Source organism: Streptomyces sp. NBC_00096 (genome assembly GCF_045041305.1).
Taxonomy (GTDB): domain Bacteria; phylum Actinomycetota; class Actinomycetes; order Streptomycetales; family Streptomycetaceae; genus Streptomyces.
This window is the reverse complement of sequence record NZ_CP108221.1, coordinates 5,935,767-6,048,778: the sequence shown is the minus strand read 5'-3', so window position 1 is coordinate 6,048,778 and position 113,012 is coordinate 5,935,767. Positions and strand designations below refer to the sequence as shown.

At 73.3% G+C, this 113,012-nt stretch carries 99 protein-coding genes, 1 pseudogene and 1 riboswitch (2 of these 101 cut by a window edge); of the genes and pseudogenes, 37 read left to right on the top strand and 63 right to left on the bottom strand.

From position 1 onward, the window contains the following. Together OG904_RS26820 and OG904_RS26815 are read left to right on the top strand one after the other, a co-directional pair. Window positions 1-399, top strand: partial view of a Zn-ribbon domain-containing OB-fold protein gene (locus tag OG904_RS26820; protein ID WP_405495183.1) — the 3' portion only. It extends 66 nt beyond the left edge of the window; only the last 399 of its 465 coding nucleotides appear in the window; its start codon lies beyond the left edge, outside the window; its stop codon occupies window positions 397-399. Beyond that, entirely contained in the window at window positions 396-1,595 is a 1,200-nt protein-coding gene (locus tag OG904_RS26815) for a lipid-transfer protein (RefSeq protein WP_405495181.1), read from the top strand. Before OG904_RS26820 ends, OG904_RS26815 begins: the two co-directional genes overlap by 4 nt. Before the next feature lie 192 nt (window positions 1,596-1,787). Here the strand turns inward: OG904_RS26815 and OG904_RS26810 are convergent, their stop codons facing one another. From OG904_RS26810 to OG904_RS26795, 4 genes are read right to left on the bottom strand one after another with little or no spacing between them, the layout of a single operon-like run. Further along, window positions 1,788-2,414: a GTP-binding protein gene (locus tag OG904_RS26810; protein WP_405495179.1), complete on the bottom strand. Its 627-nt coding sequence runs from the start codon at window positions 2,412-2,414 to the stop codon at window positions 1,788-1,790. Continuing rightward, window positions 2,395-2,817 carry a DUF742 domain-containing protein gene (locus OG904_RS26805; protein WP_405495177.1) on the bottom strand — a complete coding sequence of 141 codons (423 nt, stop codon included), beginning with the start codon at window positions 2,815-2,817 and terminating at the stop codon, window positions 2,395-2,397. The genes OG904_RS26810 and OG904_RS26805 overlap by 20 nt, the downstream gene beginning before the upstream one ends. A gap of 10 nt (window positions 2,818-2,827) precedes the next feature. Continuing rightward, window positions 2,828-3,265 (bottom strand): roadblock/LC7 domain-containing protein, encoded by a 438-nt coding sequence (locus OG904_RS26800; RefSeq protein WP_328297520.1) that lies wholly within the window; start codon window positions 3,263-3,265, stop codon window positions 2,828-2,830. Next, a complete protein-coding gene (locus OG904_RS26795) occupies window positions 3,262-6,345 on the bottom strand; it encodes a nitrate- and nitrite sensing domain-containing protein (RefSeq protein ID WP_405495175.1) in 3,084 nt (1,027 codons plus the stop codon). The genes OG904_RS26800 and OG904_RS26795 overlap by 4 nt, the downstream gene beginning before the upstream one ends. 395 nt (window positions 6,346-6,740) lie before the next feature. On the opposite strand from OG904_RS26795, the gene OG904_RS26790 reads away from it, so the two are divergent. After that, window positions 6,741-7,199, top strand: coding sequence for a hypothetical protein (locus OG904_RS26790; protein ID WP_405495173.1), 459 nt, complete (start codon window positions 6,741-6,743; stop codon window positions 7,197-7,199). Window positions 7,200-7,394: 195 nt separating this feature from the next. Here the strand turns inward: OG904_RS26790 and OG904_RS26785 are convergent, their stop codons facing one another. The 3 genes from OG904_RS26785 to OG904_RS26775 all read right to left on the bottom strand — a co-directional run bounded on the left by OG904_RS26785 (window position 7,395) and on the right by OG904_RS26775 (window position 15,478). Beyond that, on the bottom strand, window positions 7,395-12,209 hold the full coding sequence (locus tag OG904_RS26785; protein ID WP_405495171.1) for a hypothetical protein: 4,815 nt from the start codon (window positions 12,207-12,209) through the stop codon (window positions 7,395-7,397). A 73-nt stretch (window positions 12,210-12,282) separates the two neighbouring features. Next, window positions 12,283-13,188, bottom strand: coding sequence for a hypothetical protein (locus OG904_RS26780; protein WP_405495169.1), 906 nt, complete (start codon window positions 13,186-13,188; stop codon window positions 12,283-12,285). 784 nt (window positions 13,189-13,972) lie between these two features. Continuing rightward, the gene (locus OG904_RS26775; protein ID WP_405495167.1) at window positions 13,973-15,478 is read right to left on the bottom strand and encodes a hypothetical protein; all 1,506 of its coding nucleotides are present in this window, start codon (window positions 15,476-15,478) and stop codon (window positions 13,973-13,975) included. 128 nt (window positions 15,479-15,606) lie between these two features. On the opposite strand from OG904_RS26775, the gene OG904_RS26770 reads away from it, so the two are divergent. Genes OG904_RS26770 through OG904_RS26760 form a run of 3 tightly spaced genes read left to right on the top strand, consistent with a single transcriptional unit; the run spans window position 15,607 to window position 17,887 of the window. Then, window positions 15,607-16,407, top strand: a complete 801-nt coding sequence (locus OG904_RS26770) for a LamB/YcsF family protein (RefSeq protein ID WP_405495165.1) — start codon at window positions 15,607-15,609, stop codon at window positions 16,405-16,407. Further along, on the top strand, window positions 16,404-17,024 hold the full coding sequence (locus OG904_RS26765) for an allophanate hydrolase subunit 1 (RefSeq protein ID WP_405495163.1): 621 nt from the start codon (window positions 16,404-16,406) through the stop codon (window positions 17,022-17,024). The genes OG904_RS26770 and OG904_RS26765 overlap by 4 nt, the downstream gene beginning before the upstream one ends. Then, the gene (locus OG904_RS26760) at window positions 17,021-17,887 is read left to right on the top strand and encodes a biotin-dependent carboxyltransferase family protein (RefSeq protein WP_405495161.1); all 867 of its coding nucleotides are present in this window, start codon (window positions 17,021-17,023) and stop codon (window positions 17,885-17,887) included. Before OG904_RS26765 ends, OG904_RS26760 begins: the two co-directional genes overlap by 4 nt. 25 nt (window positions 17,888-17,912) lie before the next feature. On the opposite strand, the gene OG904_RS26755 is transcribed toward OG904_RS26760, so the two are convergent. The 5 genes from OG904_RS26755 to OG904_RS26735 form a co-directional block, all read right to left on the bottom strand. Continuing rightward, window positions 17,913-19,211, bottom strand: a complete 1,299-nt coding sequence (locus tag OG904_RS26755) for a hypothetical protein (protein WP_405495159.1) — start codon at window positions 19,209-19,211, stop codon at window positions 17,913-17,915. Window positions 19,212-19,339: 128 nt separating this feature from the next. Then, entirely contained in the window at window positions 19,340-20,749 is a 1,410-nt protein-coding gene (locus OG904_RS26750; RefSeq protein ID WP_405495157.1) for a hypothetical protein, read from the bottom strand. A gap of 100 nt (window positions 20,750-20,849) precedes the next feature. Then, window positions 20,850-21,275, bottom strand: a complete 426-nt coding sequence (locus OG904_RS26745; protein ID WP_405495155.1) for a hypothetical protein — start codon at window positions 21,273-21,275, stop codon at window positions 20,850-20,852. A gap of 1,114 nt (window positions 21,276-22,389) precedes the next feature. Next, window positions 22,390-23,796: a HEAT repeat domain-containing protein gene (locus tag OG904_RS26740; protein WP_405495153.1), complete on the bottom strand. Its 1,407-nt coding sequence runs from the start codon at window positions 23,794-23,796 to the stop codon at window positions 22,390-22,392. Window positions 23,797-24,140: 344 nt separating this feature from the next. Further along, entirely contained in the window at window positions 24,141-24,566 is a 426-nt protein-coding gene (locus OG904_RS26735; protein WP_405495151.1) for an ankyrin repeat domain-containing protein, read from the bottom strand. Between the two features lie 279 nt (window positions 24,567-24,845). Here OG904_RS26735 and OG904_RS26730 point away from each other — a divergent pair, with 279 nt between their 5' ends. Continuing rightward, window positions 24,846-25,040, top strand: a complete 195-nt coding sequence (locus OG904_RS26730; RefSeq protein WP_007262923.1) for a hypothetical protein — start codon at window positions 24,846-24,848, stop codon at window positions 25,038-25,040. 61 nt (window positions 25,041-25,101) lie between these two features. Further along, on the top strand, window positions 25,102-26,739 hold the full coding sequence (locus OG904_RS26725) for a hypothetical protein (protein ID WP_405495148.1): 1,638 nt from the start codon (window positions 25,102-25,104) through the stop codon (window positions 26,737-26,739). Window positions 26,740-26,876: 137 nt separating this feature from the next. On the opposite strand, the gene OG904_RS26720 is transcribed toward OG904_RS26725, so the two are convergent. Continuing rightward, window positions 26,877-28,379 carry a PLP-dependent aminotransferase family protein gene (locus OG904_RS26720; RefSeq protein ID WP_405495146.1) on the bottom strand — a complete coding sequence of 501 codons (1,503 nt, stop codon included), beginning with the start codon at window positions 28,377-28,379 and terminating at the stop codon, window positions 26,877-26,879. Between the two features lie 257 nt (window positions 28,380-28,636). On the opposite strand from OG904_RS26720, the gene OG904_RS26715 reads away from it, so the two are divergent. From OG904_RS26715 to OG904_RS26705, 3 genes are all read left to right on the top strand, one after another. Then, on the top strand, window positions 28,637-29,407 hold the full coding sequence (locus tag OG904_RS26715; protein ID WP_405495144.1) for a glycerophosphodiester phosphodiesterase: 771 nt from the start codon (window positions 28,637-28,639) through the stop codon (window positions 29,405-29,407). Between the two features lie 69 nt (window positions 29,408-29,476). Beyond that, window positions 29,477-30,877, top strand: coding sequence for an MFS transporter (locus OG904_RS26710; protein ID WP_405495142.1), 1,401 nt, complete (start codon window positions 29,477-29,479; stop codon window positions 30,875-30,877). Between the two features lie 301 nt (window positions 30,878-31,178). Further along, window positions 31,179-31,553, top strand: coding sequence for an RNA polymerase-binding protein RbpA (locus OG904_RS26705; RefSeq protein ID WP_007262928.1), 375 nt, complete (start codon window positions 31,179-31,181; stop codon window positions 31,551-31,553). Between the two features lie 210 nt (window positions 31,554-31,763). Here the strand turns inward: OG904_RS26705 and fxsA are convergent, their stop codons facing one another. The 4 genes from fxsA to OG904_RS26685 form a co-directional block, all read right to left on the bottom strand. Further along, window positions 31,764-32,366, bottom strand: coding sequence for an FxsA family membrane protein (gene fxsA, locus OG904_RS26700; RefSeq protein WP_405495140.1), 603 nt, complete (start codon window positions 32,364-32,366; stop codon window positions 31,764-31,766). A 92-nt stretch (window positions 32,367-32,458) separates the two neighbouring features. Beyond that, on the bottom strand, window positions 32,459-33,229 hold the full coding sequence (locus OG904_RS26695; protein ID WP_405495138.1) for a polyprenol monophosphomannose synthase: 771 nt from the start codon (window positions 33,227-33,229) through the stop codon (window positions 32,459-32,461). A 386-nt stretch (window positions 33,230-33,615) separates the two neighbouring features. Next, window positions 33,616-35,241 carry an amidohydrolase gene (locus OG904_RS26690; protein WP_405495136.1) on the bottom strand — a complete coding sequence of 542 codons (1,626 nt, stop codon included), beginning with the start codon at window positions 35,239-35,241 and terminating at the stop codon, window positions 33,616-33,618. Window positions 35,242-35,328: 87 nt separating this feature from the next. Beyond that, window positions 35,329-35,769 carry an Lrp/AsnC family transcriptional regulator gene (locus OG904_RS26685; RefSeq protein ID WP_328303565.1) on the bottom strand — a complete coding sequence of 147 codons (441 nt, stop codon included), beginning with the start codon at window positions 35,767-35,769 and terminating at the stop codon, window positions 35,329-35,331. A 219-nt stretch (window positions 35,770-35,988) separates the two neighbouring features. Between OG904_RS26685 and OG904_RS26680 the strand changes: the two genes are divergently transcribed. Further along, window positions 35,989-36,435 (top strand): hypothetical protein, encoded by a 447-nt coding sequence (locus tag OG904_RS26680; protein ID WP_405495134.1) that lies wholly within the window; start codon window positions 35,989-35,991, stop codon window positions 36,433-36,435. Between the two features lie 15 nt (window positions 36,436-36,450). Here the strand turns inward: OG904_RS26680 and OG904_RS26675 are convergent, their stop codons facing one another. The 6 genes from OG904_RS26675 to OG904_RS26650 all read right to left on the bottom strand — a co-directional run bounded on the left by OG904_RS26675 (window position 36,451) and on the right by OG904_RS26650 (window position 41,852). Next, window positions 36,451-37,554, bottom strand: coding sequence for a phosphotransferase family protein (locus OG904_RS26675; protein WP_405495132.1), 1,104 nt, complete (start codon window positions 37,552-37,554; stop codon window positions 36,451-36,453). A gap of 106 nt (window positions 37,555-37,660) precedes the next feature. After that, window positions 37,661-38,797 carry a hypothetical protein gene (locus tag OG904_RS26670; RefSeq protein WP_405495130.1) on the bottom strand — a complete coding sequence of 379 codons (1,137 nt, stop codon included), beginning with the start codon at window positions 38,795-38,797 and terminating at the stop codon, window positions 37,661-37,663. Between the two features lie 348 nt (window positions 38,798-39,145). Continuing rightward, the gene (locus OG904_RS26665; RefSeq protein WP_405495128.1) at window positions 39,146-39,304 is read right to left on the bottom strand and encodes a hypothetical protein; all 159 of its coding nucleotides are present in this window, start codon (window positions 39,302-39,304) and stop codon (window positions 39,146-39,148) included. A 134-nt stretch (window positions 39,305-39,438) separates the two neighbouring features. After that, a complete protein-coding gene (locus tag OG904_RS26660) occupies window positions 39,439-39,819 on the bottom strand; it encodes a GNAT family N-acetyltransferase (RefSeq protein ID WP_405495126.1) in 381 nt (126 codons plus the stop codon). A gap of 23 nt (window positions 39,820-39,842) precedes the next feature. Continuing rightward, the gene (locus tag OG904_RS26655; protein ID WP_405495124.1) at window positions 39,843-41,012 is read right to left on the bottom strand and encodes an acyl-CoA dehydrogenase family protein; all 1,170 of its coding nucleotides are present in this window, start codon (window positions 41,010-41,012) and stop codon (window positions 39,843-39,845) included. A gap of 144 nt (window positions 41,013-41,156) precedes the next feature. Next, window positions 41,157-41,852 (bottom strand): TetR/AcrR family transcriptional regulator, encoded by a 696-nt coding sequence (locus tag OG904_RS26650; RefSeq protein ID WP_405495122.1) that lies wholly within the window; start codon window positions 41,850-41,852, stop codon window positions 41,157-41,159. Window positions 41,853-42,058: 206 nt separating this feature from the next. Between OG904_RS26650 and OG904_RS26645 the strand changes: the two genes are divergently transcribed. From OG904_RS26645 to OG904_RS26635, 3 genes are read left to right on the top strand one after another with little or no spacing between them, the layout of a single operon-like run. Beyond that, the gene (locus OG904_RS26645) at window positions 42,059-42,607 is read left to right on the top strand and encodes a DUF6230 family protein (protein WP_405498288.1); all 549 of its coding nucleotides are present in this window, start codon (window positions 42,059-42,061) and stop codon (window positions 42,605-42,607) included. After that, window positions 42,598-43,602, top strand: coding sequence for a DUF6114 domain-containing protein (locus tag OG904_RS26640; RefSeq protein WP_405495120.1), 1,005 nt, complete (start codon window positions 42,598-42,600; stop codon window positions 43,600-43,602). The genes OG904_RS26645 and OG904_RS26640 overlap by 10 nt, the downstream gene beginning before the upstream one ends. Then, window positions 43,599-44,570, top strand: coding sequence for a hypothetical protein (locus OG904_RS26635; protein ID WP_405495118.1), 972 nt, complete (start codon window positions 43,599-43,601; stop codon window positions 44,568-44,570). Before OG904_RS26640 ends, OG904_RS26635 begins: the two co-directional genes overlap by 4 nt. Here the strand turns inward: OG904_RS26635 and OG904_RS26630 are convergent. The 3 genes from OG904_RS26630 to OG904_RS26620 all read right to left on the bottom strand — a co-directional run bounded on the left by OG904_RS26630 (window position 44,545) and on the right by OG904_RS26620 (window position 46,793). Continuing rightward, on the bottom strand, window positions 44,545-44,700 hold the full coding sequence (locus OG904_RS26630; RefSeq protein ID WP_405495116.1) for an SCO1431 family membrane protein: 156 nt from the start codon (window positions 44,698-44,700) through the stop codon (window positions 44,545-44,547). The two genes, OG904_RS26635 and OG904_RS26630, sit on opposite strands and share 26 nt — an antisense overlap. 120 nt (window positions 44,701-44,820) lie before the next feature. Further along, a complete protein-coding gene (locus tag OG904_RS26625; RefSeq protein ID WP_405495114.1) occupies window positions 44,821-45,243 on the bottom strand; it encodes an SPW repeat protein in 423 nt (140 codons plus the stop codon). A gap of 104 nt (window positions 45,244-45,347) precedes the next feature. Further along, a complete protein-coding gene (locus tag OG904_RS26620; protein ID WP_405495112.1) occupies window positions 45,348-46,793 on the bottom strand; it encodes a peptidase C39 family protein in 1,446 nt (481 codons plus the stop codon). A 414-nt stretch (window positions 46,794-47,207) separates the two neighbouring features. Here OG904_RS26620 and OG904_RS26615 point away from each other — a divergent pair, with 414 nt between their 5' ends. Both OG904_RS26615 and OG904_RS26610 read left to right on the top strand, forming a co-directional pair. Beyond that, window positions 47,208-47,843, top strand: coding sequence for a uridine kinase (locus OG904_RS26615; RefSeq protein WP_405495110.1), 636 nt, complete (start codon window positions 47,208-47,210; stop codon window positions 47,841-47,843). Between the two features lie 399 nt (window positions 47,844-48,242). Further along, a complete protein-coding gene (locus OG904_RS26610; RefSeq protein ID WP_405495108.1) occupies window positions 48,243-50,192 on the top strand; it encodes an AAA family ATPase in 1,950 nt (649 codons plus the stop codon). Between the two features lie 128 nt (window positions 50,193-50,320). Here the strand turns inward: OG904_RS26610 and OG904_RS26605 are convergent, their stop codons facing one another. From OG904_RS26605 to ribD, 10 genes are all read right to left on the bottom strand, one after another. Then, entirely contained in the window at window positions 50,321-51,364 is a 1,044-nt protein-coding gene (locus tag OG904_RS26605; RefSeq protein WP_405495105.1) for a hemolysin family protein, read from the bottom strand. Further along, complete coding sequence (locus OG904_RS26600) at window positions 51,361-52,737, bottom strand: hemolysin family protein (protein ID WP_405495103.1); 1,377 nt, start codon at window positions 52,735-52,737, stop codon at window positions 51,361-51,363. The genes OG904_RS26605 and OG904_RS26600 overlap by 4 nt, the downstream gene beginning before the upstream one ends. Window positions 52,738-52,938: 201 nt before the next feature. Then, on the bottom strand, window positions 52,939-53,403 hold the full coding sequence (locus OG904_RS26595; protein ID WP_405495101.1) for a PH domain-containing protein: 465 nt from the start codon (window positions 53,401-53,403) through the stop codon (window positions 52,939-52,941). A gap of 58 nt (window positions 53,404-53,461) precedes the next feature. After that, on the bottom strand, window positions 53,462-54,310 hold the full coding sequence (gene hisG, locus OG904_RS26590) for an ATP phosphoribosyltransferase (protein ID WP_389696226.1): 849 nt from the start codon (window positions 54,308-54,310) through the stop codon (window positions 53,462-53,464). Window positions 54,311-54,421: 111 nt separating this feature from the next. Further along, entirely contained in the window at window positions 54,422-54,703 is a 282-nt protein-coding gene (locus OG904_RS26585; protein WP_328297557.1) for a phosphoribosyl-ATP diphosphatase, read from the bottom strand. Between the two features lie 35 nt (window positions 54,704-54,738). Next, window positions 54,739-55,224, bottom strand: a complete 486-nt coding sequence (gene ribH, locus OG904_RS26580; RefSeq protein ID WP_007262951.1) for a 6,7-dimethyl-8-ribityllumazine synthase — start codon at window positions 55,222-55,224, stop codon at window positions 54,739-54,741. A gap of 95 nt (window positions 55,225-55,319) precedes the next feature. Then, on the bottom strand, window positions 55,320-56,627 hold the full coding sequence (locus tag OG904_RS26575; protein WP_405495098.1) for a bifunctional 3,4-dihydroxy-2-butanone-4-phosphate synthase/GTP cyclohydrolase II: 1,308 nt from the start codon (window positions 56,625-56,627) through the stop codon (window positions 55,320-55,322). Next, window positions 56,624-57,277, bottom strand: a complete 654-nt coding sequence (locus OG904_RS26570) for a nicotinamide riboside transporter PnuC (RefSeq protein ID WP_405495096.1) — start codon at window positions 57,275-57,277, stop codon at window positions 56,624-56,626. The genes OG904_RS26575 and OG904_RS26570 overlap by 4 nt, the downstream gene beginning before the upstream one ends. Beyond that, the gene (locus tag OG904_RS26565; RefSeq protein ID WP_405495094.1) at window positions 57,274-57,912 is read right to left on the bottom strand and encodes a riboflavin synthase; all 639 of its coding nucleotides are present in this window, start codon (window positions 57,910-57,912) and stop codon (window positions 57,274-57,276) included. Before OG904_RS26565 ends, OG904_RS26570 begins: the two co-directional genes overlap by 4 nt. Continuing rightward, complete coding sequence (ribD, locus tag OG904_RS26560; RefSeq protein ID WP_405498286.1) at window positions 57,913-59,019, bottom strand: bifunctional diaminohydroxyphosphoribosylaminopyrimidine deaminase/5-amino-6-(5-phosphoribosylamino)uracil reductase RibD; 1,107 nt, start codon at window positions 59,017-59,019, stop codon at window positions 57,913-57,915. Window positions 59,020-59,269: 250 nt separating this feature from the next. Further along, window positions 59,270-59,399: riboswitch (FMN riboswitch) on the bottom strand. 313 nt (window positions 59,400-59,712) lie between these two features. Here ribD and OG904_RS26555 point away from each other — a divergent pair. The 3 genes from OG904_RS26555 to OG904_RS26545 all read left to right on the top strand — a co-directional run bounded on the left by OG904_RS26555 (window position 59,713) and on the right by OG904_RS26545 (window position 63,915). Then, window positions 59,713-62,109 (top strand): chitinase C-terminal domain-containing protein, encoded by a 2,397-nt coding sequence (locus OG904_RS26555; RefSeq protein ID WP_405495092.1) that lies wholly within the window; start codon window positions 59,713-59,715, stop codon window positions 62,107-62,109. Between the two features lie 102 nt (window positions 62,110-62,211). After that, complete coding sequence (sigJ, locus tag OG904_RS26550; protein WP_405495090.1) at window positions 62,212-63,102, top strand: RNA polymerase sigma factor SigJ; 891 nt, start codon at window positions 62,212-62,214, stop codon at window positions 63,100-63,102. Between the two features lie 54 nt (window positions 63,103-63,156). Beyond that, window positions 63,157-63,915 carry an SDR family oxidoreductase gene (locus tag OG904_RS26545; protein ID WP_405495088.1) on the top strand — a complete coding sequence of 253 codons (759 nt, stop codon included), beginning with the start codon at window positions 63,157-63,159 and terminating at the stop codon, window positions 63,913-63,915. On the opposite strand, the gene OG904_RS26540 is transcribed toward OG904_RS26545, so the two are convergent. After that, complete coding sequence (locus OG904_RS26540) at window positions 63,912-65,318, bottom strand: S41 family peptidase (protein ID WP_405495086.1); 1,407 nt, start codon at window positions 65,316-65,318, stop codon at window positions 63,912-63,914. The genes OG904_RS26545 and OG904_RS26540 overlap by 4 nt on opposite strands. 144 nt (window positions 65,319-65,462) lie before the next feature. Next, window positions 65,463-66,623 (bottom strand): ROK family transcriptional regulator, encoded by a 1,161-nt coding sequence (locus tag OG904_RS26535; protein WP_405495084.1) that lies wholly within the window; start codon window positions 66,621-66,623, stop codon window positions 65,463-65,465. A gap of 56 nt (window positions 66,624-66,679) precedes the next feature. Between OG904_RS26535 and OG904_RS26530 the strand changes: the two genes are divergently transcribed. The 3 genes from OG904_RS26530 to OG904_RS26520 all read left to right on the top strand — a co-directional run bounded on the left by OG904_RS26530 (window position 66,680) and on the right by OG904_RS26520 (window position 70,112). Continuing rightward, window positions 66,680-67,894, top strand: coding sequence for an MFS transporter (locus OG904_RS26530; protein ID WP_405495082.1), 1,215 nt, complete (start codon window positions 66,680-66,682; stop codon window positions 67,892-67,894). 64 nt (window positions 67,895-67,958) lie between these two features. Further along, the gene (locus tag OG904_RS26525) at window positions 67,959-69,386 is read left to right on the top strand and encodes a uracil-xanthine permease family protein (protein ID WP_405495080.1); all 1,428 of its coding nucleotides are present in this window, start codon (window positions 67,959-67,961) and stop codon (window positions 69,384-69,386) included. Window positions 69,387-69,461: 75 nt separating this feature from the next. Next, window positions 69,462-70,112: a DUF5995 family protein gene (locus OG904_RS26520; protein ID WP_405495078.1), complete on the top strand. Its 651-nt coding sequence runs from the start codon at window positions 69,462-69,464 to the stop codon at window positions 70,110-70,112. 145 nt (window positions 70,113-70,257) lie between these two features. Here OG904_RS26520 and OG904_RS26515 read toward each other — a convergent pair whose 3' ends face one another. From OG904_RS26515 to OG904_RS26500, 4 genes are all read right to left on the bottom strand, one after another. Continuing rightward, window positions 70,258-71,955 carry a flavin monoamine oxidase family protein gene (locus OG904_RS26515; RefSeq protein ID WP_405495076.1) on the bottom strand — a complete coding sequence of 566 codons (1,698 nt, stop codon included), beginning with the start codon at window positions 71,953-71,955 and terminating at the stop codon, window positions 70,258-70,260. Between the two features lie 71 nt (window positions 71,956-72,026). Further along, a complete protein-coding gene (locus tag OG904_RS26510) occupies window positions 72,027-72,827 on the bottom strand; it encodes a carbon-nitrogen hydrolase family protein (protein WP_405495074.1) in 801 nt (266 codons plus the stop codon). A 177-nt stretch (window positions 72,828-73,004) separates the two neighbouring features. Next, entirely contained in the window at window positions 73,005-73,556 is a 552-nt protein-coding gene (locus OG904_RS26505) for a hypothetical protein (protein ID WP_405495072.1), read from the bottom strand. 53 nt (window positions 73,557-73,609) lie between these two features. Then, window positions 73,610-73,732, bottom strand: a complete 123-nt coding sequence (locus OG904_RS26500; RefSeq protein WP_405495070.1) for a hypothetical protein — start codon at window positions 73,730-73,732, stop codon at window positions 73,610-73,612. Between the two features lie 119 nt (window positions 73,733-73,851). On the opposite strand from OG904_RS26500, the gene OG904_RS26495 reads away from it, so the two are divergent. From OG904_RS26495 to OG904_RS26475, 5 genes are all read left to right on the top strand, one after another. Next, window positions 73,852-74,559, top strand: a complete 708-nt coding sequence (locus tag OG904_RS26495) for a GNAT family N-acetyltransferase (RefSeq protein ID WP_405495068.1) — start codon at window positions 73,852-73,854, stop codon at window positions 74,557-74,559. A 259-nt stretch (window positions 74,560-74,818) separates the two neighbouring features. Then, complete coding sequence (locus tag OG904_RS26490; RefSeq protein ID WP_405495066.1) at window positions 74,819-76,024, top strand: LLM class flavin-dependent oxidoreductase; 1,206 nt, start codon at window positions 74,819-74,821, stop codon at window positions 76,022-76,024. Window positions 76,025-76,049: 25 nt separating this feature from the next. Next, complete coding sequence (locus tag OG904_RS26485; RefSeq protein WP_405495064.1) at window positions 76,050-77,423, top strand: NtaA/DmoA family FMN-dependent monooxygenase; 1,374 nt, start codon at window positions 76,050-76,052, stop codon at window positions 77,421-77,423. A 10-nt stretch (window positions 77,424-77,433) separates the two neighbouring features. After that, window positions 77,434-78,573 (top strand): LLM class flavin-dependent oxidoreductase, encoded by a 1,140-nt coding sequence (locus OG904_RS26480; RefSeq protein WP_405495062.1) that lies wholly within the window; start codon window positions 77,434-77,436, stop codon window positions 78,571-78,573. 243 nt (window positions 78,574-78,816) lie between these two features. Beyond that, the gene (locus tag OG904_RS26475) at window positions 78,817-79,203 is read left to right on the top strand and encodes a WhiB family transcriptional regulator (RefSeq protein ID WP_405498284.1); all 387 of its coding nucleotides are present in this window, start codon (window positions 78,817-78,819) and stop codon (window positions 79,201-79,203) included. Here OG904_RS26475 and OG904_RS26470 read toward each other — a convergent pair. Together OG904_RS26470 and OG904_RS26465 are read right to left on the bottom strand one after the other, a co-directional pair. Further along, window positions 79,181-79,636, bottom strand: a complete 456-nt coding sequence (locus OG904_RS26470; RefSeq protein WP_030027017.1) for an Lrp/AsnC family transcriptional regulator — start codon at window positions 79,634-79,636, stop codon at window positions 79,181-79,183. The two genes, OG904_RS26475 and OG904_RS26470, sit on opposite strands and share 23 nt — an antisense overlap. Before the next feature lie 16 nt (window positions 79,637-79,652). Beyond that, on the bottom strand, window positions 79,653-81,143 hold the full coding sequence (locus OG904_RS26465; RefSeq protein WP_405495060.1) for an amino acid permease: 1,491 nt from the start codon (window positions 81,141-81,143) through the stop codon (window positions 79,653-79,655). Window positions 81,144-81,457: 314 nt separating this feature from the next. Here OG904_RS26465 and OG904_RS26460 point away from each other — a divergent pair, with 314 nt between their 5' ends. The 9 genes and pseudogenes from OG904_RS26460 to OG904_RS26420 all read left to right on the top strand — a co-directional run. Then, on the top strand, window positions 81,458-82,582 hold the full coding sequence (locus OG904_RS26460; RefSeq protein ID WP_405495058.1) for an LLM class flavin-dependent oxidoreductase: 1,125 nt from the start codon (window positions 81,458-81,460) through the stop codon (window positions 82,580-82,582). After that, window positions 82,579-83,490, top strand: a complete 912-nt coding sequence (locus OG904_RS26455; protein ID WP_405495056.1) for an SDR family NAD(P)-dependent oxidoreductase — start codon at window positions 82,579-82,581, stop codon at window positions 83,488-83,490. The genes OG904_RS26460 and OG904_RS26455 overlap by 4 nt, the downstream gene beginning before the upstream one ends. 50 nt (window positions 83,491-83,540) lie before the next feature. Further along, entirely contained in the window at window positions 83,541-84,560 is a 1,020-nt protein-coding gene (locus OG904_RS26450; protein ID WP_405495054.1) for a GDSL-type esterase/lipase family protein, read from the top strand. A gap of 129 nt (window positions 84,561-84,689) precedes the next feature. Next, a complete protein-coding gene (locus tag OG904_RS26445) occupies window positions 84,690-85,643 on the top strand; it encodes an SCO0930 family lipoprotein (RefSeq protein ID WP_405498282.1) in 954 nt (317 codons plus the stop codon). Window positions 85,644-85,758: 115 nt separating this feature from the next. Beyond that, entirely contained in the window at window positions 85,759-86,661 is a 903-nt protein-coding gene (locus OG904_RS26440) for a LytR/AlgR family response regulator transcription factor (protein ID WP_405495052.1), read from the top strand. A 235-nt stretch (window positions 86,662-86,896) separates the two neighbouring features. Continuing rightward, window positions 86,897-87,172, top strand: coding sequence for a hypothetical protein (locus tag OG904_RS26435; RefSeq protein WP_405495050.1), 276 nt, complete (start codon window positions 86,897-86,899; stop codon window positions 87,170-87,172). A 370-nt stretch (window positions 87,173-87,542) separates the two neighbouring features. Beyond that, complete coding sequence (locus tag OG904_RS26430) at window positions 87,543-89,312, top strand: cation acetate symporter (RefSeq protein WP_405495048.1); 1,770 nt, start codon at window positions 87,543-87,545, stop codon at window positions 89,310-89,312. Beyond that, window positions 89,309-90,544, top strand: coding sequence for a sensor histidine kinase (locus tag OG904_RS26425; RefSeq protein WP_405495046.1), 1,236 nt, complete (start codon window positions 89,309-89,311; stop codon window positions 90,542-90,544). The genes OG904_RS26430 and OG904_RS26425 overlap by 4 nt, the downstream gene beginning before the upstream one ends. Window positions 90,545-90,600: 56 nt before the next feature. Beyond that, a pseudogene (locus OG904_RS26420) lies at window positions 90,601-93,666 on the top strand (AAA family ATPase); the annotation flags it as partial. A gap of 36 nt (window positions 93,667-93,702) precedes the next feature. On the opposite strand, the gene OG904_RS26415 reads toward OG904_RS26420, so the two are convergent. From OG904_RS26415 to glgX, 19 genes are all read right to left on the bottom strand, one after another. After that, a complete protein-coding gene (locus tag OG904_RS26415; protein ID WP_405495044.1) occupies window positions 93,703-94,233 on the bottom strand; it encodes a sigma-70 family RNA polymerase sigma factor in 531 nt (176 codons plus the stop codon). Window positions 94,234-94,519: 286 nt separating this feature from the next. Further along, window positions 94,520-96,028 (bottom strand): GuaB1 family IMP dehydrogenase-related protein, encoded by a 1,509-nt coding sequence (locus OG904_RS26410; RefSeq protein ID WP_405495042.1) that lies wholly within the window; start codon window positions 96,026-96,028, stop codon window positions 94,520-94,522. A gap of 70 nt (window positions 96,029-96,098) precedes the next feature. Then, entirely contained in the window at window positions 96,099-97,289 is a 1,191-nt protein-coding gene (locus tag OG904_RS26405; protein WP_405495040.1) for an XdhC family protein, read from the bottom strand. Then, window positions 97,289-98,584, bottom strand: coding sequence for an IS701 family transposase (locus tag OG904_RS26400; RefSeq protein ID WP_405495038.1), 1,296 nt, complete (start codon window positions 98,582-98,584; stop codon window positions 97,289-97,291). The genes OG904_RS26405 and OG904_RS26400 overlap by 1 nt, the downstream gene beginning before the upstream one ends. Window positions 98,585-98,656: 72 nt before the next feature. Next, entirely contained in the window at window positions 98,657-99,304 is a 648-nt protein-coding gene (locus tag OG904_RS26395; RefSeq protein WP_405495036.1) for a TMEM175 family protein, read from the bottom strand. 100 nt (window positions 99,305-99,404) lie between these two features. After that, window positions 99,405-99,746 (bottom strand): nuclear transport factor 2 family protein, encoded by a 342-nt coding sequence (locus OG904_RS26390; RefSeq protein ID WP_328297589.1) that lies wholly within the window; start codon window positions 99,744-99,746, stop codon window positions 99,405-99,407. Window positions 99,747-99,758: 12 nt separating this feature from the next. Further along, window positions 99,759-101,327, bottom strand: a complete 1,569-nt coding sequence (locus OG904_RS26385) for an ATP-binding protein (protein WP_405495033.1) — start codon at window positions 101,325-101,327, stop codon at window positions 99,759-99,761. Then, window positions 101,324-102,613 (bottom strand): MFS transporter, encoded by a 1,290-nt coding sequence (locus OG904_RS26380; protein WP_405495031.1) that lies wholly within the window; start codon window positions 102,611-102,613, stop codon window positions 101,324-101,326. The genes OG904_RS26385 and OG904_RS26380 overlap by 4 nt, the downstream gene beginning before the upstream one ends. Window positions 102,614-102,750: 137 nt before the next feature. After that, window positions 102,751-103,575 (bottom strand): FAD binding domain-containing protein, encoded by an 825-nt coding sequence (locus tag OG904_RS26375; protein WP_405495029.1) that lies wholly within the window; start codon window positions 103,573-103,575, stop codon window positions 102,751-102,753. Beyond that, the gene (locus OG904_RS26370; protein WP_405495027.1) at window positions 103,572-106,082 is read right to left on the bottom strand and encodes a xanthine dehydrogenase family protein molybdopterin-binding subunit; all 2,511 of its coding nucleotides are present in this window, start codon (window positions 106,080-106,082) and stop codon (window positions 103,572-103,574) included. The genes OG904_RS26375 and OG904_RS26370 overlap by 4 nt, the downstream gene beginning before the upstream one ends. Next, window positions 106,079-106,612, bottom strand: a complete 534-nt coding sequence (locus OG904_RS26365; protein ID WP_405495025.1) for a (2Fe-2S)-binding protein — start codon at window positions 106,610-106,612, stop codon at window positions 106,079-106,081. The genes OG904_RS26370 and OG904_RS26365 overlap by 4 nt, the downstream gene beginning before the upstream one ends. Next, the gene (locus OG904_RS26360; RefSeq protein WP_405495023.1) at window positions 106,597-107,211 is read right to left on the bottom strand and encodes an NADPH-dependent F420 reductase; all 615 of its coding nucleotides are present in this window, start codon (window positions 107,209-107,211) and stop codon (window positions 106,597-106,599) included. The genes OG904_RS26365 and OG904_RS26360 overlap by 16 nt, the downstream gene beginning before the upstream one ends. A 27-nt stretch (window positions 107,212-107,238) precedes the next feature. Further along, the gene (locus tag OG904_RS26355; protein ID WP_405495021.1) at window positions 107,239-108,723 is read right to left on the bottom strand and encodes an aldehyde dehydrogenase family protein; all 1,485 of its coding nucleotides are present in this window, start codon (window positions 108,721-108,723) and stop codon (window positions 107,239-107,241) included. Between the two features lie 48 nt (window positions 108,724-108,771). Then, a complete protein-coding gene (locus OG904_RS26350; protein WP_405495019.1) occupies window positions 108,772-109,512 on the bottom strand; it encodes a type 1 glutamine amidotransferase domain-containing protein in 741 nt (246 codons plus the stop codon). Window positions 109,513-109,607: 95 nt separating this feature from the next. Then, the gene (locus OG904_RS26345; protein WP_405495017.1) at window positions 109,608-110,363 is read right to left on the bottom strand and encodes a MinD/ParA family protein; all 756 of its coding nucleotides are present in this window, start codon (window positions 110,361-110,363) and stop codon (window positions 109,608-109,610) included. Then, window positions 110,363-111,613, bottom strand: a complete 1,251-nt coding sequence (locus OG904_RS26340) for a PP2C family protein-serine/threonine phosphatase (protein ID WP_405495015.1) — start codon at window positions 111,611-111,613, stop codon at window positions 110,363-110,365. The genes OG904_RS26345 and OG904_RS26340 overlap by 1 nt, the downstream gene beginning before the upstream one ends. Further along, on the bottom strand, window positions 111,595-112,059 hold the full coding sequence (locus tag OG904_RS26335) for an ATP-binding protein (RefSeq protein WP_405495013.1): 465 nt from the start codon (window positions 112,057-112,059) through the stop codon (window positions 111,595-111,597). The genes OG904_RS26340 and OG904_RS26335 overlap by 19 nt, the downstream gene beginning before the upstream one ends. A gap of 21 nt (window positions 112,060-112,080) precedes the next feature. Next, complete coding sequence (locus tag OG904_RS26330) at window positions 112,081-112,392, bottom strand: STAS domain-containing protein (RefSeq protein WP_328297601.1); 312 nt, start codon at window positions 112,390-112,392, stop codon at window positions 112,081-112,083. A gap of 54 nt (window positions 112,393-112,446) precedes the next feature. Beyond that, on the bottom strand, window positions 112,447-113,012 hold the end of the coding sequence (gene glgX, locus OG904_RS26325) for a glycogen debranching protein GlgX (RefSeq protein WP_405495011.1). Its footprint extends 1,570 nt past the window's final position; the window shows 566 of its 2,136 coding nt (coding positions 1,571-2,136); its start codon lies off the right edge, out of view; it ends in the stop codon at window positions 112,447-112,449.

Below are 113,012 nucleotides of genomic sequence, written 5' to 3'. Positions count from 1 at the left end.
GGCGGCTTCCGGCTGCTCGGCACCCGGTGCTCCGCCTGCGCCGCCGTGTTCTTCCCGCGCGAGGACGCGTACTGCCGCAATCCGCACTGCCCGGGCGGCGGCGAGCTCACCGAGACGCCGCTCTCCCCGCGCGGGCGGGTCTGGTCCTACACCGACGGCCGGTACCGGCCGCCCGCGCCGTACGTGTCCGACCCGGACACGCCCTGGACCCCGTACACCCTGGTCGCCGTGGAGCTGGAGGCCGAGGGGATGGTCGTGCTGGGGCAGGCGGCGCCCGGGGTGACCGTCGCCGATCTGACGGTCGGGACGGAGGTCGAGGTGGTCGGCGGCGTGCTGAACGAGGACGCGGACACCACCTGGACCACCTGGCACTTCCGGCCCGTGGGGGTGGACGGATGAGCGGCTCCACGGCGGACATCGCCGTCCTCGGGGCCGGTATGCACCCGTGGGGCAAATGGGGCCGCAGCTTCGTCGAATACGGCCGGGCCGCCGCCCGGGCCGCGCTATCCGACGCCGGGCTCGACTGGACGGACGTGCAGTCCATCGTCGGCGCCGACACCGTGCGCTCGGGCTACCCCGGCTACGTGGCCGGAGCGACCTTCGCCCAGGCGCTGGGCTGGCAGGGCGCCCGCGTGACCAGCGTGTACGCGGCCTGCGCGTCCGGCGCCCAGGCCATCGGCGCGGCCCGGGCGCAGATCCTCGCCGGACTGGCCGACGTCGCCCTGGTGGTCGGGGCGGACGCCGCGCCCAAGGGGTTCTTCGCCCCGGCGGGCGGGAACCGGTCGGACGACCCGGACTGGCTGCGCTTCCGGGTCCTGGGGGCCACCAACCCGGCGTACTTCGCGCTGTACGCCCGTCGGCGGATGGCCCTGTACGGGGACACCGGTGAGGACTTCGCGCAGGTCAAGGTGAAGAACGCGGCGGCCGGGCTGCTGAACCCGAACGCCCGCTACCGCAAGGCCGTGACGGCCGAGGAGGTGGCCGCCTCGGCCGTCGTCGCCGATCCACTGCGGCTGCTCGACATCTGCGCCACCTCCGACGGGGGCGCGGCGCTCGTGCTGAGCAGCATGGACTTCGCGCGCTCGCGGGGGGTCGCGGACCCGGTGCGGATCCGGGCCGTGTCCACGGTGACGCCCACGTATCCCCGTACGGTGCTGGACCTCCCGGACATCGCCACCGACTCGACGACCGCCGTGGCGCCCGTGCCCGGCTCCTTCCGCGCCTCGATCGCGCGGGCCGCGTACGAGGAGGCGGGGCTGGGGCCCGACGACCTCTCGCTGGCGGAGGTCTACGACCTGTCCACCGCCCTGGAGCTCGAGTGGTACGAGGACATCGGCCTGTGCGGGGAGGGCGAGGGGGCCAAGCTCGTACGGGAGGGCGCGACCGCGCTCGGCGGACGGATCCCCGTCAACACCAGTGGCGGGCTGGCGTCGTTCGGGGAAGCCGTCCCGGCCCAGGCCATCGCGCAGGTGTGCGAACTGACCTGGCAGCTCAGGGGTACGGCCGGAGAGCGGCAGGTGGCGGGGGCGCGGGCCGGGATCACCGCGAACCAGGGGCTGTTCGGCCACGGGTCGGCGATCGTCGCCGTCAGGTGATGCCACGCGTTCGCTGTCCGAACGCTTGACGGCCCCCGACGGCGGGTTCACACTCTCTCCACAGTCCCGCTCCGCGACCGGGACCCCGGATCCCCCCATGAGAGCTGCGGCCCGTACCCCAGTCGGCGGGGGTACGGGCCGCCTCCATGCGCGGGCCCCGCGGGGGCGGGGCGAAGGGGCGGCGGGCGGGGGCTACGCCCCCGCCGTCAGGCTCCGGCGCCGGGCCCTGGCCAGGGTCATCGCGTGCTCCACGACCCCCACCAGGACGTCCTTGACCGATTCCCGGTCCCGCGCGTCGCACAGCAGCACCGGTACCTCCGGAGTGAGGTCGAGGGCCTCCCGCACGGACACCACGGGGTACTGCTCGGCGCCGTCGAAGCAGTTGACGGCGACCACGAAGGGGATCTCGCGCCGTTCGAAATAGTCGATGGCGGCGAAGCAGTCGGCGAGCCGGCGGGTGTCGGCGAGGACGACGGCGCCGAGCGAACCCTGCGCCAGCTCGTCCCACAGGAACCAGAACCGGTCCTGTCCGGGCGTGCCGAACAGGTAGAGCACCAGGTCCTCGCGGAGCGTGATGCGCCCGAAGTCCATGGCCACGGTCGTGGTCTTCTTGCCCTCCACTCCCCCGGTGTCGTCGATGCCGAGGCCCGGTTCGGAGAGCCGTTCCTCCGTCCGGAGCGGTCTGATCTCGCTGACCGCACTGACCAGGGTGGTCTTGCCCACCCCGAAACCGCCCGCGACCAGGATCTTCAGGGTCAGCGGCTCGACCGGCGTCACGGCATGCATGGCGCCGGTGCGGCTAGAGCGCCCGAAGGCCATCGATCACCTCACGCAGAATGGATTCGTCGGGCAGTTCGGCCGGCGGGACCGGCCGGGTCACGTGGACCAGTTCGTCATCGACGAGATCGCCGATCAGGACGCGGACGACCCCGACCGCGAGGTCGACGTCGGCCGCGAGTTCCGCGACCGACTGCGGGCGGCGGCGGCACAGCCCGAGGATGTGGGCGTGTTCCGGGGACAGGGTCGCGTCCCAGACCGGATCGTCGGCCGCGGGTTCCGCGACGACGAGGGCGATCAGGTCGAGCCGGTGCTGGCCGGCGTGGCTGGTCCGGCCGCGGGTCATCGCGTACGGACGCACTACGGGACCCGCGTCGTCGTCGAACCACTGGCCGGCAGTGGCGTCGGGGGTGCGCGCGGGGTGGTCCTGGCCTGAATCGCTCATGCCGTCCGACTCACCCTCCGGCTGGCAGCCCGGTGCGCGGGGCGGTCGCCAGGTGGTCACCGACGCGCTTGACCATGAGCGTCATCTCGTACGCGACCTGGCCGACGTCGGAGTCGGCGTCGGCGAGCACCGCCAGGCAGCTGCCGTCTCCGGCGGCCATGACGAAGAGGAACGCCTCGTCGAGCTCGACCACGGTCTGGCGGACCTTGCCGGACTCGAAGTGGCGGCCGACGCCCTTGGCGAGACTGTGGAAGCCGGAGGCCACGGCCGCCAGGTGCTCGCCGTCCTCCCGCGTGAGGTCGTTGGAGGTGCCGGTGGGCAGGCCGTCGCCGGAGAGGACCACCGCCTTGCGGATGGATCCGACCTTGTCGACGAGCTCGTCGAGGAGCCAGTTGAGCGGGCCGGAGCCGCGGCCCCTGGTGTCGTTGCCGGACTGCGGTGCGGTCATCGACCGTCCCCTTCGTTCTCGTATCCGGGACCGCCGGCGGCAGGGGTGCCGGCCGCGGTTCCGGACTGGTGTGTCGCTTGGTGCCGTGCGTCCTGCTGTGCGTCCTGCTGTGCGTCCTGGTGTGCGTCCTGCTGCGCGTCCGGCTGCTGGTCCGGCTGCCGGACCGCCCGCTCCGCGCTCTGGTCGGCCTGTTGTGCCTGCTGACGCGCGTGCTGGTCGCGGCCGGCCGTCCAGCCGCGCTGGAGTGCGGACATGCGGCGGCGCACGTCCTCGGCGTCGCGGTCCGCTCCGGGGTCGGCGGCGGCTCCGGCGGGCGCGGCGGCCGGGGCGTCCTTGAGCTGGGGCGCGAGGCTGGCCTGGCGGATCCGGCGGGGCAGGGTCGTGGCCCTGACCGGGCCGGAGGGGGCCGGGCCGGAGGGGACCGGGCCCGGGGCCGCCCGGCCCGGTTCCGCGGGGTCCGGCGCGGGGTCCGGGACCGCCGAGACGGGGCGGGGCTCCACCCGGCGGCCGTGTTCGGCGACCAGGGTCGGGGTGGGACGGCGGCGCGGCAGCGGGACGGCTCCCGGGGCGCGCGGGCCGTCGGGGCGGGCGGAGTCGGCGCGCGCGGGCTCCAGGCGGACCGGTCCGGTGGGCGGCAGGGGCTCCCGCTCGCGGTGGTCCCGGTCGCGGCGGTCGCGGCCCGCGTCCCGGTCGGCGAGCCTGGCTCCGGCCCGGTCGGCGGCGGGGTCGGCGGAACGGTCGCCCTTCCAGAGCCCCGTGCGGTCGGCGGAACCGTCCGCGGACCGGTCGCCCATGCGGTCGGCGGAGCGGTCGCCCTTCCAGTGCCCGCCGCGCTCGGTGTGCCGCTCCGTGTGCGGGCGGCCGGCCGGGCGCAGGCCGAGCAGCGCGCTGCGCGACGTACCGTTCGGCGGGGTCTCGTCGTCCAGGGTGGCCATGACGGGCCGCCCCTTGGCCCCGGAGGCCCCGGAAGTCCCGGAGGCTCCGCCGGGCCCGACGGAGCCCGCGATGCCGCTGGAGGCGTCCTCCAGGGCCGTGACGGGCTCGTCCAGCCCCAGCATGCCGATCGGTGCCTCCAGCTCGACGGGGCCGCGCAGTTCCGCGCCGGCCGGGAGCCGGCGGCCGGCGGCCGCTCCGCCCACGGCGGCCGCGGGACGGGCGGAGCCGCCCGGGTTGCCCACGGCCTTGCCGCCGGCCAGCCGGATGCCGGTGCCGTTGGTCTCGGGGGCTTCCGTCAGCAGGGCCGACGGGAGGAAGACCACCGCGGTGGTGCCTCCGTAGGGGCTGGTCTGGAGACGGACCTTGACGTCCTGGCGCTGCGCGAGGCGGCAGACCACGAACAGGCCGAGCCGGTCGGTGTCGGAGAGCTCGAACTCCGAGGTCTCGCCCAGCCGGAGGTTCGCGTCGAGCAGTGCCTCGGGGGTCATGCCGAGGCCACGGTCGTGGATCTCCAGGGTGAAGCCGTTGGCCACGCGTTCGCCGAGGACCTGGACCGCCGTGTGCGGCGGGGAGAACACGGTGGCGTTCTCCAGGAGTTCGGCGATGAGGTGGGTGACGTCGGCCACGGCGGGGCCGCCGATGCCCAGGCGCGGCAGCCTGCGCACCTCGATGCGCTCGTAGTCCTCCACCTCGGCGACGGCGGCCCGTACGACGTCCATCAGCTGGACGGGCTTGCGCCACTGGCGGGAGGGCGCGGCGCCGGAGAGGATCACCAGGCCCTCGGCGTGCCGGCGCATGCGGGTGGTCATGTGGTCGAGGCGGAAGAGGTCGGCGAGCTCCTCGGTGTCCTCGGTGCGCCGCTCCATGGTGTCGAGCAGGGTGAGCTGGCGGTGCAGCAGCACCTGGTTGCGACGGGCCAGGTTGACGAAGACCTCGGAGACGCCCCGGCGGAGCTCCGCCTGCTTGACGGCGGCCTCGATGGCCGCGCGCTGGAGGGTGTTGAGTGCCTGGCCGACCTGGCCGACCTCGTCCTTCTCGTACTCCAGGCGGGGCGCCTCGGTCTCCACGTCCACGTGCTCGCCGGCGGCGAGGCGGCGCATGACGCCGGGGAGGCGGACGCCGGAGACCTCGTGGGCCTCCTTGCGGAGCCGGGAGAGGTCGCGGATCAGCTCGCGGCCGATGCGTACGGACAGGACGAGGGAGACGACGAGGGCGATGAAGCCGAGGATTCCGGCGACGGCGGCCTGGACCAGGACGTTCATGGCGACGGGTTCGACGCGCTTCTGGTAGCGGTCGCCGGCGGCGGTGCCCATGGTGGCGAGGTCGTCGAGGACCTTGCGGGTGGCCTCGTCCCACTGGGCGGCGGTGACGTTGCGGGGGTTGTGGCTCGCCCCCTGGGCGATGAACCGTTCCTCCGACTCGCGCAGGGCGCGGCTCTCGGGGTTGTTCCAGTACTGCTCGAACTGCTCGCGGTCGGCGGCCGGGAGGATCGCGAGGTTGAACTCGTAGAGCAGCTTGCGGTTGGCGGCGAAGTCGCCGACGTGCCGCACGTCGGCCAGGGTGACGTTGCGGGCCGCGAGGGCTCCGGCGACGAGGGCGTCCTCGCGCGAGAGGGTTTCGCGGGCGCGGGTGATGCCGACGAGGGCGCGGCCCTCCTTGTCCATCTCCACGTTCTGGAGCGCGTGGAGGTTCATGAGGAACTCGTAGCAGGGGTCCACGAGCCGGTTGTAGAGCTCCAGCGCCTGGTTGGTGTCCAGGGAGCCCCCGTCGACCGCTCCGCGCAGTGCGCCGATGCCGTGGAAGGCCTCGAGTATGGAGTTCAGGCGCCGGGCGGCGGGCGGCGCGAGCTCGTCGAGCACGTCGGGGTCCCGGGCGTCGGCGGTGATCCTCTCGACCGCCTCGTCGGTGGCGGCGCGGCGCTTGACCAGCTCGGCGGTGGCCGCGGAGGCGCGGGGGTCGCCGATGACCACGAGGGTCTGGCGGCGTTCCTTCTGGATGACGCGGACGACGTCCTCGACGGGGTAGCCGACCTTGTCGATGACGTAGGCCACGCCGAGCAGTTGGACGGCCTGGCGGCCGGTGATCACCGTTGCGAAGCCCCAGAGGGCGGTCAGGGAGACGAGCGGCACAAGGAGCAACGCCACGATCTTCCGGCGGATGGACTTCCCGCGAAAGCGCATGGACTCCCCAGCCTCCCCAGCTCAACCCCGTTGTCGGGGGTCGATGTTCCGTCATTTAAACGGCGTGAGCCTACTACTGCCACGGCGCACCTTCGAAGGCGTGTCCGGAGGTTTTCGGCCGGAGCCCCGGTCGAAGATCACGAGTTGTCCGATAGATCCGGTGAAGTGCAGCCCGATATGTGGCAGATGACACCTGGTGGGGTGTCAGTTCCCAGAGCGGAATGGATGGCTGGAATTCTTCGTTCCGCGATGTTCCGGGGCTGCGGGCACGTCCGGGATCCGGGAATCTCCGGACCCCCTCGTACGTCTACCTGTTCGGGGCGGGCATGACTGGCCGCAGGGAGGGGAGTGTGCGGACCATGGCGAAGAAGTACGAGGACGGTGCCGCGGGGAGCGCAGCGGCACCTGGACGGGTCCTGTGGGTGGACCAGCCCGCGGGGCGGCGGCGCATGCCGGACCCGGTGCGGAGCTCCGCCGTGCGCGCGGTGCTGATCGTCGCCGTGACGCTGACGGACGCGACGATCTCCTTCTTCCTGACCCTCACCGGCTCCTGGCTGGCCTTCCCGCTGGCGCTCGGCGCGATAGCGGGGACGGTCGTGGCCACCTGGGGCGTGCTGGACGTGCTGATCACCCGGCAGATGTGGAACCAGCGCCACGGAGTCGTCTCGGAGCCGAGCAGCACGGCGCGGGGACGGCGGCGCGAGCGGCGCCGGGCCCGCCTGGAGGCCCGGTCGGCGCCCCCGCTGCCGCCGCGCATACCCGCGCGGGGCGAGGCGACGGGCATCTGGCCGCCGCGGACGGGAACGGGGCGGGGGTAGCCGGCGGGGCCTCGCGCCCGCTCCCGTACCCCCGGCCCGCGAGCCCGGCCCGCGACCCTGGCCCGCGACCCCCGGGCCGTACCCCCGGGCTGTGCCCCCGGCCCGTACCCCCGGCCCGGCTTCCGCCGGACGGAGTCCGCCGCGGCGGCGCGAAGCCGGGGAGGCCCTCCGGGGCCGGGTCGCGCGAGCCGTGCGTCAGGAGGACGTGCTGCGGCGGAACATGCGGGTCGCCGTGATCTCGCCGTGGATCGTCTCCTCCTCCGGGGACTGCTGGGGCAGGCCCGGGCGCAGGTGTTCCTCGACGCTGATGTACTTCAGCCCCGCCCGCAGGTCGGCGTCGTTGCGCAGCCGGATGACCAGCGGGAACTCGGCGAGCGCCGTGGTGTCGAACAGGCCCGTGGTGTACAGCAGCTGGACGCCGAGCGCGTCCGAGACGGCCCGCTGGAGTTCCAGCAGGTACGTGGCGTTCGCGCGGCCGATCGGGTTGTCGAGGAAGAGCGTGCCCGCGTGCCGGTGCTTGTCCCGGCCCCGGTCGTTGCTGCGCAGCGCCGCCATCGTGCAGTACAGCGCGATCGCGGCGGTGAGCAGCTGGCCGCCGGAGAAGACGTCGCCCATCTGCCCGACCGGGACCCGCTCGGCGCGCAGCACCGCGTCCGGCTTCAGGATCTCCACCGCGATGCCCTTGGGCTCCAGCGCCGCCTGGACCCCGTGCAGGAGCAGCGACATGCCGTCGCGGCGGCCCTCGCCGAAGGAGGCGGTGCTGTTCTTCTTCACCGCGGCGCGGGTCGCCTCGTCGATGACCTCGCCGAGCCGCTCCGTGAGGGTGGCCTGGTCGGGCTCCTCGAAGCGGATGCGCAGGAACTCCTGGCCCGACCACTCCCCCAGCCCCTCGGGCAGCTGGGAGAGCCGCTGGGCGGAGCGCAGGGTGGCCAGGGCCGACTCCACGAGTCCGCGCAGCCGGTCCACGATGCTGTCGCGGTTGCGCTCCAGCTGGGCGAGCTCGTCGGTGAGGACGCGCAGCCGGGGGGCGAAGGCGACGGCCCAGGCCGCCGCGTGCTCGGGCAGGGCGGATGCGGGCAGTTCGCGGATCTGCTGGCGCGCGGGGGTGCGTACCTGCTCGTAGCGGTTGGCGTTGGCGTGCCGGACCAGGATGTCGCTCGCCTCGCGGACGGCGGCCTCGGCGGCCGACAGGTCGGCGGCGCAGCCCCGTAGCGAGCGGCGGGCCTCGGTGGCCGACTGGCGGGCCTCCTCCAGACTGCCGTGGTGGGCCACCGGCTCCTGCTCGTCCTCCTGGTGGGTGTGGTCGCGCAGGAGGTCCCGCAGCATGGCCGCGGTCTCGTCGAAGCCGCCCGCGCCCTCCTCGGCGGTGCGGTGGGCGCGCAGCAGGTCCGCGTGGGCCGCGCGGGCGGACTCCACGGCGGCGCTGTGGGCGCCGAGTTGCGCGGTGGCGGTGCGGAGCATGGCCTGGGCGTCCTCGACGTGCTCGGGGATCAGCTCCTCGGGCAGCTCGGTGTGCGCCTCGCCCTCGGCGGGCGCATGCCGTTCGGCCTCGCCGCGCAGCCGGCCGAGCTGCTCGCTCGCGGTGGAGGCGCGGGTCTCCAGCATCTGTACGAGGGCTTCGGCGCGGGCCGCCGCGGCCTGCCGGGAGGGGCCGTCGGCGCCGTCGGTGCCTTCGAGGAGCTGGGCGGCGCGGGTACGGACCTTGTTGGTGAGGCGGTCGAGCTCGGCGAGGGCGACGCTCTCGTCGCTTTCGGCGCGGGCCTGTTCGGAGCGCAGGTCGGCGCCGACGCCGACCTTCTCGTAGAGCTGGGAGGCGGCGCGGTAGGCCTCGCGCAGGGCGGGGAGCGGCGCCTTGACGGTGTCCCCCTTCTCCGCGGGGGCTTCGGGCAGCGGGTCGGGCGCGCCGGCGATCTCCGCCCGCTCGGCGCGCAGGGCGCGGGCGGTGCGGCGGGCGTCGTCGGCGGTGCGCTGGGCGGCGCGGCGGTCCTCGTCGGCCGCGCGGGCCCGGTCGAGGCAGACCTCGGCGCGGGCCTCGGACTCGGCGGCGTCGTCGGCGAGTTCGCGCAGCCGGGTCTGCCAGCCGGCGCGCTCGCGCAGCCGGTAGGCGAGGCCCGCGAGGGCGTCGGCGACGCGGCGGGCGCGCTGGGCGGTGTCCTGGCGCTCGTCGCGCACGCGGGTGGCGTCGGCGGCGGCCTCGTCGGCTTCGGCGCGGACGGTACGGGCCTCGGCGAGCTCGGCGTCCGTCTCCTCGGCGAACGTACGGGCGGCGGCGGCCTGCTCCGCGAGCTCGGCGAGGCGGCCGGACGGGCAGTTGGTCCGCCAGGAGGCGAGCCGGGCGGCGAGCTCGCGGTCGCCGGACAGCCGGGCGGCCAGCTCGCGGATCTCGGTGTCGCGGGCGGTGGCGCGGGCCCGCAGCGCCTGGCGCTCCTCGTCGGCGGCGTGCTCGTCGTGCATGGCCGGGTTCGGCGAAACGATGAAGATGCCGGACACCGCGTCGGCCGGGTCGCCCGCGGGCACCGGTGCGAGCAGGGCCGCGGCCGTGCCGACGGCGACGGTGGAGCGGGGCAGCAGGGCGGCGCCGGAGAGGACTTCGCGGGCCCGGGCGTGGGTGTCGGGGTCGGTGATGACCACGCCGTCGACGAGTTCGGGGCGGGCGGCGAGGACGGCGGCGTGGTCGGCCGGGTCCACGGACTGGGCGAGGTAGCGCCAGCCGGGGAGGGCCGGGATGCCGTGCTCACCGAGGTACTCGACGGTGGCGAGCACGTCGGGGCCGGGCGGGAGCAAGCCGCCGTCACCGAGGGCCCCGAGGATGCGGGAGTCGTCGGCGGCCGCGGTGCGCAGCTCGAAGAGCTGGCGTTCGGCGGTCGCGACGCCACGGGTCAGCAGCTCCCGCAGCTCGTCGGCGCCCCGGTCGAGGTCGGCGACCGTGAGCCCGTCGGCGGATGCGAGGCCGGCCGGGACGGCGGACGCCGCGTCCTCGGTGCGGCCGGTGGCAGCGGTGGCTCCGCCGCCCGTAGGCCCGGCGGGGCCGGTGGGCGCCTGGCCCCGGACGCCGCTGCCGGAGGCGGGAGCCGCCTGGCCCCCCGGCCGGCCGGGGGCACCGGACCCGGCACCGCCCGCACCGGCCGCACCGGCCGCCCCGGCCGCCCCGCCAGCTCCGGCAGCCTCCGGGAGGCCCAGCAGGTCGGCCAGGCGCGGGGTGGCGGCCAGGTGCTCGGCGGCCCGGTACTCAGCGTCGTGGGCGGCCTCGGCGGCGTCGGCGGCGTCCGCCGCGCGGGCGGCGGTGAGCTCCGCGCGGGACTCCACCGCCGCTGCTTCGCGGGCGGCCTCGGCCGCGCCGCGGGCGGCCTCGCGGGACTCGTCCCAGGCGGCCACGGCCGTCTTCTCGGCGTCGGCGGCGGCCAGCGCGGCGCGCGCCGGGTCGGCGTCGGGTGCGGAGTCGTCGAGCCAGCCGGCCCGGACGGCCTCGGCGGTCTCCTGCTGGACCTCGGCGAGCCGGGCGCGCAGGTGCTCGGCCTCGCTGCGGGCACGCTGTGCGGCCGTGGCGGCGGCGGTGGCGTCGCGGTGGGCGGCCTCGCCGGTCTCCTGGAGGACGGCGGAACGCTCCTCCTCCTCGTTGGCCGCGCGCTCGCCCTGCTCGGCGGCGGCGTGCAGGGCCCGTACGAGCTCGGTGGCGGCGGTGGCGCGGGCCGCCAGCGCCGGGGCGGCGTCCCGCTCGGCCTCCAGGATCGCGACGGCGACCCGGGCGGAGCGGTCGGCGGCGGCGCGGTGGCGCAGGACGTGCTCGGCGGCCTGCCAGGCGGAGTGCAGGGTGCGGGCTTCGAGGAGCTCGCGGCGCTGCGCGGCGGCGGCCTTGTCGGCGACGGTCAGGGCCAGCGAGGCGTGCCGGTAGGCCAGTTCGGCGGAGACGGCGGCGCTGCGGGAGCGGGCGGACTCGGCGGCGGTGACCTCGTGCGCGGCGCCCGTGACCCGCTGCGCGAGGTCGGCGGCGCGGCCGCGCTCGGCGGCCGCGCGGGCGGACAGCCGCCGGGCGAGGGAGCGCGTGCGGCGTTCGGCGCCGGCGTGGACGTCGCGCAGCCGGGAGCGGGTCTCCGCGGCTTCGACGATCTTCGTGAGGAGGTCCACGGAGCCCGCGGTGAACTCCCGCTCGGCCATCAGCTCGGCGCGGCGGCCGAGCTTGTTGCCGAAGCCGTGGACCAGGTCGGCGAGACCGTCGGTGTCGCGGGTGTCGGTGACGGCGCGCAGCAGCAGGTCGGTGAAGTCGGAGTCCTTCTTCACCGCGAAGAGTCCGGCGGCCTCGCCCTCGTCGGCGTTCATCTCGCGCTGGTAGCGGAAGAGTTCGGGGTCGAGGCCGACCTCGGTGAGGTGCTCGTTCCAGCGGTCGTGGATCTCCTCGAAGTACACCTCCAGGTGCGGGTACGCCTTGCCGGCCTCGGTCAGGGCGTCGCGGAAGCCCTTCATCGTGCGGCGCCGGCCCCGGGCGCCGGAGACCCCCTCGGCGGGCGGGCGGACCGAAGTGGCCTCGGCCACCGGGAGGTTGTCGAGGCTGAGCCCCGGGCCGGGGCGGAAGGAGTACCAGGCCTCGGCGAACTTGCGCGGGTCGTTGGAGACCTGCCGGCCGCGCCATTCGCTGACCTTGCCGACGACCACGCACTCGCCGGTCTGGGTGTGCTGCCATTCCAGCGCCACGTGGCCGCAGTCGTCGGCCAGCAGGAACTTGCGCAGCACGCCGGAGCTGGCCCCGCCGAGGGTGTTGCGGTGGCCGGGCAGCATCACCGAGAAGATCAGCTTGAGCAGGACGGACTTGCCGCCGCCGTTCTCCAGGAAGAGCACGCCGGCGGGCGCGGGGCGGCGCGGCGGGCCGGTGGGCTCGTCCTCGAAGAACTCCGCCTGCGCGGGAGCCGGGTGGGGCACCGGCTCGCCGACTCCGCGCAGGTCGAGCACGGTGTCGGCGTAGCGCGCGCCGGCGGGCCCGATGGAGTAGAGGCGGATCCGGGACAGCTCGTACATGGCGGCGGACTCTCGTGGTGTCTGGGTGGCGGGGCGCTGGGCGCGGGGCGTACGGCGGCGGGCGGCGGGCGGCTCAGGCGTGGAACGGCAGCCCGGCGTCGGCGGCGAGCTCGAGGTCGTCGCCCTCGGGCGGCGGCAGGAGGCTGGCCGAACCGTCGCTGACGGGGACCACTCCCAGCTCCAGCAGCTCGGCCATGGCGGCGCTGCCGGCCATGTCGCGGACCTGGAGCTGGTAGCGGGGGGTCGTACGGTACGTGCCTCCGGCATCGTCCCCGGTGCGCTGGAGGAAGCCGGAGTCGGTGAGGAAGGCGGCGGCCTTGCCGACGATGCCGGTGGTGGAACCGGCCAGGCGGCGGGCGTCCTTGGTGGCGCCGGTCGCGCTGCGGCGGGCGTAGACCCGCCAGGCGGCTTCCAGGCCGGGGGCGTCGGAGGCCGGGTCGGTGTTCTCGCCGAGCTCTTCGGCGCGCTCCTCCAGGCGGCGGCAGGTCTGGCGGACGAAGGCGTCGACGCCGTTGACGGTGATCCGGCCGATGTAGCCGTCGTCGGCGAGGTCCTCGGGCCGGGGGAAGGCGAGGGCCGCGACGGCGAGGTGGGCCAGGCCGTGCAGGAAGCGGTCCGCGGAGTCTGCGGTGGCGCGGCGGGCGTAGTCGCCCATGCGGACGGCGAAGACGGAGTCCTCGTCGGCGGCCACGGCCATTCCGGCGCGGGGGGACACCTCCAGGACGACCAGGCCGAGGCCGGTGGCGACGGCGTCGGCGATCCGGCCGAAGGCGGGGTCCTCGCGGTAGCGGCGCAGCAGTTCGGCGTACTCGGCGTCGCGGGCGGGCAGCAGCTTGGGCTGGAGCCCGAAGGCGACGAGCCGGGCCGCGTCGGAGGCGTCCGCCGGGGTCACGGCCGGCCCCTGGGCGGCAGCGCCCGCCGGAGCCGGCTGCGCGTCGGGCTCGCTCCACGCGGGGTGCTCGGCGTGGTGGTCGCTCACGGGTACGTCTCCTCGGCAGTGCGGGTGTTTCGGGTACGAGTGCTGCGGGTCCGGGCGCTGCCGGTGCGGGTGTTTCCTGTACGAGTGCTGCGGGTCCCGGCGCTGCCGGTGCGGGTGTTTCCTGTACGAGTGCTGCGGGTCCCGGCGCTGCCGGTGCGGGTGTTTCCTGTACGAGTGCTGCGGGTCCCGGCGCTGCCGGTGCGGGTGCCGGTGCTGTGCGGCGCGGCCGCTTCGGCGGAGGAGGAGCTTTCCCCACCCCGCCCCTTCCCGAAAGCGGGGGCGAGCCCCCACACCCCCGGGTGGCGGTGAGCCGGGGCCTGTGCCCCTGCGCCGGGGATGACCGTGCGAGCCGGCCCGGGCGCCGTAACGGGCAGCCCCGCCGCCCGAAGGACTCCCGACCCGGCCGGGCCCTCGACGCGGCCCGGCTCCGTGGTGTCGGCGCGGCACGGTCCCGAAGTACCGGCGCGGCACGGTCCCGAGGTGCCGGCGCGGCCCGGTCCCGAAGTACTGGCGCGGCCCGGTCCCGAGGTGCCGGCGCGGCCCGGCTCCGAGGTGACGACGCGGCCCGGTCCCGAGGTGCCGGCGCGGCCCGGTCCCGAGGTGCCGACGCGGCCCGGCTCCGAGGTGCCGGCGCGGCACGGTCGCGGAGTCGCGGCAGCAGTTCGCTGCGCGGGCAGGCCCGAGGGTGGGGGCCCGGCGGCCGTCGGGGCGGCCAGGCGCGCGGACGACGCTCCCCCGCGCACGTCTGCGGAGCAACCCGTCCAGCGACCCGGCGAGGGCGGAGTCACGCCGCCTCCGTGCGGTCCGCCGTCATGGCCGCCGCGTCCAGGAGGGCGGTGCCGACGATGAGGTCCGCGCCGCCGAACTCCGGGTCTTCGAGCTGCGTGCCGTCGTCCACCGCGAACAGCAGCCGCTCCTCGCCCTGGCGGTACGCCGTGCCCACCGCCGGGCTCGCCGCGTGCACGGCCAGCAGGGCGACCAGGTAGGGCAGTTCCGGGTCGGCGCGGCGGGCTTCGGCCAGCAGGCCGGACAGCCGGCGCGGGGCGTCGTACGGGAGCTCCAGGAGCTCCATCGCGGCGGCGAGCTGCTCCTCGCTGAAGCGGCTGTCGTCCGGGGTGGCGATCAGGTCCGGCTCCGGCATCTCGACGCCGAGGTGCTCCCGCTCCACGGGCGGGGTCAACAGGATCTCGACCAGGTCCGCGACGCGCACCGAGACCGGGGTCCGCAGTCCGGCCCCCGCCGCGAAGAAGGCGTCCGTGACCCGGGAGGCCCGGGCGACCGGCAGCGGCAGCACCGGGGCCACGAGCTGCCCGTACAGGTCGATCCCGGAGCGCGGCGCGGGCGCCGCGAAGGCCTGGCGGTCCTGTTCGGCGCGGAAGAGCGGGCCGGCGTCGAGCAGCCGGGACTGCAACTGCGTGTGACGGCGGATGCAGTCCTTGACGATGTCGACGAGCTCGGCGGCGCGCCGCTTGTTGTCGGGCTCCTCCGCCTCGTCCCGCGCCTTGCGGATGTTGGTGAGGATCGCGTTCTCGTGCCGGTAGCGGTCGGCGACGTGGTCGAGCGCCTCGGCGATCATGTCGGGGACGGTCACCAGCCAGTCCACCGCCCGGACGTTGCGCCGGGTCGCGTCCAGGGTGCGGCGCAGGGTCTCGGCGTACTGGACGGTGCGGTAGCGGGCCTGTTCGGCGGCGAGCTGGGCGTCGGCTAGCCGGCCGCGGCTGATCAGGACCTCCAGTTTGACCTCGGCGGCGATCTGCGCGCTGGTGACGTCCGTGTCGAGGGCGCCGACCAGCACGTTGACGGCTTCGTCGGTGGTGCGCAGGTAGACCGCGCCGCCGTAGCCCGGCACTTCCTCGATCAGCTTGAAGTCGTAGTCCCGGCGGACGTACACCCCGTCCGGCCCGAACGTGCCGTAGATCGCCCGGAACCCCCGGTCGACGCTGCCGACGTTGATCAGGTTCTCCAGCACCCAGCGGGCCACCCGCTCGTGCTCGGCCGCCGGACGGGCCGGCGCCTGGGCGGCGACCCTGGGCAGCAGCCTGGCCACTATCTGCTCGTGGTCGGCGCCGGTGTCGAAGTCCATGTTGAGCGTGACCAGGTCGATCGCGGACAGCGCGACCTCCGCCATCGCGTAGACCCCGTACTCGCCGGCCAGATTGGCCTTGCGTACGTCGAGGTCGTGCAGCGGGGCGGTGCAGGCGAGCGCGCGCAGCCGCCGGGCCAGGCCCTCGTCGGCGGCCGGGCCCGGCGCCGGGGAGGGAAGGGTCTTCGCCGGGGCAGGGAGAGTCACGGGCAAAGACTAGGCGCTGACCCTGACAACATCCCAAACGGGATGGTTCGCCCGATCCTCCGGCCGACCACCCGCGTCCTGCCGGTGGACCACCCGCGCGGGCCCGCGCCCTGTTCTACGCTCACCGCATGGCTCCCATGATCACACCGGACACCCCGGCGGTCACCCCCGTGATCGACCTCAACGCCGACCTCGGCGAAGGCTTCGGGCGGTGGACGCTGACCGACGACGAGGCCCTGCTGTCCGTCGTCACGAGCGCCAACGTCGCCTGCGGCTTCCACGCCGGCGACCCGTCCATCATGCGCCGCGTCTGCGAGCTGGCGGCCGCGCGCGGGGTACGGATCGGCGCGCAGGTCTCCTACCGGGACCTGGCGGGCTTCGGCCGCCGCGCCATGGACGTGCCGGCCGGGGAGCTGGCCGACGAGGTGGCCTACCAGATCGGGGCGCTGGAGGTCTTCGCGCGGGCGGCCGGCTCCGCGGTGTCGTACGTGAAACCGCACGGCGCGCTCTACAACCGCACCGTGCACGACGCCGCCCAGGCCGGCGCCGTGGTCTCCGGCGTCCTGCTCGCGGCCGGGCCCGCCGGGCTCCCGGTGCTCGGCCTGCCCGGTTCGCAGCTGCTGGCCGCCGCCGGGCGCGCCGGGCTGGCGCCCGTCCCGGAGGCCTTCGCCGACCGCGCCTACACCCCCGCGGGCACCCTCGTACCGCGCGGCGAGCCGGGCGCCGTGGTCCACGACCCGGAAGCCGTGGTGGCCCGCGCCGTGTCCATGGCCGCCGGGCACGCGGTGACGGCCGCCGACGGATCCCGGATCCCGGTCGCCGCCCGTTCCCTGTGCCTGCACGGGGACACCCCGGGGGCGGCGGAGCTGGCCCTGCGCGTCCGGGAGGCGCTGGGCGCGGCCGGGGTCCGGATCGAGGCCTTCGCGTGAGGGCGCTCGCCGTGGGAGCCGGGGCGCTCCTGCTGGAGGTCGGCTCGGCGCAGGAGGTGGCCGCGCTCCACGCGGAGCTGCTGCGCCGGCGGGACGCGGGCGAGCTGGGCGGCGTACGGGACATCGTGCCCGCCGCCCGGACCGTGCTGCTGGACGGCGTGCGGGAGCCGCTCGCCCTCGCGGCCCGGATCTCCCGCTGGGAGGTGGCGCCGCTCGCGGCCACCGACGGGCCGCCGCCGGTGACGGTCCCGGTGCGCTACGACGGGCCGGACCTGGCGGAGGTGGCCGGGCTGTGGGGGGTGCGGCCCGGGGAGGTGGCGGGCATCGTCGGCGCGATCGGCTTCCGGGTGGCCTTCTGCGGGTTCGCCCCGGGATTCGGCTACCTCACGGGGCTCCCCGCCCGCCTCCACCTGCCCCGGCGCGCGACGCCCCGTACCGCGGTCCCGGCGGGCTCGCTGGCCCTGGCCGGCGAGTACGCGGGGGTCTACCCGCGCTCCTCCCCCGGCGGCTGGCAGCTGATCGGCTCCACCGACGCGGTGCTGTGGGATCCGGCGCGCGAGCCGGCGGCGCTGTTCGTGCCCGGGGTACGGGTGCGGTTCACGGAGGCGACGGCATGAGGGCCCTGGAGGTCGTCCGGGCGGGTGCGCTGACCACCGTCCAGGACCTGGGCCGGCCCGGCTGGGCGCACCTCGGTGTACCCCGGTCGGGGGCCCTCGACACGGGGGCGCACGCGCTGGCGAACCGGCTGCTGGGCAATCCGCCGGGGGCCGCCACGCTGGAGACGACCCTGGACGGCGTGGCGCTGCGGGCGGTCGGCGGTCCGGTGACGGTGGCCGTCACCGGGGCGCCCTGCGCGGTACGGGTCTGCGGGCGCGCGGCGGCCTGGGGAGCCCCGGTCCTGCTGCGCGCCGGGGCGGAGCTGGAGGTGGGCCGGGCGGAGTCGGGAGTGCGCGGCTACGTGGCGGTGCGGGGAGGGTTCGCGGTCGAGCCGGTCCTGGGCAGTCGCTCGGCCGATCTGCTGTCGGGCCTGGGGCCGCCGGTCCTGTCGGTGGGGGCGATGCTGCCGGTGGGGCCGCCCGGTCCGGATCCGGTGGCCGGGGTGGACGTCCTGCCCGCGCCGGGCCCGCCGCGGGAGCTGGTGCTCCCGCTGCGGCTGGGTCCGCGGGCCGACTGGTTCGAGCGGGACTCGGTGACGGAGCTCCTCCTGCGGGCCCCGTACCGCGTCTCGCCCGCTTCGAACCGCATCGGCCTGCGCACGGAGGGTCCGCCGCTGGTCCGGTCCCGGGGCGGCGAACTCCCGAGCGAGGGCATGGTGCTCGGCGCGGTCCAGGTCCCCCCGGACGGCCGGCCGGTGGTGTTCCTGGCCGACCATCCGGTCACCGGGGGCTACCCGGTCGTCGGGGTCGTCCCGCCCGGCCGGGCGCTCGACGCGGCGGCCCAGGCCCGGCCGGGGCTGCCGCTGCGCTTCGTGCGGGTGTGAGCGGGTGTGAGCGGGTGTGGGCGGGTCAGATCAGCGTGTTGTAGATGTTCCAGCCGCCGCCGACCTGAAGGCGCTTGCCCGTGAGGTTGGGGCCCTTGGCCTCGTACATCCAGAGGATGCCGTCGCGGTCCCGGGCCAGCAGCTCGTTGCCCGGGCGGCCGTTCTTTTCCCCGCCGTAGACGAGGGCGGTGAAGGGACCGAACCCCGTACCGAACTGCCGCCGGGGCTTGATCGGGCCGGGGGCGGTCCGGAAGTCCCCTTCGAAGATCCACAGGACGCCTGCCGCGTCCCTGGCCAGGATGCCGTTGGGGAAGGCGGTGAGGCTCGTGTACTGGTTCCAGCCCCCGCCGAGGCTCACCCGCGCCTGGAACGGCCGGTCCGAGCTGCCGGTGCTCCGGTAGTACCACAGGACGCCGTCGCGGTCCCGGGCCAGCAGGTCGGACCCGCGGCCCTCGCCGAATCCCATGCCGACGATGGAGGTGTACTGGCCCCAGCCGCCGCCCACGAGCTTGCGGTTCTTGAGAGGACGGTCCGCGTTGCCCGTGCCCTCGTAGTACCAGAGCTGTCCGGCGGCGTCGCGCGCGACCAGATTGCCCTTGAGATGGCTCTCACCGTTGTAGCTGGGGCCGGTGCGCACGATCGTGTCGTAGATGTTCCAGCCGCCGCCGACCCTGGTGCGCGGCTTGTACAGGGCGCTGTCGAGCTTGCCGTCCGACTCGTACTGCCACAGCACCCCGGCGGCGTCACGACCGTAGAAGGTCGGGCGGACGGACGCCACGGCCTTGACGAAGTCCACCTTGGCGGGAGCCGAGGCCAGGGCCGTCCCGGCGGCGTCGGTCACCCGGATGACGCCGCTCATGGAGCCGAACAGGTTGTCGGCTGCGTTCATCTGGAATTCCCAGACGACCGTCCGGCCCGTGGTGCCCGGGACGGCGACGGCCGTGGGCAGGTCGAGGTAGGTGGTGTCGTCGTCGTCCTCGGTGCGGCCGCCGAAGAACTTGCAGGGGGCGGCGGAGCCGCCGTTCAGGGAGCAGGCCACGTTGCCGAAGCCGCTGATCATCCTGGCGGGGGTGTCCCAGCCCGCTCCCGGATAGCGGTTGAAGGCCAGTTGGGCCTTGACGTCACCGGTGAGGCCGGCGGGAAGCGTGGCGGTGAAGCGGACCTTCGAGGGCGGCGCCTCGCCGATGCGGACGTCGGCGGACCCACCGTCCTGGACGACGGTCACCGGAGCGGGATTCTCCGCGCCCGCCTTCGCCGGCGGCGTGGCCGCGGAGGCCGGGGCCAGCGGAGCGGTGACGCTCGCGAGGACGGCGATGCCTGCCACCAGCGCGAGTCGCGTACGGCCAGAGGCACGTCGAGCGGTGTTCACAATTCCCCCATGGAACATGAGTGCGTACGGGTGCGTACGGGTGCGTATGAGCGGGTGCGAGTTCGCATGCGTGTGAATGCGTGTCAGATGAGCAGGCCGTAGACGTTCCAACCGCCGCCGACCAGGACCCGCTTGCCCGTGAGGAGGCCCCGGCTGGTGCCCTGGTACATCCAGAGCTTTCCGTCGCGGTCCCGGGCCAGCAGGTCCTCGGTGTAGCGCCCGGTCTTCATCCCGCCGTAGGCGAGGCCGGTGAAGGCGCCGAAGCCGGTGCCGACCTTGCGCCTCGGCTCCAGCGGGACCGTGCCCGCGGCGGTGCTCCTCTTGGCCTGGTAGTGCCACAGGGTGCCGGCCGCGTCCTTCGCCAGGATCCCGTCGGGGAAGGGCACGAGGCTCGTGTACTGGTTCCAGCCCCCGCCCACGCGCACGCGCCCCTCGAAGGGCCGGTCCGGATTCCCGGTGCCCCGGTAGAACCACAGGATCCCGTCACGGTCCCGCGCCAGCAGGTCGTCGGTCTTGTCCAGGCCCACGTCGCCCACGCCGACGATCGACGTGTACTGGCCCCAGCCACCGCCCACCGGCTTGCGGGACCTGAACGGAGCCGCGGGATCGCCGCTCTGCTGGTAGTACCAGAGCTGCCCGGCCGCATCGCGGGCCACCAGGTCGGTGCCCGCGCCCTTGGCCCCGCTGCCCACGTACGAGGAACCGAGGCGGGTGATCGTGTCGTAGGCGTTCCAGCCCCCGCCGATCCGGGTGCGCGGCTGGTACGCGGCGCTGTCGAGCTTCCCGTCGGACTCGTACTGCCACAGCACCCCGGCGGCGTCACGACCGTAGAAGGTCGGGCGGTGGGTCGAGCGCCCCATGACGAAGTCCAGCTTCACGGGCGCGCCGGCCAGGGCCCTGCCGGAGGCATCCGTCAGATTGATCTTGCCCTTCATGAACTCGGCCGCCCAGAACGGGGCGTTCGTCCTCAGCACCCACGTGACCTTCCGGCCCTGGCCCGCCGGGGCGACGGTGGCCGCGGGCATGTCCAGGTAGAGGGTGAACTCGGTCTCCGGGGTGGTGCCGCCGAAGAACCTGCACGGCGAGCCGGGGACCCCGTCCACGAGGCAGCTCGTGTTGGTGAAGTTGCCCATCGTCCTGGACGGGAAGGGGTCACCTCCCTCGGGGAACTCGTCGAGCGCCAGCTGGGCCTTGACGGTCCCGGTGAACCCCGCCGGCAGCTCGGCGGTGAACCGGACCTGCGAGGCCGCCACGTCACCGGTGGCGATCTCACCGGTTTCCTGGACCACGGTCACGGGCGCGGGGTTCTCCGCACCCGCCCTCACGGCCGGGGCGACGGCGGAAGCCGTGGCCAGCGGGGCCGTCACGGTCGCGAGGACGGCGACGCCCGCGACGAGCGCGAGTCGGGTGCGGCCGGAAGCGCGTCGAGCGCGTCGAGCGGTGTTCACAATTCCCCCGTGGAACTTCGTACGGCACAGAGCAAGATCGTTCACCAGTACGACACCTCCGCTTCCCCGAAGGTTGTAGGCCGGCCGAAAAGTTTCGGGGAAGCGGACGTGCGGGCGGACGGACGCCTCGGATCAGCCGGGCGCCTCAGATCAGCAGGGTGTAGACGTTCCAGGCGCCGCTGATCAGGGTGCGCTTCCCGGTGAGGGTCTTGCGGTCGTCCCGGACGTTCGTCATGCCCTCGTAGAGCCAGAGGTTGCCGGCGCGGTCCCGGGCCACCAGGTCCGCGTGGCCGGCGCCGGTCTTGGCACCGCCGAAGGCCAGGGCGGTGAACGAACCGAACCCGGTGCCGTACTTCCGCCGGGGGTCGAGCGGGCCCCCGACGTTCGCGATCGAGGCGTCGTAGATCCACAGGACGCCCGCCGCGTCCCTGGCCAGGATGCCGTTGGGGAATGCGGTGAGGGACGTGTACTGGTTCCAGCCCCCGCCGAGGCTCACCCGCGCCTTGAACGGCCGGTCCGGATTGCCGGTGCCCTGGTAGAACCACAGGACGCCGTCGCGGTCCCGGGCCACCAGATCGTCGGCCGCGCCGGGTGCGGCCGATGCCGACGATCGACGTGTACTGCCCCCAGCCGCCGCCCACCAGCTTGCGGGGCTTGAACGGGGCCTCCGGCTTCTCCGTGCCCTCGTAGTACCAGAGCCGCCCGGCGGCGTCGCGGGCGACCAGGTCGCCCTCGGACGGGCTTTGACTGCCCGCGGTGGTGCGCCCGAGGCGGGTGATCGTGTCGTAGGCGTTCCAGCCGCCGCCGACCCTGGTCCGCGGGCCGAAGGCGGCGCTGCCCGCCTTTCCGTCGGACTCGTACCGCCACAGCACCCCGGCCGCGTCACGGCCGTAGGAGACGGACCGGAGGGGGGAGACGCCCGCGACGAAGTCCATCGTGGCGGGAGCCGAGGCCAGCTCGGCCCCGGCGGAATCCGTCAGGTCGATCACGCCCGTCATCGCGCCGTAGACGCTGTAGGGGGCGGCGTCCATCTGGAGTTCCCAGACGACCGTCCGGCCCCCCGGTCCCGGTACGGCGCCGGCCGCGGGCAGGTCGAGGCGCAGGGTGCCCCTGGCGCCCTCGGTCGGGCTGTCGACGAACGGGCACGGCGTGCTGGTGCCGCCGTTGACGGAGCAGAGGGTGTTCTTGAAGGCGGACTGGTTGAACCAGGTGGAACCCAGGGGGCCCATGGTCGTGCTCGGGAGGTGCTGGAAGACCAGGCGGGCCCGTACCTCACCGGTGAGACCGGCGGGCAGCGTGGCGGTGAAACGGATCTTCGACGCGGGGGCGTCGCCGGTGGCGACATCGCCCGAGCCCTCCTGGACCACGGTCACCGGCGCGGGGTTCCCCACCTCCGCCCGGGCACCGACCTGCACGACCGGGGTGACGGCGGAAGCCGTGGCCAGCGGAGTCGTCACGCTCGCGAGGACGGCGAGGCCCGCGACGAACGCGAGCCGGGTACGGCGGGTGGAGCGTCGAGCAGTGTTCAAAGGGTTCCCCGAATGACTGTGCGTGTGCGTGTACGCGTTCGCGTGTACGACACGTCAGCCCGCTCCGGGGTTGTACGGCGGGTGAACGCAATCTCACCCGGGGTTCACCGCGGGCGGGACCGGTTCCCCGGAGCCCGCCCGCGCACCGCGGCGCGGCTACACGGCCGACTCCGGGGCGATCCGGCTGCGTACCGCCGACTGCACGTCCTCTTCCTCCGCGGGATCCGCCGCCAGGCGGCGCAGGCGCGGGGCGACGCGGGCGTCGGCCGTTTCGGCGTGGCGGGCGGCCACCTCGCGGGTGGTCTCCTCGCAGTCCCAGAGGCACTCCACCGCGAAGCCCGCCGCGAAGGAGGGGTCCGTCGCCGCCAGGGCCCGTGCGGCGCGGCCGCGCAGGTGGGACGAGGCCGTCTCGCGGTAGATGTGGCGCAGCACCGGCGCCGCGCAGCTGATCCGGAGCCGGCCGGCCCCGTCGACCAGGGCGAACAGGGCCGGTGAGTCGGGCCCGGTGCCGCGGACCGTGGAGCGCAGGGCTCCGAGTACCAGGGGCGCGTCGGGGGCCTCGCCCCGGGCGGCCAGGAGGGTCGCGGCGGCCGTTCCGAGGGCGTCGGGGCGGTGGACCCAGCGCCGGGCCCGCTCGACGGCTCCGGGGCCGCACATGCGCTCGTAGGCGGCTACGGCGGGCTCGTCGCCGGCGGCTTCGATGAGGTCCAGCACGGCCGGGTTCTCCGGCTCGGCCAGGACCAGGTGGTGCAGCGCGGTGGCGCGGGCGGCCTCCCCGGACGCGCCGGCGGCGGCCGCGAGGATCGCGGAGCGGTCCTCGGGTCCGGCCACGGCGGCCAGGCAGCGGGCGGCCGGGACGTGCAGGGGGGTGCCCCGGCGCAGTCCGTCGGCGGCCCAGTCGAAGACGGCCTGGACGCCCCAGCCGGGCTGGGGGCCGCGCGGGGTCAGCTGGCGCTGCCAGCGGTCGAAGGAGCCCTGCTGGCGGGCGGCTCTCAGGCGTTCGGCGTACTCGTTGGCCTCCGCCGCCTCTTCCCACAGGCGCCAGGGCCTGGGCTCGTAGGCGTCGCGGACGGCGGCGGCCAGCCGCGCCTCGCCCTCGGCGGTGGCGGGGAAGCGGGCGAGGACGGGGCCGGCCAGGGAGCGCAGTCCCCCGTCGTCGTCGCGCAGGGCGAGCTCGTCCAGGGCCCAGGCCCAGTTGGCGCCCGTGGCGGCGTAGCGGCGCAGCAGCATGAGCGCGTCGTCGCGGCCGTAGGAGGCCAGGTGGCCGAGGACGGACAGGGCGAGCCCCGTGCGGTTCTCGTCCTCGTCGAGGAGGTCGTCGACGCCGAAGAGGTGGGCCTCGATCTCGCCCAGGGGGCCGTCGAGGTCCAGGTAGAGCCTGGCGTAGTACAGGGAGCGGTTCTCGACCTGCCAGTCCTGGCGCGGATCGCCCGCCACGCACTGGTCGAGCGCCGCGAGGGCCTCGGCCCTGGGCGCCGCGAGTGCGTGCAGCGTGCCGTCGCCGCGGCCCCGCTGGAGGAGCCCGAGCAGGGTGCCGCTTGGCGCTATGACTGGTTCGAACATGGGAATGGCCTCAAATCAAGCTGGGGACGCAACCGGGAATCGGAATTCACAGGGCCGCGTAACAGCATGTGAGGACGTCCGCCGTCTTGTTCCGCTCGATGTAGACCATTGCCTTCTCACTCTCGTCGGTGCTTCTCGGCCAGGGCGGCGGTCCCCCGGCAGGAGTGGGGGTCGGACACCCGTTGTGTCCTGCCCGCTCCTGCCCGTCCGTCCTGTCCGCGAATCGAATCCGACGCCATGATGACCCAGGCGGTTTGTGCGCCGCGACCACATTTAAGGCCGCCGTGACCAACCCGTGAGGTCTGGACCGGTCACGGGCCCGGCCAGGAACGGCCAAAAACGGACTACTTGGCTCCGAAAAGTTCCAGCAGGTCGGCCTTGGCGAACATGCGCGCCGTGTCGACGGCGGAGGGTGTTCCGGCGTTCGGATCGGCGCCGCCGGCGAGCAGTGCGCGGATGACGGCCTCCTCGCCCTTGAAGACCGCTCCGGCGAGCGGGGTCTGGCCGCGGTCGTTGGCGCGGTCGGCCTCGGCGCCGCGGGCCAGCAGGGCCGTGACGGCCCCGGCGTGGCCGTGGTAGGCGGCGAGCATGACGAGGGTGTCGCCGCGGTCGTTGGTGAGGTTCGCCGGGACACCCGCGTCGAGGTACGCGGCGAGGGTCTCGGTCTCACCCTGCCGGGCGAGGTCGAAGATCTTGGTGGCCAGCTCGATGACGTCCTCGTCGGGAACGTCCGGGGAGACCTGGGAGCCGTTCTCGACGTGCTCACTCATCGGTCGTACCGCCTTTCACGGGCAGGGGTGCGCACGGCACTGCATCCGTACGGGTGAATCGCCAGAGTAGCGCCCGGACCTGCACATGAGCGGCCCGGGCCGAGGCAATGATCACCCCGTGACCCCCGTCCCCCGATGTGCCTGGCGCGCCAGCCGGGATGGGCCGGTCAAGTGAAAGATTGCCAGATTCACCCGTATGCACCTTTTATCGCATTGATACTTCCTGTGAGCCTGGAAGAACTGATGGTGACTGTCCCCACCCACCAGGAGAACTGACTCATGGTCCTGTCCATCTCAGGTGTCGTCCTGCTCGGCATCATCTGCTTCCTGTTCTTCAAGAAGGACGGCATGAAGCTGACGCACGCGTTCGTGTGCGCGCTCTTCGGCTTCTTCCTCGCCGGTTCGGCCATCGCCCCCAGCATCACGGCGAGCACGGCGAGCCTCGCGAGCCTGCTCGGCGGGATCAAGCTCTAGCGCCCGCCCCCCAGGCAACCACCCGAAGCACCCGAAGCACCCACAACTCCAGGAGACGCCCGTGGCCCGGCGCCCACTTCCCCGAATCCTCAGCAGCGGCACCGTGTCGCTGACCCGGGGCCGCGACCTCGCTCGCACGGCCGCCGACAGTGCCACGGACGTCCTCCATCCGCTCCTCACCATCGGACGCGGCCTGCGCATCCTGGCCTCGGCCGGGCGGCGCAAATGGTGCGACACCCCCAAGGACAAGCGTGGTCCCGCGCTGTTCCTGGGAGCCGCCTGCGTCCTCGTGGTCGCGCTCGTCCCCTACGGCCCCCTCACCGCCCTGATCACCCTCATGGCGGCGGCGGCCTGGCAGGGACGCGACCGCACCCCGGTGAAGACCGGGCCCAGCGATGCCGAGACCGAACGCCTCGGCTCCCTCTACGAAGCCCTCGTGCCGTACTTCTCCATCCCGGAGGACCCGAGCCCCCTCTTCGCCCACGGCGGCGAGTGGGACAAGGCCTTCAGCGGCTACGAGTTCGACGAGGCGGGCCGCGTCACCCGGCTCCACATCCGCTACCCGGCCTACTTCACCGATGGCGAGGCCGCGTCGAGGGCCCGGATCGAGGCACTGCTGCACGCCAAGTCCGGGCGCGGACGGGAGTATCTCTTCGACTGGGACGAGGAGGGCAACCAGCTCGACCTGAGTGTGCTGGCGGCGCTGCCGACAGGTATCGCCGCCCAGCCTTTCGTCACCTCCCCCGGTGAGACCGTGCTCGGCTTCACCGACCCGGGCGGCGTGCAGCGCACCCTGCCCGTCCTGGAGGGCGACGAGCCCCGCGACATGCCGCCGGTCATCTGGCGCACCGGAGCCCGGTCCGCCGAGCCCCACCTGCTGGCCGTCGGCCAGCCCGGCAGCGGCACCTCCACGCTGCTGCGCTCCATCGCCCTGCAGGCCCTGCGGCACGGGGGCGACGTACTGGTCGTGGAGGGCGGCGGCAGCGGCGAGTACTCCTGCCTCTCCGGCCGCGCCGGGGTCCTCGCCGTGGAGTGCGGGCCGACCGGGGCGCTGGCCACCCTGGAATGGGCCGCCCGCGAGACCGAGCGGCGCCTGATCGCCACCCACCGCGCCCGCGAAGCCGGCCGGCCCGCGCCCGAGGACACCCGGCGCCCGCTGTGGATCCTGCTCGACCGGCCCACCGTGCTGGCCCACCTGGCCACCGCCGAGGGCGCCCCCGACCCGCTCGCGCAGCTCCAGGTGCCGCTGCGGCACGGGCGCGCCGCGCACATCACCGTGGTGGTGGCCGAGCAGTTCGACCACCTGGAGCTGCTGCACGACTCCGTCTGGCAGCACACGCGGGCCCGGGTGGTGCTCGGAGCCGCCGCGGTCCAGCAGATCGCCGACGTCCTGGGACTGCCCCCGCACACCACCCCGACGGCCCTGCTGCCCCCGGGGCGCGGGTACGCCCGGCTCGGCGCCGGACCCGTGCACCGGCTGCAGGTGCCGGCGACGCCGGACCCGTACGACGAGGCCACCCACCCGGCGCACCGCCAGGCGGTACTGGATCTGCTGCCCGAGCGGCAGGCCTCGTCCAGGCCCGTCCCGGACCACGTCACCCTGAGCAAGCCGCTGCACATCGTCCAGCCTCCGGCCCGGGCGCAGGATCCCGCGATCGACGCCTCGGAGATCCCCGAGGTGCCGGCGGACGCCCCATAGGCCGTCTCTTTCGGATCTTGCCGGGCCCGCGGCGTCTGGCACCACGGGCTCGGCCGACAAGATCCGAAAGAGACGGCCGAGGCCTTCCGGCCGGTCCCGGCGGACGCCCGCAGCCCTTCCGTACGGACCCGGCCCTGCTACGCGACGAACGTGCGCGGGGGCTCCGCCCCGCCGCCGCCCGCTCCCGTGGCGACCAGCCGGGCCGCGGCGGCCAGCCGGACGGCCGCCTCCTCCGCCACCGGGCCGCCGACGGTGAACGGCAGGCGGACGTACCCCTCGAAGGCCCCGTCGACACCGAACCGGGGCCCCGAGGGGACCCGTACGCCGACCCGCTCCCCCACCTCGGCCAGCCGGGAGCCGGACAGCCCGCCCGCGCGGGCCCACAGGGTCAGCCCGCCCAGCGGGACCCGGAACTCCCAGTCCGGCAGCTCCCGGCGGACCGCCGCCACCAGCGCGTCCCGGTTCTCCCGGGCCTGGTCGCGGCGGATCTCCACGGCCTCCGCCCAGCCCCCGGTCCGCATCAGCCAGTCCACCGCGAGCTGTTCCAGCACGGGCGTGCCGAGGTCGGCGTATGCGCGGGCGGCCACGAGGCTGCGGATGACGTCGGGGGCCGCGCGGACCCAGCCGATGCGCATGCCGGCCCAGAAGGCCTTGCTGGCGGAGCCGACGGTGATCACGGTGGAGCCCGCCGGGTCGAAGGAGCAGACCGGGCGCGGCATCTCCAGCGCCGGATCGAGCTGGAGCTCGATCATGGTCTCGTCGGCGACGAGCACGGTGCCGGCCGAGCGGGCCGCTTCCACCATCGCGCGGCGCTGCTCGTCGGAGGCCAGCGCCCCGGTCGGGTTGTGGAAGTCGGCGACCACGTAGGCGAGGCGCGGGGCGGAGTCGCGCAGCACCTGGCGCCAGACGTCCATGTCCCAGCCGGTCAGCCCCTCCCCCATCGCGACCGGCACGAGGCGGACGCCTGCGGCGCGCATGAGCTGGAGGATGTTGGCGTAGGAGGGGGATTCGACGGCGATCCGCTCTCCGCGCCCCGCGAAGAGGCTGCAGATGGCGTCGATGGCGCCCATCGCCCCGGTGGTGACCATGATCTGTTCGGGCATGGTCGGGATGCCGCGCTCGGTGTAGCGGTCGGCCAGCATGCGGCGCAGTGCGGGAAGTCCGGCCGGGTAGTCCCCGTGGGTGTGGGCGTACGGCGGCAGTTCCTCCAGGGCGCCCTGGACGGCCTTGGTGAGCCAGGGCTCGGGGGCCGGGAGGGCCGCGCAGCCCAGGTCGATCATCGAACCGAGGGACTCGGGGGGCAGCGGTTCCAGTCCGCGGGCCGGCATCGGGTTTCCGGCGGGCACCGAGGTCCAGCTGCCGGCGCCCCGGCGGGACTCCAGGAAGCCCTCGCCGCGCAGGGCCTCGTAGGCCGCGGCGACGGTGGTGCGGCTCACCGAGAGCGCGACGGCGAGCTCGCGCTCGGCGGGGAGCCGGGCGGCGACGGGCACCCGGCCTTCGAGGACCAGGAGCCGGATGCCGTCGGCGAGGGAGCGGTACGCGGGCGGCTTCCGCGCGCCGGGCGCGGCGGCGCGGCCCTGCTGGGAGGTGATGAGCCGGCCGAGCTGTGCGGCACCGACGGCCGAGGTCCACTGAGCCATGTCGTCCGGTCCACTTTCATCGAATTGGCCTCTGCCCGTCCGGGACGGGCCGGTATTGGATTGGTTCTGCCGGTCCAGGGTGCCACGGACCGATCCGCCGGGGGGAGGCCGGGTGCGCCTGCGCCCCGGGCCCGCGGATCGCGTGCGTGCGGTCCGGCCGCGAGCCGCGGGCGCTCCTGGACCGGCCGGCGGGGCCGTTCACGGGCCGGACACCGGGGGCCTCCCCTCCCGGCGGGAACAGCGGGCATACTGCCGCGGTGACGCACGTACGCCTTCCCCATCCCTATCTCGACCACCCGGCCCCCATCCCCTTCGCGCATCGCGGCGGGGCCTCGGACGGGCTGGAGAACACCGCCGCCGCCTTCCGGCGGGCCGCCGAAGCGGGTTACCGGTACTTCGAGACCGATGTGCACGCCAGCGCCGACGGGAAACTGGTCGCCTTCCACGACGCCACCCTGGACCGGGTGACCGACGGGCGGGGCCGCATCCGCGAGCTGCCGTGGAGCCGGATCCGGGAGGCCCGGGTCGGCGGTACCGAACCGCTCCCCCTCTTCGAGGACCTCCTGGAGGAGTTCCCCGACGCCCGGTGGAACGTGGACATCAAGGACGAGTCCGCCCTGCACCCGCTGGTCAACCTGATCGCCCGGGCCGGGGTCTGGGACCGGGTGTGCGTCGGCTCGTTCTCGGAGCGCCGGGTGGCCCGGGCCCAGCGGATCGCCGGCCCCCGGCTGGCGACCTCGTACGGGGTTTCGGGGGTGCTCGGGCTGCGGCTGCGGTCGTACGCGATCCCCGCCGCGCTGCGCGCGGGCGCGGTGGCGGCGCAGGTGCCGGAGACCCAGGCGGGCATCCGCGTGGTGGACCGGCGCTTCGTGCGGACGGCCCACGAGCGGGGCCTCCAGGTCCACGTGTGGACCGTGAACGAACCGGAACGTATGGAGGCGCTACTCGATCTGGGAGTCGATGGCATCATGACCGACCAGATCGACATCTTGCGCGCGGTGCTGGACCGGCGCGGAGCCTGGGCCTGACGTGCCCTTACGGCCTCCGCGCCCGGTGACGGGGCCGTAGCGGTACGGGGACCAGCGAGGGGGGCACCGATGAGTGCGCAGACCACGGACGACGCGGAACCGGGGGCCGAGGACGGCAGACCGGCCGCCGGCGCGGCCGATGCCAGGGCAGCGGCGGCGGCACGCAAGCGGGAGCAGCACGGCTGGTACTTCTACGACTTCGCCTGCTCGGTCTACTCGACGAGCGTGGTCACCGTGTTCCTCGGCCCGTACCTGACGGCGGTGGCCAAGGCGGCCGCCGACTCCGACGGGTACGTCCACCCGCTGGGCATCCCGGTCCGGGCGGGCTCGTACTTCGCGTACTCCGTGTCGGCCTCGGTGCTCCTCGCCGTCCTGATCATGCCGCTGGTGGGGGCGATCGCGGACCGCACCGGCCGCAAGAAGCCGCTGCTCGCGGCGGCCGCCTACACGGGCGCGCTGGCGACCACCGGGATGTTCTTCCTGGACGGCGACCGCTATCTGCTCGGCGGACTGCTGCTGATCGTCGCGAACGCGGCCCTGTCCCTCTCGATGGTGCTCTACAACGCCTATCTGCCGCAGATCTCCACGCCGGACGAGCGGGACACCGTCTCCTCGCGCGGCTGGGCCTTCGGATACACCTCGGGCGCCCTGGTGCTCGTACTGAACCTGGTGGTCTACCAGGGCCACGACTCCTTCGGGCTCTCCGAGGGCGAGGCCGTACGGATCTGCCTGGCCTCGGCGGGGCTGTGGTGGGGCGCCTTCACGATCGTCCCGCTGCGGCGGCTGCGGGACCGCGCCGTGGTCCGGGAGGCGGGGGCGGAGCCGGCCGTCAGCGGCTGGAAGCAGCTCGTGGCCACGCTGAAGGACATGCGGCGCTATCCGCTGACCCTGTCGTTCCTGCTGGCGTACCTGATCTACAACGACGGCGTGCAGACCGTGATATCCCAGGCCTCCGTCTACGGCTCGGAGGAGCTGGAGCTGGAGCAGTCGACGCTGATCGTGGCCGTGCTGCTGGTCCAGATCCTGGCGGTGGCCGGCGCGCTGGGGATGGGCCGGCTGGCCGTCCGGCACGGCGCCAAGCGGACGATCCTCGGATCGCTGGCGGCCTGGGCGGTGACGCTGGCCGCCGGATACTTCCTGCCGGCCCGGACCCCGGTGTGGTTCTTCGCACTCGCCGCGATGATCGGACTGGTGCTGGGCGGGAGCCAGGCGCTGTCGCGCTCGCTGTTCTCGCACCTGGTCCCGGCGGGCAAGGAGGCCGAATACTTCTCGGCGTACGAGATGAGCGACCGGGGTCTGAGCTGGGTGGGACCGCTGGTTTTCGGGCTCACCTACCAGGTCACGGGCAGCTACCGGGACGCGATCATCTCGTTGGTGGTGTTCTTCGCACTGGGTTTCGTGCTGCTCGCCAGAGTGCCGGTGCGGCGCGCGGTGGAGGCGGCGGGGAATCCTGTACCCGAGCGGATCTGACTGGGGTCCGACGGACGCCGGGCACGTGAATTCGGAACAGATTTCGACGTTCAAGCGAAGGGCCGGTAGTGTACGCCTTTGGCCTGCCAGGCGGACCGTTACTGCGTGCTCATGAAGTGAAGACGTTGGGTGACATCTGCTGCCAGATGTGACAAAACGGGCACTGGTGGGTACAACAAGGGGCGGTACGACGGGCGACGCATGACCCGGAGCGGGAATCTATACCGCCGACCGGACGTTGACCGGATGACGACGACAGCGACACCTGTCCTGTGGGCGACAAGCCCGGGAGGCACGATTCATGAGTGAGCGAGCTCTCCGCGGTACGCGGCTCGTGGTTACCAGCTACGAGACGGACCGCGGCATCGATCTGGCCCCGCGCCAGGCGGTGGAGTACGCATGCCAGAACGGACATCGATTTGAGATGCCGTTCTCGGTTGAGGCAGAAATTCCGCCGGAGTGGGAGTGCAAGGCGTGCGGCGCCATGGCACTCCTGGTTGACGGGGATGGGCCCGAAGAGAAGAAGGGCAAGCCTGCGCGAACGCACTGGGACATGCTCATGGAGCGACGCACTCGCGAGGAGCTGGAGGAAGTGCTGGCCGAGAGGCTGGCGGTCCTGCGTTCCGGCGCCATGAACATTGCCGTGCATCCGCGGGACAGCCGCAAGTCCGCCTGACAGCCGGACGACAGCACAGCACAGCACAGCACCACCAGTAAGACAGCACCAAGCCGAGGGGCCCCGCCACACAGTGTGGCGGGGCCCCTCGGCTTTTGCGTTGCACCGCCTGGCCGGTCAGCGGCCCGTACGGTCCGCGGCGCCGTGCTGTCCGCGGCCGTGCTGTCCGCGGCCGTGCGGTCCGCGGCCGTGCGGTCAGGGAGTGAGCGGTCAGGGGGTGAGCGGCGGCCGGTAGCCGGTGCCGGCGCCCGACGCGGGCCCGGGGCGCTGCGGCCCGTCCTCGCGGATGACCTCGCCGTGGATGACCTCACCCTGGACGATCTTGCCGTCCGGGTAGTGGATACGGGCCTGCTGGAAGGCGTCGCCGAAGGTGCCGGCGGGTGCGGAGGCCATCTTCCGCTCCAGCGAGCCGGCGGCGCGGCGGCCGATCCAGGACCGGACGGGCGGGACCATCAGGACCAGGCCCACGGCGTCGGAGATCAGGCCCGGCATCATCAGGAGCAGGCCGGCCAGCATGGTCAGGCCGTTGCCCGTGCCGGGCTGCTGCGGGGCCGGCTGCCGGCCCGTCTGGGCCTGCTGGAAGGTGTCCGTCAGGTTCTTGAAGGCACGCCGCCCGGCCCGCTTGATGACCACCGCACCCAGCACCAGGCCGCCCGCGAGCAGCAGGGCGACGGCCCCGCCGCCGACCGCTCCGGCGACCAGGCTGAGCAGCCAGATCTCCAGGATCAGCCAGGCCGCGATGGCCAGGGGGAGGAACGTACGGGCGGGCGAACGCCGTCGGGGGGCCGTAGAGGTCGGAACTCCGGTCGTCATACCCCCAGTGTGCCTGGGCCGACATAAAAGCGTCCTCAGCCGGAGGTACCGGACATCCCCTAGGGGTGCGGCCCGGTCGGCCGCCACCGCCGCTACCTGCCGCGGACCTTGCCCGTCAGCCTGTCCGCGTGCTCCTTGAGGCCCCACTGGGTGACCCGCCAGAGGGCTTCGACCACGATGTCCTTGCTCATCTTGGAGTCGCCGAACTCCCGCTCGACGAAGGTGATGGGCACCTCGACCACCCGGAAGCCCTTGCGCACGGCCCGGCGGGCCAGGTCGACCTGGAAGCAGTAGCCCGCGGAGGCCACCTCGTCCAGGCCCAGGCCCTCGAGGGTCTCGCGGCGGAAGGCGCGGTAGCCGCCCGTCACGTCGCGGATCGGGACGCCCAGCATCAGCCGGGAGTACGTGGACCCGCCCCGGGAGAGGATCTCGCGGCTCTTCGGCCAGTTCACGACCCGGCCGCCCGGCACCCAGCGGGAGCCCAGGACCAGGTCGGCGCCCTCCAGGGCGGTGAGCAGCCTGGGCAGCTGCTCGGGCTGGTGGGAGCCGTCGGCGTCCATCTCGACGATGACGCCGTAGCCGTTCTCCAGGCCCCAGGCGAAGCCGGCCAGATAGGCGGCTCCGAGCCCTTCCTTGCCCTTGCGGTGCAGGACGTGGACGTGGTCGTCCGCGGCCGCCAGATCGTCGGCGAGCTTTCCGGTGCCGTCGGGGCTGTTGTCGTCCGCGACCAGGATGTGGGCCTCGGGTACGGCCGCGCGGACGCGGCCGGTGATCAGCCCGATGTTCTCCGCCTCGTTGTAGGTCGGAATGATCACCAAGGCCGTACCGAGCGGTCCGTGGCTTCGCTGTCCGCCGTCGCTCACTGATTCCCCTTTGGCGTTCTCGCACGTCCTGTGCGTCGCGCTGTACGTGGTGCGGTACGTCCCGCTGTACGCAGTGCGGTACGTCGTGCCCGCAGAGGATGATTTTAGAACAGCGATCGGGGCCCGCGGTCCTTCGGGCCGGACCGGCTCCCGCTGGCTGCGGGTCGCCTGCCCGTTGTCTACTGGACCGCAGGGCCCCGATCCGGGGCCACCCGCCCCCGAACCCCCTTCGGAGCAGGGGGGACGTCCTTCCGGCGAAACCTTCCCTCGCCCCCGAGGCGCGGGCGCGGCTGAGCGAACGGTTCCGTCCGGTACGGACGTCCGGTGGTGGACCCGGCCGAACCTATCCGGGTCCGGCCGCCCTCACCGAACCACGGCCCCCCGGATCACCCCTGTGGCCGTACGAATACCTCCCGGCCGCCGACCACGGTGGCCAGGCAGACCGGCAGTTCGCCGCCGGGGGTCAGGTCCGGCAGCCCCGGGGTGCCGGATCGAGGGTCCGTGGACCAGCGGGCGACCCGGTCGTCGGGGGCCTGGACCACCAGTTCGGCGGTCTGCCAGACGGCATAGTCGGCCGGGGCCCCGGGGACGAGGATGCCCGCGTCGTCCCGGCCCAGGGCCCGCCAGCCCCCGCGGGTGTGGGCGGCGAAGGCGGCCCGTACGGAGATGCGGTGGGCGGGCGTGTGGTGGAAGGCGGCCGCCCGGACGGTCCCCCAGGGGTCCAGCGGAGTGACCGGGGCGTCGGAGCCGAAGGCGAGCGGGACGCCGGCCTTGAGCATGGCGGCGTACGGGTTGAGGGTACGGGCGCGCTCCGCGCCGAGCCGGTCGGCGTACATGCCCTCCTCGCCGCCCCACAGCGCGTCGAAGGCCGGCTGCACGGAGGCGGTCAGCCCGAGCTCCGCGAAGGCGGCGATGGTGGCCGGGGTCATCATCTCGGCGTGCTCGACGCGGTGGCGGGCCGCGCGGACCCGGGCGAGACCGACCTTGTCGGCGGCGGCCCTGGTCCCCTCGACGACGGCGGTGATCGCGGCGTCGCCGATGGCGTGGAAGCCCGCCTGGAGGCCCGCCTCGGTGCAGGCGGCGACGTGTTCGGCGACGGCCCGGGCGTCGAGGTAGTCGGTGCCGGTGTGGGCGGCGTCCGCGTACGGGGCGTGCAGGCAGGCGGTGTGCGAGCCGAGGGCTCCGTCGACGAAGAGGTCGCCGGCGGCCCCGACGGCGCCGAGCTCCGCGACCCGGCCGAGGTCCCGGTCGGCCCAGTAGCCGAAGACCCGGGGGCCGGGGTGGGTGCGGGCCAGCTCCAGGAGGGCGGTGAAGTCCTCCGGGGAGGAGATCTCCGGGCCGCCGCACTCGTGGACGGAACCGATGCCGAGGGAGGCCGCCCGGTCGAGCGCGGCCCGCTGGGCCTCGGCACGCTGGGCCGGGGTCAGGGCGTCCAGCGCGGCGCGGCGCACGGCGTGGTGGGCGTCGCGGGTCAGCGGCTCGTCGGCGGCGCCGCGGGCCTCGGGGACGAGGTGGAGCAGGGCCGTCGTCACCACGGCGGAGTGGGCGTCGATGCGGCTGAGGTAGAGCGGCCGGCCGCCGGTGGCCTCGTCGAGCTCCTGCCTGCGGGGAGCCCGGCGCTCGGGCCAGCGGGCCGCGTCCCAGCCGTGCCCGAGGAGCACCCGGTCGGCGGGACGGCTGTCCGCGTACGCGCGCACGCGCGCGACGGCTTCGGCGAGGGAGGCGGCCCCCGAGAGGTCCAGGCCGGTGAGGGCGAGGCCGGCGGAGGTGGTGTGGACGTGGGCGTCGGTGAAGGCGGGCGTCACGAGCGCGCCGTCGAGGTCGACGACCTCGTCCACGCCCTGCGCGAAGGCGTCTGCGGCACCCTCGGAGCCGACCCATGCGATGTGGCCGCGCTCGACGACCATCGCGGTGGCGAAGGGATCGGCGGGGCTGTGAACCTCTCCGCCGCGCAGGAGGACGGTGCGGTGGGTTCCGGCGGCGGTGGCGGAGTCGGCGGTGCGGTCTGTCATACGAGAAGCATCTCCTTTTCCGCGCGCCGCTCGCACCGCTCGGCGCTGACGCGCTTCCCGGGCCCGGCAAGATCCGAAGGAGACGGCCTAGACGCGCGGCGGGCGGGCTTCGTACGGGGTGGAGAGGACCACCGTCGTGCGGGTGGAGACGTGGGCCAGGGCGCGCAGGCGGCCCAGGAGGTCTTCCAGCTCCAGGGGGGTCGCGACGCGGACCTTGAGGATGTAGTTCTCGTCGCCCGCGACGCTGTGGCAGGCCTCGATCTCGGGAACCCCGGACAGCCGCTCCGCGATGTCGTCCGGGGCGCTCGGGTCGAAGGGCTTGACCGAGATGAAGGCCGTCAGGGGCAGGCCGACGGCCTCGGGGTCGACGACGGCCGCGTACCCGCGGATGACCCCGCGCTGCTCCAGGCGGCGTACTCGCTGGTGGACCGCCGACGTGGACAGTCCGGTGGCCTTGCCCAGGTCGGTGTAGCTCATCCGCCCGTCCCGTACGAGCAGATCCACGATCTGGCGGTCCAGCTCCTCCATTGCGCTCATAGGCGCACAACTTACGGCCCCGAACCGCTTCAGGCACAGCCGTGTCCACGGATTGAGGCGGCACCTGCGCCGGGCATGTGACCAAGGCCACAAGGGTACGCGGGCGTAGGGCGGCTGGAAGTGGTTACTCGTGCCGCGTGACGGGAAGTGCTTGGGGTGGCCGTGGCCGAAGAACCTGCCCGCCCGGCCCACCCAAGGGGGAGTACATCCATGCTGAACACCAAGCGCGCCGGTCGCATCGAACCGGAGCCCCTGGAGATCGTCGAGAGCGGTTACGCCGACGATGACGACTACCTCGAAGACGCCGAGGGATTCGAGATCCACCACGCGATCTGCCCCGATTGCGGCCAGTCCATCGCCCTCGTCGCGGACGAGGAGTACCTGCCGCAGCACGCCCTCTGCCTGACCCCGTGGAACCCCTTCGGGCTCACGGTGTGCGCGGGCACCGGGCGGCCGGCCTCCGACGCGCTGCCCACCCTCGGCTTCGCCGACGGCGCGGCCCAGGAGCTGGAGCCCGTCGTGCACTTGGCGCTGCCGCAGGGGCTGGACTGGCGTACGCAGCCGTTCTCGCACGTCGGCGGCCCCGGCTCGCGCCCCGTGCGGATGCCGGCGCCCGCGGTGCTGCCGCAGATGCGCCAGCACGCGCAGGCCGCCTGAGCCCGGCCGGACCGGCTACCAGTACGTTCCCTGCACCATGGCGGCCAGACTGGCATGGTGCAGGATCAGCCCGTCCGGATCCGCCGGGACCTCGACCTCCCCGAAGTGCGCCTGCCGGTAGGCGATGCGCAGCATCACGATGCCGTGCCGCAGGGCGGCGTAGAGCGTGTGGAACTCCATGTCCCGCGGCGCGTGCCCGGTGAGTTCGGCGTACCGGCGCTCGATGTCCTCGCGGCGCAGGAAGCCGGGCAGGCCGGTCTGGCCGAAACTGACGGTCAGGTCCTGGAAGAAGCAGTGGAGGTAGACGGTCCAGCCGAGGTCGACCTCGCGCGGGGCGCAAGCCGCCATCTCCCAGTCCAGGACGGCCACGGGTGCGAAGCCGTCGGCCTCGTAGACGACGTTGCCGATGCGCGCGTCACCCCAGTTGAGGACGGCCGGGCCGCCCTCGTCGGCCGGCCAGAGTTCTTCGAGGCGGTCGAAGGCCCGCTCCAGCAGCGGTGATCGGGATTTGCCCGCCACCACCCAGTCGTAATAGGCGCGTTGGGCTTCCACATGGCGTCGCAGCGGACTGCCGTCCCCCTCCGGGAGGAGGAACCGCGCCTCCTCGGGCGGGAACTGGTCGTGCAGCCGGGCCAGCAGCGCGATGCTCGACTCCTGGAGCGCGGCGCGTTCGGCGTCGGTCGCGGAGTGCAGCCAGTTGCCCTCGTAGGTGTAGGGCATCACGTCGGGCGGTACGCGGCCCTCGGCGCGGGCCATGACGAAGAACGGGGCGCCGAGCGGGCCGGGGTCCTCTTCCAGCCACTGCACGCGCGGGACGGGCAGGTCGGTGTGGGTGGCGACCAGGCTCATGACACGGTGCTGGCGGGGCATGTCGTAGGTGGGGAAGACGGTGTAGGCGGCCGGGTCGGCGGCGAGGCGCAGCGCGCAGGCGCGGATCGGGGCGTCGGGGTGCTCGATGTCGAAGAGCAGGGTCTCGCTGGACATGCCGTTGGAGCCGGGGACGGAGACGTTGGTGACCTTCGCGCCGGGGAGTTCGGTGTCCAGCCAGGCAGCGAGGCGCCGGCCGAGTTCCTCGGGTTCGCGGGTGGAGGTGCGGGGGCGTGGTGCCGGTCCTGCCATGGGAGTACCCCTTCTCGTGGCCTGGCGTGGTGTGGTGTGGCCTGGCTGGGCTTCGCTCGGCCCGGGGCCCGGCCCGGCTGCTGCTTCCCGGTCCGTGGAGAACGGGTTACGGGGCCACCGAGCCGTAGTCCGCGAAGCCGCTGGGGTCGTGACGGCCGAAGCTGCCGTGCTCGAAGATGCCGAAGCCCGTGCGGCCGTCCAGGGTGAAGCGGGCGGAGTGGTCGGTGACCCCGAAGGCGGCCATGGGGTGGGCGGCCGGGTCGGAGAGGTCGTAGACGCGGCGGTCGGTCCAGCCGTGGCCCTGCCAGCTGCCGTGCTGCCAGTCGGAGGCGGGCGGATAGCCGGCTCCGACGGCGAGCGGGGAGGAGTTCAGGATCTCCACACCGAGTTCCAGGGGCTTGCGGCCGGCCGGGTCGGTGAGGTGGACGACGGCGCTCTCCGGGTGGCGGCTGCCGGAGCGGTAGCGGATGTCGGTGTGCGGCCAGCCGAGCTGGACGTCGTGGCGGTCGCTCCCCTCCGGGAAGACCTGGACGGCTTCACTGAGGTTGCGCAGCCCGTCGGCGTCCTCCTGGGCGATGACCATGAGGAAGCGGTCCTCGAACCGGACGGGGATCCAGAGCCAGTGGAAGCCCTCGGGCCGGTGCTCCTCGGCGGCCCGGCCGCCGTCCTCGCCGGGTATCGGGCGCACGCCCCAGCTGCGGTCACGGGTGCCGGTCCACTCGGCGGCGTCGAGGGTGAACTCCTCGCCCCTGGCACGGATGGTGCCGGTGACGTTGCCCGCCTGGACGAAGCGCCGCCCCTCGAGGATGAGGCGGTCGCCGCGGCGCTGGGTGTGGTGCGGCTCCCACACGGCGGGGAACTCGGCGGTCCAGGTGATGTCGTACGAGAGCCCGTCGGGATCGGCCGGGTCGGCGGCGCAGGTGAGGGTGAGCCGCTTGAGGGGTTCGTCGACGGAGATGCGGAGCGGGCCGACGGAGAGGTTCATCCGGTCGTCGGTGAGGGCGTCGGAGGCCCGGACGGCGAGGAGTTCGTCACCGATGCGGAGGGTGGCGTAGGCGTCGATGACGCCGGCGTTGGGGTACACGCCGAGGCCGAGGATGAGGACGGCCCGGCCGGCGTGGTCGAAGACGTGGAAGATGCAGCGGTCGTAGGCGTTGCGGTCCCCGGTGACGAGGTGCTTCATCGACAACGGGGCCTGGTGGATGGGGTATTCGTCGAGCGATACGGGCCGGTCGGCGGGCATGGCGAACCTCCGGGAGGGTGCGAGGGATGGCACCTGGCGTGCGTGCGGCGGAGATGACGGTACGTCAGATTGCCGGGCCGGGACCAGACTTGTGGCACGAACTGTCAGTCAGACACGTCGTGCGGCGCGACCGTCCGGGGCGCGGCCCGACCCCGGAGTCGCGCCGCACCCCGAACGGGTGGCGGGTGGGGAAGACTCGAACGGATGGGCGGGGTTACCCGTGGGTCCGGTGGCGCGTTGGCCCGGTATGACCACGATGGAGACTCCCGCGCCGAGAGTGGGGCGCCGCCGACGGGCGCCGGTGGCAGGGTACGAAGAATCGGTTCGGCAGACCCCGGACCCGCCCATCTACAGCGCGATGCTCACCCGCTGGGCCGAGGACGGCCGGACCGTGCCCGGACGGCGCGACCCGGAGTGGTCCACGATCGCCTCCTCGCCCATCTGGCCGACCGGCCCGCTCTTCGGCGGCTGACCGCCGGTACCGCTCATACCGTTCGTACCGCTCATACCGCGAACCGACCCGCCGCTCATAGCGCGGACCGACCCGCCGCCCGTACCGCGGACCGACCCGCCGCCGGCCGGAGACCGGAGACCGGAGACCGGTCACGGTGCCGGCAGATCCGCCGCCGGCCGCGCACCGCTCACAGCGCGAGCAGACCCGCCGCCGTCGGCCGGAAACCGCACCGGGCGTAGAACTCTCCGAGGTGCGGCTCGTGGTCCACGTGCAGCCACTGCGCTCCCGCGTCGCGGGCCGCCTCGGCCGCCGCCCGGACCAGGCGCACGCCGAGCCCCTGCCTGCGTTCGTCCGGGTGCACCGTGGTGTCCAGGACGAAGGCGTGCGCGCCCCCGTCCCAGGCGAGGTTGACGTAGCCGGTCAGCCGCCCGTCGCGGCGCGCCGCGATCCAGGTCAGGCTGCGGGCCAGGACCGGCCCGAAGGGCACGTCCCGGTGGCCGGGCCAGGACGCGGCGAACAGCGCGTTCAGCTCGGCATCGGTCAGGGGCTCCCCTGAGGTCAGCTCCACCCCGCCCCCTCCCCCGCCCCCGCCTACCGGGATTCCGGGCCCGCCAGGTGGCGGGCGATCACCATGCGCTGGATCTGGTTCGTGCCCTCCACGATCTGGAGCACCTTCGCCTCGCGCATCAGACGCTCGACCGGGAAGTCCGCCGTGTAGCCGTAGCCGCCCAGCACCTGGACCGCGTCCGTCGTGACGGACATCGCCGCGTCGGTGCAGAAGAGCTTGGCCATCGCCGCCTGCCGGGAGAACGGCTTGCCCGCGTCCCGCAGCCGCGCCGCCGCCAGGTACAGCGCGCGGCCCGCCTCGATCTTCGTCGCCATGTCGGCCAGCATGAACCGCAGGCCCTGGAAGTCCGCGATGGGGTGGCCGAACTGCTTGCGGTCCAGGGCGTAGAGCACGGCCTCGTCCAGGGCGGCCTGGGCCACGCCGATCGCGCAGGCGGCGATGCCGAGGCGGCCCGCGTCCAGGGCCGCGAGGGCGATGGTGAAGCCCTGGCCCTCCTCGCCGATGCGGCGCGTGTCGGGGACCCGTACGCCGTCGAAGTGCAGCTGGGCGGTGGGCGAGCCCTTCATGCCCATCTTCTTCTCGGGGACGGCCGCCGTGAGGCCCGCCGCGTCGCCCGGCACCAGGAAGGCCGTGATGCCCTTCGGGCCGTCCACGCCCGTGCGGGCCAGGACGGTGTAGAAGTCGGCGACCCCGCCGTGGGTGATCCAGGCCTTGGTGCCGGTGATGATCCAGTCCTCGCCGTCGCGGACCGCCCGGGTGGTCAGCGAGGCCGCGTCGGAGCCGGCGCCCGGCTCCGAGAGGCAGTACGCGCCGAGCAGGCCGCCGCCGAGCATCGACGGGAGGTGGGCGCTCTGCTGCTCCTTGGTGCCGTACCCGGCCAGGCCGTGGCAGGCGAGCGAGTGGACGCTGACGCCGAGCCCGACGGTCAGGCGGGCCGCGGCCAGCTCCTCCAGGACCTGGAGGTAGACCTCGTACGGCTGGTCACCGCCGCCGAACTCGCCGGCGTACGGGAGCCCGAGCAGTCCGGACTCGGAGAGGAGCCCGAAGACCTCCCGGGGGAACCGTCCGGCGTCCTCCTCCTCGGCGGCCCGGGGGCGGATCTCCCGCTGCGCGATCTCGCGTACGAGCGCGAGCAGATCGCGGGACTCCTCGGTGGGCAGCGATCGGTCCACCTGCGGCGCGCGGTCGGTCATGGCGGCGCTCTCCTCACTCGTCAAGCACGGGGCGGCGCGTGAGGGTGGTACGCGTCGCCGGGTCTCGGGGCTCACAGCCGATGGTGCCCTCCCGGATCGCGGGAAGCTCCTGTTCAAGGGGCTGCGGCGGTTGAGTATGCCCGATCAGGGGCTTCCCGTCACTGGTACGGGATCCTCGCCGGGGACCGGCGGGGCCGGGCACTCTGGGACGAACTCCTCGATCACCGTCAGGGTCGCGCGCAGCGTGCGCACCAGCAGGGCCCCGAACTCGGTCCGGTCGGGGCGGACGGCGGCCCCGGGTCCGGCGCCCGGCGGCGGCTCGGGGGAGCCGATCCAGTCGAGCGTGCTGCCCTCCACCCCCGCCAGCCAGCCGACCAGTGCCAGCCGGGCGATCGGCGGGACGGCGCGGTGGCCGTACGCGCCTTCGGCGATGGTCGCCATGAGTTCCTCGCGCACGGCGTCGCGGATGGCGAGGACCTCGGAGTCGGAGCCGACGCCGCCGGTCACGATGGTGCGGTAGGCGGCCTGGTGGTGCTCGGCGTAGTGCAGGTAGCCGTCGATGGTGCCGCGCACCCGCTCGGCGTTGGGCCGCTCGCTCTCGTCGCCGGCCCGGGCGACGAGCTCGGCGACCGAGTCCTCGACGATGGCCAGGTAGTAGCCGCGTTTGCTCTTGAAGTAGTAGTAGATGAGCCCCTTGGCCACACCGGCGTGCTTGGCGATGTCGTCCATGGAGAGCGCGTCGTACGAGGTGTCGGCGAACAACTTGCGCCCGATCGCTATCAGTTCGGCCCGCCGAACCTGCGAACGCCCGGTCGTTCCGCGCTGTTGACTATTATTCAAATTCAGCCCTAGCCTCGAACTGCCACAGGATGCCCGAAGTATGGCAGACCCGTGTGCATCCCCCTTTGCACTTCCCCTGCGCACCGGACGACGTACGGGAGGAACACATCATGGGCAACGGCACGACGAGTACGGCGAGTACGGCGAGTACGGCGAGGAACACCCCCGAGGGCCGGGTCAAGTGGAAGAAGACGGCCGCCGCCGCGATGCCCGCGGTCCTCGCGGTCGGGGCGATGGCCATGGTCATGGCGCAGGGCGCGCTCGCCGCCTCCTTCGCCGTCTCGGGGACCAGTTTCCAGGTCTCCTCCTCCAAGCTGAGCAGCAAGGGCCTGTCCTCCTACGTGCAGACGGACCGCTCCGTAGACGGCAAGGGGCACCCGGTCGCACTGCTCGGCATCGGCGAGGCCGCCCTCACGGACATCTGCCAGGCCGCCGAGGTGGACACCCCGGTGGGCAGGGTGGTCTTCAAGCTGACCGCGGGCGGCCCGGCCGGCGAGGTCACCGCCAGCAATCTCGTCATCGACGGCGAGGACCTGGGCGGCGACGCCGTCTTCGGGACGGCCCAGATCGGCCGCGACGCCTCCACCCTCGACCAGGTCGGCGGGGTCACGGGCGAGGCGGGCAAATTCGGCCTGCAGGCCGGGAACATCGAGGTGGTGGACGTGAAGTCGCACGCCTGGTCGGCGACCGGGGGCAACTTCCACCTCAAGGGCCTGAAGCTCAACGTCAGCCTGGACGGCAAGAAGTGCTTCTAGGACCCCGCGTAGGACCCCGCGGGTCCGCCGGGCCGGGGAGCGGGTGGCTGGAGCGCAGGCTCCCGCTCCCCGGTCCCCGGCAGCGGCTGCGGGCCTGGCGCCGCACCCGCCCCTTCTGGGGCGGCCTGCTGGTGATCCTGGGCGGCACCGAGCTGCTGCTGGTCCCGCTCTCCCCGCTCACCGTGCTGGTCAGCCTGGGCCTCGGCGGGATCGCCGCGATCGGCATCGGTCTCGCGCTGATCGCCGCGGGCGCCTTCCTGTGGTTCCTGCCGCAGACCCGGGCGTACGTCTCCGTCCACGCGCTGCTGCTGTCCGTCCTGTCCTTCGTGGCGACCAACCTCGGCGGGTTCCTCCTCGGCATGCTCCTCGGCATCGCCGGCAGCGCACTGGCCTTCGGCTGGACCCCGCTGCCCGATCCGGCGGCGGGCGGGGAGGGACCGTACGTCCCGAGCCTGGACGGGAGCGGTCCGCGCACGCTGGCCGCCGCGCTCCCCGTGGTGCTGCTCGCCTCGCTGGTGGCGGGCGCTCCCGGGGCGAAGGCGGCCCGGGCCGCCCAGGCCGCGCCGACGGCGGCTTCGACGGCGGCACCGACGGCCGCGCGCACTCCCCCGACCGTGACCACCTCGCTCTTCGCGCCCCAGGACTTCGCCTTCGCGGGCGTCACCCACGTGCCCACGGCGGACGGCCCGCTGAAGGTACTGGTGCTGCGGATGCGCGCGGCCACGCTCACGGACTACCGGCTGCGCACCCGCGACGGCAAGGACGAGTACGGGCTGGCCGCCAGGAAGCTGGACCTGAGCGGCGACGTCACCCTGTACCTGACGAAGTTCAGCGGCTGCATCGAGGGGCTGCTGTGCGTCACCTTCAGCCCGGAGGGGCTGCCCGCTCCCCCGGTCATCCCGCCGTTCGTCTTCATGACCCAGGTCAGCGCGGAGCAGGCGCTCGTGACCTCCGACGTGATCGAGACCGACGGACTGCGGCTGGAGGCCTCGTGATCCCCGTACAGGCCGCGCCGCTGTGGGCGTACGGCATCGGCGCGACCTTCGCGGTGGCCGCCGGGCGCCAGCTGCAGTGGTGGGAACGGTCGGTCCGGGGCGAGGGGGTCCGCACGAGGAGCCGCGCGGCCGATCCGTACATGGCGCTCACCCTGCTCTACGCGGCCCTGCTGCCCGCCCCGACCGGGGTGTACCTGCTCTGGCAGAACCCGGCCTGGGCGACGATGCACGTGGCCCGCGACCACGACGGGGTGTGGGCCGGGTTCGCCCTCTTCTACGTGGCCTCGGTGGTCGTCGGCGCGCTGCTCGGGTTCCTGGCGGCGCGGCTGTGCGTGCTGGTCGGAGCCGGGTACTGGGGCTACCTCCAGGCGGTGGCCGGGTACTTCCTGCTGTTCCTCGTCCTGATCCACGGGTGGGACGGCAGGGGGTACGAGCGGCTGCTGAGCGCCGATCCGCGGGCCTTCGCCGACTGGTCCGCGGGCGGCGCGGCCGGCGCGGCCGGCGATTCGGTGATCAACCACTGCCTGGCCTTCGCGACCTCGGGGACCTTCCTGGCCCTGCTCGTCTTCGGCACGGCCGTCATCGGCACGATGCTGCTGGCCGAAATCGGCTGGCTGGTGGAGGGCTGGCGGCTGCCGGGCGCGGCGGCGGACCTCAAAGTGCCCCGGGTGGTCGCGGTGGCGATCGCCGGAGCGGGGGTCTACGGGCTGCCGTTCGCGGGGGCGCTGGGTGCGAGCGTGCTGGTACGGCTGCTGGGGTGGTGGCTCGGCGGCGGGGTCTTCGCCGTGCTGGCCGGGGCGGTGCTGCTGCCCGGGCGCTCACCCGTGAGGAGGCTGTACGCGCTGGTCGGTATTCCGGACGGGCACTGGCGGGTGGAGCCGGAGCCGGGGCCGCAGTCGCAGTCGGAGCCGGGACCGGGACCGGAGCCCGGGCCGACCGGGGTCAGAAGAACCAGCCCACCTGCGTGACGAACATGGCCACGACCACCACGAGGGTCCAGCCGAGCACGTGCTCCAGCCAGGAGGAGTCGTCCTTGGGCCCGCCGGTGCGGACCAGGTTGCGGGCACGGGAGGTCAGGGCGGCGCTGTGTGCGGTCATGCCCTCCAATGTGACAGCGGTGGCGGCAATCGCGGTAGAGACGATGGTCACTGGTGGCATGTCTCACGCCCCCGGCAGCCCGATGGCGGGCCGGAGGCGCGAGAGGTACTGCCCGCCTGGTCAGGTGGCGCGTTCGCGGCCCGCCATGGCCGCCATGGCCAGGGCGAGGCAGAGGGCGACGGCGCCCGTGATGACGTTGTTCAGCACGGTGCGGGTCGTGTCGACGCTGCCGGCGATGACCCAGGGCGCGACGATCGTCCAGGCCCCGAGGCCGACCGCCGTCCACGCCATCGCGTGGGTGCGTTCGTAGGCGGAGCCGAGCCCGCCCATGCACAGGCAGTACGCCAGGCCGGCGATCAGGTTGTTGATGGCCAGCGCGCTGAGGCCGCTGAATCCGGCGATCCACGGCGAGGCCGCCAGGTACAGACCCGTGAGGAGGGCCAGCGCCTCGACGGCCTGGGCGCGCGGGGTGGTGGTGACGCGCTCGAACCGCGTGCGCATCTCAGCGAGGTCGGGGTGGTGTTCGATGGGGTGGGTGGTCATGGCGGGCCGCCTCCTACTGAAGCGTGAAGCCTTTATGTCGCCTTTATTCCCCTATGGTCCGCTTGTCATACATCCGGGTCAACGGGAACTTTCGCGGGGAGCCTTCACAGCACGCCGACCGCCCGCAGCGCGAGGATCTGGGCGGCGCTGGGCCGGATCGGTCCGTAGAGGTAGCAGACGCCGCCGGTACCGGAGACGACCTTGCCGGCCGCGTTGTGGCGCTTGGTGCGCAACCAGTTGTTCTCGAACTGCCTGCGCTGGTAGACGCGGCGCACGGCGGTGTTGTCGGCCGAGTTCGGGTCGTTGGCGATCACGTCCCCGGACGCGGTGAAGCCGATGACGGTCATCAGGTGGCCGGCCGTGCCGTAGCCGGCGCCCGTGAGCTCCTCGGCGGTGAAGGACTGCGAGGTGATGACGGGGACACCGGCCCGGACCAGGGTCTCCAGGTCGGTGAGGGAGCCGAGCCGCGTGACGACACCGGCCATCTGCCGGTAGGTGGCGGCGTAGGCGGCGTTGAAGGGCCAGTTGCCGCAGCCCTTGTACGCGGCGTCGTAGGTGGAGCGGGCGGCGTGACAGACCTGTGGGTCGGTGTAGCCCTTCTTGACCCAGGCCAGGGACTTGGCGCTGGCCGTACGGCCCCAGAACTCGATGATCATCTGGGAGGAGGTGGGGCTGCACCAGGCCTCGCCGCCGTTGTCGTACTCGGGGTACTGGCCGGCGTGCGTCTCCTGCGAGTACCTCGGCACCTTCAGCTCGTGGGCCGCGGCGGCGGAGGTGGCGGTGGACGCGGGGACGGGGGACGCGGGGACGGTGAACCGGTCCGGGACGTCCGAGACCATGGCGCCGGCCAGCCACACCGTCGGTCCGCGCTGCGCTCCGGGCTCGCGGTACAGGGTCAGGCGCAGCCGCCAGTCCTTGATCCGCAGCCCGCTCGCGGGGGCGTCCACGGCCAGGGTGTCGGTCCAGACGGTGGACTTGCCGTCGGTCTGGCCGTCCACGGAGGTGCGGCGGATGTCGGCGTCGCCCGAGGCCCAGCGGCCCATCACGTACCAGGGGGTGGCGGTGCCGTCGGTGTAGGTGCCGCGCAGTTCGGTCTGGATCCAGGTACCGGCCGGGGTGCGGGCGTTCCAGGAGGCGATGGCCTCGGTGGCGGGCACGGTGGAGGCGTGCACCGGGGAGGTCCAGGTGGCGTACTCCCAGGTGCTCTTCTTCCCGGTGTGCGGATCGGCGTACTCGGTGCGGCCCGCCGGGGTCTTGATCTCCAGGCCGGGGCGGGCGCCGCCGATGGCGGTGGTGCCCTGGTGGAGGCCGGCGCGCCAGTGGGCGTACGAGTACCAGAACCGGTTGTCCACCGTCTTGCGGGTGGCCGCCGTGCGGTCGGGGACCGGGGGCGCCGGGGCGGCCGGGGCGGGGGGCGGGGCCGCGCCGGCCGGGGCCGCGGGTTCCGGGCCCGACCCGGCGGCGGAGGCGCGGCCGCCGGGGACGGTGGCGGCGGTGGCGGCCGCGAGGACTACGGCCAGCAGGGCCCGGCGTGGTGTGGGTGCGGTCATCGGCGTGGCCCCCAGGGGTCGGTGCGGTGGGTCGGCTCCCACCCTTCCAGTTCCCGGATGCGGGGCGGTGAAGCCGGGGGGCCGTGTCGGGGTGACGCGGGCGGCGGGCCGCGCCGGCCGGTGCCCTGCGGGGCTGTCCCCTACCCGCCCTTCCCCCGTTCCCCGGGGCTCCGCCCCGGACCCCCTGCCGAGTGCGGCGCCGTTCCGGGGGCCAGCCCCCGCGCCCCCGCGCCTCAAACGCCGGCGGGGCTGAATGTGGGCTGGGATTGCCCTCCGGGCGATGCGGCCCGCCGCGGCGGTCACGTGCGCGCTGGCGTCGGCAAAATCAAGCCCCGCCGGCGATTGAGGCGCGGGGCCGGGGCGGCGCCCCAGGGGCTCGGGGGAGGCGCGCGGCGGAGGACATACGCTGGGGGCGTGGAGATTCAGCCCCCAGTCCAAGCCCTCGCGCGCGAGCTCGCCGGGGAGCCGGCCTCGCTCGGGCCGGTGCGGGTGATCGGGATCGACGGGCACGCCGGGTCCGGGAAGAGCACCTTCGCGGGGGTGCTCGCCGAGGCGCTGGGGGGCGCCCCCGTGCTGCACCTGGACGACGTGGCCACCCACGAGGAGCTGTTCGGCTGGGAGGGGCGGCTGCGCGCGCAGGTGCTGGAGCCGCTCGCCGCGGGACGGCCCGCGCACTGGGCCCCGTACGACTGGGTCGAGCGGCGGTTCGCCGCAGAGCGGGTGCTCGAGCCGGCTCCGGTGCTGCTCGTCGAGGGGGTCGGCGCCGGGCGGCGCGCGCTGCGCCCGTACCTGGCGCGGCTGCTGTGGATGGAGACGCCGCGCGTGATGTCCTGGGGGCGCGGGCGAAACCGGGACGGGCGTGAACTTTCCGACTTCTGGGACGGATGGGAGCGCGCGGAGCTCACGCACTTCTCGGATGATCCTTCGCGCCCCTTCGCGGACACCCTGGTACGGCAGAGCGGTACGGGATACGAGTGGACTTCCGGGGCTCCTGCGACCGTGGCCACCGCCACTTTCATCACTGAGGGTCACGAAGCCCCCCAGGCCTGACGGGCCCCGGAAATCCGCCTCCCGCGGGCCTCACCGAGTCGCTTGACCCGGGGGCCGGGACGGCCGTACGTTCTCAATGAGCGGCCCTCACGGGCTGCCGCAGACGCGGAGCCCCCGATCGTTCCCCCGTGATCGGGGGCTTCGTTCTGCCCACGGTCCCCCGTGCTCCCCGCCCGGACGGCCTCCGCGGCGGCGTCACACGGGGCGTGCACACCCCGGTCCATCACCCTGCGTCACCACCGGTCGCCCGGCTGTACACCTGACACGTCTTCACCGCACCCTACGTAAGGTGCGTAACCGCAGGTACGATGCACCCCTGATTTCATCAGCGCAGGGACAACTCGCGTGCTTGCCGCGGGGGTTGCCCCGCACCACGGGGGCAGGCTTGTGGGGGACGTGATGGATTTCGCCGCGGTGGGCAGCGCACACGCCCCGGCCGAACTCGCCTGGCTGCGAGGCGTGGACGCCTGCACGATGGGCGCCTACCCGCAGGCCGAGGAGGAGTTCCGGACGGCCGTACGACTCGATCCCACGATGGCCGACGCCTGGCTGGGCCTGCACGCGCTCCGCGTCGACACCACCAACGCGTTACTGCGCATGTACGCCCACCGGGACCGCTTCGGGGAACAGCGGGCCCGCCACCGGCGGACGCTGAACTCCTGGTACTGGCTGGGCTGGTGGGTGCAGCCCGTCCTGGAGAGCCGGCGCGACCTGCTGCTCGCGCACGCCTCGCACTGGCTGGACGGGCGCCACGTGCCCGAGCTGGACCAGGCGCTGGCCGCCCTGCCGCCGGTGGACACCGATCCGCAGGTCCGCTTCCTGCACGCGTGCCGGGCGTACCTGGTCAAGGACTGGGAGCAGCTGGTCCGGCACACCGAATCCCTGGTCGACGATCCGATGCTGGGCATCGAGGCGGGCCTGTTCGGCGGGATGGCCCGGGTCCGGCTGGAGATGTACGGGCAGGCGGAACCGCTGCTGTCGGCCTCGCTGATGCGCTGCCGCAGCGAGCAGCCGCAGCGCAAGGAGCTGCGGTACTGGCTGGCACGGGCGCACGAGGGGACCGGTCGCAGCGCGGCGGCGCTGCCGCTGTACCGGGCGGTGCACCGGGTGGACCCGGCGTTCATGGACACCGCGGCCCGGCTGACCGCGATCGAGGACAGCGAGGACGCCGACGGGCTGGCCGGGTACGCGGGCAACGCCGGCCACGAGGCCTTCGGCGGGCACGCCCCGTCCCCGTCGGGCGGGGACTTCGCGGCGGTGGCCCTGGGCGGCGGCGGACCGGTCCAGGACCTCGCGGCGGACGGGCAGGCGGAGCCGGACCCGCTGACGGCGGCCGACCCGCCGGAGCCCCGGCACGGCCCGGGGGTCCCGGGGCCCGGCGCGGGCCTGCCGGCCGGCGCACGGCGCAAGGCCTCGCTGCCTTCGCAGCCCGGCCCGGTGGGCCTGCCGGCCGGACCGGCGGATCCGGCGGCGCTGGCCGAGGCGCTCGCGGAGCTGGAGCGGATGGTGGGGCTGGAGCCGGTCAAACGGCAGGTGAAGGCGCTCTCCGCGCAACTGCACATGGCCAGGCTGCGCACGGGGCAGGGCCTGCCGGTGCAGCCGCCCAAGCGGCATTTCGTCTTCTCCGGGCCCTCGGGCACGGGCAAGACCACGGTGGCGCGGATCCTGGGACGGGTGTTCTACGCGCTGGGCCTGCTCGGCGGCGACCATCTCGTGGAGGCCGGGCGCGCGGACCTGGTCGGTGAGTTCCTCGGGCAGACCGCCGTGAAGGCGAACGAGCTGATCGACTCGGCGATCGGCGGGGTGCTGTTCGTGGACGAGGCCTACAGCCTCTCCAACTCCGGTTACAGCAAGGGCGACGCGTACGGCGACGAGGCCCTGCAGGTGCTGCTGAAGCGGGCGGAGGACAACCGCGACCACCTGGTGGTGATCCTCGCGGGCTATCCGGCGGGGATGGACCGCCTGCTCGCCACCAATCCGGGGCTGTCCTCGCGCTTCACCACCCGGGTGGACTTCCCCAGCTACCGGCCGCTGGAACTCACAGCGATCGGCGGGGTGCTGGCGGATGCCAACGGTGACCGGTGGGACGAGGAGGCGCTGGAGGAGCTGCGGAGCATCAGCGGGCACGTGGTGGAGCAGGGGTGGATCGACGAGCTCGGGAACGGGCGGTTCCTGCGGACGCTGTACGAGAAGAGCTGCGCGTACCGGGATCTGCGGCTGGCCGGCTTCTCCGGTGATCCCTCGCGGGACGACCTCTCCACGCTTCGGCTGGCCGACCTGATGCAGGCCTACGGGGAGGTCCTGTCGGGCCGGGGCCCCCAGGAACGGCCGGAGCCGCCCCCGTTGTAGGCCCTGCGGGGCGCTCCCCTACCCGCCCTTCGCCCGTTCCCCGGGGCTCCGCCCCAGACCCCGCGCCGCAAACGCCGGCGGGGCCGGAAATGCCGCGGCACGGCATTTCCAGCCCCAGCGGTCACCCGCTACGCGCTGCGCGCGTACCCCCGGTGGGCCGGGTCGCGGACCTCGCCGACCAGGGTCTCCAGGACGTCCTCCATGGCGACCAGGCCCAGCACCCGGCCCGACGGGTCGGCGACCTGCGCCAGGTGGGTGGCGTCCCGGCGCATGACGGTGAGGGCGTCGTCCAGCGGCAGCGTGGAGCAGACCGTGGTCATCCGGCGCCAGACCCGCTGCGGAACGGCACGTTCCCGCTCCTCCAGGTCCAGTACGTCCTTCACGTGCAGGTAGCCCATGAAGGCTCCGCTGTCGGCGCGGACGGGGAAGCGGGAGTACCCGGTGCGGACCGTGAGCTGCTCGATCTGGCGCGGGGTGACGGCGGGGCCGACCGTCACCAGCCGGTCCGGGGCGAGGAGGACGTCGGTGACCGGGCGGCTGCCCAGCTCCAGTGCGTCCTCCAGGCGCTCCTGCTCGACCGGCTCCAGGAGCCCGGCCTGCCGGGAGTCCTTCAGCAGCCGGCCGAGCTGGGCGGAGGTGTAGACGGCCTCGACCTCGTCCTTGGGCTCCACCTTGAAGAGCTTCAGGACCAGCGTGGCGCAGGCTCCCAGGGCCGTGGTGACCGGTCCGCAGACGCGGGCGAAGGCGACCAGGCCGGGGCTGAACCACAGGGCGGTCTTCTCGGGTGCGGCCATGGCGAGGTTCTTGGGGACCATCTCGCCGATGACCAGGTGCAGGAAGACCACGGCGGCCAGCGCGAACGCGTAGCCGAGGGGGTGGATCAGGCCTTCCGGCACGTGGGCGGCGTGGAAGACGGGCTCCAGCAGCCGGGCCACGGTCGGTTCGGCGACCGCGCCGAGGGTGAGCGAGCACATGGTGATGCCGAACTGCGCGGCGGCCATCATGCGCGGCAGGTTCTCCAGCCCGTGCAGCACCTGGCGGGCCCGCTTGGAGCCGGCCGCCAGGGGCTCGATCTGGCTGCGGCGGACGGAGACGAGCGCGAACTCGGCACCGACGAAGAAGCCGTTGGCCAGGACGAGGAGCAGGGCGAAGAGGAGTTGGAGCGCGTTCACCGGCCACCCACCGATTCCAGCTCGGCGGGGGCGGGGACGTATCCGAGCGTGCCGGTGCCCGCGGGGGCGGTGCGCACGAGGCGGACCCGTTCGGCGCGGTAGCGGCGGACCTGGCGGACCGACAGCCTCCAGCCGGGCAGTTCGGCGCGGTCCCCGGGTGCGGGGATGCGGCCGAGCAGGTCGGCGACGAGTCCGGCGACGGTCTCGTACGGGCCTTCGGGGACCTCCAGGCCTATCCGGCGCAGGGTCTGGACGCGGCAGCTGCCGTCGGCCTCCCAGGAGGGGCGGCCGTCCTCGGCGGGTACGGCGGCCAGTTCGGGGCTACGGTCCTCCGCGAGGTCGTGCTCGTCGCGGACTTCGCCGACGAGCTCCTCGACGATGTCCTCGAGGGTGACGACGCCGGCGGTGCCGCCGTACTCGTCGACGACCACGGCCATGGGCTGTTCGCTGCGCAGCCGTTCCAGCAGTGGCTGCACCGGCAGGGAGCCGGGGACCAGCAGCGGGGCCATGCAGATCCCGCTGACGCTGGTGCGGGCGCGTTCGGCCTCGGGCACGGCGAGGGCGTCCTTGAGGTGGACCACGCCGGTGATCTCGTCGATGCGCTCGCGGTAGACCGGGAAGCGGGACAGGCCCGTGGCCCGGGTCAGGTTGAGCACGTCGGCCGCGGTGGCCGTGTGCTGGAGGGCGCTGACCTTGACCCGGGGGGTCATGACCAGCTGGGCCGTGAGCTCGCCCAGCGAGATGGTCCGTACGAAGAGGTCCGCGGTGTCCTGTTCCAGGGCGCCGGCCTGGGCCGAATGGCGGACCAGGGAGACCAGTTCGCCCGGGGTGCGGGCGGAGGCCATCTCTTCGGTGGGTTCCACGCCCAGCGCCCGTACGAGCCGGTTGGCCACGGCGTTGAGGGCCGCGATCACCGGTCGGAAGGCCCGGGAGAAGGACTGCTGCGGGCCGGCGACGAAGCGGGCGACCTGGAGCGGCCGGGAGACGGCCCAGTTCTTCGGGACGAGCTCGCCGACGACCATCTGGACGGCGGAGGCGAGCAGCATGCCGATGACGACGGCCACGCCGGGTACGGCGCCCTTGGGGAGGCCGGTCGCTTCGAGCGGCCCGGCCAGCAGGGCGGCCAGGGCGGGCTCGGCGAGCATGCCGACCACGAGGGAGGTGATGGTGATGCCGAGCTGGGTGCCGGAGAGCTGGAAGGACAGCTCCCGGAGGGCTTCGACCACCGTGCGGGCACGGCGGTCACCTTCGGCGGCGGCACGTTCGGCCTCGGGTCTCTCCACGGTGACGAGGCCGAATTCGGCCGCCACGAAGAAACCGTTGGCGAGGATCAGGGCGAATGCCGCCACGAGCAGGAGTAGCGGGATGGTCATGCCGCCGCCTCCATGGGGAGGGCGGCGCGGGTACTACCGGACGATCCGTCCATTGCTGGAGGGAGTCACTCCTCGAGTCGCAGGTGCCCACGGGGCCTCGGGGTCCCGGGGCCGGTGGGAGGGCGCACGGTCGCGCCCCCACACCAGGGTAGTCACTGAGATCGCCGCCGCAATGGGACGCAGCGACGAGCCCGGCCGGGCTCAGTCGTTCTTTGAGCCGGTTCCGTGTGCCTCGGCGAGGGCGCGCAGGGCGCGGGCGTCGCCGATCGCCTGGGCCCGGGCCACTCCGGGCTGGATGCCGAGGGCGGGCAGGCTGGTGCCGTCGCTCAGGTCGAGGAACACCCACGCGTCGCCCGGGCGGAGGTTGACCCGCAGGATCTGCGCCCATTCCAGGCGGCGGGTGGTGGTGAGGTTGACGACCGTGACGCCGGTCTCGTCCGCGACCACCTTGGGGCGGCTGAGCAGGACGAGGACGGAGGAGAGCAGGGCCGCGGTGAAGACGAAGCTGACCCGCTCACCGGGGTGCAGGGTGTCGAGGAGCAGCGCGATCGCCGTGATGGTGGCGAACATGGCGGCGCCCACGCCCAGCAGGACGGCCCGAGTGCGGGTCGGCCGGAAGGTGACCGGCAGGGCGGGCGGTGCGGGCTGGGCGGTGGCGTCGGCCATGTTCGTCAGGTGCCTTCGGTGGTGCCGGGTGGCGGTGTGCGGCGGATCGGGGTGCGCGTCAGAGGCGGCAGGCGTGGATCGAGGTGGTGAGGATCGCGCGGGCGCCGAGCTCGTACAGGTCGTCCATGATCCGCTGGGCCTCCTTGGCCGGGACCATGGCGCGGACGGCGACCCAGCCCTCGTTGTGCAGCGGGGAGACGGTGGGCGACTCCAGGCCCGGGGTGAGGGCGACGGCGCGCTCGAGGTGCTCGGCGCGGCAGTCGTAGTCCATCATCACGTAGCTGCGGGCGACCAGGACGCCCTGGAGGCGGCGCAGGAACTGCTGGGCGCGCGGGTCCTCGGGGTCGGTGCCGTTGCCGCGGATGACCACGGCCTCGGAGGTCATGATCGGCTCGCCGATGACCTCCAGGCCGGCGTTGCGCAGGCTGGTGCCGGTCTCGACGACGTCCGCGATGATCTGGGCGACGCCGAGCTGGATGGCGGTCTCGACCGCGCCGTCGAGGTGGACGACGGAGGCCTCGATGCCCTTGTCGGCGAGGTGCTTGGCCACGATTCCCTCGTACGAGGTCGCGATGGTCATCCCGTGGAAGTCCTCGGGGCCCTTCGCGGTACCGGGGATGGTGGCGTAGCGGAAGGTGGAGCGGCCGAAGTTCAGCGGCAGGATCTCCTCGGCGCTGGCGCCGGAGTCGAGCAGCAGGTCGCGGCCGGTGATGCCGATGTCCAGCTTGCCGGAGGACACGTAGATCGCGATGTCCTTGGGGCGGAGGTAGAAGAACTCCACCTCGTTGTCGGGGTCGACGACCACGAGCTCCTTGGACTCCTTGCGCATCCGGTAGCCGGCCTCATGGAGCATCGCCGACGCCGGTCCGGAGAGAGAACCCTTGTTGGGGACGGCGATGCGCAGCATGGGGCTTCCTTTGGTGCGTAGGTGCGAAAGGGTGTGCTGGTACGGGTACGCGTGACGGGCGCGCGGACGCCCCGGCAGGGTGTGCCGGGGCCCGCGCGCGAGTGCTCCGGCCTAGAGGTGCGCGTAGACGTCGTCGAGGGAGATCCCGCGCGCCACCATCATCACCTGGACGTGGTAGAGCAGCTGGGAGATTTCCTCGGCGGCGGCTTCCTTGCCCTCGTACTCGGCGGCCATCCAGACCTCGGCGGCCTCCTCGACGACCTTCTTGCCGATGGCATGGACGCCCTTGGCGACGAGCTCGGCGGTGCGGGAGGTGCTGGGGTCGCCGTTGGCGGCCTTGAGCTGGAGCTCGGTGAAGAGCTCTTCGAAGCTCTTGAGGGGTTTGTTCGCCATGATGGTCCTCAGAATACGGGGTGCGCGGCTGCCGGCTAGCGCCAGGGTTCGCTGACGGTCCGCAGCGTCATGGCGGTGGAGACGGCGGCGGTGACCGCTTCGTGCCCCTTGTCCTCGTTCGACCCCTCGAGTCCGGCGCGGTCCAGCGCCTGCTCGTCGTTGTCGCAGGTCAGTACGCCGAAGCCGACGGGGACTCCGGTGTCGATCGACACCTGTACCAGGCCCTGGGTGACGCCCTGGCAGACGTAGTCGAAGTGCGGGGTGCCGCCGCGGATGACCACTCCGAGGGCGACGATGGCATCGTAGCCGCGACCCGCCAGTACCTTCGCCACGACCGGGAGCTCGAAGCTGCCCGGGACGCGCAGCAGGGTGGGCTCGTCGATCCCCAGCTCGTGCAGGGCCCGCAGGGCGCCGTCCACCAGGCCGTCCATGACCTTCTCGTGCCACTGGGCCGCGATCACTGCGACTCGCAGGTCTCCGCAGTTCTTCACGCTCAGTTCGGGTGCGCCCTTGCCGCTCACAGCTCTGCTCCTAGGTTTCTTCGGTACGTCGGTTGCCGTCGGGTGAAAAGGTGAAGGTGTGGGTGGGTGGTCCGGCCCACTGGCTGCCGGACCGGCTACTGGTTGCCGCAGGCCGCGGACGTGGACACGACCGGGTCCAGCCAGGGCAGGTCGTGGCCCATCCGGTCCCGCTTGGTGCGCAGGTAGCGCAGGTTGTGCTCGCCCGCCTCCATGGGCATCGGCTCCCGGTCGGAAACCTTGATGCCGTGGCTGACGAGGGCCGCCGACTTCTCGAGGTTGTTGGTCAGCAGCCGGACGCTGTGGACGCCGAGGTCGGCGAGCATCTGGGCGCCGGCCCCGTAGTCGCGGGCGTCGGCCGGCAGTCCCAGCTCGAGGTTGGCGTCGAGGGTGTCGCGGCCCAGTTCCTGGAGCTCGTACGCGCGGAGCTTGGACAGCAGTCCGATGCCGCGGCCCTCGTGGCCGCGCAGGTAGACGATCACACCGCGGCCGGCGGCCTGGACGCGTTCCATGGCGGCGTGCAGCTGGGGGCCGCAGTCGCAGCGCTGCGACTGGAAGATGTCTCCGGTCAGGCATTCGGAGTGCATCCGGACCAGGACGTCCTCGCCGTCGCCGATCTCGCCGTGGACGAGGGCGACGTGCTCGACGCCGTCGACGGTGGAGCGGAAGCCGTAGGCCGTGAAGTGGCCGAAGGAGGTCGGGAGGCTGACCTTGGCCTCGCGGCGCACGGTCGGCTCGGCGGAGCGGCGGTAGGCGATCAGGTCCTCGATGGAGATGATCGTCAGTCCGTGCTTGCGGGCGAAGGGGATCAGCTCGGGCAGGCGCAGCATGACGCCGTCCTCCCCGGCGATCTCCACGATGGCGCCGGCCGGGCGCAGGCCCGCGAGGCGGGCGAGGTCGACGGCGGCCTCGGTGTGGCCGTTGCGGACCAGGACGCCGCCGGGCTTGGCGCGCAGCGGGAAGACGTGCCCGGGGCGGACGAAGTCGCCGGGGCCCGAGACCCCGTCGGCCAGCAGCCGCAGGGTGGTGGCGCGGTCGGCGGCCGAGATGCCGGTGGTGACGCCGTGGGCGGCGCTCGCGTCGACGGAGACGGTGAAGGCGGTCTGCATCGACTCGGTGTTGTGCTGGACCATCTGCGGGAGCTCGAGCCGCTCCAGCTCGTCGCCCTCCATCGGGGCGCAGATCAGGCCGCGGCACTCGCTCATCATGAACGCGATGATCTCGGGGGTGGCCATCTCGGCCGCGATGACGAGGTCGCCCTCGTTCTCGCGGTCCTCGTCGTCCACCACGACGACGGGCCGGCCGGCCGCGATGTCGCGGATGGCCTGCTCGACGGGGTCGAGCCGGAAGGTCTCCTCGCGCTCGACGTCGGGCACGGGCTTCAGGACGGGGTTCGGGGAGGTCATGCCGTTGCTCCTTCCAGAGCCGGGGCGGGAGTGGTGCGCGAGCGCTGGTACCAGTCGTAGGCGCCCCAGACGACGAGGGCGAAGTACACGACGTAGACGAGGCCGGAGAAGGCCAGTCCGCTGTTGAAGGCGAGGGGTACGCCGACCAGGTCGACGAGGAGCCAGGCGAACCAGAACTCGACCAGGCCGCGGGCCTGGGCGACCATCGCCACGATGGTGCCGACGAAGATGTAGGCGTCGGCCCACGGGCTCCACGACAGGCTCGGGACGAGGGTGAACAGTCCGCCGACGGCCAGGGTCCCGGCGGCCGCGCCGGCCAGGAGCAGGCCGCGCTCCTTCCAGGTGGCGGTGCGGACGGCGATCGAGCCGTCCTGGGCGTCCTGCTTGCCGCGCTGCCAGGCGCGCCAGCCCCATACGGCCACGCCGATGACGAGGAGCTGCTTGCCGACGCCGCCGGCGAGGTGGGCGGAGGCGTAGGCGCCGACGAGGATCAGGCCGGAGAGGAGCTGGGCGGGCCAGGTCCATATGGAACGCCGCCAGCCGAGGGCGAGGGCGCCCAGGCCGATCAGGTTGCCGATCATGTCGGACCAGATGACCTTCTGGCCGAAGACCTCGAAGGCCTCGGTGTTGAGCCAGGTCAGGGCGCTCACTTCGACTCCCCCGTACCGGCCGGCGGGTTCGCGGCCAGCGGGTCGACGCCGGCGGCCAGCAGGCGCTCGACGTACTTGGCGAGGACGTCCACCTCGAGGTTGACCGGGTCGCCCGGCTCCTTGATGCCGAGCGTGGTCAGCGCGAGGGTGGTGGGGATGAGGCTGATGGTGAACCAGTCGGCCGCGGCCTCGACCACGGTCAGGCTGACGCCGTCGACGGTGATGGAGCCCTTCTCCACGACGTAGCGGGAGAGGTTCGCGGGCAGCGCGACCTTGACGATCTCCCAGTGCTCGGAGGGGGTGCGGGAGAGGATCTCGCCCGTGCCGTCCACGTGGCCCTGGACCAGGTGGCCGCCGAGGCGTCCGCCCAGCGCCATCGGGCGCTCCAGGTTGACCCGGGAGCCCTTGGTGAGGGCGCCGAGGCTGGAGCGGTTGAGGGTCTCCTGCATGACGTCGGCGGTGAACTCGCCCTCGGCGGTCTCCACGACGGTCAGGCAGACGCCGTTGACCGCGATGGAGTCGCCGTGCTTGGCGCCCTCGGTGACGACGGGGCCGCGCAGACGGAAGCGGGAGGCCTCGGCGAGCTCCTCGACGGCGGCGACTTCGCCCAGTTCTTCGACGATTCCGGTGAACACTCAGTGCTCCTTGAGGGCGGTGTGGGAGGTCAGGACGGTGGGGACGGACGGCACCGCGGGCACGGCGGTGACGCGGATGTCCGTACCGATGCGGACGGTCTCGGTGATGCGGAGCCGGAGCGCTTCGGTGAGGGTGGCGATGCCCGCGTCGGCCAGGACGTTCGGGCCGGCGCCGAGGAGTACGGGGGCGAGGTAGCCGACGACCTTGTCGACCACTCCCGCGGCGACGAAGGCCCCGGCCAGGGTCGGGCCGCCTTCGAGGAGCACGGAGCGGACCCCGCGCCGGTGGAGTTCGGCGAGCAGGGCGTCCACGGAGATCCCGTACTTGTCGTACGGGAGGCGGGCCAGCTCCACTCCGGCGAGGTGGCGGGTGTCGGCGTCCTCGGCGACGGCGACCAGCGTGGGCGCGGAGTCGTCCAGGACCCGGGCGGTGGGCCGGATGGTGGCGTGGGTGTCGAGGACCACGCGCAGCGGCTGCCCGGTGGCGGCGGCCCCGTCCGGTCCGCGCACCGCGAGGTGCGGGTCGTCGGCGTGCAGGGTTCCGGAGCCGACGACCACGGCGTCGGCCCCGGCGCGCAGCCGGTGGACGTCGGCGCGGGACTCCGCGCAGCTGATCCAGCGGCTGGTGCCGTCGGCGGCGGCGACCCGGCCGTCGAGGGTGGCGGCGTACTTCCACAGGATGTACGGGCGCCCGAGCCGTACGGAGGTCAGCCAGGCGGCGTTGCCCTCCTCGGCCTCCGCGGCCAGCAGTCCGGCCTCGGTGGCGATCCCGGCGGCGCGCAGGGTCGCGGCGCCGCCGCTGGCCTGCGGGTTCGGGTCGGATACGGCGTAGACCACGCGGGTGATGCCGGCCTCGATGAGCGCCTGCGCGCAGGGGCCCGTACGACCGGTGTGGTTGCAGGGTTCGAGGGTGACGTAGGCGGTGGCGCCGCGGGCCGCGGGGCCCGCCGCCCGCAGGGCGTGGACCTCGGCGTGCGGGCCGCCGGCCCGCTCGTGCCAGCCCTCGCCCACGATGCTGCCCGCGGCGTCGGTGATCACGCAGCCGACGACGGGGTTGGGGCTGGTGGAGCCGGCCGCGCGAGCGGCGAGCTCGATGGCACGCGCCATGGCGGATGCGTCGCGGGTGGCCCGGCCGTCGGTGTCACGGACGGGGGTGCCGCTGTCCTGCGCGTCGGCGTGTGTCGCCACCGGGTCCTCCTGCCTCATAGGGCACGGACTCCGGGGCCTGTCGGGATACGACAGATGAAGCGGGTAGCACACGCGGGGACGCCGAGGCCGAAAAACGCGGTCCGCTGGAGGCACGTCCGAAAGGATGTGCCGATGGACCGCCGACGGCGGCGTACCGGTGACTGGCCCGCCGCGCACTGCCTCCCATCCGGACTTTAACCGTCGGTCCAGGAATTTCACCTGGTCAACCGGCCGCTGGCTGCGGACGGGTCGCGGACTATACCGCCGGTTCGGAATTACACCGACCCCGGAGTGCGCTGCTACTGGTACTGCAGCCAGTGTGCCACGGGTGATCGGGAGCCATGCGGGTGAGTCAATGTGGTCTGGGTCACACATTCGGTCACTCTCAGGCGTCACCGTCGCACCGTCCGGCGGATCCGCGCCGCAGCCCCCGCCCGGCCTTGCCGGATCGCGCACTTTGGTCCAGACCTATTGACGGGTTGGTCTAGTCCTCTTAACGTTCCCTTCATCTTCCCCGGGAGACAGCCCGTCAGATGTGCGCACGTCACGGGCCAACACGCACCACGTATCAGCCTGTTGTGTCCTGCCATCCTCCCCTCCCCAGGAGGCACAATGCTGTCCCCCACACGGATGCGGGCCATGCTCCTGACGTCCGGCGCCGCAATCGCCGGTCTGTTGGTCGCGGGCCTCTCGGCGGGCGTCTCGCACGCCGCCGACAACGAGTCCTGTCGCCCCGACGGTCTGTACAAGACCCCGGGCGTCGACGTCCCGTACTGCTCGGTCTACGACACCGAGGGCCGCGAGAAGATGGGCGCCGACCACCAGCGCCGGGTCATCGGCTACTTCACCGGCTGGCGCACGGGCAAGGACGGCACCCCCGCCTACCTGCCCAACAACATCCCGTGGTCCAAGGTCACCCACCTGAACTACGCCTTCGCCCACGTCGACGGCAACAACAAGATCTCGGTCGGCAATGACAACGCGAACAACTCCGCCACCGGGATGACCTGGCCGGGCGTCGCGGGCGCCGAGATGGACCCCGCCCTCCCCTACAAGGGCAATTTCAACCTCCTCAACAAATTCAAGAAGCAGTACCCGAACGTCAAGACGCTCATCTCGGTCGGCGGCTGGGCGGAGACCGGCGGCTACTTCGGCGACGACGGGAACCGCGTCGCCTCCGGCGGCTTCTACTCGATGGCCACCAACGCCGACGGCTCGGTCAACCAGGCCGGCATCGACACCTTCGCGGACTCCTCGGTCGAGTTCATCCGCAAGTACGGGTTCAACGGCGTCGACATCGACTACGAGTACCCGACCACCATGAAGGACGCGGGCAACCCGCTGGACTGGCAGCTGTCCAACGCGCGCCGCGCCGGCCTGGTCAAGGGCTACGCGGCCCTGATGAAGTCACTGCGCGAGAAGCTCGACCGCGCGGGCAGCGCCGACGGCAAGCACTACCTGCTCTCGGTCGCCGCCCCCTCCTCCGGCTACCTGCTGCGGGGCATGGAGACGTTCCAGATGCAGAAGTACCTGGACTACGTCAACGTCATGTCCTACGACCTGCACGGCGCCTGGAACGAGTACGTCGGCCCGAACGCCTCGCTCTTCGACGACGGCAAGGACGGCGAACTCGCCGCGGCCGGCGTCTACTCCACCTCCCAGTACGGCGGCATCGGCTACCTGAACTCGGACTGGGCCTACCACTACTTCCGCGGCTCCATGCCGGCCGGGCGCATCAACATGGGCCTGCCGTACTACACCCGCGGCTTCAAGAACGTGCAGGGCGGCACGGACGGCCTGTGGGGCAAGGCCCCGGCCACCAACTGCCCGGCCGGCGCCGGTCTGACCAAGTGCGGTGACGGCGCGGTCGGCATCGACAACCTGTGGCACGACCTCGACACCAACGGCGTCGAGGCACCGGCCGGGTCCAACCCGATGTGGCACGCGAAGAACCTGGAGAAGGGGGTCGTCGGCGACTACGTCACCAAGTACGGCTTCCCGGCGAACACCACGCTGACCGGCACCTACGTCCGCAAGTACGACTCCACCCTGGTGGCGCCGTGGCTGTGGAACGCCCAGAAGAAGGTCTTCCTCTCCACCGAGGACGAGCAGTCCGTCAACGCCAAGGCCGACTGGGTGGTCAACAAGGGCATCGGCGGCACGATGGTCTGGGAGCTCGCCGGCGACTACTCGTACAACGCGGCCAAGGGCCAGTACGAGGTCGGTGACACGCTGACGACGGCGATGTACGACAAGTTCAAGTCGGCCGCCCCGTACGGCGCCAAGCGCGCCACCATCACCATGCCGACCGAGGCAATCAAGGTCGACGCCGAGTTCGGCGCCTTCCCGCTCGGCGACTCCAACTACCCGATCAGCCCGAAGCTGACGATCACCAACAACACCACGGCGACCCTGCCGGGCGGCACGGAGTTCCAGTTCGACTACTCCTCCTCCGCGCCGGGCAACGCCAAGGACCAGTCCGGCTGGAACACCACGATCATCCGCAGCGACCACACGGGCAACAACGTGGGCGGCCTGAAGGGCGACTACAACCGGGTCTCGCTGAAGCTCCCGACCTGGCAGACGCTGGCCCCCGGCGCCTCGGTCCAGCTGGACTTCGTCTACTACCTGCCGACCTCGACCCCGTCCAACTGGACGGTGACCTTCGGCGGCAAGACGTACGGCATCGCCGGTGACCTGGCCCGCGGTACGACGGTGGTGGAGCCGGGCGGTGCGACGCAGCCGCCGACCACCCCGCCGACGACTCCCCCGACCACGCCTCCCACCACCCCGCCGACCACCCCTCCGACGACTCCCCCGACCACGCCTCCGACCACGCCTCCGGGCGGCACCTGCGCCAACCCGGCGTACGTCGCGGGCAACGTGTACACGGGCGGATCGCTCGTCTCCCACAAGGGCCACAACTGGAAGGCCCAGTGGTGGACGCAGAACGAGGAGCCCGGCACCACCGGTGAATGGGGCGTCTGGAAGGACCAGGGCGCCTGCTGACGGCCCCCGGGGTGAACCCGTAGGCGAAGAGGTGTGAGGACCCGGTGGCCCGGCGGCCACCGGGTCCTCGCGTCCGTCCGGGGTGGTTCATAGGATGGCCGGATGATCACGCAGAGCCCCGCCCCCGCCGCGGACTTCGAGGCGCACCGGCCGCGGATGTTCGGCCTCGCCTACCGCATGCTCGGCTCCGCCGCGGAGGCCGAGGACACCGTCCAGGACGCCTACCTGCGCTGGGGCTCCGCCGCCGACCGCGACGGCATCGAGCACCTCGGCGCGTGGCTCGCGAAGGTCGTCACCCACCTGTGCCTCAACCGCCTCACCTCGGCCAGGGCCCGGCGCGAGGAGTACGTCGGTCCGTGGCTGCCCGAACCGGTGCTGACCGGGGACGGGACCCTGGGACCGCTGGACTCGGCGGAGCAGCGGGACAGCGTGTCCATGGCGCTGCTGGTGCTGCTGGAACGGCTTTCTCCGGTGGAGCGGGCGGTGTACGTGCTGCGCGAGGCCTTCGCGTACGGCCACCGGGAGATCGCCGGACTGCTCGACCTCTCGGAGGCCAACTGCCGTCAGCTCTACCGGCGGGCGGCCGGGCGGATCGCGGCGCCCGAACGGCGCTTCGACCCGGACCCGGCGCAGCTGCGGAGCCTGCTGGAGAGCTTCCTCGCGGCGGCGCGGAGCGGGGACCTGGCCCGGCTGGAGGGAGCGCTGACGGCCGACGTCCGGTACGTGTCCGACGGCGGCGGCGTGGTCCACGCGGCGCGGCGGCCGATCGAGGGCCGGGACGACGTGGCGCGCTTCGTCCTGGGGGCGCTGCGCAAGTACGTGGCGGACGTGCCGGTCTGCCTGGCGGAGGTCAACGGGGCTCCCGCGCTGGTCTTCGGCACCACGGCTGTGCTGGTGGTGGAATTCGCCGGGGACGGCCGGGTCGCCGGGCTGCGGTCGGTGGTGAATCCGCAGAAGCTGGAATTCGTCCGGCGCCAGCTGTCACATTCCTGAGGGCTGTCCGGTCCCAGCTGGTGAACGCATCGGCTGAGGGAAGGAACGGACACCATGAGCGCCATCCTCGTCACCGGAGGCACCGGCACCCTGGGCAGGCTCGTCGTGGACCGGCTGCGGGCGGCGGACCACGAGGTCCGCGTCCTGAGCCGGAACGTGCCGGCCGGCGCCCTGTCCAGCCCGGTGGACCTGCGCGAGGGCACCGGCCTGGACGCGGCGCTGGCGGGCGCGGAGGTGATCGTGCACTGCGCGAGCAGCCCGCGGGGTGGTGACGACGTGGCCGCCGGGCACCTGATCGAGGCGGCGAAGCGGGCCGGGGTGGGGCACCTGGTGTACATCTCGATCGTGGGCGTGGACGTGGTCCCGCTGCCGTACTACAAGGTGAAGCTCAAGGTCGAGCGGATGCTGGCGGAGTCGGGCCTGGGGGTCACGATCCTGCGGACCACCCAGTTCCACGACCTGGTGGCGCAAGCGCTGGCGGCGGTCGCGAAGCTGCCGGTGATGCCGTTGCCCGCCGGGGTGAGCGGGCAGCCGATCGCCGTGGAGGAGGTCGCGGACCGGCTGGCGGAACTGGCGGCGGGCCCGCCGGCCGGGCGGGTGGCGGACATGGGCGGGCCGCAGGTGCTGACCTTCGAGCACGTGGCCCGCGCGTACCTGGCCGCGACGGGGCGGCGCCGGCGGATCGTCTCGCTCCCGCTCCCCGGAAAGACGTACGCGGGGTTCAAGCGGGGCGGCCACCTGGCCCCGGCGCACGCGGTGGGCCGGGGCACCTTCGCCGAGTTCCTCGCGCGCCGGGCGGCGGACGGGCGTTAGACGGCCCAGGCCCTCGGAAGCAGGCGCAGGGCGGTGGTGAAGGCGGAGTCGCGGCGGGCCTCGAACTCCTCCTCGGTGAAGACCGGGGTGGTCCGGTCGACCGGGATGCCGGAGCCGTCGAAGGTCTTCCCGGTGCGGGTCAGGAACTGCTCGTCGGGCAGGCCCAGCTCCCAGCCGTTGGGCAGGGTGCGGTCCAGGACGTCGGAGAAGACCCCCTGGGTCGGCTGCCCGATGCGCACGGTCCGGCCGGGGCGCTCCAGGAGGGCCTGGGTGAAGGTCTCGCCCGCGCTCACGGTGGATCCGCCGGTCAGTACGGCGATCGTGCCGGTGTAGCGGGGGGCCCGCGCGGGCTGGACGTACAGGGGTTGCGGCCGGGTGAAGCGGGTCGCGTCGGCCGGGTCGTTGCGCACGCGCTTGGCGTAGGCGAAGTACGGGCGGTCGGTGAGCCGGGCGGCCAGCCGCAGGCCGAGCTCGTCGGAGCCGCCGCCGTTGATCCGCAGGTCGATGACCAGACCGCGCAGGCGGGCGGTGCGTTCGGCCGTGAAGACGGTGTCCAGGGCGCGGTCGAGCTCGGCGCTCTCGGAGGCGAAGTCCCCGCCCGGGGTGTAGCCGCCGAAGCCGGAGAGCCGCAGGTAGCCGCGGCTGTCGGGGAGGTCGGCGTAGGAGATCCGGCCCTGGGCGAACTCCTGCGGCGCGCGCCCGGCGAGGTCCACCTCCTGGACGTACGCCTTGACGCGGGTCTCCAGTTCGAGGGAGGGGACGGTGGTGCCGGGGCGGCCTTCGCCGAAGAACCGGTCGCCGCCGTCGCGGAGGTGGACGTGGGCGTCGTGCAGGGGGGCGAGCATCTCCCGGAAGACGGCGAAGAGTTCGTCCTCGGTGGTGCCGGCGTCGACGCGGGGGCGGTGGGTCTCGCGTACGGCGTTCCAGTCGATGCCCTTGGCGGCGAAGAAGGGGTAGTTCTCCGCGAAGGTCTGCCAGAACACGTCGAAGGCGGCGACCGGGTCCGCGCCCGGGCCGGGCCGCGGGGCCTCGCGGCAGCGCTCGGGGAGGGCGGCGAGCCGGCGGGTCGCGCGGTCGCCGACCGAGCCGTCGACGTGCACCGACCCGGGGCGCACGGTGAGGACCTCGCCGTCCCCGGTGGTGTAGCGGAAGGCGATCCCGCTGCCCGGGACCCGCCGCGCGCTCTGCCCGGGCAGGCAGCTGACCCCGGTGACCTGGTACTCCTGGAGCCGGCCGGACTCCACGCGCAGTACGGTGCCGTAGCCGTCGAGCTGCCAGATCCCGACCGGCCCGGAGGGCGCGGCGGGCGCGGCCGCGGCGGGGCCGGCGGTGGTGACCGCGAGGGCGAGGAGCAGGGCCGTGGCGGCCGTGCGCCGGCGTGTGCGCGTGCGTGTACTGGTCATCGTGCTGTCCCCGTCCATCGGCCGAACTCCCTTGATGCGGAACAGATTCCGCCACACCGAGGACCCCGGGCCATCCGGCAGGCCACCCACCCCCGGGTGGGGGAAACCCGACCCCCGGGTGGCGGGCTTGGGCCGGGGCCGGGCTCAGCCGAAGAGGACCGCCTGGGCCGCCTCCCGGGCTGCCAGGCGGGCGCCCGTGAGGACCGCCGGGTCGCCGAGGGCGGTCGCGCGGACGGCCAGCGGGACCGGGCTCAGGGTGGTGATGCGGTCGGCGACGCGTGCGGCCAGGGCCGGCCCGCCCGCGCGTCCCAGCTCCCCGCCGAGCACGACGCAGCCGGGGTCCAGGATCGCCGCGACCGCCGCCGCCCCGAGGGCCAGCCGCTCGGCCAGCGCGTCGAGGAAGGCCGGCCCGGCGGCGCCGGCGACCGCCTCCTCGACGGATCCGCCGAAGCCGTGTTCCCGCGCGAGCGCGGCCACCGCTCCCCGGCCCGCCAGCGCGTGGAAGCCGCCTTCGCAGTTGGTGGCGGAGGGGAGGCCGCCCGTCCCCGGAACGGGCAGGAAGCCGATCTCCCCCGCGCCGCCGGAGGCGCCCCGGCGCAGCCGGCCGTCCAGGACCACCGCCGCGCCGACCCCCTCGCTGAGCCACAGCAGGACGAAGGAGTCCACGTCCCGTGCCGCTCCGACCCGCTGTTCGGCGAGCGCCGCGAGGTTGGTCTCGTTCTCCACCAGGACCACCGCCGGCAGCCGCCGCTGCACCGCCGCCACCAGGTCCCGGTGCCAGGCGGGCAGTCCGGCGGTGTCGCGCAGTTCGCCGGTGCCCGGTGCCACCAGCCCGGGCGCTCCGATGACCACCGTGTGCAGCCGGTCCGCGCCCGCCTCCCGGGCGAGCTCCTCCAGCCGGTCCACCGCTTCGTCCACCGCGTCCACGGGCAGCGCCGCCTGCGCCAGCGGCCGCCCGAGGAGGTCGGCGACGACGGCCGTCGCGCTGTCCGTCCGTACGTCGAGCGCCGCGAGGTGGGCCCGCCGCGCGACGATCCCGTGGAGCCGGGCGTTGGGGCCGCGCCGCTGTTCGCCGGATTCCCCGACGACCTCGATCAGCCCGGCCCCGGTGAGGCGTTCCACCAGATCGGCGACGGAGGGGCGGGACAGGCCGGTCAGCTCTTTGAGCTGGGTGGCCGTCAGCGGTCCCTTCTCCTGGAGCAGTTGGAGGGCGAGGCGGTCGTTGATGGCCCGGGCCGTGCTCGGTGAGGCGGGGGACGGCGCGGAGGTGGCGGTCAGGGCCTTGGCAGGAGTCACGGCGCCCATCCTAAGGAGTTCCCGGGACTTAACCATCAGGCAGGGTCCCTGATAGTTTACGTTTCATGACAGGGGACCCCGAATTCAGCCCGGCGCGACTGCGCCAAGCCCGCTTCGCCATCGCCGGCGTCTTCTGCGCGCACGGCGCGGTCACCGGCTCCTTCGCCACCCGCATCCCGTGGATCCAGGACCACGCGCAGCTCAGCGCGGGCACCCTGGGCCTGGCCCTCGCCTTCCCCGCGCTCGGCGCGGCGCTCGCGATGCCGCTGGCCGGGCGGATCAACCACCGGCTCGGGGCGCGCACCGCGCTGCGCGTGCTGCTGTCGCTGTGGACGCTCTCCCTCGTCCTGCCGGGCCTCGCCCCGAACCTGGTGACGCTCTGCTTCGTCCTCTTCGTCTACGGGGCCACCGCCGGCATGGCTGACGTCGCGATGAACGCGCTGGGCGTGGAGACCGAGAACCGGCTGAAGCGCTCGATCATGTCCTCGCTGCACGGCATGTGGAGCGTGGGCGCCCTGATCGGCTCGGCGGCCGGTACGGTCGCCGCGCACGCGGGCGCCGATGCCCGCCTGCACCACCTGATCGCCGCGATCGCGCTGACGGCGGCCGGGCTGTTCGCCGTACGGGGCGTCCTGGACCTGCGCGCCGACGCCGAGGGGGAGGCTCCGCCGCACTTCGCGCTGCCGCCGAAGTCCGCGCTGTTCATCGGGGCGATCGGCTTCTGCGCGGTCTTCGCGGAGGGGGCGAGCATGGACTGGTCCGCGGTGTACCTGCGGGACGTGCTGCACACGGACGCCGGACTCGCCGCGGCCTCGACCACCGCCTTCGCGCTCACGATGGCGCTGGCCCGGCTCGCCGGAGACCGGGTCGTGGACCGGTTCGGGGCCGTGCGCACGGTCCGCGCGGGCGGTGCACTGGCCACCGCGGGCGGACTGCTCGTGATCACGGTCCGGCATCCGGCCGGGGCCCTGGCCGGGTTCGGGCTGATCGGGCTGGGCATCGCGGTGGTGGTCCCGCTGGCCTTCGCGGCGGCCGCGCGCAGCGGTCCGGCCCCGGCGCAGGCCATCGCGGGTGTCGCGACGATCACGTACACCTCGGGGCTGATCGCCCCGTCGGCGATCGGCGCGGTGGCCGACGCGACCTCGCTGGTGGTGTCCTTCGGGCTGGTCACGCTGCTGTCGTTCGCACTGATCGCGGGGGCGACCGTACTGCGGCAGCGGTCGGTGGAGGCAGGGGGATCGGTAGCCAAACGGGACGAACCTGCTGCTATCCGGCCGTAATATGGCGCCTGGCCGCCTGCGGCCTCGTAGCTTGACCTGAACTGACGAACGGAAGCGGTGGAACATGGGCCTCGGCGTGCGCTGGACCCTGCACGGAGACGGGCGGACCCCCGCCCCCGGCGCGGTGGTGCGGCCGGACGAGCGGCTGTCGTGGCCGCGGACCGCCGGGCTGGGCGCCCAGCACGTCGTGGCGATGTTCGGGGCGAGTTTCGTCGCCCCGGTCCTGATGGGCCTGGACCCGAACCTCGCCATCATGATGTCGGGCGTCGCCACCGTCATCTTCCTGCTCGCGACGCGCGGCCGGGTCCCCTCGTACCTGGGCTGCTCCCTCTCCTTCGTGGGCGTCGCGGCGGCGATCAGGGCGGGCGGCGGGACCAGCGCGACCGTCACGGGCGCGGTGTTCGTGGTCGGCGCGGCGCTGTTCCTGGCGGGTCTGGCCGTCCAGCGGTTCGGGGCGCGGATCATCCACGCGGCGATGCCGCCGGTGGTGACGGGCGCGGTCGTGATGCTGATCGGCTTCAACCTGGCCCCGGTGACGGCGTCCACGTACTGGCCGCAGGACCAGTGGACGGCGCTGCTGACCATGGCGTTCACCGGGCTGGCCGTGGTCTGCCTGCGGGGCTTCTGGTCGCGCATCGCGATCTTCCTCGGCCTGATCTTCGGGTACGGCATCTCCTGGGTCTTCGACCTGGTCTTCGGCAAGATCCACTCCACGACGGGCGGGCCGGAGGCCGTCGACCACTGGCGGCTCGACCTGTCCGGGGTCGCCAAGGCCGACTGGATCGGGCTGCCGGCCTTCCACGCGCCGGCCTTCGAGTGGTCGGCGATCCTGATCGCCCTGCCGGTGGTCATCGCGCTGATCGCGGAGAACGCCGGGCACATCAAGGCCGTCGGCGAGATGACCGGCGACCCGCTCGACGACAAGCTCGGTACCGCCATCGCGGCCGACGGCGCCGCGTCGATGCTCTCCACCGCGCTCGGCGGCCCGCCGAACACCACGTACTCCGAGAACATCGGGGTCATGGCGGCCACCCGGGTCTACTCCACGGCGGCCTACTGGGCGGCGGCCGGCTTCGCGCTCCTCTTCGGCCTGTGCCCCAAGTTCGGCGCGGTCGTGGCCGCGATCCCCGGTGGGGTGCTGGGCGGGATCACCGTGATCCTGTACGGCATGATCGGCCTGCTCGGCGCGCAGATCTGGATCAACGGCGGGGTGGACCTGCGCAATCCGCTGAACCTGGTGCCGGCCGCGGCGGGCATCATCATCGGCGTCGGCGGGGTGCGGCTGCACATCAGCGACAGTTTCGAACTGGGCGGGATCGCGCTCGGCACGATCGTCGTCATCACGGGTTACCACGCGCTGCGCTACTTCGCCCCGGCGCACATGAAGCAGCAGGAGCCGCTGCTGGATTCGGGCACCTCGGCGTACGACGGGCCGGCCGGCGGAGCGGGCGCGCAGGACCCTGCCGGGAACCCCGGGGACAAGCGGGGTTGACGTAGTTTCGCCCGAACCGGCGACGCGTACGGCCAAGTTCCCCTGATCCCGGCCCGCGGCTGGGACGCTGCGCTCATGGTCCCCATGGAAGCGGTGCTGGCGCGGATGCGCGCCCTGGACGAGAGGCTCCCCGAGCGGGACGGCGTCGCCGTCTTCAACCGGGTGTACCTCACGGTGACGCAGACGCTGCACGAACGGATCTCGCACGGCGCCTTCCCCTCCCCGCGCAGGGCGGAGACGCTCAGCGTCCGCTTCGCCGAGCGCTATCTGACGGCGGTGGAGGCGGACCGGGCCCCGGCGTGCTGGCGGCCGCTGCTCCAGTACCGGCGCCACCCCGGGATCCGGCCGCTCCAGCACGCGCTGGCCGGGATCAACGCGCACATCGGCCACGACCTGGCGCTGGCGGTGGTCGCCACCTGCCGCAGCCTGGACTGCGAGCCGGCCGCGCTCGAAGCCGACTTCGACCGGGTCGGGGACACGCTGGTCTCCCTGGAGGAACACATCCGGGAGGACCTGATGCCGGGCCCGGACCTCCTGGAGGTCGCGGACCCCCTGACGCACCTCCTCGGCGCGTGGAGCCTGGAACGGGCCCGTGCGGGGGCCTGGGCCTCGGCCCGCCTGCTGTGGTCGCTGCGCCGCTCCCCCGATCTGGCGGAGGAGTTCACCGAGTCCCTCGACGCGGGCGTCGGCCTGGTGGGCCGCTGCCTGCTGACGCCGACGGGCTGACCCCCCGCCGCGCCGAGCCGTGCCCCCTCGGGGCCGGTGCCGTGGCTGGGCGCAGCCCACCGCCCCGCCGGGCCACCGCTGCGCGGAGCTGCGCGCGTTGCCTCGGCCGGGGGCCGGGGCGCGCTCCGAGGGTGGTCGGGAGGGGTCAGTCCTCCGGGAGTTCGACCGGGGCGATCTCGTCGTAGACGTCGCCCGGGCCGGGGTTGGTGGCGTCCGTGGAGCCGCCGAGGTGGTGCATGACGCCCCAGACCGCGTTCAGCGCCGTCTGGACCGCGCCCTCCGCCCAGCCCGCCGTCCAGGAGATGTCGTCGCCCGCGAGGAAGATGCCGCGCTTGTCCTCGGGGAGGCTGTCCTGCATGAAGTGGGTGAACAGGCGCCGCTGGTAGCGGTAGTGGCCCGGCAGGTTGGCCTTGAACGCGCCCATGAAGTACGGCTCGTTCTCCCACGACACGGTCACCGGGTTGCCGATGACGTGGCGGCGGATGTCGACCTTCGGGTAGATCTCGCCGAGGGACTTCAGCATGACCTCCATCCGCTCGTTCGCGGACAGCGGCAGCCACTTCAGGCTGTCGTCGCACCACGTGTACGAGAGGCAGATGACGGCCGGCTTGTCCGGGCCGTTGTCCAGGAGGTACGTGCCGCGGGTCATGCGGTCGGTCAGGGTCATCGACATGACGTCGCGGCCCGTCTCCTCGTCCTTGTCGAGCCAGAAGGGCCGGTCGACAGGGATGAAGAGCTTGCTGGACTCCATGTAGTGGGTGCGCTCGATCGCCGTCCAGTGGTCGATCGGGAAGAGCGTGTCGTCACACGAGATCTTCGAGAGCAGCATCCAGGACTGGGCCGTGAAGATCGCGGCGCGGTACGTACGGATGTCGCCCGAGGCGTCCGTCACCGTGATCCGGTTGCCGGCCGTGCGGTGCAGCCGGGTCACGGCCGGACGCGGGTCGCCCCCGTGCAGGGAGGACAGGGACGTGCCCTGGGCCCAGTGCACGATCTTCTCGGGCTCGCGCTCCCACATGCGCAGCGGGAGCTGCTGCGAGCCGCCCACGATGCCGCGGTGGTGGTCGTCGGCCTCGGTGTAGACGACGCGCAGGATCTCCAGGATGGAGTTCGGGAAGTCGGTGTCCCAGCCGCCCGTGCCGAAGCCGACCTGGCCGAAGATCTCGCGCTTGCGGAAGGACTTGAAGGCCTCGGACTTGCAGAGGAACCCGTAGAAGGTCTCGTCGTCGAGCTTCTCGACGAGCTTGGCCCAGATCTCGCGGATCCGCGGGACGTCCCGCTCGCGCATCGCGGTGTTCATGTCGGAGAAGTCGGCGCCCTCGTCCAGGCAGGCGTTCCACGCGGCGGACACGTCGCGGTAGACCTGCGGGAGGTCGGCGATGGTCTCGGCGTAGTGGGTCTCGCCCTTGAGGTCGACGACCGTGGAGGGGGTGGCCTCGGCGAGCGGGTTCGGGAAGGGCTCCGTGACCAGGCCGACGAGGTCGATGTAGTGCTGGAGGGCGGTGGAGGACGGCGGGAAGCGCATGGCGCCCATCTCCGCGGTCAGGCCCTCGGTGCCGGCGCCCTCGAAGCCGACGGTGCGCAGCCGGCCGCCGATCTGGTCCGCTTCGTAGACGACCGGCTTGAGGCCCATCTTCATCAGCTCGTACGCGGAGATGATGCCGGACAGCCCGCCGCCGATGACGGCGACCTCGGTACCGTGCTCGGTCGCCGGTATCTGGCCGAGGCCCGCCGGGTGCGCGAGGAAGTCGTCGTACGCGTACGGGAAGTCCGGACCGAACATCGTGATCGGCGGCTGACCGTCGCTGTGCGGGACGGCGGTGGTGGGCACCGTGGACGTCATGGGGTACGGCTCCTAGCGGGGTGGGGCAGGGGGGAAGGGCAGGCTGGGGGGGCGGCGGCTGCGCGGCCGGGTCAGACGAGGGAGGCGTACAGACCGGGGCGGCGGTCGCGCAGGTACGGGTTGGTCTCGCGCGATGCCCGCAGCAGCTCGGGGTCGGCCTCGCCGAACACCAGCTCCTCGCCGCGGCCGGCCCGGGTCCGGGTGACCCCGTCGGGGCTCGCCAGGCAGCTGAGTCCGACGAACTCGAACTCGCCTTCCGGGCCGGTGCGGTTGACGTACGCGATGTACATCTGGTTCTCGAAGGCCCGTACGGGGACCAGCTGTTCGGCGACGAACTGGAACGGGTGCATCTGCGCCGTCGGCACCAGGAGGAGGTCGGTGCCGGCGAGCGCGTGCGCCCGGACGTTCTCGGGGAACTCGACGTCGTAGCAGATCATCAGGCCGATGCGGAGCCCGCCGAGCTCCGCCTGGACCACGAGGGTGTCCCCGGGGGTGAAGGCCTCCTGCTCGAAGCAGCCGAAGAGGTGGGTCTTGCGGTAGTTCGCCAGCCGGTCCCCGCCGGGGCCGATGAGCTGGGCCGCGTTGTAGACGGCCTCGCCGTCCCGCTCGGGGTAGCCGTAGAGCACGGCCACCGCGTGGCGGCGGGCGATCTCGCCGATGGCGCGGGCGGACATGCCGTCGGCCGGTTCGGCGAGCCTGACGATGTCCTCGACCTCCAGCGCGTAGCCGGTCAGGAACATCTCCGAGGTCACGAGGAGCCCGGCTCCCGCCTGTGCGGCGCGTGCCGCGGCCTCGTCGAGGGCCTTCAGGTTGTCGGCGGTGTCGCCGAGCCGTCCGGAACTCTGGAGGAGGGCGGTGCGCAGCGGGGGCATGGGCGTACCTCTGTGGCAGGAGGGGTGGGATTCCTTAGACGGTACGTTCGCGCGTTCGATCGGGACAAGCCGTGACCGTTGCGCTCCGCGCATCGATTCGTTGCGTATTGACAGGTGTACGCGGCGATTCGTTGCGCGGGGACCGTGCGGAAGGCCCGAAAGGCTCTTGCGGGTGCCCTACGGGGCCGTGCGGAAGGCCGGGTGCACGCTCAGCCGGCGCAGGTCTTCCAGGATGTCGGCGGTGTGGTTGGAGACCACCCGGCCGCTCCAGCCGTCGCAGAGGGCGGGGACCGTGAGGGGGCCGTCGTGGTGGTGCCCGGAGGCCTCGTAGGCCCGGCGCAGCGCCTCGTGCCCCTCGGTCGCGGAGCCCGGGCGCAGGACGGTCAGCGCGACCGTGTCCCGCAGTCCGAGGCCCGCGAGGGCGGCGGTGACGCCGAGGCAGCCCGGAGAGTCGGCGGCGGCGACGTAGAGCCGGTACCGGTTCGGGACGGGCGAGAACCCGGCCCCGATCCGGCCCCGCAGGACCCCCTCGGACCGGGGGCGGGTCAGCGCGGGGCCCTGGGCCGGGATCGGCGCCTGGGCCGGGATCGGCGCCTGGGCCGGGATCGGCGCCTGGGCCGGGATCAGGGTCAGGGCCTCAGCCGGGGTCTCGACCGGGCTCTGGGCGCGGCCCCGGGCCCGGGACGGACACAGGGCGTGGGCAGGCGTCTCTACGCGGGTGTGCGACATGGCGGTTCTCCTCGGCTGTCTGCTGCGGAAGTACGCGTGTGCTCGGCGGGGCTTCAGCGGGCCGGGGCCGTGGCACTGCAGACGCGGAGGAGATCGATGTGCAGCCGGCGGGTGAGCCAGGAGCGGCGCAGCGGGGCGGCGGGTGGGGTGGCGAGCGGAGTGGCGAGCTGATCCACCGGGTCCCCCTCGTGTCCGCGACCCCGTTAGGCTGCCGTTCGCAGTCTCATGGCACCGCCAGGGGCCGTCAAGAGTGCCCGCAAGAGTGCGCGCGCCGTTCGGAAGGAAGCTCCCGCCGATGTCCCGTGAGTCCCGGCCCGACGCGGTCCTCGACAATCCCGTCTGGGCGGCGCTCGACGGCCCGCACCGGGACTTCGCCGAGACCGGGCCCGCCGGGCTCGCCGCCCGCTACGGCGCCGGCGTGTCCCCCTTCGCCGCGCTCGCCGACCCGGAGGATCCGCACGCCTGGACCGACCTGGCCGAGCTGGTCGGACCCGGCCGGGAGGTGTGGCTGACCGGGCTGCCGACACCGCCCGCGGGCTGGGAGACCCTGATGTCGATCCCGGGCGTACAGCTGGACGGCCGGGCGGTACGGGCCGAGGAGGAGCCGGAGGCGGTCCTGCTGGGGCCCGCCGACGTGCCGGAGATGCTGGAGCTGGTCGAGCTGACCCGGCCCGGCCCGTTCGGCGGGCGCACCGTCGAGCTGGGCACGTACCTGGGGATCCGCCGCGGCGGGGCGCTCGTCGCGATGGCGGGCGAGCGGATGCGGCCCCCGGGCTGGTCGGAGATCAGTGCGGTGTGCACGCACCCCGGCCACCGCGGCGAGGGGCTCGCCGGGCGGCTGATCCGCGCGGTCGCGGCCGCCGTCCGGGACCGCGGCGACAGCCCCTTCCTGCACGCGGCGGCGGAGAACACTTCCGCCATAGGGCTCTACCTGGCGATGGGGTTCACCCTGCGCCGCGAACCGGTCTTCATCGGGGTTCGCACGCCCGACACGAAGGATTAACACGGATTGACATTCCATCCGTTGTGACCGGCTCCCGCCTGGCCTAGCGTCGGAAGAACGACCGAAACGCGAGGGGGGTGGCCCGGCATGACCGTACGAACAGGCGGCGAAGCCGTCACCCCGCGCCGCACCGTCCGGCTGCACTCCCGCGCGCACATCGACCTCCTGCGCGTCGCCGCCTCCCTCTGTCGTTCCTGATCAGCGTTCCGCGATCCGCTCCGTCCTTCGCCGCGCCGCCCGATCAGGAGGCAGTTCCGCCATGCCCGTGCGCCCTTCCCACTCCCCCGCCCCCAGCCCCTCCCCCGCGCCGCTCCACCTCGCCGTAGCCCTCGACGGCGCGGGCTGGCATCCCGCCGCCTGGCGCGAACCGGGCGCGGACGCCGACCGGTTGTTCACCGCCGGCTACTGGGCGGCGCTCGTCGCCGAGGCCGAGCACGGCCTGCTGGACTTCGTCACCTTCGAGGACTCGCTGAGCCTGCAGTCCACCGACCCGGACGGACCCGACGGCCGCACCGACCTGGTGCGGGGGCGGCTCGACGCGGTGCTGGTCGCCGCCCGGGTGGCGCCGCTGAGCCGGCACATCGGGCTGGTGCCGAGCGTGGTGGCCACCCACACCGAGCCGTTCCACGTCTCGAAGGCGCTGGCCACCCTGGACTACGTCAGCCGCGGGCGCGCCGGGCTGCGCATCCAGATCTCCGAACGGGCCGACGAGGCGAGCCACTTCGGGCGGCGCGCGGCGGGCGCCGACGTCACCGAGCTGTACGGGGAGGCCGCCGACCACGTCGAGGTGGTGCGGCGGCTGTGGGACAGCTGGGAGGACGACGCCGAGATCCGCGACGCGGCCACGGGCCGGTTCGTGGACCGCGCCAAACTGCACTACATCGACTTCGAGGGCCGCCACTTCAGCGTCAAGGGGCCCTCGATCACCCCCCGACCGCCGCAGGGGCTGCCCCCGGTGAGCGCGCTCGCCTCCGACGCCGCCGTGTACCCCTTCCTCGCGCGGGCGACCGACATCGGTTACGTGACCGCCCGCGACGCCGACGAGGCGCGGGCCGCCGTCGCCGCGCTCCCCCGGACCCCGCACGTGTTCGGCGAGCTGACCGTCTTCCTCGACGAGAAGCCGGAGGCGGCCGAGCGCCGGCTCCAGCGGCTGGACGCCGCGCACGGGGCGGCGTACACGAGTGACGCCCGGGTCTTCGCGGGGACCCCGGAGCTCCTCGCCGACCTGCTGCTGGAGTGGCGGGAGGCCGGGCTGACGGGCTTCCGGCTGCGCCCGGGGGTGCTCGCCCACGACCTCCCGGCCATCACCCGCGGCCTGGTCCCGGAGCTCCAGCGGCGCGGGGTGTTCCGGCGGGCCTACGAGGCCTCCTCGCTCCGCGGCCTGCTGGGGCTGGCGCGCCCCGCCAACCGGTACGCCCCCGCTCCGGGCGCCCCCGCTTCGCCCACCGCACCCGCCGCCGCTTGATCACCCCGGAAGGAAGACAGCAGCCATGAGCAAGCCGCTCAAGCAGATCCATCTCGCGGCGCATTTCCCGGGGGTCAACAGCACCACCGTGTGGAGCGACCCGGCCGCCGGGAGCCAGATCGAATTCGAGTCCTTCGTCCATTTCGCGCAGACCGCCGAGCGCGCGAAGTTCGACTTCCTCTTCCTCGCCGAGGGCCTGCGCCTGCGCGAACAGGGCGGTGAGATCTACGACCTGGACGTGGTGGGCCGGCCCGACACCTTCACCGTGCTGGCGGCGCTCGCCGCCGTCACCGAGCACCTCGGACTGACCGGCACCATCAACTCCACCTTCAACGAACCGTACGAGGTGGCCCGTCAGTTCGCCTCCCTCGACCACCTCTCGGGCGGCCGGGCCGCCTGGAACGTGGTCACGTCCTGGGACGCCTTCACCGGGGAGAACTTCCGGCGCGGCGGCTTCCTGCCGCGCGAGGAACGCTACGAGCGGGCCCGGGAGTTCCTGGACACCGCGCACGAGCTGTTCGACGCGTGGGACGGCGGCGAGATCCTCGCCGACCCGGTGTCCGGGGAGTTCCTCCGGAGCGCGGGCCCGGGCGCCTTCGCCCACCGGGGCAGGCAGTTCGACATCTCCGGGCACTTCAACGTGCCGCGCAGCCCCCAGGGGCGGCCGGTCGTCTTCCAGGCGGGCGATTCCGACGAGGGCCGGGAGTTCGCCGCGGCCTCCGCGGACGCCATCTTCGGCCGGTACGGCACGCTGGACGAGGGCCGCGCCTTCTACGCGGACGTCAAGGGGCGCCTGGCCCGCTACGGACGCACCCCCGACGAGCTGAAGATCCTGCCGGCGGCGACCTTCGTGCTCGGCGACACCGACGCGGAGGCGCGGGAGCTGGCCCACGAGGTACGGCTCAAGCAGGTCAGCGGGGCCACCGCGATCAAGTACCTGGAACACGTGTGGAACCGGGACCTGTCGGCCTACGACCCGGACGGGCCGCTGCCGGAGATCGATCCGGAGCCCGGGGAGAACACCATCGCGCTGGGGCGGGCGAGCGTGCGCATGAACCGGGATCCGGTGGCCGTCGCCCGGGAGTGGCGCGAACTGGCCGCTGCCCGGGGCCTGTCGATCCGGGAGCTGGTCATCGAGACCACCGGCCGGCAGTCCTTCGTCGGCTCGCCCCTGACCGTGGCCCAGGCCATCGACGGCCTGGTCCAGGCGGACGCGGCCGACGGCTTCATCCTGGTGCCGCACCTGACGCCCGGCGGGCTCGACGTCTTCGCCGACACCGTCGTGCCGCTGCTCCAGGAGCGCGGGGTGTTCCGCCGCGAGTACGACGGCCCGACCCTGCGCGACCACCTCGGGCTCGCGGCGCCCCGCGCCCGCGCCCTCGCACCTGCTCACCGCTGAGGAGACCAGCATGTCCGGCTTCCCTCTCGGGGTCCTCGACCTCGTCCCGATATCGTCCGGCTCCACGGCGGCCGAGGCGCTGCGCGGCAGCGTCGACCTGGCCCGGCAGGCCGAGCGGTTCGGCTACGCCCGCTACTGGTTCGCCGAGCACCATCTCAATCCGGGCGTCGCGGGGACCTCGCCCGCCGTGGTGCTGGCGCTGACCGCCTCGGCCACTTCCACGATCCGGATCGGCTCGGGAGCGGTCCAGCTGGGGCACCGCACGGCGCTGTCGACCGTCGAGGAGTTCGGCCTGCTGGACGCGGTGCACCCGGGCCGGATCGACCTGGGCCTGGGCCGTTCGGCGGGCGGACCGCCGGTGCGGACCGGGGAGCCGGCGGTCGCCTACACGACGGAGAACGGGCTGCGCATTCCGAAGCCGTTCTCCTTCGCCCACCTGCGCGACCACCCCCGCTTCGCGCTCCAGCGCCGGCTGCTGCTCCTGCCGGGGGCCGAGTCCGAGGAGTACTCGGGTCAAGTGGGCGACGTACTGGCCCTGTTGCGCGGGGAATACCGCTCGGCGGGCGGGGTGGAGGCGCACGCCGTGCCCGGTGAGGGCGCCGCGGTGCAGGTGTGGGTGCTGGGCAGCAGCGCCGGGGTGAGCGCGGAGACGGCCGGCGCGAGCGGGCTGCGGTTCACGGCGAACTACCACGTCAGCCCGGCGGGCGTGCTGGAGGCGGCCGAGGCGTACCGGGCGGCCTTCAAGCCCTCGGCCGGGCCGGACGGGCTGGACCGGCCGTACCTGAGCGTGTCCGCCGATGTGGTGGTGGCGCCGAGCGACGCCGAGGCCCGGGAGCTGGCCACCGGGTACGCGCCGTGGGTGCGCAGCATCCGTACGGGTGAGGGGGCGATCCCGTTCCCCTCGCCGGGCGAGGCCCGCGAGCTGACCCGGGACTGGTCGGCGGCGGACCACGCGCTGGTCGCGGACCGGGTGGAGACCCAGTTCGCCGGCTCCCCGGCCACCGTGGCCGACCAGCTGGAACGGCTGCGGGAGGCGACCGGCGCGGACGAGCTGCTGATCACCACGATCACGCACGGGCACGCCGACCGGGTGCGCTCGTACCGGCTGCTGGCCGGTGAGTGGGCCCGGCGGGGGCACCTGCGCTGGTAGGGCGGACCGGAGCGGGTCGCCCGCGGCGGCGGGCGGCCACCGGCGTCGGCAGGGCGCGGTCGGCGGGCGCCGGGGCGGGCGGCAACCGGCTTGCGGCGCCGGTGTCTTCGCGCGGAGGGGTTTGGGGCGGCGCGGTGCGGTCAGACGCGGAGGAAAGCCTCCGGCGACCGCATCCCGAAAGGAACCGCCATGACCCGCAGCGCCCCGAGCAGCACGACGACCCCGGTGCCCGCGTCCCCCCGGATCCCCGCGGCCGACGTGACCCGGCTGCCCGGCTCCGCCGTCCACCACTGGCAGTGGCAGTCCCGCGCGGCCTGCCGCGAGCTCGGCTCGACCCGGTTCTTCCATCCCGCGGGCGAGCGGGGCGAGGACCGGGAGGAGCGCGACGCGGCCGCGAAGCGGATCTGCGCCGGGTGCCCGGTGCGCGAGGCGTGCCTGGGGTACGCCCTGCGCACGCGGGAGCCGTTCGGGGTGTGGGGCGGTCTGACCGAGGAGGAGCGCCGCGCGCTGCTGCGGCCCTCCCGTGCCAGGAGGGGCGCAGCCGGTACGCCGAACGGGCCGGGCGGGCCCGGCGGGCCGACCGGGCCCGGCGGGCCGCACAGGTCCGCTACGCCGGGGCACCCGAGGTGAAGCGGCGCAGCAGCGGGGAGAGGACCAGTACGGACTTGGTGCGCTCCACGAAGGGCTCGCCCGCGATCCGTTCCAGGACGCGCTCGAAATGCCGCATGTCGGAGGCGAAGATCTGGACGAGGGCGTCCGCGTCGCCGGTGACGGTCGACGCGGACACCACCTCGGGGTAGCGCTCCAGGCCTCGCCGGATGTCGTCCGGCGACGTGTTGTGGCGACAGTAGATCTCGATGAAGCCCTCGGTCTCCCAGCCCATCGCGGCGGGGTCCACGCGGACGGTGAAGCCGGTGATGGCTCCCTCGGCGCGCAGCCGGTCGACGCGCCGCTTGACGGCGGGGGCCGAGAGTCCCACCTCGGAGCCGATGTCCGCGTAGGAGCGGCGGGCGTCCTCGGCGAGGGCGTGCACGATGCGTTCGTCGAGATCGTTCAGTCGCACGGGGGGTGAATCGCTTCTATTCAGCGGCCTCCGCGGCCGGTGCGGCCACGGCGGCCACAGTGGCCAGGCTGGAGCGGCGAATGCCGTAGAAGAAGTAGATCACGAGCCCGACGGCCATCCAGCCACCGAAGACCAACCAGGTGATTCCCGGCAGCTCCGTCATCAGGTAGGCGCAGCAGAGGAAGCCCAGGATCGGGGTGACCGGGAAGAGCATGACCTTGAAGGTGCGGTTCATCTCCGGGCGGGTGTAGCGCAGGATGACGACGGCGATGTTGACCAGGCCGAAGGCGAAGAGCGTTCCGATGCTGGTGGCGTTCGCGAGCTCGCCGAGCGGGATGAAGGCGGCCAGGAGTCCGCAGAAGAGGCAGACGATGATCGTGTTGACGCGGGGCGTGCCGCTCTTCGGGTCCACCTTGGCGAAGGCCTTGGGCATCAGGCCGTCGCGGGACATGGCGAAGAGGATGCGGGTCTGGCCGTAGAGGACGGCGAAGACGACGCTGGCGATGGCGACGATCGCGCCGGCGGCCAGGATGACGCTCCAGAAGGCGTGCCCGGTGACGTTCTCCATGATCTTGGCCAGGGCGGCCTCGCTGCCCTCGAACTCCTGCCACGGCATGGCGCCGACGGCGACCAGGGCGACGAGGCAGTACAGGGCGGTGACGATGGCCAGCGAGAGCATGATCGCGCGCGGCAGGTCCTTCTTCGGGTTCTTGGCCTCCTCACCGGCGGTGGAGGCGGCGTCGAAGCCGATGTAGGAGAAGAAGAGCATGGAGGCGGCGGTGCTGATGGCGGTGACGCCGAGCGGGGCCAGCGGGGTGTAGTTGCCGGCCTTGATGCCCATGAAGCCGATGACGCAGAAGACCACCAGCGTCACGATCTTGACCCCGACCATGATCGAGTTGATCCGGGCGCTCTCCTTGGCACCGCGGAGCAGGAAGACCATGCAGAGCAGCACCACGACGAGCGCGGGCATGTTGATGTAGCCGCCCTCGCCCAGCGGGGCGGAGAAGCCCTCGGGGATGGTGTATCCGATGGTGCCGTCGAGGAACTCGTTGAGGTACTGGCCCCAGCCGACGGCGACGGCCGCGACCGAGACGCCGTACTCCAGGACCAGGCACCAGCCGCAGACCCAGGCGACGAGCTCGCCCATGGTGGCGTAGGCGTAGGAGTACGAGGAGCCCGAGACCGGTATGGAACCGGCCAGCTCGGCGTAGGAGAGCGCGGAGAACAGCGCCGTCAGGCCCGCGATGATGAACGCGATGAAGACGGCCGGACCGGCGATCGGCGTGGCCTCGCCGAGGACGACGAAGATGCCGGTGCCCAGGGTCGCGCCGATGCTGATCATGGTCAGCTGCCACATGGTGAGGGAGCGCTTCAGTGCGCCGCCCTCGCCCTGGCCGCCCTCGGCCACCAGCTGCTCCACCGGCTTGCGGCGCAGGAGCGGGTGGGCGGGCTTGAGCGGCGGCCGCTCGGAGGTGAGCTGTGGCGCCTGGCCGTGATCGAGCACGAGGGGACTCCTTTGTCACTGCGGGTGGGGTTGTCGGCGTCGACCGCAGCGGTCCGGAGCAGGAGCAGGCAGATCAGAAGCCTGCCTGGGCATGGGGACCGCCGAGCAGGCGGTCCACGCCACTCCACGTACAGCGAGTGAGCCTACGAGCTGAGTGATACCGCCCGTAATGCACCATCCTTGCACATTGACGAACGATCGTTGCGCGGATCTGTCCGGGATGGCCCTTTGTTGCGCGGGGATGATCGATCAGTGCGTGGCGGATCCGGACAGGCGTTCTTGACACTTCGTCAGATCTGCCGCAGCGTGCCGCCATGGATCTGGACGTGCTCTACGAGATCGACGTGCCGAGGCCGTGGCAGGGGACCCACCCGCACGGACAGCGGGCCGCCGAGCAGCGCGCCTACCGGGAGGCGGTCGAGCAGATCCGGCTCGCCGACCGGATGGGCTTCCGTACCGTCTGGGCGGTCGAGCACCACTTCCGCGAGGGCCGCTCGCACTGCCCGGCCCCCGAGGTGCTCCTCGGACACCTGGCCGGGCTCACCGAGAGGATCCGGCTCGGCTTCGGCGTCACGCTGACCCCCTTCGCCTTCACCCCGCCCCAGCGCATCGCCGAGAAGGTCGCCACCGTCGACGTGCTCTCCGGCGGCCGCGTGGAATGGGGCACCGGGCGGTCCACTCCGATGGAGCAGGCGGCCTTCGGGGTGGACCGGGAGAAGTCCCGGGACGACTGGCGCGAGGCCATCGAGATCGTGACCGGAATGTGGCGCGAGGAGTACTTCGCGTACGAATCGGAGCGTTTCCGCTTCCCGCGCCGCATGGTCACCCCCAAGCCGGTGCAGGATCCGCACCCGCCCGCCTGGATGGCGGCGACCTCCCCCGGCTCGGCGGAGGTCGCGGGCGCGCACGGGCTCGGACTGCTCTCCTTCTCGATCATGCAGCCGCTGGAGGCGATGGCCCGGCAGGTGGCCGCGTACCGGACCGCGGCCGCCGCCCCGAGTCCGCTCACCGACGTCACCACGGACCGGGTCGCCGCCTACACCCTGGTCCACGCGACGCCGCCGCGCACGGAGCCGGGCGCCCGTGTGTGGGAGTCGGTCGCCTGGTGGTACTCGAACCTCGCGCGGTTCACCCTGGAGTGGGAACTGCCGCACCTGAGCCCCGCGGAGCGCGAGCGGACCTTCCCGCTGCTCACCCCGATCCTCGAGGGCGACGTACCGGTACGGGAGTTCAGCGACGGCGACATGATCCTCATCGGGGACGCGGAGACGATCGTCGCCAAGGCCAAGCGGTACGCGGACCTCGGCGTCGACCAGCTCATCTGCTACGTCCAGTGGGGGTACCTGGAGCACCGGGAGATCCTGCGGACCCTGGAGATCCTGGGCAGGGAAGTCATCCCGGAGCTGGCCCGCTACGAGCCCCGCAAGGCCTCCGAGTGAGCGCCGGCCCGGAGGAGGCCCCCGCGCCGCCGGACGCCCCGGGCACCTCGCCCGTCCCCGACCGCGCCGCCCCGGACACCCCGCCCGTCCCCGACCACGCCGCCCCGGACACCTCGCCGGTCCCCGACTACGCCGCCCTGCACCGGCTCGACGGGCGCGCCCTCGTCCTGCTGGGCGCGGGCAACGGCATCGGCCGCCAGACCGCGCACGCCCTGGCCGCCGGGGGCGCCCGGGTGCTGTGCGTGGACGTGGACGGGGAGCGGGCCCGGGCGGTCGCCGCCGAGACCGGGGGCGTCCCGTACACCGCCGACGTCACGCGGCGCGCGGACGTGCGGGAGCTCTTCGCCGAGGCTCCGGAGCTGCTCGGCGGCCGCCCGGTCGGCGGGGTCGTCGACATCGTCGGCATGGCCCGGTACGCCGCGCTGCCCGAGCTGGACGACGCCGGCTGGGACTGGCACTTCGACCTGGTGCTGCGGCACGCCTGGCTGGCCGTCCAGTACGGCGGCGAGGCCGTCGCCGCGGCCGGCGGCGGACCGCTGGTCTTCGTCGCCTCCGTCTCCGGGCTCACCGCCGCCCCGCTGCACGCCGCGTACGGGGCCGCGAAGGCCGGCCTGATGTCCTTGGTGCGCTCGGCGGCCGTCGAGCTGGGGCCCCGCGGGGTACGCGTCAACGCGGTGGCTCCGGGGGTGGTGTGGACCCCGCGGGTCGCGGCCCTGCTGGGCGCCGAGGGGCGGCGGCTCAACGCGGAGAACGCCCCGCTGGGGCGCGTCGCGCAGACCTCGGACATCGCGGCCGCGCTCTACTTCCTGGCCTCCCCGCAGTCCTCGTACCTGACGGGGCAGACGCTGGTGGTGGACGGCGGCGTCGGCGTGAAGTTCCCGTACCCGACGGTGGGAGGCGAGCTGTGAGCAGCACACGGAGATCCGGGCCCGGCGCGGACGGGGAAGCGGGTGGGGGCGTGGACACCGAAGCGGACGCGGACACCGGGCCGTGGCTGGACCCCGGGCCCTTCCTGCGCGGCGTGGCCTGGCTGGACGGGGGACGCCCGGTGCGGGCCGACCCGGCCGACACCATGCGGCTGCCCTGGGACACCGGCGAGCGGGCCACCCTGCCCATAGGGGTGCGCCTGGAGTTCACCGCGCGGGGCGCCCGGGCGGTGGAGATCCACTACCGGGCGACCGTGCCCGGCCCCACCGACGCGCTGCGCGACCTCGCGCACGGATTCGCCCTGTGGGACCGGCACGGGGTGGTCCGCGAGCTGTACACCGAGCCGGCGGCGGAGGCCGTCGTACGCCTCGAACTCCCGGGCGGCCCCGGTCCGTTCACCGTCCACCCGCCCGAGACGCAGTCCCCGCTGATCCTCGGCGTACGCGGGATCGGCGGCCCGGTCGCCCCCGCACCGCCGGCCCTGCGCTGGGTGGTGCACGGCGACTCCATCACCGAGGGCTGGTGGTCCACCCGGCCCGCGCACGGCTGGCCCGCGGTGACCGGGCGGGCGCTGGGCTGGGACACCGTCAACCTCGGCTACGCGGGCGCCGCACGCGGGGAACTGGCCTGCGCCGAGCAGCTCGCCGGCCTCCCCGCCGACGCCCTCACCCTCGCCTTCGGCACCAACTGCTGGTCCCGCGTGCCGTTTTCGGCCCCGCTCCTGTACGAGACCACCCGCGCCTTCCTCGAACTGGTCCGCCAGGGCCACCCCCGGACACCGCTGCTCCTCCTCTCCCCCGTGCTGCGGCCCGACGCGGAGCGCACCCCGAACAAGCTGGGCGCCACCCTCGGCGCCCTGCGCGACGCGATGGAGCGCGCCACCCGGGAGCGGATCGCCGCCGGGGACGACCGACTCACCCTGCTGCCGGGACGGGACCTGCTGGGACCCGAGCACCTGGCGGACGGCCTGCACCCCAACGACGCGGGACACCGCACGCTCGGCCTCGCTGTGGCCACGGCCATGAAACGGGCCGGGTTCAGTGCGGGGTGAGTGAAACAGCCCACACCAAAGGAGTTGAACAGACCGGCTCCGACGAAGCGTGTCCTGCACACAGTTGCCGCCGCTCCACTCGAAGGGAGCGGCGGTACGGGCAGGGACACACACGTGGGAGAGATCAAGATGGGCATCAAGCGCGGAACCACCCTGGCGGCCGTGGCGGTCGTCGTCGCCTTCACCGCGACCGCGTGCGGCGGGGACGACACGGCGGGCGCCAACGCCAAGCCGGCCGGAGCGGTCGCCCCGGCCCAGTCCCCCTCCTCGGGTGACGGCTACGACTCGGGATACGGCTCCGGGACCGACGCGGCCGCGGCGGGCACCGCCAAGTCCGGCGGACAGCTCGCCATCGCGCAGGACGAGAAGCTCGGCTCCGTCCTCACCGACAGCGCGGGCTTCACCCTCTACCGCTTCGACAAGGACACCGCGAAGCCCCCGAAGTCGAACTGCGACGGGGACTGCGCGAAGACCTGGCCGGTGGTCGCGGCCGGGGACGCCACCGCCGCGGCGGGCATGGACCCGACGGTGCTCGGCGAGGTGGTCCGCACCGACGGCAGCAAGCAGCTGACGGTGGCGGGCTGGCCCGTGTACCGGTTCAGCAAGGACACCAAGGCGGGCGACACCAACGGGCAGGGCGTCGGCGGAACCTGGTTCGCGGCCGCTCCCGACGGCAAGAAGGCGGCGAAGGCGGCTGCCGCGCCCGGCGGCGCGGGCCAGGCCTCGGGCGCGCTGACCGTGGCCAAGGACCCCAAGCTCGGCGACCACATCGTCGACGGCAGCGGAATGACCGTCTACCGGTTCAAGCCCGACACCGCGTGGCCGATGGTCTCCAAGTGCGAGGGCGACTGCGTGGCCAAGTGGCCGGTGGTGCCCCCGGTGGACAAGGCCAACGCCAAGGGCATCATCGAGAAGAACTACCTGGTGCTCGACCGCCCCGACGGCAAGAAGCAGCAGACCGTGAACTGCTGGCCCGTCTACACCTTCACCGGTGACAAGAAGGCCGGCGACATCAACGGCCAGGGCGTGGGCGGCACCTGGTACGCGGTCGCCCCCGACGGCAAGCTCATCACCGTCCAGTAGCCCGCCGGCACCGCACCCGCACACCACCTGACCGCGCGGCCCCTGCCTCCCCTCCCCCCGGGGCAGGGGTCGCGCACCATTTCGCCCCGGCGAACCGGAACCTAGAATCCGCCTCATGCTGCGCGTACTGGCCGTCGACGACGAGAAGCCCCTGCTCGAAGAGCTCCTCTACCTGCTGCGCTCCGACCCCAGGGTGCTCAGCGCCGAGGGCGCCTCGGACGCCACCGAGGCGCTGCGCCGGATCACCCGCGCCCTGGAGAGCGGCCCGGAGGGGGCCGACGGCATCGACGTGGTCTTCCTCGACATCCACATGGCGGGACTGACCGGGCTGGACATCGCCCGGCTGCTGGCCGGATTCGCGCAGCCCCCGCTGATCGTGTTCGTCACCGCCCACGAGGGGTTCGCCGTACAGGCCTTCGACCTCAAGGCCGTGGACTACGTGCTCAAGCCCGTGCGGCCGGAGCGGCTGGCCGAGGCCGTGCGGCGGGCCTGCGCGCAGTCCGGCCGGGGCGGGGAGCAGCCCGCGCCGGCCGCTCCCGGAGCCGTGCGCACCGTACCGGTCGCGCGCCCGCCCGCCTCCGGGGCCGCCGGGGCCGCCCTCGCGGGCGGGGGTGCGGAGCGCGGACCGGACCGGGCTGCTGAGCGGAGCGCGGAGCGCGTGCCGGACCGCGTTCCTGACCGCGCCCCCGAGCAGATCGCCGTCGAACTGGGCGGCGTCACCCGCTTCGTGCCGATCGCGGACATCGCGTACGTGGAGGCCCAGGGCGACTACGCCCGCCTGCACACGGACGAGGGCAGCCACCTGGTGCGGATACCGCTGGCCACGCTGGAGGAGCGGTGGGCGGCGCGCGGGTTCGTCCGCATCCACCGCCGCCACCTCGTGGCGCTGGGCCGCATCGACGAACTGCGCCTGGACTCCGGCACCACCACGGTCCGCGTCGGATCGGCCGAGCTCCAGGTGAGCCGGCGGCACGCACGGGAGCTGAGGGACCTGCTGATGCGCCGGGCGATGGGCTGACCGGACCGATCCGGCCAACCCGGCCCGACCGGGCGACCCGCACCGGGCTACCCGGGCCGGGCGACCCGACCGGCCGACGGCCCGCGGTGACCGTCCGGCGCTCCGGCCGGCCGTTCACCGTGCCGGGACGGGCGTACGGCGATCCGCCCCGGCCGTCGGCCGCAGCGGTGGCGCAGCGGCCCGCTCCGCCGGGCGGCCGGGCGTATCGTGGATCTTCCGCCCCGGGAGGAAGCAGATGTCCGAAATCCAGGCGCTGCTCGACGCATTGACCGGACTGCCGCGCACCCGGCCGGCCGGTCCCGCCGAGGCCGAGGTGCTGCTGGCCCGCCTGCGGAGCGCGGCCGCGCGCTGGGCCGACGTACTGTACGAGGCCCACGAGGGCGTGTACGGGCAGCTGCCGCCCCGGGCCGAGGCGGCGATGACGCTGGCCTTCCGGCGCGCCGAGGAATCGTACGTGGAGCTGGAGATCGCCCTGCGCGACTGCGCGGAGCACCGGGACCCCGCGCTCTGAGCGGCCCGGCGGCCCCGGTGCACGGCGCGGCGGGGCGGCGGGGCGCGCTGCGTACCGGACGTACCCGGGAGGCCGCACGGCGCGGCCGGGTACGGTGCGGGGCACCGCGGGCCCGGCAGGATCGGGAAGGGACGACCGAGGCCGTGTCTTTCGGACCTTGTCGGCCGAGCCCGCGGCCTCTGGTGCCGTGGCGGGCAGCGCGGGCCCGGCAGGATCCGGAAGGGACGGCCTGGATCCGGCCTGACCTGCGGGAGGGCCTGTCGCCCGGTCCCGGGGCGTGCGTAGACTCCCGGGATCCCGCCCGCGGCAGGGCCGCTCGCGGGCCCGGGCCCCGCGCCCGTGTCCCCGTCCCCAGCCGAAGGACCCGCCGGTGAACCAGACGTACGCGCTGACCGCGGTCGCCGTCGTCGTCCTGGTGACGGTGCTGTTGGGCGCGCTGGGCCTGCGGATATCCCGGACCACCTCCGACTTCTACGTGGCTTCGCGGACGGTCGGCCCCCGCCTCAACGCGGCGGCCATCGGCGGCGAGTACCTCTCCGCGGCCTCCTTCCTCGGTGTCGCCGGGCTGGTGCTGCTCCAGGGGCCGCAGATGCTCTGGTACCCGGTGGGGTACACCGCCGGGTACCTGGTGCTGCTGGTGCTGGTCGCGGCCCCGCTGCGCCGCTCGGGCGCGTACACCCTGCCCGACTTCGCCGAGGCCCGGCTCGAATCGCGGGTGGTGCGCCGGGTCGCGGTGCTGTTCGTGCTCGGAGTCGGCTGGCTGTACCTGCTGCCGCAGCTCCAGGGCGCGGGCCTGACGCTGGAGATCCTGACCGGGGCCCCGCACTGGGTGGGCGGGGTGGTGGTCGCCTGTGTGGTGACGGCGGCGGTGGCGGCCGGCGGGATGCGCAGCATCACCTTCGTGCAGGCCTTCCAGTACTGGCTCAAGCTCACCGCCCTGCTGGTGCCGGTCTTCTTCCTGCTGGCGGCCTGGGTGGGGGACGGCGCGCCGCGCGCCACCTTCGACGCCCCGGCGGTCTTCCGCGAGCACACCGCGGTCACGCTGGCCCAGGACGTACGGCTGTCCCTGGACGCGCCGCTGACGGTGACGGTGACCGGGCGGGTGGACGGGCGCTCCTATACGGGCGAGCCGGTGACCCTCGGCGCCGGGCACCATGCCGTACGGGCGCACGCGCGGCTGGAGTTCGCCCCGGACTCCCCGGTGCCCGCGAGCCGGGCGGAGGCCGGACCCGGCGTCTCGAGCTGGTCGCAGCCGCTGTCCGGGGACCGGCCGGAGCTGCGGCTGTACGCGACGTACGGGCTGATCCTGGCCACCTTCCTCGGGACCATGGGGCTGCCGCACGTGGCGGTCCGCTTCTACACGAGCCCCAACGGCCGGACCGCGCGGCGCACCACGCTGGTGGTGCTGGGGCTGGTCGGCGTCTTCTACCTGCTGCCGCCGGTCTACGGGGCGCTGGGCCGGATCTACGCCCCGGAACTGGCCCTCACCGGGGAGGCCGACGCGGCGGTGCTGGTACTGCCGGCCCGGCTGGTGGGCGGGCTCCTCGGCGAGCTGCTGGGGGCGCTGCTGGCGGGGGGCGCGTTCGCGGCGTTCCTGTCGACGGCCTCGGGGCTGACGATGGCGGTGGCCGGGGTGCTGCACCAGGACGTGCTGCCCTCGCGCGGGGTGCGCAGTTTCCGGGTCGCGGTGCTGGTGGCGATCCTGGTACCGCTGGCCGGGAACGTGGCGGTGATCCAGGTGCCGGTGGCGGACGCGGTGGGGCTGGCCTTCGCGGTGTCGGCGTCCTCGTTCTGTCCGCTGCTGGTGCTGGGGATCTGGTGGCGCGGGCTGACGCCGCCGGGGGCGGTGGCCGGGCTGGTGACGGGGGGCGGGGCGGCGCTCAGCGCGGTGCTGGCGACGCGGGCCGGACTGGCTCCGGCGGGCTGGGTGAACACGCTGCTGGCGTGGCCGGCGGTGTGGTCGGTGCCGCTGGGCTTCCTGACGATGGTGGCGGTGTCGCTGGCCACGCGCGGGCGGATCCCGGCGGGCACGGCGGCGACGCTGGCCCGGCTGCACCTGCCGGAGGACGTGGCGGTGGCGGCACCCGCGGGTGGCGGCGCCGTACCGGTCACGCCGGCCGGGAAGGACGGTGCTCCGTGACCGGAGCACTGATCTCCGTGCTGGGCGTGGCCGGCGCCGTGCTGCTGCTGGGACTCGGCTGGGCCGGTGGCCGGCGGCAGGCCCGGCGGGGCGAGCGCGCCCTCGGCCTCGACCTCGGCACCCCCGTCGAACGGGCCACCTTCCACACCCTGCACACCGCCTCGCTCGCCGCTCCCCCGCTGCGCGCCGGCCTCACCGAGGACGCCGCCCGCAAGGCGGCCCGGCGCCTGCGCTCGCTCCTGGGCACCGAGGCGCTGTGCCTGACGGACCGCGAGTCCGTCCTCGCCTGGGACGGCCCGGGCGCCGACCACCACGAGCGCCGCGCGATGGCCCGGGTCGCGGTGATGCTGGACTCGGGGCGCAGCCAGAGCGTGCGGACCCAGTGCGAGCGGCCGGGCTGCCCGCTGAAGTGGGCCGTGGTCGCCCCGCTGACCGGCGAGGACGGCATGCTCGGCGCGCTGGTGGCCTACGGCTCGCGGGAGTCGGCGGTGCTGGTGCGGGCCGCGACCGAGGTCGCGCGCTGGGTCTCCGTACAGCTGGAGCTGTCCGAGCTGGACCGTTCGCGGACCCGGCTGATGGAGGCGGAGATCAAGGCGCTGCGCGCCCAGATCTCCCCGCACTTCATCTTCAACTCCCTCGCGGCGATCGCCTCGTTCGTGCGCACCGATCCGGAGCGGGCGCGGGACCTGCTGCTGGAGTTCGCGGACTTCACCCGCTACTCCTTCCGGCGGCACGGGGAGTTCACCACACTGGCCGAGGAGCTGCGCTCCATCGAGCAGTACCTGGCGCTGGCCGGGGCCCGGTTCGGGGAACGGCTGAAACTGACCCTGCAGGTGGCACCGGAGGTGCTGCCGGTGGCGCTGCCGTTCCTGTGCCTGCAGCCGCTGGTGGAGAACGCGGTCAAGCACGGGCTGGAGGACTCCACCGAAGAGTGCCGGATCACCATCGCGGCCCGGGACGCGGGCGCGGAGGCCCTGATCACCATCGAGGACAACGGCGTCGGAATGGACCCGGCCCTGCTGCGCCGGATCCTGGCCGGGGAACGAGCGGGTTCCTCGTCCGGCATCGGGCTGCCCAATGTGGACGACCGGCTGCGCCAGGTCTACGGGGACAGCCATGGCCTGGTCATCGAAACGGGAGTCGGCGCGGGCATGAAGATAACCGTGCGGATTCCCAAATACCGTGCGGGAGTACACAGTTCGGCCCCACCTGGCCGAATTCCCCGGCGCTGACCGGGCCGCGGGCTGCCATCCTGGGGAGGGCGCGAACGACCGGAGGGATCGCCGACGTGCGGGTCGGGCGAGAACAGCATCGCGAGGAGTGCCGTGCCGCCTTACGGGCATGGGTGCGGGAGGCCACCGGCAAGGAGGGCGGCGGAGCCTGCCTGATCGTGGAGGGGGAGCCGGGCGCGGGGCGCACCGCCTTCCTGCACGAGGCGCTGGCCGGGGCGGCCGCGCTCGGCTGCCGGGTGCGATACGGGGCCGCGGAGGCGCTGGGCACCGGACTCCCGCTGCGCGCCGCACTGGACTGCCTGCACCCGGCCGGTCCCGGGCGGGCGCGCGCGCTGGCCCTGCTGCGGGAGGCCCGGCGGTCGGCCGAGCCCGGCGGGGCGCTGCTGGCGGCCGTGGACCTGCTGGCCGCCGATGTCGAGGAGTGGTGTGCGCGGCGGCCGATGCTGCTGGCCCTGGACGACCTCCAGTGGGCGGACCCGGCCACCCTGCTGCTCTGGCGCCACCTCGCGCGGGCGGCGCTGCGGCTGCCGCTGCTGCTGGTCGTGGCCCGGCGGAACCTGCCCCGGCGGGCGGAGGTGGAGGAGCTCTGTGCCCGGCTGGGTGGCGGACCGGGCGGGCGGACGCTCCGGCTGGAGCCGCTGACCGGGGCGGAGTCGGCCGCGCTGGTCCGGGAGGTGCTGGGCGCGGATCCCGGGCCCCGGCTGCGGGAGGCCGCCGGGCAGGCGGGCGGCAATCCCCGGCTGCTGCGGGAGCTGCTCGCGCACTGGTCCGGGGACATCGAGGTCCGCGGGACCGGCGCCGAGCTCGTGGTCGCACCCCGGGAACTGCCCCCGCCGCCCGGCTCGGTGCTCCGGGAGCTGAGCCGCTTCCACCCGGCCGCGGTGGCCACCCTGCGCCATGCGGCGCTGCTGGGTCCGTCCTTCACCGCGCGCGAGCTGTCCCTCGTACGGGCCAGACCCGTCCGGGAGTTGCTCGCGGACCTGGAGGAACCCCTCCTGACCGGCGTCCTGGAGCCGTCCCGCCTCCCCGCCTGGGCTCCGGAACCGGAGCCGGACCCTGGCCGCCCGGCGCCCGGGCCCGCCGGTTCGCGGAGGCCCGGCGCGGCGGGGTCCGGGGCGGGGAGCGCGGAGCCCGCCGACGGTGACGCCCTGCGGTTCCGGCAGCCGGCCGTACGCCTGGCCCTGTGCGCGGCGCTGCCCGGGGCCGCCCGTACCGCCCTGCACCAGGACGCCGCCCGGGCCTTCGCCGGGGCCGGGCTCGACCCCGCCCGGACCGCCGGGCAGCTGCTCGAGGGCGGGGCACTGGACCCGTGGGCCGTGCTCTGGACGGCGCGTTCGGCCCAGGCCCTGATCGCTGTGGCACCGGAAACGGCGGCCGCGCTGCTGCGCCGGGCCGTGGACCAGAGCGCGGACCAGGAGACGGACCGGGCCATGGGTCCGGCCTCGGGCCGGGGCATGGGCCGGGGCATGGGCCGGGACGTCGGCCAGAACATGGGCCGGGACTCCGACTCCGACTCCGACTCCGACTCCGACCAGGACACGGCCCGGGACTCCGGCCGCGACTCCGGCCAGGACATGAGCCGGGACTCCGGCCGGGACACCGGCCGGGCCGCGCGCCGACCCGACGGCCGGCCCGGCAGTCCGTACCGGGAGGCCCTGGAGGACGGGCTCGCGGATGCCGCGTTGATGCTGCGGCGGCCCGAGTCGGTGGAGCTGCTCGGGACCCTGCGGGAGCGGGCCGAGGATCCCGGGCGACGGGCCGTGCTCGCCTTCAAGCTGGTGTCGGCGCTGATGATCCAGGGGGACATGGCCCGGTCGCTGGAGGTCACCGAAGAGGCACTGGCCGAAGAAGTGCCCTGCTCCGGCTGGCGGTTGCGCCTGGAGGCGTGCCGGGTGCTGGCACTTGCCGATCTGCGCCGGCCGCAGGAGGCGTACGCACTCGCCGGACCGGTGGTCGAGCGGGCGCGGGAACTCGGCGATCCGCTCTGCGGCGCCGAGGCCGAACACGCCATGTCCTTCGCCCTGTTCCACCTGAACCGCGGCCGGGACTCGCTGCGCCACGTGGCGGCCGGGATCGCACACGCCCGCCGCAGCCCGGCTGCCAACGACATGCGGCTGCTGCTCCTCGCCAACCAGGCGGAGGGCCACCTGCGGTTCGACGAACCACAGGTCTCGGCGGCGGCGCTGGCCGAGGCGCGGGAGCTGGCGATCCGGACCGGTTCGACGGGCCGGCTGGTGGTCACGGAGGCGCTGCTGGCCGACCTCCGCTACCGGCAGGGCGACTGGGACGCGGCCCTGGCCGGCCTCGCCCGGGCGCGGGACATGCCCGTCTCGGACGGCTGGCTGCCGGTACTGACGCACGGACTGCGCGCGCTGATCCTGGGACACCGGGGCGAACGGGAAGCGGCGCGGGCCGAGTTGGCGAAGCTGCCGCCGAACGCGGCCGCGGCCGACGGCCCTCCCGCGACCCGCCGCCACGGACCGCACGTCCTGCTGGCCCGCGCCCTGCTGGCGGAGCGCGACGGGCGCCCCGGGGAGGCGCTCGACGCACTGCGGCCCGTACTGGAGGACGGGGTGGACGAGGCGGTGGCCTTCGACCGTCCCTGGGCGCTGTCGGAGGCCGTCCGGCTCGCGCTGGAGGCCGGGGACGCGGGCACGGCCCGGTCGGCGGTGGCCGCCTGCGCGCGCACGGCGGCCGCCCTGCCGGAGTACCCGGGCCCGGTGCTGGCCCTGCTGCGCTGCCGGGGGCTGTTCGCGCAGGACCCGGAGCTGCTGGCCGGGGCGGTGGCGCGGGCGCGGGGCGGGCTGGTGCTGGGGCAGACCCTGGAGGACCTGGCGGTGGCCCGGGCCTGGCACGGGGACCTGCCGGGGTCACGGGAGGCGCTGACCCGCGCGGTGGCCTCGTACGAGACCCTGGGCGCGCGGTGGGACACGGCCCGGGCCGATGCCCGGCTGCGGAGCCTGGGTGTGCGCCGGGGCAGCCGCGCGGCGCGGCGCAGGCCCGCCCGGGGGTGGGAGGCGCTGACTCCGGCGGAGCTGAAGGTGGCGCTGCTGGTCGCGCGGGGCCGGACGAACCCCGAGATCGCCTCGGCCCTGTTCCTGTCCCGCCGGACCGTGCAGACCCACGTCTCGCACATCCTGGCCAAACTGGAGGTCCGCTCACGGTCGGAGGTGGCCGTCCTCGTAGCCGGGCAGGAGGGCGCGCAGGGCCCGCAAGGCGTAGTACGTACGGGATTTGACCGTTCCGACGGGTACTCCGAGCGCTTCGGCGGCCTCGCAGACGCTGGCTCCGCGGAAGTAGATCTGCAGGAGTACGGCCCGGTGATCGGGGCTGAGTGAGCGCAGGGCGCCGCGGACGTCGAGGACGGCGACGGAGCGTTCGGTGCGGTCCTCGTCGGCCGGCGAGTGCTCCAGCCCGTCGGGGCCGACCTCGGCGAGCCGTGACAGGCGGGCCCGGCGGGCGTCGATGGCCACGCGCCGGGCGACGGTGTACAGCCAGGGCCGCATGGACGCGTGGACGCTGCTCTCCAGGGCCTCCGGGTGCTTCCAGGCACGGAAGAAGGTCTCCTGGACCAGGTCCTCGGCGCGGTGGCGGTCGCCGAAGGTGAGGCCGAGGAGGAATCCGTGGAGCGCCTTGCCGTGCTCCCGCTGCAGGCGGGCGAGGGTGTAGGGGGTGACGGTCGCGGGCATGGGGTACCCCTTCCGGGTCGGGATGCTCCGAGCGTGCCGGACCCCGCACGGGGAGTTATCCGCCGCCTGACGTATCCCGCCACCCGCTGCGCCGACCGGTCGCCCCCGAGCGCCGAACGGTCCCCGGGCTCCACCCGGGCCTCCTGGGGCTCCGCCCCGGACCCGGCTCCTCAAACGCCGGAGGGGCTGGATTCGGCCGGGTACGGGTCCCGGGTACGCCCGTGGCCCCCGGGTCGTCCGCAGGGGACGGCCCGGGGGCCACGGGAAAAGGGGTACTAGGTCGTCTCTAGCTCCAGCTGGCGTGCAGCGGCTTGCCCTCGGCGTAGCCCGCCGCGGACTGGATGCCGATCACGGCCTTCTCCTCGAACTCCGCGAGGGAGGCCGCACCCGCGTAGGTGCAGGAGGAGCGGACGCCCGCGATGATCGAGTCGATCAGGTCCTCGACGCCAGGACGGGCCGGGTCCAGGAACATCCGCGAGGTGGAGATGCCCTCCTCGAAGAGACCCTTGCGGGCCCGGTCGTAGGCCGACTCCTCGGAGGTACGGTTCTGCACCGCACGCGCCGAGGCCATGCCGAAGGACTCCTTGTACAGGCGGCCGTCGGCCGACTGCTGCAGGTCGCCCGGGGACTCGTACGTACCGGCGAACCAGGAACCGATCATGACGTTCGACGCGCCGGCGGCCAGCGCCATCGCCACGTCGCGCGGGTGACGGACACCGCCGTCGGCCCACACGTGCTTGCCGTGCTTCTTGGCCTCGGCCGCGCACTCCAGGACCGCGGAGAACTGCGGGCGGCCCACGCCGGTCATCATGCGGGTGGTGCACATGGCGCCGGGGCCCACACCGACCTTGATGATGTCGGCGCCCGCGTCGATCAGGTCCTTGACGCCCTCGGCGGCCACGATGTTGCCGGCGACGATCGGGACCTGCGGGTCGAGCGCGCGGACGGCCTTGATCGCGCTGATCATCGATTCCTGGTGGCCGTGCGCGGTGTCGATGACGATCGTGTCCACGCCCGCGTCGAGCAGCTGCTTGGCCTTGGCCACGAAGTCGCCGTTGATGCCGACGGCGGCGGCGATGCGCAGCTTGCCGTTGGCGTCGGTCGCCGGGGTGTACAGGGTCGCGCGGAGCGCGGCCTTGCGGGTGAGGATGCCGACGAGCTTGCCGTCCTTGTCGACGGCGGGGGCCAGCTTGCGGTGGCCGGCGTCGAGCTTGTTGAAGGCCTCGCGGGGGTCGATGTCGGCGTCGAGGAGCAGGAGCTCCTTCGACATGACCTCGGAGAGCTGGGTGAAGCGGTCCACGCCGGTCAGGTCGTGGTCGGTGACGACGCCCACCGGACGGCCGTCGGCGTCGACGACGACACCGGCCCCGTGCGCGCGCTTGGGCAGCAGCGACAGGGCGTCGGCGACGGTCTGGGTGGGGGCCAGCGTGATCGGGGTGTCGAGCACGAGGTGGCGGGTCTTCACCCAGGAGATGACGTCGGTGACGACGTCGATCGGAATGTCCTGCGGGATGACGACGATGCCGCCGCGGCGGGCGACCGTCTCGGCCATCCGGCGGCCGGCGATGGCGGTCATATTGGCCACGACCAGCGGAATGGTGGTGCCGGTGCCGTCAGGCGCGGAAAGGTCGACGCCCTGGCGGGAACCGACCGCGGAGCGGCTCGGCACCATGAATACGTCGTCGTACGTCAGGTCGTACGGCGGCTTCAGGTCATTGAGAAAACGCACGTGCTGAACATCCCAGTCGATCGGAGGTGACCCCGACAGGGCAGTCGAGGAACGCACGTACTTCATTCTCACACGACCTGGAGTTCACACCGCCCGGGTCGATCGTCCAGGACATTTGGGGCCGGATGGTCGTTTCCTACGGGACTTTGGTCCCGTTGCCGCGCCGGTGCACCGGCCCCCCGCTCCGCGCCAGCGGGAGAATCGTTCCGCCGCCACCGCCCGCGCCGATGCCCCCGTCCGCGCCGCCGCCCCGCCCGTAGCGGACGGCCGTGAACTCCGCGGCGATGGCGAGTGCCGTCTCCTCCGGGGTCTCCCCGCCGAGGTCCAGGCCGATCGGAGACCGCAGCCGGGCCAGCGCCGCCGCCGGCAGCCCCTCCGCCCGCAGCCGCTGCGCCCGCTCCCCGTGCGTGCGGCGCGATCCCATCGCCCCCACGTACCCGAGGGGCAGTCGCAGCGCGAGGGTCAGCAGCGGGACGTCGAACTTGGCGTCGTGCGTCAGGACGCACACCGCCGTACGGGGATCCAGCCGGCCCGCCTCCCACTCCGCGGCCAGGTGCCGGTGGGGCCAGTCCACGACCACCTCGTCCGCCTCGGGGAAGCGGGCGGGCGTGACGAAGACGGGCCGGGCGTCGCACACGGTGACCCGGTAGCCCAGGAAGGCCCCGATCCGGGTGAGCGCGGCGGCGAAGTCGATGGCCCCGTAGACCAGGAGCCGGGGCGGCTCGGCGGCCGACTCGACCAGCAGCGTCAGCGGCTGGCCGCACAGCCCGCCCGCCGTGCCCAGCTCGGCGGTACCGGTGCGCCCGGCCGCGAGCCAGCCGTGCACCCGCTCGGCGGCGGCGCGGTCCAGCTCGGCGCCCCCGCCCAGCCAGCCCTCGTAGGACCCGTCGGCGTGCACGGCCAGGGCCCGGCCCAGCTGCTCCGGCGGCCCGCAGACCACCCGGCCCAGCGCTGAGCGCCGTCCGCCGCAGGCGGCGTCGAGCACGGCGCCGATGACGGGCCGCACCGGGTCGTGCCGGCGTACCGGGGTGATCAGGACGTCGAGGACTCCGCCGCAGGTCAGCCCCACCGCGAAGGCGTCGTCGTCGCTGTATCCGAAGCGGTGCACGCCTCCTTCCCCGGAGGCGATCGACTCCAGGCACAGCTCGTGGACGGCCGACTCCACGCAGCCACCGGACAGGGAGCCGAGCGCGGTGCCCCCGGCGTCGACGGCGAGGGAGGCGCCCGGTCCGCGCGGCGCGCTGCCGCTGACGGCGACCACCGTGGCCACCGCGAAGTCCTGTTCGGCGGCGCACCACGCGCGTAGCTCCGCGGCGATGTCGAGCATCAGCGGATGTACTCGCGGCGCGGGGCCTGCCCGGGGAGCAGCGGTCTGGGCGGGAGCCCCGGGGGCGCGGCGGTGTGGGTGGCGACCGTACGGGGCGCCGTGGGCCGGGCCGGGCCGGGGTACGGATCGGCCTCCCGCCCCCGCGCGCCGAGCAGCATCGCGGCGTGGGCGACGCTGGCGAGGGTGGCGTGGTGGTGCCAGCCCCTGAAGGAGCGGCCCTCGAAATCGCGGATGCCGGCCGGTTCGCACACCGCGGTGAAGTCGAGCGCGACCCGGTCGGTGAGCTTGGCGAGGAGGAACAGCTGCGCGAGCGGCCGGTCCCCTATGTTGGTGATCCAGAACTCCGAGGGCAGCAGGGCCGCTTCGGTCCACGCCCCGACGAGCAGCAGCGGGGTGGGCGGCACCGGTACGAGCCGGTCCTCGCCGGGGGTCGCGAAGATGGCGGCCGAGGTCAGCAGGGTGACCGCTCCCTCGGCGCGGCCGTGCCGGGTCCATTCGACCACGCGGCGCTGGGAGCGCAGGGAGTCGATGAGTTCGCGGGCGGGCGCGGTGTGCGGGCCGGGTTTGTGGCGGCCGGCCCCGCCGAAGGAGACCGGCAGGGTGCCGTCCACTTTGAATACGAAGGGGATGTCCTGGAGCGCGAACGATTCGATGCACTGCGGGAGTTCGCTGTTGGACACTTCCATCACCACGGGCCTGCGCTGGAGTTGCCAGGTGGCGGCCATCCGCTGGACGGCGTGTACCGCGTCCTGTGCGGGGGTGAGCGAGCGGGCGGTGTCGGGGATGCCGGCCCGCCTGCGCCGCAGGAGTTCCGCCGTCCAGGGCCCGGGGAGGGTGAGGGTCCATTCGACGGGGAAGCCGGCGTCACTGGAGGTCAGCCAGATCCCGCTGGCCTGCTGACAGTTGGCGGTGCGGCCGAGCTGGGGGACGAACTGCCGGCCGACGCCGACCGAGCGGTCGCCGGCCTTCTCGATGACCATCGGCTGGACCACCCAGGCCAGCGGGCGCTGCGCGGTGCGTTCGAGGTGCTGGGCGAGGGAGCGGCGGACGGGGGTCCAGTCCCAGGGTGACTTGCTGATGAACTGCTGGAGACTCTGCTCGACGGAACTGGCCCCTGTTCCGGCGATGTTACGGATGGTTTTCTTTCCGCTGGTCCGCACCAGGCCGTTCAGATATACGCGGGCCCAGTTTCGCTGGTCCCGCCGGGGTAATGATTCGAAGAAGAGCGAGATCAGAACATCGATCAAATCGGAGATTTCCTTCGTGGATTCCTCCGGCAGGACTACGCGAGCCATCTGGGCCTCCCCCGCGACCAGCTAGATCCATTACCCTACTTGACCGCGGAGAACGGCCGTAGGCCCCGGCGGCTACTTCCTGAGGTCGCTGGCAGTATCGAGCCGCTCTTCCTCTACCACGAGAGGGATGGGGATCTGGTTCGCCGCATAGTAGAGCGCGATCAGGAAGTGTGCGACAAGCGTGAGCGGTGCGGAGAAGAACGCCAGGGCGACGGTGCAGGGATAGGCGATGGCCCCCAGACCGAAGCGGACCCTGGTGGCCCGGGCGCCGTCCTTGTCCACCTGTTCGTGGAAGAGGTGCCCGACCCGGGTGACGTACCACCAGAAGGCCAGGAAGGCCAGGGCATAGGCCACGGTGACGAGGCTGTAGAGGACGGCCGCCGCATTGGCGGCTCCGCCTTCCTCCATGAGGTGTTCGGCGAGCACGTTGGTCGTGTACGGGACCACCGACACCACCATCAGCACCAGGAGGTTCAGGAACAGCAGGGGTCGGTCGACCCGCTTGATGTGACTGAAGATGGTGTGGTGGTTCACCCACATCACGCCGATGATGAGGAAACTCACCACGTAGGCGGCATAGTGCGGCCACTGTTCGCGTACTCCGTGCCAGAAGTCGGATCCCGTTTCTTCCGGAACTTTCAATTCCAGGACGAGGATCGTGATGATGACCGCGAATACACCGTCACTGAATGCCTCGACCCGTCCGGTTTCGGTTTCCATGACCTCCCCTTCACGCCTCTTGCATATATCTACGACTGCTGCACATACGGGGAGGGCGCACAACCCGCCCTCCCCGCACACGCTACCCAGATTTCGGCGGTCAGCCGCCGAATCCGGCTGTCTGCCGCCAGATTCGGCCATCACGCACCACAAGTGTCCCGAACGCGTGCTCCGGTTCGCCGTTCAGGTTCATGATCGCCCGGTAGAAGATGGTGTCGTCGGTCTCGATGTACTCCTGGAGCTCCACCAGGGTGGGCTTCACGGTGAGGTATCCGGTGAACGTCTCGCGCACCGCGTCGATGCCGACCGAGACCCCCTCGAAGCGCAGCAGCACCGCGTCGTCGGTGTAGTTCTTCATCACGGCCTCGATGTCCAGGGCGGCGAGCGCCTCCATCTGGCGGACGAACACCGGGTGCAGGGTGGCGATGTCGTACTTGGGCATGTGGACTCCGTTTCAACTGTTCGACGGGTGACTCTTCGGCATGGATGAATCGGGTGCGGCGGGTACAGGGGGTACAGGGGGCGCGGCGGGCGCAACGGGTGCCACGGGTGCGGCGCAGGACGGATCCGTCCCGGAGAGCGGCAGCCGGACGGTCATCCGGGTCTCTCCCGGCCGGGAGCGGGCCGTGATCGCACCGTGGTGGCGCTGGGTCACGATGCGGTAGCTGAGGTGCAGTCCCAGACCGGTCCCCTTCCCCACGTCCTTGGTCGTGTAGAAGGGTTCGAAGATCCGCGGCAGGGATTCCTCCGGAATGCCGGAGCCCGTGTCCGCGATCTCCACCACCATGCAGACGCCTTCCACCCGGGCCCGCAGGGTGAGCGTGCCGGCGCCTTCCATGGCGGCCGCCGCGTTGTCGACCAGGTTGGTCCACACCTGGTTCAACTCGCTCGGATAGCCCGTCAGTTCGGGGAGGTCCGGTTCATACGCGCGCACGAGCACGATCCCGGCGAGCTTGGCACGCAGGACGACCAGCGTGTTCTCCAGTCCGTCGGTCACCGAGAAGCGCTGTTCGGGGGCCCGGTCGAGATTGGCGTAATCCCGGGTGGCCGACACGAGCTGCGAGATCCGCGGACCGGCCGCCCGCAGTTCGGCGGCGAGGGAGCGGATCTCCAGCAGCGCCGCCAGGTGGTCCAGGGCCGCGGGCAGGCCCGGCTCGCCGATGCCCTCCAGCCGTTCCAGCAGCCAGCCGAGCTCCAGCCCGAGGTCGGACACCCCCGAGCCGAGCAGCCCCGGCCGTTCGGCGCCCGATTCCCCGGCCCAGTCGGCGATCTCCTCCTCGGCGTCCGCCTGGGCGAGCGGATCGGTGACCACCGGCGGCGCCACCTTGTCCAGCTCCTCCGCCAGCCTGTCGAACACGGAGCGCTCCGCGCCCGTGGCGGCCGCGCCCCAGGCCTGGGCCGTGCGGGTCAGCTGCTCCAGCGCGGGCGCCAGCTCCTGTGCGGCGCGGGCCACGGCGGCGGCGGGGTTGTTCAACTCGTGCGCGAGGCCCGCGGCCAGCGTGCCCAGGGCCTCGACGGTGGCCCGTTTGCGGGCCTGGACCTCCGAGGACTTGATGCGCCAGGCCAGCACGGGGATCAGTACGGCGGCCACCCCGTGGCAGCGGGTCAGCATCTCGAAGAAGACCGGTTTCGGGTACGCCACCACGGTGGTGGCCGGCCCGCTGGCCGCGGCAGTGGCCACGTACGCCCCGTCCGTCAGCAGCGGCAGTTCACCGGTGAAGCGGTGCGCGGCCGACGGTTTGCCGTCGTGCCCGTCGGCCTCGGCGCCCTCCTCCTCGGTGGAGTGCCGGGTCAGGACCTCCTCGCGGCCGTCGACGACCTTGGTCACCACGAGCCCGCCGGAGAGCAGCACGTGGAAGCCGGTGGCCTCCTCGCCGTCGCGGAAGAGCACCTCCCCGTCGGCGAGCACCCGGGGCTCGGACACGGAGACCAGCCAGTCCAGCTGTTCCCCGGTGAGTCCCGCGAAGATCTCCAGCCCGCGCAGCGCCTCCCGCAGGGCGGCGGTGTTCCCGGCTCCGCTCATGCCGTCCTCCCCTCGGCCCGGTTCCGGGCGGCCAGCCGCAGCGTGGCCAGCAGGGCCAGTGCGCAGACTCCGGCGACGGCGGCCATGAAGCCGACCGAGGTCCGGTGCAGTCCGTGGATGTTGGTGAGCAGCCCGGCCAGGACCGCGGGCACGCTCATGGCCAGGTAGGCGAAGACGTAGACGGCGGCGGTGAGTTCGCCGCGGTGGGCCGGTTCGGCCAGGGCGCTCAGGGCGCGGAAGGAACCGAGGAAGGCCGCGCCCCAGCCGGCCCCGAGGACGGCCGTGGCCACCAGGAAGACGGGGGCCGAGCCGAGCCCGAGCGCGAGGAGCACCAGGGCCAGCCCGCCGAGCAGGCCGAGCAGGCCGAGGACGGCGGTGCGCAGGGCCTCGGTGCGGCCCAGCAGGAGCTGGGCGGCGGTGGCGGCCCCCGCGAGGAGGGCCACGGTGGCGCCGCCGACGAGGTAGTTGGTGCTCCGGAGCAGGGAGAGGGCCAGGTGCGGGCCGAGCGAGAGGTAGAAGCCGCCGACCGACCAGACCGCGACGATGGTCAGGATCAGCACGGCGAAGCGGCCCCGGGCGGCGGCGGGGATGCGGATCCGGTGCGGGGCGATCTTGAAGCGGCCGCCGTGCCCTCCCGGCCCGCCGCGCTTCCCCGGCCCGCCATGGTTCCCGAGCCCGCCGCGCCCTCCAGGCCCGCCCGGCTCTCCAGACCCGCCGTGCTCCCCCGGCCCGCCCGGCTCCCCCGACCCGCGCGGGGCGCTCTCCGCCATCCGTACCACCCCGACGAGGGTGACGGCGAAGGCCCCCACCAGCAGCAGGTAGCTCAGCACGGTCGGAGCCGGGGCGTACTGCACCAGCAGCCCGGCCCCGATGCCGCCGAGCCCGATGCCCACGGTCGGGCCGGCGCTGTTGACCTGGGCGCCGAGCGCGGGCCGGGAGCGCGGGGAGAGTTCCAGCAGGGCCGCGCCCATGGCTCCGGTGGCCAGGCCGACGGCCAGCCCCTGCACGGCGCGGGCGGCGAGCAGCAGGCCGAGGCCCTGGGCCCCGGCGAACAGGCCCATGGAGACGATCGCGAGGACCAGTCCGGCGCCGAGCACGGGCCGCCGCCCGAGGGTGTCGGACAGCGACCCGAACAGCAGGAGTCCGGCGAGCACGGTGACGGCGTACAGGGCGAAGACCACCGTGATCATGCCGGAGGACAGGCCCCACTTCTGCTGGTAGAGCACGTAGAGGGCGGAGGGGACGGAGGAGGAGAGCATCAGCAGGACGAGGACCGCGCCCACCACCCAGAAGCCGGATCTCCCCGGCGCTCCGGCAGCGCCGGCCCCTGGACGCAAGACGCCCCCCTCGCTGGTCGTGGACGGCGTGGTCCGTGCGGTCGTCGGTAGCGGTTCCACTGCTTCAACTCCCCCGTGGCGGGCGCTCAGGCGGCTGCCTGCACGGCCCTCGTGAGCGCGCGGGCGGTGAGTACGCCCGCCAGGTGGCCGAGGTACTCGGCCGAGGTGCCGCGCCCGGGCACGAACAGCTCCCGGGGCTCGGCGCGGAAGGCCGCGAGCACGGTCTCCGTCGTGTACGGGCCCCCGCGCAGCCGGTCCTCGACCCCGCGCAGCCGCAGGGCGCGGACGGTGGCCCCGGTAACCGCGATGCGCGGCCCCTCGGGGGTGATCCGTACGGCGGCGGCGCACACCGGGTAGCGGGTCGCCCGGTCGGCGGTCTTCTCGAAGGCGGCGGCCCGGCCGGCGGCCGGCACCAGGAGGGCGGTGATGAGGGTGCCCGCCGGGAGCCCGGAGCCGGCCAGTTCCTCGGCGCTCACGCCGGAGCGCCCGCCGGGGCCCGCCAGTTCGGCCGTGACCCCGGCGGCGATGGCGGCGACCGGCAGGTCGGTGGCCCGGCCGGTGGCGGCGAGGTTCCCGCCGGCCGTGCCGAGGTTGCGGACCTGGGGGTCGCCGTTGGCCCGGGCCGCGGCGGCCAGTTCCGGCGCCTCGGCCAGGACGAGCGGGTCCGCGGCCAGTTCGGCCAGGGTGGTGAGCGCCCCGATCCGGATCCCCCCGGGGGTCCGCTCGATGCCCCGGAGCTCTTCCAGCCGGCGGACGTCGACGAGCAGGGCGGCCCGCTCCTCCCCGGTGCGCAGGCCGGGCAGCAGGCTCTGCCCGCCGGCCAGCACCCGGGCGCCGGGCTGTCCGGCGAGCAGGGTCAGGGCCTCGTCCAGGCCGACGGGGCGGACGTAGTCGAACTCGGTGAGGATCACTGGGATTCCCCTCTCAGGCGGCGCCAGACCTTCTCGGGGGTGACGGGCATGTCGATGTGCTGGACGCCCAGGTCGGACAGGGCGTCGACGACGGCGTTGACCACGGCCGCGGCGGGCGGCACGGTGGCGATCTCCCCGGCGCCCTTGGCGCCGAGCGGATTGTGCGGGGAGGGCGTGGTGGTCTTGCCGAGGGTGAAGAAGGGCGCGTCGAAGGCCCGCGGCAGGGCGTAGTGGTTCAGGTCGCGGCTGATGAGCAGCCCGTCGCGGTCGTACTCCGCGTGCTCCATGAGGGCCTGGCCGAGGCCGTGCAGGATGCTGCCCTCGATCTGGCCGAGAACGATCTTCGGGTTGCCGATGTTCCCGGCGTCGTCGACGGCGGTGTAGGCCACCACCTCGGTCTCGCCGGTCAGTTCGTCGATCTCGACGACCGCCACGTGCGTTCCGAAGGGGTAGTTGAAGTCCGGCGGGTCGAAGTGGGTGGTCTCGTCGAGGGCCGGCTCGATCTCGGGGGGCAGTCCCCAGCCGTACCACATGGCCATCGCCAGTTCGGCGAAGGTCTTGGTGTTCTCCTCGTTGCCCTCTTCGTAGACCTTGCCGCCCGCGTAGACGACCTTGTCCTCGGCGATGCCCAGGAACACGGCCCCGGCCTTGACCAGCTTGCTCTTGATCTTCCGGGCGGTGAGGGCGACGGCCGGCGCGGCCATGCTGTAGGAGCGCGAGCCGTAGGTGCCCTGCCCGTACGGGGCCTTGAGCGTGTCCCCCTCGTACACCTGGACCTGCTCCGGGTCGATGCCGAGCTCGTCGGCGGCGACCTGCGCGAAGACGGTTCCGTGGCTCTGGCCGGTGGAGGCGGAGCCGACGGTGACGGTGACCTCGCCGGTCGGGTGGACGCGGATGTTCGCGCTCTCCCAGGTGCCGCCGAGCATGCCCTCCTGGGACATCCGGGTGGAGGGGCCGACCCCGCAGATCGCGACGTAGGAGGCGATGCCGACGCCGAGCCGCTTGCCCCGCGTGCGCGCCTCGGTCTTGCGGGCGGGCATGTTGGCGTAGTCCGAGAGCTCGATGGCCCGGTCGAAGTTGAGTTGGTAGTCGCCCGAGTCGTAGGTCCAGCCGAGGCCGTTGTCGTACGGGAACTTCTCCTTCGGCACCAGGTTCTTGCGCCGTACCGCCGCCGGGTCCATGCCGATCTCGGAGGCGTACCGGTCGACGAGGCGCTCCATCAGGAAGGCGGCCTCGGCGCGCCCGCTGCCGCGCTGGGCGCCGAGCGAGACGGTGTTGGTGAAGGCGGCGTAGACCTCGCAGAAGGCCGCGTCGATGTCGTACATCCCGCTGATGGAGCGGCCCATCAGGGCGGTGGCCACGCCGGGGCCGATGGTGGAGGGGTACGCGCCGAGGTTGGCGTAGCTGGTGGCGCGGACGGCGGTGATCCGGCCGTCCCGGGTGCCGGCGAGGGTGACGTGCTGGCGGTGGTCGCGGCCCTGGACCGTGGAGTTCATCAGGCCGGTGCGGGTGTCCACCCATTTCACGGGCCGGCCGAGCGCCTTGGAGAGCAGCAGGACCAGCGGCATGTCGGGGTACAGGTACCCCTTGGTGCCGAAGCTGCCGCCGACGGTCGGGGCGACGACGCGGAGTTTGTTGAAGGGGATCCCGAGGACCAGGGCCGCGAGCAGGAAGCGGTGGTTGTGCGGGCCCTGCGTGGAGGCGTACAGGGTGTACTCGCCGGTGGCGGCGTTGTAGTCGCCGACCGCGCCGCGCGGTTCGATGGGGCTGTTGATGGTGCGCTGGTTGACCAGATCGAGCTCCACCGTGACCTCGGCCGCGGCGATGGCCGCGTCGGTGCGGTCCTTGTCGCCGCAGGTCCAGTACGCGTTCAGGTTGCCGGGGACGGCCTCGTGCAGCTGGGGCGCGCCTTCGGCGAGGGCCTCGTCGGCGCGGGTCACCACGGGCAGCGGCTCGAACTCCACGGAGATGGCCGCCAGCGCGGCCGCGGCCTGCCGCGGGGTCTCGGCGACGACGGCGGCGATGGGGTCGCCGACGTGGCGCACGGTGTCGCCGGTCAGCACCGGCCGGGAGCCGGGAAGTCCGTAGGGGTGGGGCGGGAAGTGGCTCTCGACCCCGCCGGGTATCCAGATGCAGGGCAGCGGCATGACGTCGGTGAAGTCGGCGGCGGTGGCCACCTTCAGCACGCCCGGCAGCTGCTCGGCGGCCTTCGTGTCGATGGAGAGGATCTTCGCGTGGGCCACCGGGCTGCCGAGGATGGCCATGTGGGCGGTGCCCGGCAGGTCGATGTCGCCCACGTACGTGGCCTCGCCCCGCAGCAGCTGCGGGTCCTCGCGGATGTCCAGCGGCTGCCCGAGGACACCGTTGCCGGCGAGCGGGGCCTCCGGGGGCGCCACGTCCTGGGGCGGCGCTTCCTGCACCGGTGCTTCCTGGACCTGCGCCTCCTGGACCGGTGCTTCCCGGACCGGCGCCTCCTGCACCGGGGTCTCCCCCGTGACTGCGGTCATCTCCCTGACCCCTCCTGTCCGGACGCGGCGGTGGTGGCCGGCTCTGCGGGCGCCTGGGCGCGGGCCGCGGAGCAGGCGCGCTGCACTCCTCGTACGACGCTGTGGTAGCCCGTGCAGCGGCACAGGTTGCCGGTGAGCCACTCGCGGATCTCGGGCTCGGTGGGCGCTTCGCGGTCGGCGGTGTTGCCGACGAGTTCGCCCAGTGCCATGACCATGCCGGGGGTGCAGAAGCCGCACTGGGTGCCGTGTTCCTGGCGCAGGGCTTCCTGGAGGCCGGTCAGTTCCCCGCCGGGGGTGGTGACGCCCTCGATGGTGGTCACCTCGGAACCGGCGGCCGCGGCGGTGAGGATCAGGCAGCTCTTGACCGACCGGCCGTCGAGCTGGACGACGCAGGTCCCGCACTGGCCGGTGTCGCAGCCGACCTTGGTGCCGGTCAGCCCGAGGCCGTCGCGGAGCCGCTCCACGAGCAGTTCGTTGGGCTGGGCAGCGAACTGCCGGGGTCTTCCGTTGACGTTCAGTGAGAGATCCATGCCAACGCCTGCGCTTCCGTGAGCGGCCGGTTGAAGAGGGGTCCGCCGGGCTGCTGGAGAATTCCCCCGGAGTGCAGCGGACCGGTGTCGACGGAGGCGAATCCGAGATCCGCGATGATTCCCGCGACGATTTCCTTGGCTTTCCCGTCGTCGCCCGCCGTGAAATGGGCCAGACGCGGGCCCTCGGAAGTACCTGCGACGGCGAGCGTCTCGAAATGCATGGTGTTCAGGGATTTTACGATCCGGGTGTCCGGATACCACTCGGCGACGAGTTCGCTGGATCCGCGTCCGCCGAGATCCCGGGGTTCGCCGGGGCCGCTGAACGCGTTGGTGGCGTCGACCAGCACGGTGTCCCGTACGGCGTCCTGCGGCAGCAGCCCCTGGACCTTGTCGAACGGCACCATCAGCACCAGGACTTCCGAGCGGGCCGCGGCCTCGGCGGGGTGCGCCGCCGAGGCCGCGGGGCCCAGTTCCGTCACCAGGGCCGCGAGGCTGCGCGGGCCCCGGGCATTGGCGAGCACGACCTGGTGGTCCGCCGCCACGACGATCCTGGCCAGGGTCGATCCGATCCGGCCGGTCCCGATGATGCCGATCCGCATGAGGGCTCCTCAGAGGGGTGCTGGGTGTCAGTCCATGCCGATCCAGACCGACTTGGTCTGGGTGTAGCTCTCCAGGGACTCGGGTCCGCACTCGCGCCCGTAGCCGGAGGCCTTGTAGCCGCCGTAGGGCACGGAGGGGTCGTACTGGTTGTAGCAATTGACCCAGACCGTGCCGGCCTTGATCTGCGAGGCGACGCGGTGGGCCCGGCGCAGGTCCCTGGTGTGGACTCCGGCGGCGAGGCCGTACGCACTGTCGTTGGCGATGCGCACGGCGTCCTCCTCGGTGTCGAAGGGGATGATCGACAGGACGGGTCCGAAGATCTCCTCCTGGGCGATCCGCATGCTGTTGTCGACGCCGGTGAAGATGGTCGGCAGGAAGTACAGCCCTTCGTGGGAGGCCCCTTCGGGGGTCCAGCCGGTACCGCCCGTGCGCAGGACGGCGCCTTCCTTCTCGCCGACCTCGATGTACGAGCTGACCTTGTCGAACTGGCCGCGGTGGGCCAGCGGTCCGAAGAGGGTGGCCGGGTCGCGCGGATCCCCGGGCTTGAGGGCGGCCGCGCGGGTCACGAGCCGTTCGACCATTTCGTCGTGGATGGGGCGCTGGAGCAGCAGCCGGGAGCCGGCCGTGCAGATCTCGCCCTTGTTGTAGTAGATGCCGAAGAAGGCGAGTTCCTCGGCGGCGTCGAGGTCGGCGTCGGCGAAGACGATGTTGGCGGACTTGCCGCCGAGCTCCATCGTCACCTTCTTCAGGGTGCCGGCCGCCTTGCGGATGATCGTCTGGCCGACCGAGGTGGAGCCGGTGAAGGCGATCTTGTCGATGTCGGGGTGGCCGGTGAGGGTCTCGCCCAGTTCCACGCCGGGGCCGGTGATGACGTTCAGCACGCCGTCCGGGATCTCCGCCTCCTGGAACAGCTCGGCGATCTTCAGGGCGGTCAGCGGGGTGGCGGGCGAGGGCTTGTGGACGACCGTGTTGCCGGCCGCGAGGGCCGGGGCGATCTTGGTCATCGACAGCAGCAGCGGGAAGTTGAACGGGGTGATGGCGCAGACCACGCCCAGCGGTTCGCGCAGGGTGTAGGCGAGCTGTCCGCCGGCCGGGGCCCGGGAGGAGCCGTCCACCCGGGTCACGGCACCGGCGTAGTAGTGCATGAGCTGGGCGGCCATGGGGGCGTCGACCGTGGAGGAGAAGGCGAAGGGCTTGCCCATGTCCACCGTCTCCAGCAGGGCGATCTCCTCCAGGTCGCGCTCGATGAGCTCACCGACCCGGTTCAGCCTCAGCGCGCGTTCCTGGGCGGACAGTCTGCTCCAGGGACCTTCCTCGTACGCCCGGCGGGCGGCGGCCACCGCCGCGTCCGCGTCGGCGGCGGAGGCCTGGGCCACCGGCACGATCTCCTGGCCGTCCACGGGGCTGATGTCCGGTTCGGTACGGCCGTCCAGGGCCGGAACCCATGTGCCGCCGATGAACAGTTTCCCGGGGTTGGCCAAGGGCTGGTCGCTGAGCGCGCGCTTGGTCATGGCTGTGGCTGCCTTCCGGTGTCGGGTGCGAGGGGCGGAGCGCTACGGCTAGCCCTGCGCGAGCTGGCGTAAGAACGTCTCGGCGAGGGCCTTGGAGGAGTACGGGTTCTGGCCGGTGGTGAGCTTGCGGTCGACGACCACGTGCGAGTCCCAGATCGCGTCGGCCTTCTCGTAGCGGGCGCCGAGCCGGGTGAGTTCGGCCTCGAGGATCAGCGGGAGGCGGCCGGCCATGTTGGTGACGAGCTCCTCGCTGTGCGAGAAGGCGGTCATCCGGTAGCCCGCGAAGGGCCACTGGCCCTCACCGTCGCGCAGGGCGAGCAGCGCGGTGTGGCCGTGGCAGACGGTGGCCAGCGGCTTGTCCTGGGCGATGGCCCAGCGCAGGATCTGCGCCAGCTCGTCGGACTTGGGCAGGTCGCCGATGGCGCCGTGACCGCCGCTGATGTAGATGCCGTCGTAGTCGGCGATGTCCTTCTCGCCCAGGGTCTCCAGGGCGATCGGGTTTCTCAGCGCCGGGGTGTTCTCGATGACCCGGCTGTACTCCAGCGCGTTGGCCGTGTCCGCGTCCTCGGATCCCTGGGGGCGGACCCACTGGAGGAACTGGGGGTCGATGCTGGTCTGGTCGACGGTCGGTGCGCGGCCGGCGATCGTGGCCACGTCCACGGTGTGGCCCGCGGCCTTGAAGAGGGTGTAGGGAACGGCGAATTCCTCGGCCCAGAAACCCGAGGGGTGTTGTTCCCCGTCCAGCAGATGAAGCGTGGCCTTGGCCGTCATGACGACGAGAATCTTCATGACTCTTCTCCTTTTCTGATGTGCCGGATGTGCCGGACGCACCGGATTCGCTGCCGATTCAACACGCCCCCCGCTAGGGGCGTAAGGGGGTGACGTCAGGCCCGTGATACTTCGTCACGTGCATCCAACGCCGAGATGATGGTGTGGAATTCACCGACCAGGGGGTGGTCGGGATGGGCTTCGGCGAATATGCGTTCGCCGTAGAGGGCGGCCATTTCCGGAACATAGGGCAGGATTCCGGCCAGGGGGGTGCGGTACACCTCCTCGGCCCGCCGCTGGGCCGCCTCCCGGTCGATGCCCTCGGGGGCCATGCTCATCACCAGGGTCCGGCGGCAGGCGAGCCGGCCGGTCAGGGCGATGGTCTCCTCCACGCCGAGCAGGTCGATCCGGTCGGCCCGGGCCATGATCAGCAGCACGTCGGCGCTCGCCATGGCGGTGACCGACTCGTTGTTGAGCCCGGCGTGGGTGTCGAGCAGCAGGACGTCCAGGCCGTGGTGGACGGCCAGCCGGTCGAAGCCCTCGGGCAGCAGCCCCACGTCGTAGCCGGTGGTCATGAGCTCCCGCAGGGCCGCCGTACCGGTCCGGGCCGGTACGACGTAGAGACCGCCGCCCCCGCGGCCGGTGGCGACCTCCTGGGCGGCGGCCTCGATCTCGCACCGCCCGAGCAGGTAGTCGGCGAGCGAGGGGCCGGGGCCGAGCCGGAAGAGCAGGTCCAGGGTGGGCGACTGGATGTCCGTGTCGATCACCCCCACCCGGCGTCCGGCGCCCGCGATGAGCAGGGCCAGGTTCGCCAGCACCGAGGACTTGCCGGTACCGCCGCGGTACGAGTGCACCACGACGGTCAGGGTCATCAGGCCACCGCCGGCCGGGTCGCGCGCGGCCCCCGCGCCGCGCGTGGCCGGTGCAGGGCCAGCATGGTGACGTCGTCGTGCTGTTCGGCTGTTCCGGTGTGTTCGCGTACGGCGGTGTCCATCCGGTCGACCACCTCCCTGCCGCTGACCGGCGGTCCGGACAGCAGCTCCAGCATCCGCGCGTCGCCGAGGAAGCCGCCGCTGGGGCAGCGGGCCTCGGGCACTCCGTCGGTGAACACGAACAGCGTGTCGCCCGGGTTCAACTGCGCGTAGCCGAGCGTGTACACACAGTCCGGCAGTACCCCCACGGCGGGTCCGGTGACCTCCAGGGCGAGCGGCTCACCGCCGTCCGCGTCCAGCAGCAGGGGCGGGTTGTGGCCGCCGTTGATGTAGACCAGGGATCCGGTGAGCGGGTCGAGCACGCCGAAGAACAGGGTGGCGAAGTAGCCCTGCCGCAGGTGGTTGCGGGTCAGGTAGCCGTTGGTGGCGGTGACCGCGTTGAGCAGCGGGGTGGCCCCGACGACCGGGATTCGCCGGCTGTTGCCGGTGCGGCCGGCGGCCACCAGGTGCTGCAGTCCGCTGTTCTCGGCGGTGTGCCGCAGCAGGGAGCGGATGAGGGCCATGAAGAGCGCGGCCCCGACCCCCTTGTCGCAGACGTCGGCGACGACGAAGGCGAGGCGGCGGCCGCGGGAGAGCTCGAAGACGTCGTAGAAGTCCCCGGCGACCTGCCGGGCGGGCCGGAAGCACACGTCGATCTCCCAACCCTCGGGGACCGGCAGCGACTCCGGCAGGAAGCCGGCCTGGATCTCCCGGCCGATCTCCAGTTCCTTCTCGTAGCCCATGAGTTCGGCGCGGGCGTCGGCCTCCCGCAGGGTGCGGCCGAGTCCGGCGCGCTCCGAGCAGCTGTGCAGCCGGGCCCCGACGAGGGCGGGCAGGAAGGGCGGTACGAGGTAGTCGTGGCCCAGCCGGACGTGCTCCTCCAGGGCGGCGAACTCCGTCACCGTCCAGACGACCACGATGGGGGCCCCGCCCCAGCGCCGCAGCCGGCGCACGGCCGTCCGTACGGACTCCCCGCCGGCCTGGGCCGGGGCGAGCAGCACGTCCGCTTCGGGCAGGTCCTCCAAGGGGCCGGCCAGCAGGTCGGCGAGGGTGCGCGGTACGAGTTCCGCACCCATCTCCCCCAGCGCCCACAGGAGTTCGACGGGCGGTGGCGGGTACTGGTCGAGGATGATCACGGTCGTGGAGGGCATGGGTCCGTCTCCTCAGCCATCACAGTCAGCGTGCTGATGTTGCGGCCGTCCCTGCGTACGTAGGCGAACTCGTCCACGCTGGTCAGTGCGAGGTGGATGCCGAGTCCGCCGATCCGGCGCAGCTCGGGTGCGGTGTCCGGTTCCGGCGGCAGCCGCCCCCGGACGGGGTCGAAGGCCGGTGCCCGGTCCTCTATGGAGATGCGCACCCGGCCCGGCCCGGAGCGGCCGCGGACGGTGATCCGTCCGCCGCCGCCCCGGTACCCGTGCATCACGATGTTCGTGGCCAGTTCGTCCACCGCCAGCCGGATCCGGTACGCGGCGCCCTTGTCGAGGCCCGCCTTCCCGGCCAGCCGCAGGACCAGTGCGGCGATGTCGCCCAGTGCCCCCAGCGTGGCGGGCACTTCCACCTCGGCGGACGCCGTCGCCGTTTCGACCACGTCACCCATCGGACTCGGCATCCATCGGACTCAGTCGTCCGAGAGCAGGATGCTGCGGTCGAGCCCGGCCGTCCGGATGGTCCGGGAGACGGGCTCGATGGCGCCGACCACCTTGATCGTGACGTGGTCGCCCACCTTCTGCTGGGCGAAGACCAGGGAGCGCAGTCCGGCGCTGGCCATGTAGCCGACGCCGGCCATCCTGATCTCGACGGTGCTGGTGCCGTGCCCGGCGGCCTTCTCGATGGTCTGGTGGAAGTCCGGCGCGGTCTTGGCGTCCAGTTCGCCCTCCAGCTCGATCACGGTGGTGTCGCCCTCGATGCTCAGGGACACGGAAAGCGGCATGTCAGGTCTCCTTCGGACGTACGGGTTCGCGTGGACCGCAGCGGATGGGCTGCTCTAGAGCTCGGCGTCGGACGTGCGGCCGACCAGGATCACGACCGAGCGCGGACCGATCAGGTACTTGCCGGCGTTCTCCAGTTCGAGTTCGGCGCCGGGGGTGCGGATGTCGTACGGGGCCTCGGCCCCGGTGTCCGCGAAGAGGTGCCAGCTGCGGCCGCCCGGGAGGGCGGGCAGCTCCAGGTCGTGCGGTTCCCAGTGGGAGTTCATGGCGACGTACACCACGTCGTCGTCACCGGTGCCGCAGCGGGCCACGGCCAGCAGCCGGCTGTCCGGCGACCAGTCGGGCTGCCAGGCCCGCTCCCCGTGCCAGCTGATGTCGGGCAGCCCGAGGCTGTCGCGGAGCTGGCCGGTGGGGTGGGCGGTGGAGCGCAGCTCGCGGTGGTGCTTGCGGAAGGCGATCATCTCCCTCGTGAACCGGAGCAGTTCGGAGTTCTCGTCGACCTGGTCCCAGTCGAACCAGGACAGTTCGTTGTCCTGGCAGTAGGTGTTGTTGTTGCCCTGCTGGGTGCGCGCCACCTCGTCGCCGGACAGCAGCATCGGGATGCCCTGGCTGGTGAAGAGGA

What these genes read in the sequence shown, in the direction of transcription:
- OG904_RS26815 (WP_405495181.1), top strand. Translation starts at nt 396, where the DNA reads ATGAGCGGCTCCACGGCGGACATCGCCGTCCTCGGGGCCGGTATGCAC.
- OG904_RS26810 (WP_405495179.1), bottom strand. Translation starts at nt 2,414, where the DNA reads ATGGCCTTCGGGCGCTCTAGCCGCACCGGCGCCATGCATGCCGTGACG.
- OG904_RS26805 (WP_405495177.1), bottom strand. Translation starts at nt 2,817, where the DNA reads ATGAGCGATTCAGGCCAGGACCACCCCGCGCGCACCCCCGACGCCACT.
- OG904_RS26800 (WP_328297520.1), bottom strand. Translation starts at nt 3,265, where the DNA reads ATGACCGCACCGCAGTCCGGCAACGACACCAGGGGCCGCGGCTCCGGC.
- OG904_RS26790 (WP_405495173.1), top strand. Translation starts at nt 6,741, where the DNA reads ATGGCGAAGAAGTACGAGGACGGTGCCGCGGGGAGCGCAGCGGCACCT.
- OG904_RS26785 (WP_405495171.1), bottom strand. Translation starts at nt 12,209, where the DNA reads ATGTACGAGCTGTCCCGGATCCGCCTCTACTCCATCGGGCCCGCCGGC.
- OG904_RS26770 (WP_405495165.1), top strand. Translation starts at nt 15,607, where the DNA reads ATGGCTCCCATGATCACACCGGACACCCCGGCGGTCACCCCCGTGATC.
- OG904_RS26760 (WP_405495161.1), top strand. Translation starts at nt 17,021, where the DNA reads ATGAGGGCCCTGGAGGTCGTCCGGGCGGGTGCGCTGACCACCGTCCAG.
- OG904_RS26740 (WP_405495153.1), bottom strand. Translation starts at nt 23,796, where the DNA reads ATGTTCGAACCAGTCATAGCGCCAAGCGGCACCCTGCTCGGGCTCCTC.
- OG904_RS26735 (WP_405495151.1), bottom strand. Translation starts at nt 24,566, where the DNA reads ATGAGTGAGCACGTCGAGAACGGCTCCCAGGTCTCCCCGGACGTTCCC.
- OG904_RS26730 (WP_007262923.1), top strand. Translation starts at nt 24,846, where the DNA reads ATGGTCCTGTCCATCTCAGGTGTCGTCCTGCTCGGCATCATCTGCTTC.
- OG904_RS26720 (WP_405495146.1), bottom strand. Translation starts at nt 28,379, where the DNA reads ATGGCTCAGTGGACCTCGGCCGTCGGTGCCGCACAGCTCGGCCGGCTC.
- OG904_RS26710 (WP_405495142.1), top strand. Translation starts at nt 29,477, where the DNA reads ATGAGTGCGCAGACCACGGACGACGCGGAACCGGGGGCCGAGGACGGC.
- OG904_RS26705 (WP_007262928.1), top strand. Translation starts at nt 31,179, where the DNA reads ATGAGTGAGCGAGCTCTCCGCGGTACGCGGCTCGTGGTTACCAGCTAC.
- fxsA (WP_405495140.1), bottom strand. Translation starts at nt 32,366, where the DNA reads ATGACGACCGGAGTTCCGACCTCTACGGCCCCCCGACGGCGTTCGCCC.
- OG904_RS26690 (WP_405495136.1), bottom strand. Translation starts at nt 35,241, where the DNA reads ATGACAGACCGCACCGCCGACTCCGCCACCGCCGCCGGAACCCACCGC.
- OG904_RS26685 (WP_328303565.1), bottom strand. Translation starts at nt 35,769, where the DNA reads ATGGAGGAGCTGGACCGCCAGATCGTGGATCTGCTCGTACGGGACGGG.
- OG904_RS26680 (WP_405495134.1), top strand. Translation starts at nt 35,989, where the DNA reads ATGCTGAACACCAAGCGCGCCGGTCGCATCGAACCGGAGCCCCTGGAG.
- OG904_RS26675 (WP_405495132.1), bottom strand. Translation starts at nt 37,554, where the DNA reads ATGGCAGGACCGGCACCACGCCCCCGCACCTCCACCCGCGAACCCGAG.
- OG904_RS26670 (WP_405495130.1), bottom strand. Translation starts at nt 38,797, where the DNA reads ATGCCCGCCGACCGGCCCGTATCGCTCGACGAATACCCCATCCACCAG.
- OG904_RS26665 (WP_405495128.1), bottom strand. Translation starts at nt 39,304, where the DNA reads ATGAGCGGTACGAACGGTATGAGCGGTACCGGCGGTCAGCCGCCGAAG.
- OG904_RS26655 (WP_405495124.1), bottom strand. Translation starts at nt 41,012, where the DNA reads ATGACCGACCGCGCGCCGCAGGTGGACCGATCGCTGCCCACCGAGGAG.
- OG904_RS26645 (WP_405498288.1), top strand. Translation starts at nt 42,059, where the DNA reads ATGCCCGCGGTCCTCGCGGTCGGGGCGATGGCCATGGTCATGGCGCAG.
- OG904_RS26630 (WP_405495116.1), bottom strand. Translation starts at nt 44,700, where the DNA reads ATGACCGCACACAGCGCCGCCCTGACCTCCCGTGCCCGCAACCTGGTC.
- OG904_RS26625 (WP_405495114.1), bottom strand. Translation starts at nt 45,243, where the DNA reads ATGACCACCCACCCCATCGAACACCACCCCGACCTCGCTGAGATGCGC.
- OG904_RS26620 (WP_405495112.1), bottom strand. Translation starts at nt 46,793, where the DNA reads ATGACCGCACCCACACCACGCCGGGCCCTGCTGGCCGTAGTCCTCGCG.
- OG904_RS26610 (WP_405495108.1), top strand. Translation starts at nt 48,243, where the DNA reads ATGGATTTCGCCGCGGTGGGCAGCGCACACGCCCCGGCCGAACTCGCC.
- OG904_RS26600 (WP_405495103.1), bottom strand. Translation starts at nt 52,737, where the DNA reads ATGACCATCCCGCTACTCCTGCTCGTGGCGGCATTCGCCCTGATCCTC.
- OG904_RS26595 (WP_405495101.1), bottom strand. Translation starts at nt 53,403, where the DNA reads ATGGCCGACGCCACCGCCCAGCCCGCACCGCCCGCCCTGCCGGTCACC.
- hisG (WP_389696226.1), bottom strand. Translation starts at nt 54,310, where the DNA reads ATGCTGCGCATCGCCGTCCCCAACAAGGGTTCTCTCTCCGGACCGGCG.
- OG904_RS26585 (WP_328297557.1), bottom strand. Translation starts at nt 54,703, where the DNA reads ATGGCGAACAAACCCCTCAAGAGCTTCGAAGAGCTCTTCACCGAGCTC.
- OG904_RS26575 (WP_405495098.1), bottom strand. Translation starts at nt 56,627, where the DNA reads ATGACCTCCCCGAACCCCGTCCTGAAGCCCGTGCCCGACGTCGAGCGC.
- ribD (WP_405498286.1), bottom strand. Translation starts at nt 59,019, where the DNA reads ATGGCGCGTGCCATCGAGCTCGCCGCTCGCGCGGCCGGCTCCACCAGC.
- OG904_RS26555 (WP_405495092.1), top strand. Translation starts at nt 59,713, where the DNA reads ATGCTGTCCCCCACACGGATGCGGGCCATGCTCCTGACGTCCGGCGCC.
- sigJ (WP_405495090.1), top strand. Translation starts at nt 62,212, where the DNA reads ATGATCACGCAGAGCCCCGCCCCCGCCGCGGACTTCGAGGCGCACCGG.
- OG904_RS26545 (WP_405495088.1), top strand. Translation starts at nt 63,157, where the DNA reads ATGAGCGCCATCCTCGTCACCGGAGGCACCGGCACCCTGGGCAGGCTC.
- OG904_RS26540 (WP_405495086.1), bottom strand. Translation starts at nt 65,318, where the DNA reads ATGACCAGTACACGCACGCGCACACGCCGGCGCACGGCCGCCACGGCC.
- OG904_RS26535 (WP_405495084.1), bottom strand. Translation starts at nt 66,623, where the DNA reads ATGGGCGCCGTGACTCCTGCCAAGGCCCTGACCGCCACCTCCGCGCCG.
- OG904_RS26530 (WP_405495082.1), top strand. Translation starts at nt 66,680, where the DNA reads ATGACAGGGGACCCCGAATTCAGCCCGGCGCGACTGCGCCAAGCCCGC.
- OG904_RS26525 (WP_405495080.1), top strand. Translation starts at nt 67,959, where the DNA reads ATGGGCCTCGGCGTGCGCTGGACCCTGCACGGAGACGGGCGGACCCCC.
- OG904_RS26520 (WP_405495078.1), top strand. Translation starts at nt 69,462, where the DNA reads ATGGTCCCCATGGAAGCGGTGCTGGCGCGGATGCGCGCCCTGGACGAG.
- OG904_RS26515 (WP_405495076.1), bottom strand. Translation starts at nt 71,955, where the DNA reads ATGACGTCCACGGTGCCCACCACCGCCGTCCCGCACAGCGACGGTCAG.
- OG904_RS26510 (WP_405495074.1), bottom strand. Translation starts at nt 72,827, where the DNA reads ATGCCCCCGCTGCGCACCGCCCTCCTCCAGAGTTCCGGACGGCTCGGC.
- OG904_RS26505 (WP_405495072.1), bottom strand. Translation starts at nt 73,556, where the DNA reads ATGTCGCACACCCGCGTAGAGACGCCTGCCCACGCCCTGTGTCCGTCC.
- OG904_RS26495 (WP_405495068.1), top strand. Translation starts at nt 73,852, where the DNA reads ATGTCCCGTGAGTCCCGGCCCGACGCGGTCCTCGACAATCCCGTCTGG.
- OG904_RS26490 (WP_405495066.1), top strand. Translation starts at nt 74,819, where the DNA reads ATGCCCGTGCGCCCTTCCCACTCCCCCGCCCCCAGCCCCTCCCCCGCG.
- OG904_RS26485 (WP_405495064.1), top strand. Translation starts at nt 76,050, where the DNA reads ATGAGCAAGCCGCTCAAGCAGATCCATCTCGCGGCGCATTTCCCGGGG.
- OG904_RS26480 (WP_405495062.1), top strand. Translation starts at nt 77,434, where the DNA reads ATGTCCGGCTTCCCTCTCGGGGTCCTCGACCTCGTCCCGATATCGTCC.
- OG904_RS26460 (WP_405495058.1), top strand. Translation starts at nt 81,458, where the DNA reads ATGGATCTGGACGTGCTCTACGAGATCGACGTGCCGAGGCCGTGGCAG.
- OG904_RS26445 (WP_405498282.1), top strand. Translation starts at nt 84,690, where the DNA reads ATGGGCATCAAGCGCGGAACCACCCTGGCGGCCGTGGCGGTCGTCGTC.
- OG904_RS26440 (WP_405495052.1), top strand. Translation starts at nt 85,759, where the DNA reads ATGCTGCGCGTACTGGCCGTCGACGACGAGAAGCCCCTGCTCGAAGAG.
- OG904_RS26435 (WP_405495050.1), top strand. Translation starts at nt 86,897, where the DNA reads ATGTCCGAAATCCAGGCGCTGCTCGACGCATTGACCGGACTGCCGCGC.
- OG904_RS26415 (WP_405495044.1), bottom strand. Translation starts at nt 94,233, where the DNA reads ATGCCCGCGACCGTCACCCCCTACACCCTCGCCCGCCTGCAGCGGGAG.
- OG904_RS26410 (WP_405495042.1), bottom strand. Translation starts at nt 96,028, where the DNA reads ATGAAGTACGTGCGTTCCTCGACTGCCCTGTCGGGGTCACCTCCGATC.
- OG904_RS26405 (WP_405495040.1), bottom strand. Translation starts at nt 97,289, where the DNA reads ATGCTCGACATCGCCGCGGAGCTACGCGCGTGGTGCGCCGCCGAACAG.
- OG904_RS26400 (WP_405495038.1), bottom strand. Translation starts at nt 98,584, where the DNA reads ATGGCTCGCGTAGTCCTGCCGGAGGAATCCACGAAGGAAATCTCCGAT.
- OG904_RS26395 (WP_405495036.1), bottom strand. Translation starts at nt 99,304, where the DNA reads ATGGAAACCGAAACCGGACGGGTCGAGGCATTCAGTGACGGTGTATTC.
- OG904_RS26390 (WP_328297589.1), bottom strand. Translation starts at nt 99,746, where the DNA reads ATGCCCAAGTACGACATCGCCACCCTGCACCCGGTGTTCGTCCGCCAG.
- OG904_RS26385 (WP_405495033.1), bottom strand. Translation starts at nt 101,327, where the DNA reads ATGAGCGGAGCCGGGAACACCGCCGCCCTGCGGGAGGCGCTGCGCGGG.
- OG904_RS26370 (WP_405495027.1), bottom strand. Translation starts at nt 106,082, where the DNA reads ATGACCGCAGTCACGGGGGAGACCCCGGTGCAGGAGGCGCCGGTCCGG.
- OG904_RS26365 (WP_405495025.1), bottom strand. Translation starts at nt 106,612, where the DNA reads ATGGATCTCTCACTGAACGTCAACGGAAGACCCCGGCAGTTCGCTGCC.
- OG904_RS26360 (WP_405495023.1), bottom strand. Translation starts at nt 107,211, where the DNA reads ATGCGGATCGGCATCATCGGGACCGGCCGGATCGGATCGACCCTGGCC.
- OG904_RS26355 (WP_405495021.1), bottom strand. Translation starts at nt 108,723, where the DNA reads ATGACCAAGCGCGCGCTCAGCGACCAGCCCTTGGCCAACCCCGGGAAA.
- OG904_RS26350 (WP_405495019.1), bottom strand. Translation starts at nt 109,512, where the DNA reads ATGAAGATTCTCGTCGTCATGACGGCCAAGGCCACGCTTCATCTGCTG.
- OG904_RS26345 (WP_405495017.1), bottom strand. Translation starts at nt 110,363, where the DNA reads ATGACCCTGACCGTCGTGGTGCACTCGTACCGCGGCGGTACCGGCAAG.
- OG904_RS26340 (WP_405495015.1), bottom strand. Translation starts at nt 111,613, where the DNA reads ATGCCCTCCACGACCGTGATCATCCTCGACCAGTACCCGCCACCGCCC.
- OG904_RS26335 (WP_405495013.1), bottom strand. Translation starts at nt 112,059, where the DNA reads ATGGGTGACGTGGTCGAAACGGCGACGGCGTCCGCCGAGGTGGAAGTG.
- OG904_RS26330 (WP_328297601.1), bottom strand. Translation starts at nt 112,392, where the DNA reads ATGCCGCTTTCCGTGTCCCTGAGCATCGAGGGCGACACCACCGTGATC.